This is a genomic window from Streptomyces sp. CB01580, assembly GCF_001905795.1.
Classification (GTDB): Bacteria; Actinomycetota; Actinomycetes; order Streptomycetales; family Streptomycetaceae; genus Streptomyces.
In genome coordinates, this window is record NZ_LIXJ01000013.1 from 1 (window position 1) to 111,971 (window position 111,971).

General features: G+C 70.7%; 114 protein-coding genes, 4 tRNA genes and 2 pseudogenes. 90 read left to right on the top strand and 30 right to left on the bottom strand.

All coding sequences use genetic code 11. The features are described 5' to 3' along the window. Positions 1-348: 348 nt before the first annotated feature. Complete coding sequence (locus tag AMK22_RS19530) at positions 349-837, bottom strand: YajQ family cyclic di-GMP-binding protein (RefSeq protein WP_073786731.1); 489 nt, start codon at positions 835-837, stop codon at positions 349-351. 217 nt (positions 838-1,054) lie between these two features. On the opposite strand from AMK22_RS19530, the gene AMK22_RS19535 reads away from it, so the two are divergent. Beyond that, positions 1,055-1,136: transfer RNA gene (locus AMK22_RS19535), tRNA-Tyr, on the top strand. A 91-nt stretch (positions 1,137-1,227) separates the two neighbouring features. Further along, entirely contained in the window at positions 1,228-1,701 is a 474-nt protein-coding gene (locus AMK22_RS19540; protein WP_073786733.1) for a DUF523 domain-containing protein, read from the top strand. Positions 1,702-1,828: 127 nt separating this feature from the next. Here the strand turns inward: AMK22_RS19540 and AMK22_RS19545 are convergent, their stop codons facing one another. After that, positions 1,829-2,485 carry an SDR family oxidoreductase gene (locus AMK22_RS19545; protein WP_073786735.1) on the bottom strand — a complete coding sequence of 219 codons (657 nt, stop codon included), beginning with the start codon at positions 2,483-2,485 and terminating at the stop codon, positions 1,829-1,831. Between the two features lie 34 nt (positions 2,486-2,519). After that, a complete protein-coding gene (locus AMK22_RS19550; RefSeq protein WP_073786737.1) occupies positions 2,520-3,812 on the bottom strand; it encodes an amidohydrolase family protein in 1,293 nt (430 codons plus the stop codon). A 498-nt stretch (positions 3,813-4,310) separates the two neighbouring features. On the opposite strand from AMK22_RS19550, the gene AMK22_RS19555 reads away from it, so the two are divergent. The 8 genes from AMK22_RS19555 to AMK22_RS19590 all read left to right on the top strand — a co-directional run bounded on the left by AMK22_RS19555 (position 4,311) and on the right by AMK22_RS19590 (position 9,403). Continuing rightward, a tRNA-Thr gene (locus AMK22_RS19555) sits at positions 4,311-4,383 on the top strand. 45 nt (positions 4,384-4,428) lie between these two features. Continuing rightward, positions 4,429-4,501, top strand: a tRNA-Met gene (locus AMK22_RS19560). Between the two features lie 89 nt (positions 4,502-4,590). After that, a complete protein-coding gene (rpmG, locus tag AMK22_RS19565; RefSeq protein WP_003956487.1) occupies positions 4,591-4,755 on the top strand; it encodes a 50S ribosomal protein L33 in 165 nt (54 codons plus the stop codon). A 104-nt stretch (positions 4,756-4,859) separates the two neighbouring features. After that, positions 4,860-5,312: a MaoC family dehydratase N-terminal domain-containing protein gene (locus AMK22_RS19570; RefSeq protein ID WP_073786739.1), complete on the top strand. Its 453-nt coding sequence runs from the start codon at positions 4,860-4,862 to the stop codon at positions 5,310-5,312. After that, on the top strand, positions 5,312-5,740 hold the full coding sequence (locus AMK22_RS19575; RefSeq protein ID WP_073786740.1) for a MaoC family dehydratase: 429 nt from the start codon (positions 5,312-5,314) through the stop codon (positions 5,738-5,740). The genes AMK22_RS19570 and AMK22_RS19575 overlap by 1 nt, the downstream gene beginning before the upstream one ends. Positions 5,741-5,975: 235 nt before the next feature. After that, positions 5,976-6,533 (top strand): TetR/AcrR family transcriptional regulator, encoded by a 558-nt coding sequence (locus AMK22_RS19580; protein ID WP_073786741.1) that lies wholly within the window; start codon positions 5,976-5,978, stop codon positions 6,531-6,533. Between the two features lie 234 nt (positions 6,534-6,767). Further along, on the top strand, positions 6,768-8,210 hold the full coding sequence (locus AMK22_RS19585) for a DHA2 family efflux MFS transporter permease subunit (RefSeq protein ID WP_073786742.1): 1,443 nt from the start codon (positions 6,768-6,770) through the stop codon (positions 8,208-8,210). 137 nt (positions 8,211-8,347) lie between these two features. Further along, positions 8,348-9,403 carry a UDP-N-acetylmuramate dehydrogenase gene (locus tag AMK22_RS19590; RefSeq protein WP_073786743.1) on the top strand — a complete coding sequence of 352 codons (1,056 nt, stop codon included), beginning with the start codon at positions 8,348-8,350 and terminating at the stop codon, positions 9,401-9,403. A 76-nt stretch (positions 9,404-9,479) separates the two neighbouring features. On the opposite strand, the gene AMK22_RS19595 is transcribed toward AMK22_RS19590, so the two are convergent. The 3 genes from AMK22_RS19595 to AMK22_RS19605 all read right to left on the bottom strand — a co-directional run bounded on the left by AMK22_RS19595 (position 9,480) and on the right by AMK22_RS19605 (position 12,737). After that, entirely contained in the window at positions 9,480-10,115 is a 636-nt protein-coding gene (locus AMK22_RS19595; protein ID WP_073786744.1) for an NAD(P)-dependent oxidoreductase, read from the bottom strand. A 251-nt stretch (positions 10,116-10,366) separates the two neighbouring features. Further along, positions 10,367-11,389, bottom strand: coding sequence for an adenosine deaminase (locus tag AMK22_RS19600; protein WP_073786745.1), 1,023 nt, complete (start codon positions 11,387-11,389; stop codon positions 10,367-10,369). Between the two features lie 121 nt (positions 11,390-11,510). Further along, the gene (locus AMK22_RS19605) at positions 11,511-12,737 is read right to left on the bottom strand and encodes a pyridoxal phosphate-dependent aminotransferase (protein WP_073786746.1); all 1,227 of its coding nucleotides are present in this window, start codon (positions 12,735-12,737) and stop codon (positions 11,511-11,513) included. Between the two features lie 235 nt (positions 12,738-12,972). Between AMK22_RS19605 and AMK22_RS19610 the strand changes: the two genes are divergently transcribed. The 15 genes from AMK22_RS19610 to tuf all read left to right on the top strand — a co-directional run bounded on the left by AMK22_RS19610 (position 12,973) and on the right by tuf (position 31,904). Next, positions 12,973-13,045: transfer RNA gene (locus AMK22_RS19610), tRNA-Trp, on the top strand. A gap of 106 nt (positions 13,046-13,151) precedes the next feature. Then, positions 13,152-13,439 carry a preprotein translocase subunit SecE gene (gene secE, locus AMK22_RS19615; protein WP_073786747.1) on the top strand — a complete coding sequence of 96 codons (288 nt, stop codon included), beginning with the start codon at positions 13,152-13,154 and terminating at the stop codon, positions 13,437-13,439. Between the two features lie 73 nt (positions 13,440-13,512). After that, complete coding sequence (gene nusG / locus AMK22_RS19620; protein WP_073786748.1) at positions 13,513-14,364, top strand: transcription termination/antitermination protein NusG; 852 nt, start codon at positions 13,513-13,515, stop codon at positions 14,362-14,364. A gap of 176 nt (positions 14,365-14,540) precedes the next feature. Next, positions 14,541-14,975 carry a 50S ribosomal protein L11 gene (gene rplK / locus AMK22_RS19625; protein ID WP_073786749.1) on the top strand — a complete coding sequence of 145 codons (435 nt, stop codon included), beginning with the start codon at positions 14,541-14,543 and terminating at the stop codon, positions 14,973-14,975. 81 nt (positions 14,976-15,056) lie between these two features. Then, a complete protein-coding gene (rplA, locus tag AMK22_RS19630) occupies positions 15,057-15,779 on the top strand; it encodes a 50S ribosomal protein L1 (RefSeq protein WP_073786750.1) in 723 nt (240 codons plus the stop codon). Between the two features lie 179 nt (positions 15,780-15,958). Then, complete coding sequence (locus tag AMK22_RS19635; RefSeq protein WP_073786751.1) at positions 15,959-16,825, top strand: hypothetical protein; 867 nt, start codon at positions 15,959-15,961, stop codon at positions 16,823-16,825. Positions 16,826-17,099: 274 nt separating this feature from the next. Further along, entirely contained in the window at positions 17,100-17,630 is a 531-nt protein-coding gene (gene rplJ, locus AMK22_RS19640; protein WP_073786754.1) for a 50S ribosomal protein L10, read from the top strand. A 110-nt stretch (positions 17,631-17,740) separates the two neighbouring features. Next, positions 17,741-18,127 carry a 50S ribosomal protein L7/L12 gene (gene rplL / locus AMK22_RS19645; RefSeq protein WP_073786756.1) on the top strand — a complete coding sequence of 129 codons (387 nt, stop codon included), beginning with the start codon at positions 17,741-17,743 and terminating at the stop codon, positions 18,125-18,127. Positions 18,128-18,729: 602 nt separating this feature from the next. Continuing rightward, a complete protein-coding gene (gene rpoB / locus AMK22_RS19655; RefSeq protein ID WP_073786758.1) occupies positions 18,730-22,215 on the top strand; it encodes a DNA-directed RNA polymerase subunit beta in 3,486 nt (1,161 codons plus the stop codon). Positions 22,216-22,345: 130 nt separating this feature from the next. Continuing rightward, entirely contained in the window at positions 22,346-26,260 is a 3,915-nt protein-coding gene (locus AMK22_RS19660) for a DNA-directed RNA polymerase subunit beta' (RefSeq protein WP_073786760.1), read from the top strand. Between the two features lie 529 nt (positions 26,261-26,789). Then, positions 26,790-27,230 carry a hypothetical protein gene (locus tag AMK22_RS19665; protein ID WP_079186284.1) on the top strand — a complete coding sequence of 147 codons (441 nt, stop codon included), beginning with the start codon at positions 26,790-26,792 and terminating at the stop codon, positions 27,228-27,230. Between the two features lie 310 nt (positions 27,231-27,540). Continuing rightward, the gene (rpsL, locus tag AMK22_RS19670) at positions 27,541-27,912 is read left to right on the top strand and encodes a 30S ribosomal protein S12 (RefSeq protein WP_003948652.1); all 372 of its coding nucleotides are present in this window, start codon (positions 27,541-27,543) and stop codon (positions 27,910-27,912) included. 2 nt (positions 27,913-27,914) lie between these two features. Beyond that, entirely contained in the window at positions 27,915-28,385 is a 471-nt protein-coding gene (gene rpsG / locus AMK22_RS19675) for a 30S ribosomal protein S7 (RefSeq protein ID WP_072485550.1), read from the top strand. Positions 28,386-28,423: 38 nt separating this feature from the next. Beyond that, the gene (gene fusA / locus AMK22_RS19680; protein WP_073786762.1) at positions 28,424-30,550 is read left to right on the top strand and encodes an elongation factor G; all 2,127 of its coding nucleotides are present in this window, start codon (positions 28,424-28,426) and stop codon (positions 30,548-30,550) included. 160 nt (positions 30,551-30,710) lie between these two features. Beyond that, on the top strand, positions 30,711-31,904 hold the full coding sequence (tuf, locus tag AMK22_RS19685) for an elongation factor Tu (protein ID WP_073786764.1): 1,194 nt from the start codon (positions 30,711-30,713) through the stop codon (positions 31,902-31,904). A gap of 129 nt (positions 31,905-32,033) precedes the next feature. Here tuf and AMK22_RS41050 read toward each other — a convergent pair whose 3' ends face one another. Next, positions 32,034-32,438 carry a sensor histidine kinase gene (locus tag AMK22_RS41050; RefSeq protein WP_242434053.1) on the bottom strand — a complete coding sequence of 135 codons (405 nt, stop codon included), beginning with the start codon at positions 32,436-32,438 and terminating at the stop codon, positions 32,034-32,036. 55 nt (positions 32,439-32,493) lie between these two features. Further along, positions 32,494-32,847: pseudogene (locus AMK22_RS42380) on the bottom strand (histidine kinase); the annotation flags it as partial. Between the two features lie 242 nt (positions 32,848-33,089). Here AMK22_RS42380 and AMK22_RS19695 point away from each other — a divergent pair. After that, positions 33,090-34,940: an RHS repeat-associated core domain-containing protein gene (locus tag AMK22_RS19695; protein ID WP_242434054.1), complete on the top strand. Its 1,851-nt coding sequence runs from the start codon at positions 33,090-33,092 to the stop codon at positions 34,938-34,940. Between the two features lie 36 nt (positions 34,941-34,976). Next, positions 34,977-35,153 (top strand): hypothetical protein, encoded by a 177-nt coding sequence (locus tag AMK22_RS39560; RefSeq protein ID WP_158072066.1) that lies wholly within the window; start codon positions 34,977-34,979, stop codon positions 35,151-35,153. Positions 35,154-35,576: 423 nt separating this feature from the next. Here AMK22_RS39560 and AMK22_RS19700 read toward each other — a convergent pair whose 3' ends face one another. The 4 genes from AMK22_RS19700 to AMK22_RS19715 form a co-directional block, all read right to left on the bottom strand. After that, a complete protein-coding gene (locus AMK22_RS19700) occupies positions 35,577-36,182 on the bottom strand; it encodes a response regulator transcription factor (protein WP_073786768.1) in 606 nt (201 codons plus the stop codon). Between the two features lie 61 nt (positions 36,183-36,243). Continuing rightward, positions 36,244-38,349: a PIG-L family deacetylase gene (locus AMK22_RS19705; RefSeq protein WP_443333303.1), complete on the bottom strand. Its 2,106-nt coding sequence runs from the start codon at positions 38,347-38,349 to the stop codon at positions 36,244-36,246. A 312-nt stretch (positions 38,350-38,661) separates the two neighbouring features. Continuing rightward, a complete protein-coding gene (locus AMK22_RS19710) occupies positions 38,662-41,139 on the bottom strand; it encodes a poly(A) polymerase (protein ID WP_073786770.1) in 2,478 nt (825 codons plus the stop codon). A gap of 67 nt (positions 41,140-41,206) precedes the next feature. Further along, positions 41,207-42,877 carry an RNA ligase family protein gene (locus AMK22_RS19715; RefSeq protein WP_073786772.1) on the bottom strand — a complete coding sequence of 557 codons (1,671 nt, stop codon included), beginning with the start codon at positions 42,875-42,877 and terminating at the stop codon, positions 41,207-41,209. A gap of 620 nt (positions 42,878-43,497) precedes the next feature. On the opposite strand from AMK22_RS19715, the gene rpsJ reads away from it, so the two are divergent. The 31 genes from rpsJ to truA all read left to right on the top strand — a co-directional run bounded on the left by rpsJ (position 43,498) and on the right by truA (position 60,936). After that, positions 43,498-43,806 (top strand): 30S ribosomal protein S10, encoded by a 309-nt coding sequence (gene rpsJ, locus AMK22_RS19720; RefSeq protein ID WP_003948644.1) that lies wholly within the window; start codon positions 43,498-43,500, stop codon positions 43,804-43,806. Positions 43,807-43,819: 13 nt separating this feature from the next. Then, entirely contained in the window at positions 43,820-44,464 is a 645-nt protein-coding gene (gene rplC / locus AMK22_RS19725) for a 50S ribosomal protein L3 (protein WP_073786964.1), read from the top strand. 7 nt (positions 44,465-44,471) lie between these two features. Then, a complete protein-coding gene (gene rplD / locus AMK22_RS19730) occupies positions 44,472-45,122 on the top strand; it encodes a 50S ribosomal protein L4 (RefSeq protein WP_073786774.1) in 651 nt (216 codons plus the stop codon). Beyond that, positions 45,122-45,445: a 50S ribosomal protein L23 gene (gene rplW / locus AMK22_RS19735; protein WP_073786776.1), complete on the top strand. Its 324-nt coding sequence runs from the start codon at positions 45,122-45,124 to the stop codon at positions 45,443-45,445. Before rplD ends, rplW begins: the two co-directional genes overlap by 1 nt. 40 nt (positions 45,446-45,485) lie before the next feature. Continuing rightward, positions 45,486-46,322 (top strand): 50S ribosomal protein L2, encoded by an 837-nt coding sequence (gene rplB / locus AMK22_RS19740; RefSeq protein WP_073786778.1) that lies wholly within the window; start codon positions 45,486-45,488, stop codon positions 46,320-46,322. Between the two features lie 12 nt (positions 46,323-46,334). Further along, a complete protein-coding gene (gene rpsS, locus AMK22_RS19745) occupies positions 46,335-46,616 on the top strand; it encodes a 30S ribosomal protein S19 (RefSeq protein ID WP_073786780.1) in 282 nt (93 codons plus the stop codon). A 41-nt stretch (positions 46,617-46,657) separates the two neighbouring features. Further along, entirely contained in the window at positions 46,658-47,005 is a 348-nt protein-coding gene (gene rplV, locus AMK22_RS19750) for a 50S ribosomal protein L22 (RefSeq protein ID WP_009997296.1), read from the top strand. After that, positions 47,005-47,841 (top strand): 30S ribosomal protein S3, encoded by an 837-nt coding sequence (gene rpsC / locus AMK22_RS19755; RefSeq protein WP_073786782.1) that lies wholly within the window; start codon positions 47,005-47,007, stop codon positions 47,839-47,841. Before rplV ends, rpsC begins: the two co-directional genes overlap by 1 nt. A gap of 5 nt (positions 47,842-47,846) precedes the next feature. Beyond that, complete coding sequence (gene rplP / locus AMK22_RS19760) at positions 47,847-48,266, top strand: 50S ribosomal protein L16 (RefSeq protein ID WP_072485538.1); 420 nt, start codon at positions 47,847-47,849, stop codon at positions 48,264-48,266. Continuing rightward, the gene (gene rpmC, locus AMK22_RS19765; RefSeq protein WP_015035581.1) at positions 48,266-48,490 is read left to right on the top strand and encodes a 50S ribosomal protein L29; all 225 of its coding nucleotides are present in this window, start codon (positions 48,266-48,268) and stop codon (positions 48,488-48,490) included. Before rplP ends, rpmC begins: the two co-directional genes overlap by 1 nt. Then, positions 48,490-48,774, top strand: a complete 285-nt coding sequence (gene rpsQ / locus AMK22_RS19770; protein ID WP_073786784.1) for a 30S ribosomal protein S17 — start codon at positions 48,490-48,492, stop codon at positions 48,772-48,774. Before rpmC ends, rpsQ begins: the two co-directional genes overlap by 1 nt. A 106-nt stretch (positions 48,775-48,880) precedes the next feature. Next, the gene (gene rplN / locus AMK22_RS19775) at positions 48,881-49,249 is read left to right on the top strand and encodes a 50S ribosomal protein L14 (protein ID WP_003966950.1); all 369 of its coding nucleotides are present in this window, start codon (positions 48,881-48,883) and stop codon (positions 49,247-49,249) included. Positions 49,250-49,251: 2 nt separating this feature from the next. After that, on the top strand, positions 49,252-49,575 hold the full coding sequence (rplX, locus tag AMK22_RS19780; protein ID WP_073786786.1) for a 50S ribosomal protein L24: 324 nt from the start codon (positions 49,252-49,254) through the stop codon (positions 49,573-49,575). Further along, positions 49,575-50,132: a 50S ribosomal protein L5 gene (rplE, locus tag AMK22_RS19785; protein WP_006126888.1), complete on the top strand. Its 558-nt coding sequence runs from the start codon at positions 49,575-49,577 to the stop codon at positions 50,130-50,132. Before rplX ends, rplE begins: the two co-directional genes overlap by 1 nt. A 2-nt stretch (positions 50,133-50,134) precedes the next feature. Continuing rightward, a complete protein-coding gene (locus AMK22_RS19790) occupies positions 50,135-50,320 on the top strand; it encodes a type Z 30S ribosomal protein S14 (protein WP_003956452.1) in 186 nt (61 codons plus the stop codon). Positions 50,321-50,545: 225 nt separating this feature from the next. Continuing rightward, positions 50,546-50,944, top strand: a complete 399-nt coding sequence (rpsH, locus tag AMK22_RS19800) for a 30S ribosomal protein S8 (protein ID WP_019888762.1) — start codon at positions 50,546-50,548, stop codon at positions 50,942-50,944. Between the two features lie 21 nt (positions 50,945-50,965). Next, positions 50,966-51,505, top strand: coding sequence for a 50S ribosomal protein L6 (gene rplF / locus AMK22_RS19805; RefSeq protein ID WP_073786788.1), 540 nt, complete (start codon positions 50,966-50,968; stop codon positions 51,503-51,505). 2 nt (positions 51,506-51,507) lie between these two features. Further along, positions 51,508-51,891 carry a 50S ribosomal protein L18 gene (rplR, locus tag AMK22_RS19810; protein ID WP_073786790.1) on the top strand — a complete coding sequence of 128 codons (384 nt, stop codon included), beginning with the start codon at positions 51,508-51,510 and terminating at the stop codon, positions 51,889-51,891. A gap of 47 nt (positions 51,892-51,938) precedes the next feature. Beyond that, on the top strand, positions 51,939-52,544 hold the full coding sequence (rpsE, locus tag AMK22_RS19815; RefSeq protein ID WP_073786792.1) for a 30S ribosomal protein S5: 606 nt from the start codon (positions 51,939-51,941) through the stop codon (positions 52,542-52,544). After that, positions 52,544-52,726 carry a 50S ribosomal protein L30 gene (gene rpmD / locus AMK22_RS19820; RefSeq protein ID WP_005313525.1) on the top strand — a complete coding sequence of 61 codons (183 nt, stop codon included), beginning with the start codon at positions 52,544-52,546 and terminating at the stop codon, positions 52,724-52,726. Before rpsE ends, rpmD begins: the two co-directional genes overlap by 1 nt. A gap of 1 nt (position 52,727) precedes the next feature. Continuing rightward, the gene (rplO, locus tag AMK22_RS19825) at positions 52,728-53,183 is read left to right on the top strand and encodes a 50S ribosomal protein L15 (RefSeq protein WP_073786794.1); all 456 of its coding nucleotides are present in this window, start codon (positions 52,728-52,730) and stop codon (positions 53,181-53,183) included. Between the two features lie 215 nt (positions 53,184-53,398). Further along, positions 53,399-54,718 carry a preprotein translocase subunit SecY gene (gene secY / locus AMK22_RS19830; protein WP_073786796.1) on the top strand — a complete coding sequence of 440 codons (1,320 nt, stop codon included), beginning with the start codon at positions 53,399-53,401 and terminating at the stop codon, positions 54,716-54,718. Then, on the top strand, positions 54,718-55,374 hold the full coding sequence (locus AMK22_RS19835; protein ID WP_073786798.1) for an adenylate kinase: 657 nt from the start codon (positions 54,718-54,720) through the stop codon (positions 55,372-55,374). Before secY ends, AMK22_RS19835 begins: the two co-directional genes overlap by 1 nt. 123 nt (positions 55,375-55,497) lie before the next feature. Then, a complete protein-coding gene (gene map, locus AMK22_RS19840) occupies positions 55,498-56,340 on the top strand; it encodes a type I methionyl aminopeptidase (RefSeq protein ID WP_073786800.1) in 843 nt (280 codons plus the stop codon). Between the two features lie 279 nt (positions 56,341-56,619). Next, positions 56,620-56,841, top strand: a complete 222-nt coding sequence (gene infA, locus AMK22_RS19845) for a translation initiation factor IF-1 (protein WP_003956442.1) — start codon at positions 56,620-56,622, stop codon at positions 56,839-56,841. A gap of 60 nt (positions 56,842-56,901) precedes the next feature. Continuing rightward, positions 56,902-57,015 (top strand): 50S ribosomal protein L36, encoded by a 114-nt coding sequence (gene rpmJ, locus AMK22_RS19850; protein WP_003956441.1) that lies wholly within the window; start codon positions 56,902-56,904, stop codon positions 57,013-57,015. A 194-nt stretch (positions 57,016-57,209) separates the two neighbouring features. After that, entirely contained in the window at positions 57,210-57,590 is a 381-nt protein-coding gene (gene rpsM / locus AMK22_RS19855; protein WP_073786802.1) for a 30S ribosomal protein S13, read from the top strand. A gap of 104 nt (positions 57,591-57,694) precedes the next feature. After that, on the top strand, positions 57,695-58,099 hold the full coding sequence (gene rpsK / locus AMK22_RS19860; RefSeq protein WP_003956432.1) for a 30S ribosomal protein S11: 405 nt from the start codon (positions 57,695-57,697) through the stop codon (positions 58,097-58,099). A 124-nt stretch (positions 58,100-58,223) separates the two neighbouring features. Beyond that, positions 58,224-59,246, top strand: coding sequence for a DNA-directed RNA polymerase subunit alpha (locus AMK22_RS19865; RefSeq protein WP_073786804.1), 1,023 nt, complete (start codon positions 58,224-58,226; stop codon positions 59,244-59,246). 167 nt (positions 59,247-59,413) lie between these two features. After that, positions 59,414-59,914: a 50S ribosomal protein L17 gene (gene rplQ, locus AMK22_RS19870; RefSeq protein ID WP_073786806.1), complete on the top strand. Its 501-nt coding sequence runs from the start codon at positions 59,414-59,416 to the stop codon at positions 59,912-59,914. A 131-nt stretch (positions 59,915-60,045) separates the two neighbouring features. Continuing rightward, entirely contained in the window at positions 60,046-60,936 is an 891-nt protein-coding gene (gene truA, locus AMK22_RS19875) for a tRNA pseudouridine(38-40) synthase TruA (protein WP_073786966.1), read from the top strand. A gap of 80 nt (positions 60,937-61,016) precedes the next feature. On the opposite strand, the gene AMK22_RS19880 is transcribed toward truA, so the two are convergent. Beyond that, positions 61,017-61,871: a hypothetical protein gene (locus AMK22_RS19880; protein WP_073786967.1), complete on the bottom strand. Its 855-nt coding sequence runs from the start codon at positions 61,869-61,871 to the stop codon at positions 61,017-61,019. Between the two features lie 81 nt (positions 61,872-61,952). Between AMK22_RS19880 and AMK22_RS19885 the strand changes: the two genes are divergently transcribed. From AMK22_RS19885 to glmM, 4 genes are all read left to right on the top strand, one after another. After that, positions 61,953-63,581, top strand: a complete 1,629-nt coding sequence (locus tag AMK22_RS19885; protein WP_199883273.1) for an ATP-binding cassette domain-containing protein — start codon at positions 61,953-61,955, stop codon at positions 63,579-63,581. A gap of 636 nt (positions 63,582-64,217) precedes the next feature. Further along, positions 64,218-64,661 (top strand): 50S ribosomal protein L13, encoded by a 444-nt coding sequence (rplM, locus tag AMK22_RS19890; protein WP_073786810.1) that lies wholly within the window; start codon positions 64,218-64,220, stop codon positions 64,659-64,661. A gap of 44 nt (positions 64,662-64,705) precedes the next feature. After that, positions 64,706-65,224 (top strand): 30S ribosomal protein S9, encoded by a 519-nt coding sequence (gene rpsI, locus AMK22_RS19895; protein WP_073786812.1) that lies wholly within the window; start codon positions 64,706-64,708, stop codon positions 65,222-65,224. Between the two features lie 303 nt (positions 65,225-65,527). Further along, positions 65,528-66,886 (top strand): phosphoglucosamine mutase, encoded by a 1,359-nt coding sequence (gene glmM / locus AMK22_RS19900; protein ID WP_073786814.1) that lies wholly within the window; start codon positions 65,528-65,530, stop codon positions 66,884-66,886. Positions 66,887-67,120: 234 nt separating this feature from the next. Here the strand turns inward: glmM and AMK22_RS19905 are convergent, their stop codons facing one another. The 3 genes from AMK22_RS19905 to AMK22_RS19915 are packed head-to-tail and all read right to left on the bottom strand — an operon-like array spanning position 67,121 to position 69,929. Further along, positions 67,121-68,092 (bottom strand): DUF389 domain-containing protein, encoded by a 972-nt coding sequence (locus AMK22_RS19905; protein WP_073786816.1) that lies wholly within the window; start codon positions 68,090-68,092, stop codon positions 67,121-67,123. A 51-nt stretch (positions 68,093-68,143) separates the two neighbouring features. After that, positions 68,144-69,139 carry a type I pantothenate kinase gene (gene coaA, locus AMK22_RS19910; protein ID WP_073786817.1) on the bottom strand — a complete coding sequence of 332 codons (996 nt, stop codon included), beginning with the start codon at positions 69,137-69,139 and terminating at the stop codon, positions 68,144-68,146. Positions 69,140-69,185: 46 nt separating this feature from the next. Then, positions 69,186-69,929: a sensor histidine kinase gene (locus AMK22_RS19915; RefSeq protein ID WP_242434055.1), complete on the bottom strand. Its 744-nt coding sequence runs from the start codon at positions 69,927-69,929 to the stop codon at positions 69,186-69,188. Between the two features lie 155 nt (positions 69,930-70,084). On the opposite strand from AMK22_RS19915, the gene AMK22_RS19920 reads away from it, so the two are divergent. The 6 genes from AMK22_RS19920 (at position 70,085) to AMK22_RS19945 (ending at position 76,150) form a co-directional block, all read left to right on the top strand. Continuing rightward, entirely contained in the window at positions 70,085-70,693 is a 609-nt protein-coding gene (locus tag AMK22_RS19920; RefSeq protein ID WP_073786819.1) for a response regulator transcription factor, read from the top strand. Positions 70,694-70,935: 242 nt separating this feature from the next. Then, positions 70,936-72,615 (top strand): lysine--tRNA ligase, encoded by a 1,680-nt coding sequence (locus AMK22_RS19925; RefSeq protein WP_079186287.1) that lies wholly within the window; start codon positions 70,936-70,938, stop codon positions 72,613-72,615. Continuing rightward, positions 72,605-73,594, top strand: coding sequence for a hypothetical protein (locus AMK22_RS19930; protein ID WP_073786821.1), 990 nt, complete (start codon positions 72,605-72,607; stop codon positions 73,592-73,594). The genes AMK22_RS19925 and AMK22_RS19930 overlap by 11 nt, the downstream gene beginning before the upstream one ends. Before the next feature lie 105 nt (positions 73,595-73,699). Next, the gene (locus AMK22_RS19935) at positions 73,700-74,062 is read left to right on the top strand and encodes a YybH family protein (protein WP_073786823.1); all 363 of its coding nucleotides are present in this window, start codon (positions 73,700-73,702) and stop codon (positions 74,060-74,062) included. A 1-nt stretch (position 74,063) separates the two neighbouring features. Continuing rightward, complete coding sequence (locus AMK22_RS19940) at positions 74,064-74,843, top strand: hypothetical protein (RefSeq protein WP_242434056.1); 780 nt, start codon at positions 74,064-74,066, stop codon at positions 74,841-74,843. Beyond that, entirely contained in the window at positions 74,840-76,150 is a 1,311-nt protein-coding gene (locus AMK22_RS19945; protein WP_073786825.1) for a phenylacetate--CoA ligase family protein, read from the top strand. The genes AMK22_RS19940 and AMK22_RS19945 overlap by 4 nt, the downstream gene beginning before the upstream one ends. A gap of 84 nt (positions 76,151-76,234) precedes the next feature. Here the strand turns inward: AMK22_RS19945 and AMK22_RS19950 are convergent, their stop codons facing one another. The 8 genes from AMK22_RS19950 to AMK22_RS19985 form a co-directional block, all read right to left on the bottom strand. Next, complete coding sequence (locus tag AMK22_RS19950; RefSeq protein WP_073786827.1) at positions 76,235-77,290, bottom strand: NAD-dependent epimerase/dehydratase family protein; 1,056 nt, start codon at positions 77,288-77,290, stop codon at positions 76,235-76,237. Next, on the bottom strand, positions 77,287-78,804 hold the full coding sequence (locus tag AMK22_RS19955) for a cation:proton antiporter (RefSeq protein WP_079186288.1): 1,518 nt from the start codon (positions 78,802-78,804) through the stop codon (positions 77,287-77,289). Before AMK22_RS19955 ends, AMK22_RS19950 begins: the two co-directional genes overlap by 4 nt. Before the next feature lie 87 nt (positions 78,805-78,891). After that, positions 78,892-80,259, bottom strand: a complete 1,368-nt coding sequence (locus AMK22_RS19960; RefSeq protein WP_073786828.1) for a hypothetical protein — start codon at positions 80,257-80,259, stop codon at positions 78,892-78,894. Further along, positions 80,256-81,563 (bottom strand): phenylacetate--CoA ligase family protein, encoded by a 1,308-nt coding sequence (locus tag AMK22_RS19965; protein ID WP_073786830.1) that lies wholly within the window; start codon positions 81,561-81,563, stop codon positions 80,256-80,258. The genes AMK22_RS19960 and AMK22_RS19965 overlap by 4 nt, the downstream gene beginning before the upstream one ends. Positions 81,564-81,603: 40 nt before the next feature. Next, positions 81,604-82,356, bottom strand: coding sequence for a hypothetical protein (locus AMK22_RS19970; protein WP_242434057.1), 753 nt, complete (start codon positions 82,354-82,356; stop codon positions 81,604-81,606). After that, a complete protein-coding gene (locus AMK22_RS19975) occupies positions 82,353-83,642 on the bottom strand; it encodes an ATP-grasp domain-containing protein (RefSeq protein WP_073786832.1) in 1,290 nt (429 codons plus the stop codon). Before AMK22_RS19975 ends, AMK22_RS19970 begins: the two co-directional genes overlap by 4 nt. Next, positions 83,639-84,637, bottom strand: coding sequence for a glycosyltransferase family 2 protein (locus tag AMK22_RS19980; protein ID WP_073786975.1), 999 nt, complete (start codon positions 84,635-84,637; stop codon positions 83,639-83,641). Before AMK22_RS19980 ends, AMK22_RS19975 begins: the two co-directional genes overlap by 4 nt. A 45-nt stretch (positions 84,638-84,682) precedes the next feature. Then, on the bottom strand, positions 84,683-85,438 hold the full coding sequence (locus AMK22_RS19985) for a HalD/BesD family halogenase (protein ID WP_073786834.1): 756 nt from the start codon (positions 85,436-85,438) through the stop codon (positions 84,683-84,685). Positions 85,439-85,813: 375 nt separating this feature from the next. On the opposite strand from AMK22_RS19985, the gene AMK22_RS19990 reads away from it, so the two are divergent. Beyond that, positions 85,814-86,797 (top strand): UDP-glucuronic acid decarboxylase family protein, encoded by a 984-nt coding sequence (locus tag AMK22_RS19990; protein ID WP_073786836.1) that lies wholly within the window; start codon positions 85,814-85,816, stop codon positions 86,795-86,797. A 408-nt stretch (positions 86,798-87,205) separates the two neighbouring features. On the opposite strand, the gene AMK22_RS19995 is transcribed toward AMK22_RS19990, so the two are convergent. Then, a complete protein-coding gene (locus AMK22_RS19995; RefSeq protein ID WP_073786838.1) occupies positions 87,206-88,192 on the bottom strand; it encodes a LuxR C-terminal-related transcriptional regulator in 987 nt (328 codons plus the stop codon). Positions 88,193-88,284: 92 nt separating this feature from the next. On the opposite strand from AMK22_RS19995, the gene AMK22_RS20000 reads away from it, so the two are divergent. The 4 genes from AMK22_RS20000 to AMK22_RS20015 all read left to right on the top strand — a co-directional run bounded on the left by AMK22_RS20000 (position 88,285) and on the right by AMK22_RS20015 (position 93,061). Further along, on the top strand, positions 88,285-88,632 hold the full coding sequence (locus AMK22_RS20000; protein ID WP_242434058.1) for a hypothetical protein: 348 nt from the start codon (positions 88,285-88,287) through the stop codon (positions 88,630-88,632). 467 nt (positions 88,633-89,099) lie between these two features. Beyond that, positions 89,100-91,220, top strand: a complete 2,121-nt coding sequence (locus AMK22_RS20005; protein ID WP_242434059.1) for an AfsR/SARP family transcriptional regulator — start codon at positions 89,100-89,102, stop codon at positions 91,218-91,220. A 240-nt stretch (positions 91,221-91,460) separates the two neighbouring features. After that, positions 91,461-91,691 carry a hypothetical protein gene (locus tag AMK22_RS20010; protein WP_073786841.1) on the top strand — a complete coding sequence of 77 codons (231 nt, stop codon included), beginning with the start codon at positions 91,461-91,463 and terminating at the stop codon, positions 91,689-91,691. A 32-nt stretch (positions 91,692-91,723) separates the two neighbouring features. After that, the gene (locus tag AMK22_RS20015; protein WP_073786843.1) at positions 91,724-93,061 is read left to right on the top strand and encodes a UDP-glucose dehydrogenase family protein; all 1,338 of its coding nucleotides are present in this window, start codon (positions 91,724-91,726) and stop codon (positions 93,059-93,061) included. A gap of 58 nt (positions 93,062-93,119) precedes the next feature. Here AMK22_RS20015 and AMK22_RS20020 read toward each other — a convergent pair whose 3' ends face one another. After that, complete coding sequence (locus tag AMK22_RS20020; RefSeq protein WP_073786845.1) at positions 93,120-93,539, bottom strand: ATP-binding protein; 420 nt, start codon at positions 93,537-93,539, stop codon at positions 93,120-93,122. 146 nt (positions 93,540-93,685) lie between these two features. On the opposite strand from AMK22_RS20020, the gene AMK22_RS20025 reads away from it, so the two are divergent. After that, positions 93,686-94,582 carry a helix-turn-helix domain-containing protein gene (locus AMK22_RS20025; RefSeq protein WP_073786847.1) on the top strand — a complete coding sequence of 299 codons (897 nt, stop codon included), beginning with the start codon at positions 93,686-93,688 and terminating at the stop codon, positions 94,580-94,582. Further along, positions 94,579-94,785, top strand: a complete 207-nt coding sequence (locus tag AMK22_RS20030; RefSeq protein ID WP_073786849.1) for a DUF397 domain-containing protein — start codon at positions 94,579-94,581, stop codon at positions 94,783-94,785. The genes AMK22_RS20025 and AMK22_RS20030 overlap by 4 nt, the downstream gene beginning before the upstream one ends. 212 nt (positions 94,786-94,997) lie before the next feature. Here the strand turns inward: AMK22_RS20030 and AMK22_RS20035 are convergent, their stop codons facing one another. Further along, positions 94,998-95,696 carry a methyltransferase domain-containing protein gene (locus AMK22_RS20035; RefSeq protein WP_073786851.1) on the bottom strand — a complete coding sequence of 233 codons (699 nt, stop codon included), beginning with the start codon at positions 95,694-95,696 and terminating at the stop codon, positions 94,998-95,000. A 279-nt stretch (positions 95,697-95,975) separates the two neighbouring features. On the opposite strand from AMK22_RS20035, the gene AMK22_RS20040 reads away from it, so the two are divergent. From AMK22_RS20040 to AMK22_RS20090, 11 genes and pseudogenes are all read left to right on the top strand, one after another. Next, positions 95,976-97,220 (top strand): GDSL-type esterase/lipase family protein, encoded by a 1,245-nt coding sequence (locus AMK22_RS20040; protein WP_073786853.1) that lies wholly within the window; start codon positions 95,976-95,978, stop codon positions 97,218-97,220. A 55-nt stretch (positions 97,221-97,275) separates the two neighbouring features. After that, a pseudogene (locus AMK22_RS41055) lies at positions 97,276-97,575 on the top strand (alpha/beta fold hydrolase); the annotation flags it as partial. A 175-nt stretch (positions 97,576-97,750) separates the two neighbouring features. Next, positions 97,751-99,598, top strand: coding sequence for a glutamine--fructose-6-phosphate transaminase (isomerizing) (gene glmS / locus AMK22_RS20050; protein WP_073786855.1), 1,848 nt, complete (start codon positions 97,751-97,753; stop codon positions 99,596-99,598). Positions 99,599-99,653: 55 nt separating this feature from the next. Continuing rightward, a complete protein-coding gene (locus AMK22_RS20055) occupies positions 99,654-100,022 on the top strand; it encodes a holo-ACP synthase (protein ID WP_073786857.1) in 369 nt (122 codons plus the stop codon). 3 nt (positions 100,023-100,025) lie between these two features. Then, positions 100,026-101,519, top strand: a complete 1,494-nt coding sequence (locus AMK22_RS20060; RefSeq protein ID WP_073786859.1) for a bifunctional ADP-dependent NAD(P)H-hydrate dehydratase/NAD(P)H-hydrate epimerase — start codon at positions 100,026-100,028, stop codon at positions 101,517-101,519. A 107-nt stretch (positions 101,520-101,626) separates the two neighbouring features. Further along, positions 101,627-102,025 carry a DUF488 domain-containing protein gene (locus AMK22_RS20065; protein ID WP_073786860.1) on the top strand — a complete coding sequence of 133 codons (399 nt, stop codon included), beginning with the start codon at positions 101,627-101,629 and terminating at the stop codon, positions 102,023-102,025. 106 nt (positions 102,026-102,131) lie between these two features. Continuing rightward, positions 102,132-103,286, top strand: coding sequence for an alanine racemase (gene alr / locus AMK22_RS20070; RefSeq protein WP_073786977.1), 1,155 nt, complete (start codon positions 102,132-102,134; stop codon positions 103,284-103,286). A 145-nt stretch (positions 103,287-103,431) separates the two neighbouring features. After that, positions 103,432-104,718 (top strand): alpha/beta fold hydrolase, encoded by a 1,287-nt coding sequence (locus AMK22_RS20075; RefSeq protein ID WP_073786861.1) that lies wholly within the window; start codon positions 103,432-103,434, stop codon positions 104,716-104,718. Between the two features lie 11 nt (positions 104,719-104,729). Next, the gene (gene tsaE, locus AMK22_RS20080; RefSeq protein WP_107430603.1) at positions 104,730-105,350 is read left to right on the top strand and encodes a tRNA (adenosine(37)-N6)-threonylcarbamoyltransferase complex ATPase subunit type 1 TsaE; all 621 of its coding nucleotides are present in this window, start codon (positions 104,730-104,732) and stop codon (positions 105,348-105,350) included. Between the two features lie 227 nt (positions 105,351-105,577). Next, positions 105,578-105,853 carry a hypothetical protein gene (locus AMK22_RS20085; RefSeq protein WP_073786862.1) on the top strand — a complete coding sequence of 92 codons (276 nt, stop codon included), beginning with the start codon at positions 105,578-105,580 and terminating at the stop codon, positions 105,851-105,853. A 121-nt stretch (positions 105,854-105,974) separates the two neighbouring features. Further along, positions 105,975-106,715 (top strand): hypothetical protein, encoded by a 741-nt coding sequence (locus tag AMK22_RS20090; protein WP_073786863.1) that lies wholly within the window; start codon positions 105,975-105,977, stop codon positions 106,713-106,715. Positions 106,716-106,804: 89 nt separating this feature from the next. Here AMK22_RS20090 and AMK22_RS20095 read toward each other — a convergent pair whose 3' ends face one another. Beyond that, positions 106,805-107,365, bottom strand: coding sequence for a L,D-transpeptidase (locus AMK22_RS20095; protein ID WP_073786864.1), 561 nt, complete (start codon positions 107,363-107,365; stop codon positions 106,805-106,807). A 181-nt stretch (positions 107,366-107,546) separates the two neighbouring features. Here AMK22_RS20095 and tsaB point away from each other — a divergent pair, with 181 nt between their 5' ends. Genes tsaB through AMK22_RS20115 form a run of 4 tightly spaced genes read left to right on the top strand, consistent with a single transcriptional unit; the run spans position 107,547 to position 110,183 of the window. Beyond that, positions 107,547-108,209: a tRNA (adenosine(37)-N6)-threonylcarbamoyltransferase complex dimerization subunit type 1 TsaB gene (tsaB, locus tag AMK22_RS20100; RefSeq protein WP_242434060.1), complete on the top strand. Its 663-nt coding sequence runs from the start codon at positions 107,547-107,549 to the stop codon at positions 108,207-108,209. A 44-nt stretch (positions 108,210-108,253) separates the two neighbouring features. Then, positions 108,254-108,781 (top strand): ribosomal protein S18-alanine N-acetyltransferase, encoded by a 528-nt coding sequence (gene rimI / locus AMK22_RS20105; protein WP_073786983.1) that lies wholly within the window; start codon positions 108,254-108,256, stop codon positions 108,779-108,781. Then, positions 108,781-109,887, top strand: coding sequence for a tRNA (adenosine(37)-N6)-threonylcarbamoyltransferase complex transferase subunit TsaD (gene tsaD, locus AMK22_RS20110; protein ID WP_073786865.1), 1,107 nt, complete (start codon positions 108,781-108,783; stop codon positions 109,885-109,887). The genes rimI and tsaD overlap by 1 nt, the downstream gene beginning before the upstream one ends. Continuing rightward, positions 109,884-110,183, top strand: a complete 300-nt coding sequence (locus AMK22_RS20115; protein WP_073786866.1) for a hypothetical protein — start codon at positions 109,884-109,886, stop codon at positions 110,181-110,183. Before tsaD ends, AMK22_RS20115 begins: the two co-directional genes overlap by 4 nt. An 84-nt stretch (positions 110,184-110,267) precedes the next feature. On the opposite strand, the gene AMK22_RS20120 is transcribed toward AMK22_RS20115, so the two are convergent. Together AMK22_RS20120 and AMK22_RS20125 are read right to left on the bottom strand one after the other, a co-directional pair. Further along, entirely contained in the window at positions 110,268-110,786 is a 519-nt protein-coding gene (locus tag AMK22_RS20120) for a DUF1203 domain-containing protein (RefSeq protein ID WP_073786867.1), read from the bottom strand. 143 nt (positions 110,787-110,929) lie between these two features. Next, complete coding sequence (locus tag AMK22_RS20125; protein WP_443333304.1) at positions 110,930-111,721, bottom strand: TetR/AcrR family transcriptional regulator; 792 nt, start codon at positions 111,719-111,721, stop codon at positions 110,930-110,932. Positions 111,722-111,971 lie beyond the last annotated feature (250 nt).

Sequence of the window (111,971 nt, forward strand, 5' to 3'; positions counted from 1 at the left end):
GGGGGGGGGGGGGCGGCGTCCGGAGTCCTCCGTGCCGCCCCGACGCGCCCTCCCCGACCGGGAAACGGACGCTGAGAACCTGCGCCTTCGCAGGTGATGGCCCTGCTCCAGCAGCGGTTTCGCTGGTGCTGTGTCCGGAAGGGTTTGCCGGGCGTCGCGAGCCGGTGAACCTTTCCGGTCGCAGTACTAGTGCCGTGACCGGCAACGTTTGCCCCGTCGCACCGTCCGGCACGCACGCTCGCGGCGTTGGCCGAAAGCCCACGTAGCCCGCTACGAGGGCTTTCGGCCGCCTTGCGATCGCACGCACCGGACGACGCTCCTTCCGGGCAAACCTTGCCGGTCACGGCACTAGCGGTAGTTCGCGAACTGGACCGCGAAGTCGAGGTCCTTGCCCTTCAGCAGGGCCTGGACGGCCTGGAGGTCGTCCCGGCTCTTCGAGCTGACCCGCAGCTCGTCGCCCTGGACCTGAGCCTTGACACCCTTCGGGCCCTCGTCGCGGATGATCTTCGCCACCTTCTTCGCGTTCTCCTGGGAGATGCCCTCCTGGATCGAGGCGGTGATCTTGTACTCCTTGCCGGACAGCTGCGGCTCGCCCGCGTCCAGTGCCTTGAGCGAGATCCCGCGCTTGATCAGCTTGGACTGGAAGATGTCGAGGATCGCCTTGACCCGCTCCTCGCCGTTCGCCGACATCAGGATCTTCTCGCCGGACCAGGCGATCGAGGCGTCGGTGCCCTTGAAGTCGTAACGCTGCGAGATTTCCTTGGCGGCCTGGTTGAGGGCGTTGTCGACCTCCTGCCGCTCGACCTTCGAGACGATGTCGAAACTGGAGTCGGCCATGACGTGTGGCTCCTTGGATCGGGGGTGCTGGGAAACGGGGTACGTACGGGGGCGATCGCGGGCCTCCCGGCCCCGCCCCGCCGGTCAAAGCCTAGCCATGCGCACCCGATCGGGCGGCTGATCAATCCGGTGGCGGAGCACCCCCGGGCATCGGGTATCGTTTACGTCGTTGCCAGGGAGCACCGCCGAAAAGCGGTTCTCGACGGTGACAATCCCAGGCGGTGTGCCCGAGCGGCCAAAGGGAGCAGACTGTAAATCTGCCGGCTCAGCCTTCCCAGGTTCGAATCCTGGCGCCGCCACAGGAAAAGGCCCCTGTTCACAAGACAGGGGCCTTCTTCGTTTCCGTGGCCCGTCGGCCTGTGCGGCGGGCCTGCTGCCAAGGTCGTGAGCATGGAACCCGTATCCGCGTCCGTATCCGCACCCGTACTGGTCAGTGCCTGTCTGCGTGGTGTGCCGTGCCGCTTCGACGGCCGGGGCAAGGCGTCCGACGCGGTGACCGAGGCCATCGGGGACCGTCGGCCGGTGTCCTTCTGCCCGGAGGTGGCAGCCGGACTGCCCACCCCGCGCCGCCCCGCGGAGATCGTCGGCGGTGACGGCCACGACGTGCTGGAGGGCCGCGCCCGCGTGGTCGACGACACCGGGCACGACGTGACACGGGAGTTCGTGGACGGCGCGGAACGCGCGCTGGAGGTCGCGCGCGGGGCCGGGTGCGCCGAGGCGCTGCTGATGAGCCGCAGCCCCTCCTGCGGGCGCGGCACGGTCTACGACGGCACGTTCACGGGCCGGCTCCGCGAGGGCGACGGCGTCACCGCCGCGCTGCTGGAACGCCACGGCATCACGGTCCGCCCGGCCCCGCGCGACTGAGGGCGCCCGCCGGTCCGCGTGGCCCGGAGCGCCGTACGCGGGCGCAGCCGGTCCGCGTGGCCCGGGCGCCGCACGCGGTCCTCGTCGATGCCACGGACGGCAGCGGGGTCGGCCGGGGCGGCCGGGGTCAGTTGCCCGCGACGTCCTTGACCGCGACCGCCACCGGGACGTTCCCCGAGACGAGCTCCAGCGTCAGCCCCGCCGTCGCCGGGGTCTCCAGCAGCTCCAGCAGCGCCGCCGCCACGTCGTCGCGCGGCACCGGTCCGCGGCCGGTCGAGACGGCCAGACGGACCAGTCCCGTGCCCGCGTCGTTCGTCAGCATGCCGGGGCGCAGGATCGTCCAGTCCAGCGCGGTCCTGGAGTGCACGTACGCGTCCGCGGCTCCCTTCGCCCGCAGATACGCGTCGAAGACCTCGGCGCCCGGGTGATCGGGATCGGCGCCCATCGACGAGACCACGACCAGGCGCCGTACGCCCGCCCGTTCGGCCGCGTCCGCGAGCAGCACCGCCGCCCCGCGGTCCACCGTCTCCTTGCGCGGCGCGCCGCTGTTCGGGCCCGCGCCGGCCGCGAAGACCGCCGCGTCGGCGCCGCGCAGCACCGCCGCCACGTCGTCCACGGAGGCCGACTCCAGGTCCAGGACGACCGGTTCGGCGCCCGCCGCCCGGAGGTCCGCGCTCTGTTCCGGATCACGGATGACGCCGACCGCCTCGTACCCGCGCGCGGCGAGCAGCCGCTCCAGCCGCAGCGCGATCTGACCATGTCCACCTGCGATGACAATGCGCATGTTCCCGACCGTACGCCGCCGCGGGCCGCCGTGCTCAGGGCCCGCCGAAGGGATCCGGCCGACCCTGGCGCGGCAGGCCGAGGGCGATGACGGTCTCCGAGTCGCAGTACTCGCGAACGGCGCTCGTCCGCGCCACCACCCGGCCGCGGTGCACCACGATCCGGCTGTACGCGAGCGACAGCACGCCCGAGAGCTGTTCCCCGCGCACGGCGAGCAGTTCGGCCGGGAACCCCGCCTCGACCCGGACCTCGGGCAGGCCCATCGCCTTCCGGGCGGTCGAGGAGACCGCCCGGTACGCCTCGTCGGGCCGCAGTCCGCTCTGCGAGGACAGCAGATAGGCGGCCTCCAGCGGGTCCCCGCGGCCCACCGGGTTCGTGACGTCCCGCAGCGCCCCGCTGCCCGCCGCGATCCGTACCCCGGCCGCGCGCAACAGTCCCACGGGCGCGGTGCCCCGGCCCTCCACCCCGCAGCAGCCGCCCTGGGGGAGGCAGATCACCGTCACCCCGGCCGCGGCGAGCTGGTCCGCGGCCCGGGTCGCGGACTGCGAGGGGAGCAGGGCAAGACCGGCGCACGGGCCGACGGAGACACCGGACCGCACCCCGCCAGCCACGGCGGCCAGCCGTCCGAGCCGGGCCGGGTCGTCACCGTCCGTGTGCAGGTCGACGGGGCAGCCGTGCTCGGCGGCGATCTCCAGCACGGCCTCCGCATAGCCCGCCGGGTCCGGGTCGAGGTCGGGACAGCCGCCGACCGCGCACGCCCCCATCTTCACCGCGTCGCGCAGTATGGCCAGGTTGTCGGCGCCCGCGACGCCGGTGAGCAGCCGGGGCACGGCGACCGGCGCGAGTTCGACGAGCCCGCGCAGCGAGTCCTGGGCGCGCAGGACGGCGTCGAGCGAGGCGAGGCCCTGGACCGAGCCGATCCGTACATGCGCGCGCAGCGCGGTGGCGCCGTGGCCGAGCTGCAGCAGCGCGGCCTCGGTGGCCCGGCGCTGGATGTCCTGGGGCCGGTGCGAGACGGGGCCCGGGATGCCGGGGCCCGTGCCGTCGGCGGTGAGCGCGGTGTCGCTGTGGGCGTGGGGTTCGACGGGGGCCGGGAGCAGCAGATGGCCGCGCAGGTCCACCCGGGCGCCGGGGACGGCCAGGCTGCCCGCGGTGCCGACGGCCTCGATACGGCCGCCGCCGAGCCGTACGTCCACGACGCGGCCGTCGGTGAGGCGGGCGCCGCAGAGCACCAGGGGGTTCGTCTCGGTGGTCGTGTCGGGGCCGTCGGTCGCGTCGGCCGGGTCGTCGGCGTGGTCGTCGGACGGCCGCGGGTGGCTCTCGGTCATCGCGCTCCTGGAACGGGAAGTCCCTGGCAGGGGGTGCGAGGGTGCAAAGGGCTGGGAGGGGGAGGGAAGAAGGGCGACTGGAAAGCGCGGAAGATCACGCAGAGTGAGTCGAGCCTAGGGGCGTGTTCGGTCCGGTTCGAGGAGGAGCGAAATAGTCGTACCGGTGTGGCTCCGGGGACGTACGGGCCGAGGTCGGCGCCCGGGGCGGCATCGGCGTACCGGGGCGAGCCCGAGGGAACGCCGTGGCCCACGGGGTGGGTGATGGCACGGTCGGGGCCGCGGAAGAACCGGTCGGCGCCGCCGGGAACGGGTGGTGGTGGCCGCGGGTGCGGCGCACCGGGGCGGAACGTCCGTGACCCGTGTGGCGGCCGAGGCGCTGTTCAGACGGCCGGGAAGCGGGGTGAGGCGGATGGCGGGCGGGTGGACCGGCCGCTCGGAACGGGACGCTCAAACCGATTTGGGCAACCGGCGACCGAGCGTGTAATGTCTTCCTCGCTCGCCCCAATAGCTCAGTCGGTAGAGCGTCTCCATGGTAAGGAGAAGGTCTGCGGTTCGATTCCGCATTGGGGCTCTGGTGATCGGGAATCCCCGCTTCGGCGGGGGGACCTGTCATCAAAGCGGTGTAGCTCAGTCGGTAGAGCAAGCGGCTCATAATCGCTGTGTCACCGGTTCAAGTCCGGTCACCGCTACTCACGGTAGCCGATTGCGGGGTCGGTCCTTCGATCGGCTACTCTTTTTTTGCGTTCATCCGTCCATCTGTCCGTCAAGGAGCACTCACGTGGCTGCCACCGACGTCCGCCCGAAGATCACGCTGGCCTGCGTGGAGTGCAAGGAGCGGAACTACATCACCAAGAAGAACCGGCGCAACAACCCGGACCGTCTTGAGATGAAGAAGCACTGCCCGCGCTGCAACTCCCACACTGCGCACCGCGAAACGCGCTGAATCAGGCTCGTACACGAGGCCGTCCCCGATGGGGGCGGCCTCGTGTCGTTGTATGGGGCTGTTGTTTCGGCCTTTTTCATCTTTCATCAGGAGGTAGCGAGCTCATGGCGCTCGACCAGTCCTTCGTGGGGCGGACCTATCCGCCCACCCCGCCGTACGAGGTCGGCCGCGAGAAGATCCGCGAGTTCGCCGAGGCGGTGGGCGATGCCAATCCGGTGTACGTCGACCCCGAGGCCGCCAAGGCGCTCGGCCACAGCGACGTGATCGCGCCGCCGACGTTCGTCTTCTCGATCACCTTCAAGGCCGCCGGTCAGGTGGTGCAGGATCCGCAGCTGGGCCTGGACTACAGCCGTGTGGTGCACGGCGACCAGAAGTTCGCCTACATGCGTCCCGTGCGGGCGGGGGACCGGCTGACGGTCACCTCGACGATCGAGGGCATCAAGTCCCTGGCGGGCAACGACGTCCTGGACATCCGCGGCGAGGTCCACGACGCGTCCGGTGAACACGTGGTGACCGCGTGGACGAAGCTGGTGGCGCGCGCCGCCGAGGAGGCGTGATGACGGCGAGGGTCGGATACGAGTCGGTCGAGGTCGGTACGGAACTGCCCGCGCAGTCCTTCCCTGTGACCCGGGCGACGCTGGTCCAGTACGCGGGCGCTTCCGGGGACTTCAACCCGATCCACTGGAACGAGAAGTTCGCCCGCGAGGTCGGACTGCCGGACGTGATCGCGCACGGCATGTTCACCATGGCCGAGGCGATCCGCGTGGTCACGGACTGGGTGGGCGACCCGGGTGCGGTCGTCGAGTACGGGGTCCGGTTCACCAAACCGGTCGTCGTGCCGAACGACGACGAGGGCGCCCTGATCGAGGTCGGCGCCAAGGTGGCCGCCCTGCTCGACGACAAGCGGGTACGGGTGGATCTGACGGCCATGAGCGAGGGCAAGAAGGTGCTGGGCATGGCCCGGGCCGTGGTGCAGCTCGCCTGAGGCGGCGGGCGGAGCCGCGACCGCGGGGATCTGCGGGCGCGGACCGGCGAGCGCGCGAGGGGCACCGTCCTGGGGCGGTGCCCCTCGCCGCGTCCCGCCGCGTTCAGGCCGACCCGGGCCGGCGTCGGCCCGCGCGAGGTCCCGGGCCGCGGTGCCCGGCTTCCCCGCGAGGGTGCGGGGGTCGATCCGCTTGACCAAGTTAGTGATTGCGTACTAACTTCATGGCATGGCAAGGATGAGTGCGGAAGAACGGCGCGAAAGCGTCATCCGTGCGGCGATCACCGAATTCGCCCGCGGCGGCTACGACGCCACCTCCACGGAGGCGATCGCCAAGCGCGTCGGCGTCTCGCAGCCGTATCTCTTCCGCCTCTTCCCCAACAAGCAGGCCATGTTCCTCGCCGCCGCCGAGCGCTGCATCTCGGACACGAGGAAGATGTTCACCGACGCGGCCGAGGGGCTGGAGGGCGACGCGGCGGTCGCGGCGATGGCCGGCGCGTACCAGCGCCTCATCGTCGACGATCCCGAGAAGCTCCGGATGCAGATGCAGATGTACGCCGCCATGGTGAGCGCGGGGGACCGGGAGTTCGGCGAGGTCCTGCGCGCCGCGTGGCTGCGGATGTGGGACGACGTCCATCTCGCCCTCGGTGCCGACATCGAGGTGACGACCGACTTCTTCGCGCACGGAATGCTCATCAACACCCTGACCTCGCTCGGCTTCCCGTCCGAGCACCGGGTATGGGCCGGGTTCTACGACTCGGCCAAGCCGGGCTGCATGCCCGGGCCCTCGAACTGAACCCATCTGCCGCGCCGATCCGGTCCGATCCGCTGACCCGTTCCGCCGGTCCGTAACGGCCCGTCGGGTGGTACGACACAGATCTTCCGAACAGTGAGACCCGGGCCATGCCCGGTCCCGTCGGCGACCGGCGACCGTCTGGTCCGGTCCGGCCTGGCTCCGTCCGGTTTTCTGTCCGGCCTTCTGTCCAAGCAAGTTAGTAATTGATAACTAATCCGTAGGGGGAGCAGAGCAGTGAACCAGCCAGTGTCAGGCCGCTCGGGAGCGGTCTGGACCCTCGTCATCACCAGCGTGGCCGCCTTCATGGCGGCCCTCGACAACCTCGTCGTCACCACCGCCCTGCCCTCCATCCGGAAGAGCCTCGGCGGCGAACTCGCCGAGCTCGAATGGACGGTCAACGCCTACACCCTCACCTTCGCTGTCCTGCTCATGCTCGGAGCGGCCCTGGGCGACCGGTTCGGACGCCGCCGGCTCTTCCTCGTCGGGCTCGCCGTCTTCACCGGCGCCTCCGCCGCGGCCGCCCTCTCGTCGGGGATCGGCGAACTGATCGCCTTCCGGGCAGTGCAGGGCCTCGGAGCGGCGATCATGATGCCGCTGACACTCACCCTCCTCACGGCCGCCGTGCCGCCCGCCCGCCGCGGTGCCGCGCTCGGCATCTTCGGCGCCGTCTCCGGACTCGCCGTGGCCGGCGGTCCGCTGATCGGCGGCAGCCTCACCGAGCACCTGTCCTGGCAGTGGATCTTCTGGCTGAACGTTCCGGTCGGCCTGCTCCTGATGCCGCTCGCCAGGCTGCGGCTGACGGAGTCGTACGCGCCCGGCGCGCGGCTCGACGTTCCCGGAACGCTCCTGGTCAGCGGCGGCCTCTTCGGTCTCGTCCATGGTCTGGTCAATGCCAACGAGGACGGCTGGACCAGCCCCGCCGTCCTCGGCTCGCTGCTCGCCGGTGCCGTGCTCGTCGGCGTGTTCGTCGTTCACGGCTTCCGCGCGAAGCACCCGATGCTGCCCATGCGGCTGTTCCGCAGCCGCGCGTTCTTCGGGATCAACGCCGCCGGTCTGCTGATGTTCCTCGGCATGTTCGGGGCGATCTTCCTGCTCAGCCAGTACCTCCAGGCCGTGCTGGGCTACTCGCCCACCGAGGCGGGCCTGCGGATGCTGCCCTGGACCGGGATGCCGATGCTGGTCGCGCCGATCGCGGGGATGCTCTCCGACCGGTTCGGCGGGCGTCCGGTGGTCGTCACCGGGCTCGCCCTCCAGGCGGCCGGCCTGGCCCTCTTCGCCCTGGTCCTCGACCCCGACGCCTCGTACGCCGCCCAGTTGCCCGGCCTGATCGTCAGCGGCGTCGGCATGGCTCTGTACTTCGCGCCCGCCGCCGGGCTCGTGATGTCCAGCGTCCGTCCCGCCGAGCAGGGCATCGCCTCCGGCACCAACAACGCGCTGCGCGAGGTCGGTGGGGCCCTCGGCGTCGCCGTGCTCGCCACGGTCTTCTCCTCGCGCGGCGGTTACGAGTCGGCGCGCGCCTTCACGGACGGCACCGTCCCGGCGTTGTGGATCGGCGCCGGCGCGGTGGCGCTGGCCACCCTCGTCGCGCTGCTGATCCCGGGGCGCGGCAAGGCCCCGGCCCCTGAGGCCGCGGCGGCCGACGACGCGGCGGGGGAGCGTGTCCCCGCCGCCGCCTGAGCGCGGCCCTCGCGTCGGAGGGGACGCGGCCCCGGCCGCCCCGGGCCGCGGCCCCGCCCGAGCGGTGGGGCCGCGGCCCGGACGCGTCCGGAGACGCGCGCCCGGGCCGTCCAGGGGCGGACCGTACTCTTGTCCCCGTGCAGGAACTCCACGACGCCCCCCTCGCCCCGCTGACCACCTTCCGTCTCGGTGGTCCCGCCTCCCGCCTCCTCACGGCGACGACCGACGCCGAGGTGATCGAGGCCGTGCGCGAGGCCGACGACACCGGCACCCCGCTCCTCGTCATCGGCGGCGGCAGCAACCTGGTCATCGGCGACAAGGGCTTCGACGGCACCGCCCTGCGCATCGCGACCCAGGGCTTCGCCCTGGACGGCACCGCGCTGGAGCTGGCCGCCGGGGAGATCTGGACGGACGCGGTCGCCCGCACCGTCGAAGCCGGTCTCGCGGGCATCGAGTGCCTGGCCGGAATCCCGGGCTCCGCCGGGGCGACGCCGATCCAGAACGTCGGCGCCTACGGCCAGGAGGTGGCCTCCACGATCACCGAGGTCGTGGCCTACGACCGGCAGACCCGCGAAACGGTCACCCTCGCCAACGCCGAATGTGCGTTCTCGTATCGGCACAGCCGCTTCAAGGCCGAACCCGACCGCTTCGTGGTGCTCCGTGTCCGTTTCGAACTGGAAGACGCGGGCGGCCTGTCCGCGCCCCTGAAGTACGCCGAGACGGCCCGCGCCATGGGTGTCGAACAGGGCGAGCGCGTGCCCGCCTCCGCAGCCCGCGACACCGTGCTCAAGCTCCGCGCGGGCAAGGGCATGGTCCTGGACCCCGAGGACCACGACTCCTGGTCGGCCGGTTCCTTCTTCACCAACCCGATCCTGGAGGCGGCCCAGTACGAGGCGTTCCTCGTTCGCGTCCGGGACCGGCTCGGCCCCGACGTGACGCCCCCCGCCTTCCCCGCGGGCGAGGGACACGTCAAGACCTCCGCGGCCTGGCTCATCGACAGGGCCGGTTTCACCAAGGGCTACGGCACCGGACCGGCCCGCATCTCCACCAAGCACACCCTCGCGCTGACCAACCGGGGCGGCGCCACCACCGAGGACCTCCTCGCGCTCGCCCGCGAGGTCGTCGCCGGGGTCCACGAGGCGTTCGGCGTCACGCTCGTCAACGAACCCGTCACGGTCGGCGTGAGCCTGTAGGACACGTACGGCGGACGTGCGGGGCGCCGGACGGTACGCCGGGCCCGCGCACAGCCTCCGGCGAGCCGGGGGCTCCTCAGTACGCCACGCCCACGCCCCGCCGCACCGCGGCCGGGTCGTCGACCAGCGCCAGCATCGCGTGGGCCACATCGGCCCGCGAGATGGTCCGGCCGCCGCGCGGACCGCCGCCGACGACCGTCCGGTACGTGCCCGTCAGTGGGCCGTCGGTGAGCTTCGGCGGCCGTACCGACGTCCAGTCCGTCGCGCTCTCGGCCAGCGCGGCCTCCATGCGCGTCAGGTCCGCGTAGACCTCCTTGAGGACCGCCCCCACCACCCTGCGGACCAGCCGGTCCATCAGCGGGTCGTCGGACGGGCGCGGGCCGACCGGGGCCGCGCTGACCACGACCAGCCGCCGCGTCCCCTCGGCCTCCATCGCCCGCAGCACGGACCGGGTCAGCCGTTCCGCCACGCCGTCGGCCCTCCGCCCGCGCGAGCCGAGCCCGGAGAGCACCGCGTCCCGGCCCGCCACCACCTCGCGAAGCGCCTCCGGATCCTCCAGCCGCGCCACCGTGCGGACGCTCACCCCGGGGGGCGGTACGGGCAGCCGCGCCGGATCGCGCACCACCGCCGTCACCTCGTGGCCCGCCGCCACCGCCTGGCGGACGATCTCCCGGCCGACACCGCCCGTCGCACCGAACACCGTGATCCTCATGACGCACCTCCCTGGGGAGTGAACACTCGCTCGCGCGCATCCGCGCGCCGGGCGCGGCCGGACGGATCCGCGCGGCGCCCGTGGCTCAGAGCCTGTCGGATGACCTTCGACCGGGCGGCCACGCCCTGGCACGCACGCTTCCGGCGTTGCCGAAATACCCTGGTAGCGCCGCTACAAGGGCATCTCGACGCATTGGAATCGCACGCACCAAGCCGCGTCCGCCTTCCGGTCGAAGGTCACCCGACAGGCTCTCAGTCGACGGGCTTCGCCAGCCAGCCGTCGATGCCCGCCAGCATCTCCGTGCGGACCGGGGCCGGCGCGGCGGAGCCGCGTACCGACTGCCGGGCCAGCTCCGCGAGCTCCTCGTCGGTGAACGCGTGATGGTGCCGTACGAGGTCGTACTGGGCGGCCAGCCGGGAGCCGAAGAGCAGCGGGTCGTCCGCGCCCAGCGCCATCGGCACCCCGGCGTCGAACAAAGTGCGCAGGGGGACATCGGCGGGCTTCTCGTAGACGCCCAGCGCCACGTTCGACGCCGGGCACACCTCGCAGGTCACCCCGCTCTCCGCCAGTCGGCGCAGCAGCCGGGGGTCCTCGGCGGCCCGGACACCGTGCCCGATCCGGGAGGCGTCCAGGTCGTCCAGGCAGTCCCGCACGCTGGCGGGGCCCGACAGCTCGCCGCCGTGCGGGGCGGCCAGCAGACCGCCGTCCCGGGCGATGGCGAAGGCCCGGTCGAAGTCCCGGGCCATGCCCCGGCGCTCGTCGTTGGAGAGCCCGAAGCCGACCACGCCCCGGTCCGCGTACCGCACCGCGAGCCGGGCCAGCGTCCGGGCGTCCAACGGGTGCTTCATCCGGTTCGCCGCGATCACCACCCGGATCGGCAGACCGGTCTCGCGCGAGGCGGCGTCCACCGCGTCCAGGATGATCTCGATCGCGGGGATCAGTCCGCCCAGCAGCGGGGCGTACGAGGTGGGGTCGACCTGTATCTCCAGCCAGCCGGAACCGTCGACGACGTCCTCCTGGGCCGTCTCGCGCACCAGCCGCTGGATGTCCTCGGGGGCCCTCAGACAGGAGCGGGCGATGTCGTAGAGCCGCTGGAAGCGGAACCAGCCCCGTTCGTCCGTGGCCCGCAGCCGGGGCGGTTCTCCGCCGGTCAGGGCCTCGGGCAGGCGCACGCCGTACTTGTCGGCGAGTTCGAGCAGGGTCGTGGGCCGCATCGACCCGGTGAAATGCAGGTGCAGGTGGGCCTTGGGCAACAGCCGTACATCACGCTCCATCCCAGGATCTTGCCGCACGCGCGGGGTCCGGCGGTAGCCGCTTTGCCAATCAGGGGTTGCGTACGAACAAACAACCGACCCCCGGCCGGAGCCGGGGGTCGGTGACGGAATTCCAGTGCTGCTACGCCTTGGCCTCCGCCAGGAGCTTCTGGAGCCGCGAGACGCCCTCGACGAGGTCGTCGTCGCCCAGGGCGTACGAGAGGCGCAGGTAGCCCGGCGTGCCGAACGCCTCGCCCGGTACGACCGCGACCTCGGCCTCGTCCAGGATGAGTGCCGCCAGCTCGACCGAGGTGGCCGGACGCCTGCCGCGGATCTCCTTGCCGAGCAGCCCCTTCACCGAGGGGTACGCGTAGAACGCGCCCTCGGGCTCCGGGCAGAGCACGCCGTCGATCTCGTTGAGCATCCGGACGATGGTCCGGCGGCGCCGGTCGAAGGCGGTGCGCATCTCGGCGACCGCGTCCAGGTCCCCGGAGACGGCGGCCAGCGCGGCCACCTGGGCGACGTTGGAGACGTTGGACGTGGCGTGCGACTGGAGGTTGGTCGCGGCCTTGACGACGTCCTTCGGGCCGATGAGCCAGCCCACCCGCCAGCCGGTCATCGCGTAAGTCTTGGCGACGCCGTTGACCACGACGCACTTGTCGCGCAGCTCGGGCACGAGCGCCGGCAGCGAGGTGAACTTCGCGTCGCCGTAGACCAGGTGCTCGTAGATCTCGTCGGTCAGCACCCACAGGCCGTGCTCGACGGCCCAACGGCCGATCGCCTCGGCCTCGGCCTCGGCGTACACGGCGCCGGTCGGGTTGGAGGGCGAGACGAAGAGGACCACCTTGGTCTTCTCCGTGCGGGCCGCCTCCAGCTGCTCCACGGAGACCCGGTAGCCGGTGGTCTCGTCGGCCACGACCTCCACCGGGACGCCGCCGGCCAGCCGGATCGACTCGGGGTAGGTGGTCCAGTACGGGGCCGGGACGATGACCTCGTCGCCGGGGTCGAGGATCGCGGCGAACGCCTCGTAGATGGCCTGCTTGCCGCCGTTGGTCACGAGGATCTCGGAGGCGTCGACCTCGTAGCCGGAGTCGCGCAGCGTCTTCTCCGCGATCGCGGCCTTGAGCTCGGGGAGCCCGCCCGCCGGGGTGTAGCGGTGGTACTTCGGGTTGCGGCAGGCCTCGACGGCTGCCTCGACGATGTAGCCGGGGGTCGGGAAGTCGGGCTCGCCGGCGCCGAAGCCGATCACCGGGCGGCCGGCGGCCTTGAGGGCCTTGGCCTTGGCGTCGACGGCGAGGGTGGCGGACTCGGAGATCGCGCCGATGCGGGCGGAGACCCGGCGCTCGGACGGAGAAGTTGCAGCGCTCATGGCCTCCATGGTCCCAGACCGCCGCGCCCGGCGGTGCGAGGGTTTCGGGGCGCGGACAGGATCCCGAGGGCATCCGGACGGCCCGCGCACGACATGCGGCGGGGGATGCCGCGAGCTATCTGTTCGACGCGGGGCCGCCGAACACGTACACTCACCTGTCGTTGGCCTTCACCGGTCGAACCGCTTCCCCTCCCGGAGCACCCGGGAAGATGCGGTAGGTTGGTGGAAACCACAAAGGGTCGTAGCTCAATTGGTAGAGCACTGGTCTCCAAAACCAGCGGTTGGGGGTTCAAGTCCCTCCGGCCCTGCTACACACTTCTTCGCCAGGAAGTGTGCGCATGTACGTACTTCAATGCACCGCCGTGCGGCTCCACCGGGCGCGGCACGGCCACGACCCGGAATCAGGTGAGAAGCGTGACGGACGCCGTGGGCTCCATCGACATGCCTGATGCCGAGGATGAAGTACCCGAGTCGAAGAAGAAGACCCGGAAGGGCGGCAAGCGCGGAAAGAAGGGCCCCCTGGGGCGCCTCGCGCTGTTCTACCGCCAGATCATCGCCGAGTTGCGCAAGGTCGTCTGGCCGACTCGTTCCCAGTTGACGACGTACACCACTGTGGTGATCGCTTTCGTCGTCGTCATGATCGGCCTCGTGACCGTGATTGACTTCGGTTTCCAGCGGGTCATCAAGTACGTCTTCGGCTGATCCCGCGGAGGGCGCCTCATGGGCGCCCCTTTCGCATGTTCCACCCATATGTAGCCAGGAAGAAGCAGCCACCGTGTCTGACCCGAACCTGAACGACGCCGTCGAGCCGACGGCGGGCGCCTTCGAGTCCGCCGAGGACGAGCTCGACATCGTCGAGGCGGCGGACGCCGAGGAGCCGGACCAGGCCGAAGCTGCCGACGCCGCCGCAGGGGAGCCTGCCGAGCAGGCCGCCCTGCACATCGAGGACGACGCCGCAGCCGACGCGGATTCCGACGACGACGAGAGCGATGCCGAGGAGGCCGCTCCGGTCGACCCCGTCGCAGCCCTGCGCGAGGAACTCCGCGGCCTGCCCGGCGAGTGGTACGTCATCCACACGTACGCCGGTTACGAGAAGCGCGTGAAGGCCAACCTGGAGCAGCGCGCCGTCTCGCTGAACGTCGAGGACTTCATCTACCAGGCCGAGGTGCCCGAGGAAGAGATCGTCCAGATCAAGAACGGCGAGCGCAAGAACGTCCGCCAGAACAAGCTCCCGGGCTACGTCCTGGTCCGCATGGACCTGACGAACGAGTCCTGGGGCGTCGTACGCAACACCCCCGGTGTCACCGGCTTCGTGGGCAACGCCTACGACCCGTACCCGCTGACCCTGGACGAGATCGTCAAGATGCTCGCCCCGGAGGCGGAGGAGAAGGCCGCCCGCGAGGCCGCGGAGGCCGAGGGCAAGCCGGCGCCGGCCCGCAAGGTCGAGGTGCAGGTGCTCGACTTCGAGGTGGGCGACTCGGTCACCGTCACCGACGGCCCGTTCGCCACGCTCCAGGCGACGATCAACGAGATCAACGCCGACTCGAAGAAGGTCAAGGGTCTCGTCGAGATCTTCGGCCGCGAGACCCCGGTCGAGCTCAGCTTCGACCAGATCCAGAAGAACTGACGGTTTTCCGCGGATTTCTGGACCCACGCCCACCGAGCAGGTCGGGCCGGTTTCGTCGCCGGTCTGACCTGCTCGGTTTTTGGTCGCGCAGCCATACCCGTTATCGTTGCGCGGTATGCCTCCATCCGGATGACCGGATGGTGGCGGAACACTCTCACTAGGACCCGGAGAGAGCAATGCCTCCCAAGAAGAAGAAGGTCACGGGGCTTATCAAGCTCCAGATCAACGCCGGTGCGGCCAACCCGGCCCCGCCGGTCGGCCCCGCGCTCGGCCAGCACGGCGTCAACATCATGGAGTTCTGCAAGGCCTACAACGCCGCGACCGAGTCGCAGCGTGGCATGGTCGTGCCGGTGGAGATCACGGTCTACGAGGACCGTTCCTTCACCTTCGTCACCAAGACTCCGCCGGCCGCGAAGCTGATCCTCAAGGCCGCGGGTGTGGAGAAGGGCTCCGGCGAGCCGCACAAGACCAAGGTCGCCAAGCTGACGGCCGCCCAGGTCCGCGAGATCGCCACGACGAAGCTCCCCGACCTGAACGCCAACGACCTCGACGCCGCGTCGAAGATCATCGAAGGCACCGCCCGTTCCATGGGCATCACGGTCGAAGGCTGACCCAGCCCCTTTCGTACGCAGTGGTAGGGCCGAGCGCTGGCCCGCACCACGACTCCACACCCTGAGAACACAGGAGCAGAAGTGAAGCGCAGCAAGAACCTCCGCGCTGCGGACGCCAAGGTCGACCGGTCGCGCAACTACGCGCCGCTCGAGGCCGTCCGTCTCGCCAAGGAGACCGCCTCCACCAAGTTCGACGGCACCGTCGAGGTCGCCCTTCGCCTGGGCGTCGACCCGCGCAAGGCCGATCAGATGGTCCGCGGCACCGTGAACCTCCCGCACGGCACCGGCAAGACCGCCCGGGTCCTGGTCTTCGCGACCGGTGACCGTGCTGCGGCCGCGGAAGCCGCGGGCGCCGACATCGTCGGCGCCGACGAGCTCATCGACGAGGTGTCGAAGGGCCGTCTGGACTTCGACGCCGTCGTCGCCACCCCGGACCTCATGGGCAAGGTCGGCCGCCTCGGCCGCGTGCTCGGTCCGCGTGGTCTGATGCCCAACCCGAAGACCGGCACCGTCACCCCCGACGTGGCCAAGGCCGTCACCGAGATCAAGGGCGGCAAGATCGAGTTCCGTGTCGACAAGCACGCGAACCTCCACTTCATCATCGGCAAGGTCTCCTTCGACGAGACCAAGCTGGTGGAGAACTACGGTGCGGCGCTGGAGGAGGTCCTCCGTCTGAAGCCGTCCGCCGCCAAGGGCCGCTACATCAAGAAGGCCACCCTGGCCACCACGATGGGCGCCGGCATCCCGCTGGACGCCAACCGCACCCGCAACCTCCTCGTCGAGGAGGACCCGGCCGCCGTCTGAGCCCCCGCGCTCGGCCGTACGCCGCGTCACGTGTGACACCGACGGGCCCCGCAACCTTTTCAGGTGCGGGGCCCGTCCCCGTATCCGTACGCACGAGATGTCCGTACGTATGAGCGGGCTGTGTCAGACCTGTGCGTTAGCGTGAGGGTCCGAAAGTCGAACGAGGGGTGGAAACGGTCATGAGGACCAGTACTGTGCGACGGGTGGGCCTGGCGGTGGCGGTGGCGGCGGCGCTGACGTCCGTCACGTCCTGCAGCGGTGCCGAGAAGTTCGACCCGATCGCCGCGCTGCGTCAGGTGCAGAAGAAGACGGACGGGGTCAATTCGGCGAAGGTCGAGGGAACCACCGAGATGGGCACCCTCATGTCCATGAAGCAGACCGGCGCCGTCGACTGGTCCGACGGTCTGACGGGCACCATGCAGATCACGTACACCGGCGGCAGCATGGCGGACGCCATGAAGCAGAGCGGTGGCAGCGGCTCGATGGAGGCCCGCTACTACAAGGACGGCTACGCCGTGAACATGGGCGACGGCTTCGCCCAGCAGTCCGGCGGCAAGCGCTGGATCAGCTACGAATACGCCGACCTCGCCAAGCTCGCGGGCGCCTCCGGCGAGGCGATGAAGCAGCAGATGCAGAACGCCACGCCCAACCAGGGCGTGCAGTCCCTGCTGGCCTCCGGCGACGTGAAGAAGGTCGGCGAGGAGGACGTGCGCGGGGTCCGCACCACGCACTACGCCGGCACCCTCGACGTCGCCGGGCTGACCGAGAAGAACTCCGCGCTCGACGCCGCCCAGCTCACCGAGCTGAAGAAGCAGCTGGACGAGGTGGGGATAACCACGGAGCAGGTCGACATCTGGGTCGACGAGAACGACCTGCTGGTCAAGAAGACCGAGCGCGCCAAGATGAAGACCGGCGAGATGAACTCGACCGTCTACTACAGCGACTACGGCACGAAGGTCTCCGTGGAGAAGCCGTCGGCCGGCGACACGGTCAAGTTCACCGAGCTCATGAAGCAGCAGCAGAACGCCGGCGCCCCCACGGGCTGAGGCCGCGTGCCGTCGCGGGAGCGGACGGATTTGCCCGACGCGACACCGGTCGCGTACTCTCACACAGAAGCCAAAGACCGCTGGTCGTCGCCGTGCCCTGGTAGAAGGGAACGGCGACCGAAGGATCCGTCGAGTACGGGCGACCCGCGCAGGTGACTGTGGAGAGCTCCCGGATTCCTTTCGGTCGAGCTACGCCCTGGCGCCTGCGCCGGGGCGTTCGTCTTTCCCGGCCCCTTCTGAGCGGTCCTCATCACCCGGAAGGAGGCCGACGCTCATGGCAAGGCCCGACAAGGCTGCCGCGGTAGCCGAGCTGACGGACCAGTTCCGCAGCTCGAACGCCGCCGTGCTGACCGAGTACCGGGGTCTCACCGTGGCTCAGCTCAAGCAGCTGCGCCGTTCGCTCGGTGAGAACGCCCAGTACGCCGTGGTGAAGAACACGCTGACCAAGATTGCGGCCAACGAGGCCGGGATCGACTCGCTCGACGACCTTTTCGCGGGTCCGACGGCGGTTGCCTTCATCACCGGTGACCCGGTGGAGTCGGCGAAGGGTCTTCGTGACTTCGCCAAGGACAACCCCAACCTCGTCATCAAGGGCGGTGTCCTTGACGGCAAGGCGCTGTCCGCCGATGAGATCAAGAAGCTCGCGGACCTCGAGTCCCGCGAGGTTCTGCTCAGCAAGCTGGCCGGTGCCTTCAAGGGCAAGCAGTCCCAGACTGCCTCGCTCTTCCAGGCTCTGCCGTCGAAGCTCGTCCGCACCGTGGACGCGCTGCGCGCCAAGCAGGCCGAGCAGGGCGGTGCCGAGTAATTCGGCTCGCGCAGTGATCGCTGCTCCGGTGGAGCGGCGGTCGTAGCGGGCCTGTACGCCCGCCTCACATGTACATCCGGCACCAGCCGAATTAGTGGAAGGACGCCATCATGGCGAAGCTCAGCCAGGAAGACCTGCTCGCGCAGTTCGAGGAGATGACCCTCATCGAGCTCTCCGAGTTCGTGAAGGCCTTCGAGGAGAAGTTCGACGTCACCGCCGCCGCCGCCGTGGCCGCCGTCGCCGCCCCGGGCGCCCCGGGTGCCCCGGCCGAGGCCGCCGAGGAGAAGGACGAGTTCGACGTCATCCTCACCGGCGCCGGCGACAAGAAGATCCAGGTCATCAAGGTCGTGCGTGAGCTGACCTCGCTGGGTCTGAAGGAGGCCAAGGACCTCGTCGACGGCACCCCGAAGCCGGTCCTCGAGAAGGTCAACAAGGAGGCCGCCGACAAGGCCGCCGAGGCCCTCAAGGGCGCCGGCGCCGCTGTCGAGGTCAAGTGATCTCAGGAGTCGGCCGACTCCTTTCGCCACCCGTGCCGTACGGCACGGAGGCCGCGTGACGAAGGGCGATCACCCATCGGGGTGGTCGCCCTTCGGCGTACCCGGGGCCGCTGCCTTGCTCTTCCCGCGGCGACGAGTATGGTGATCATCGCCGTTGCCTCTCGGGGGACGGCCGTCCGGCGTCGGCTGCCGTAGGCGCGCGGCCCCTGGCAGGGGGCCTTGACGAACCGGACGCGGCGCGCGATTCTCAGGACGCGTCAGCACATCGATCCGAATCCGAGGCATGGATCGTGGCCGAAGTGGGCAGTAAAGAAGAGCGCAGCACGCGCAGGACCAATAGGTGTTGAGAACAACTGGTGCGAGCAACGTGGGTCTCTGAGAACCCTCACTGGACATCAGTGTGCCGCTTGGCTACACTGTCCCTTTGCGCTGCCTGTTAGCTGCCCCCTGCCCGTCACCAGGGGCATGCCCACGCTTGAGCACCGACGATCACACGTCTCTGACCTGGCCTTTCCCGGCCGGAGCCAGGAACCGACCGTCTCGGCGTCCAGCTTGGGACCGGTACGCGCGTAGTGAGTCCGAGCCCTCGGAAGGACCCCCTCTTGGCCGCCTCGCGCAACGCCTCGACCGCGAATACGAACAACGGTGCCAGCACCGCCCCGCTGCGCATCTCCTTTGCAAAGATCAAGGAGCCCCTCGAGGTTCCGAACCTCCTCGCGCTGCAGACCGAGAGCTTCGACTGGCTCCTCGGCAATGCCGCCTGGAAGGCTCGCGTCGAGGCTGCTCTGGACAGTGGACAAGACGTCCCCACCAAGTCCGGACTGGAGGAAATCTTCGAGGAGATCTCCCCGATCGAGGACTTCTCCGGGTCGATGTCGCTCACGTTCCGCGACCACCGCTTCGAGCCCCCGAAGAACTCGATCGACGAGTGCAAGGAGCGCGACTTCACGTACGCCGCCCCGCTCTTCGTCACGGCGGAGTTCACCAACAACGAGACCGGTGAGATCAAGTCCCAGACGGTCTTCATGGGCGACTTCCCGCTCATGACGAACAAGGGCACCTTCGTCATCAACGGCACCGAGCGTGTCGTCGTGTCGCAGTTGGTCCGTTCGCCGGGTGTCTACTTCGACTCCTCCATCGACAAGACGTCCGACAAGGACATCTTCTCCGCCAAGATCATCCCGTCCCGGGGTGCCTGGCTGGAGATGGAGATCGACAAGCGCGACATGGTCGGTGTCCGTATCGACCGCAAGCGCAAGCAGTCCGTCACCGTCCTGCTGAAGGCGCTCGGCTGGACCACCGAGCAGATCCTGCAGGAGTTCGGCGAGTACGAGTCCATGCGCGCCACCCTGGAGAAGGACCACACCCAGGGCCAGGACGACGCGCTGCTCGACATCTACCGCAAGCTCCGTCCGGGCGAGCCGCCGACGCGGGAGGCCGCCCAGACGCTGCTGGAGAACCTCTACTTCAACCCGAAGCGCTACGACCTCGCGAAGGTCGGCCGCTACAAGGTCAACAAGAAGCTCGGCGCCGACGAGCCGCTGGACGCCGGCGTGCTCACCACCGACGACGTCATCGCGACCATCAAGTACCTGGTCAAGCTGCACGCCGGTGAGACCGAGACGGTCGGCGAGTCCGGCCGCACGATCGTCGTCGAGACCGACGACATCGACCACTTCGGCAACCGCCGCCTGCGCAACGTCGGCGAGCTCATCCAGAACCAGGTCCGTACGGGTCTCGCCCGTATGGAGCGCGTCGTGCGCGAGCGCATGACGACCCAGGACGTCGAGGCGATCACGCCCCAGACCCTGATCAACATCCGGCCGGTCGTCGCCTCCATCAAGGAGTTCTTCGGCACCAGCCAGCTGTCCCAGTTCATGGACCAGAACAACCCGCTGTCCGGGCTGACGCACAAGCGTCGTCTGTCCGCGCTCGGCCCGGGTGGTCTCTCCCGTGAGCGGGCCGGCTTCGAGGTCCGTGACGTGCACCCGTCCCACTACGGACGCATGTGCCCGATCGAGACCCCCGAAGGCCCGAACATCGGTCTGATCGGTTCGCTCGCCTCGTACGGCCGCGTCAACGCGTTCGGCTTCATCGAGACGCCGTACCGCAAGGTCGTCGACGGCCAGGTCACCGACGAGGTCGACTACATCACCGCCGACGAGGAGGACCGCTTCGTCATCGCCCAGGCGAACGCGCCCCTCTCCGAGGAGCTGCGCTTCGTCGGGCCCCGCGTCCTGGTCCGCCGCCGCGGCGGCGAGGTCGACTACGTGTCCGCCTCGGACGTCGACTACATGGACGTCTCCCCGCGCCAGATGGTGTCCGTCGCCACCGCGATGATCCCCTTCCTGGAGCACGACGACGCCAACCGCGCCCTCATGGGGGCGAACATGATGCGGCAGGCGGTGCCGCTGATCAAGTCCGAGGCGCCGCTCGTCGGCACCGGCATGGAGTACCGCTGCGCCACCGACGCCGGTGACGTGCTGAAGGCCGAGAAGGACGGTGTGGTCCAGGAGGTCTCCGCGGACTACATCACCGTGACGAACGACGACGGCACGTACACCACGTACCGCATCGCCAAGTTCATGCGCTCCAACCAGGGCACCTCGGTCAACCAGAAGGTCATCGTCTCCGAGGGCGACCGGGTCGTCGCCGACCAGGTCCTCGCCGACGGTCCGGCCACCGAGAACGGCGAGATGGCCCTGGGCAAGAACCTGCTCGTGGCGTTCATGCCGTGGGAGGGTCACAACTACGAGGACGCGATCATCCTGTCGCAGCGCCTCGTGCAGGACGACGTCCTCTCCTCGATCCACATCGAGGAGCACGAGGTCGACGCCCGTGACACCAAGCTCGGCCCCGAGGAGATCACCCGGGACATCCCGAACGTCTCCGAGGAGGTCCTCGCCGACCTCGACGAGCGCGGCATCATCCGCATCGGTGCCGAGGTCGTCGCCGGTGACATCCTCGTCGGCAAGGTCACGCCCAAGGGCGAGACCGAGCTGACCCCCGAGGAGCGCCTGCTCCGCGCGATCTTCGGTGAGAAGGCGCGCGAGGTCCGTGACACCTCGCTGAAGGTCCCGCACGGCGAGATCGGCAAGGTCATCGGCGTCCGCGTCTTCGACCGCGAGGAGGGCGACGAGCTGCCGCCCGGCGTGAACCAGCTGGTCCGCGTCTACGTCGCGCAGAAGCGCAAGATCACCGACGGTGACAAGCTCGCCGGCCGTCACGGCAACAAGGGCGTCATCTCGAAGATCCTGCCGATCGAGGACATGCCGTTCCTGGAGGACGGCACCCCCGTCGACATCATCCTCAACCCGCTGGGTGTGCCGTCCCGAATGAACCCGGGACAGGTCCTGGAGATCCACCTCGGCTGGCTCGCCAGCCGCGGCTGGGACGTCTCCGGCCTCGCCGACGACTGGGCCAAGCGCCTCCAGACCATCGGCGCCGACCGGGTCGCCCCCGGCACCAACGTCGCCACCCCCGTCTTCGACGGTGCGCGCGAGGACGAGATCTCCGGTCTCTTCGAGGCCACGATCCCGAACCGCGACGGCGACCGCCTGGTGCAGCCCTCCGGCAAGGCCAAGCTGTTCGACGGCCGCTCCGGCGAGCCGTTCCCGGACCCGGTCTCGGTCGGCTACATGTACATCCTCAAGCTGCACCACCTCGTCGACGACAAGCTGCACGCGCGTTCGACGGGTCCGTACTCGATGATCACCCAGCAGCCGCTGGGTGGTAAGGCGCAGTTCGGTGGTCAGCGCTTCGGTGAGATGGAGGTGTGGGCCCTTGAGGCATACGGCGCCGCATACGCCCTCCAGGAGCTCCTGACGATCAAGTCCGACGACGTGACCGGCCGCGTGAAGGTCTACGAGGCCATCGTCAAGGGCGAGAACATCCCCGAGCCCGGCATCCCCGAGTCCTTCAAGGTGCTCATCAAGGAAATGCAGTCGCTCTGCCTCAACGTGGAGGTGCTGTCCTCGGACGGCATGTCCATCGAGATGCGCGACACGGACGAGGACGTCTTCCGCGCGGCGGAGGAGCTCGGTATCGACCTGTCCCGGCGCGAGCCGAGCAGCGTCGAAGAGGTCTGACGGGTTGGCCGGCCGGATCCTCGTGATCCGGCCGGCTCTCCCCGGACCCGTTCAGACCATTGCTGAAGTGCCCCATATTTCTCGCCTGACGCGAGGGGGCTCGAACCCCCGAAAGAGGGATTGACGACAAGTGCTCGACGTCAACTTCTTCGACGAGCTGCGGATCGGCCTCGCCACCGCGGACGACATCCGGACCTGGTCGCACGGCGAAGTGAAGAAGCCGGAGACCATCAACTACCGCACGCTCAAGCCCGAAAAGGACGGACTCTTCTGCGAGAAGATCTTCGGTCCGACCCGGGACTGGGAGTGCTACTGCGGCAAGTACAAGCGTGTCCGCTTCAAGGGCATCATCTGTGAGCGCTGTGGCGTCGAGGTCACGCGCGCCAAGGTGCGCCGTGAGCGCATGGGCCACATCGAGCTCGCCGCTCCCGTCACCCACATCTGGTACTTCAAGGGCGTCCCGTCGCGCCTGGGCTACCTGCTCGACCTGGCGCCGAAGGACCTGGAGAAGGTCATCTACTTCGCCGCGTACATGATCACGTACGTGGACGAGGAGCGGCGTACCCGCGACCTGCCCTCGCTGGAGGCGCACGTCTCCGTCGAGCGCCAGCAGATCGAGAACCGCCGCGACGCCGACCTGGAGGCCCGCGCCAAGAAGCTCGAGACCGACCTGGCCGAGCTGGAGGCCGAGGGCGCCAAGGCCGACGTGCGCCGCAAGGTGCGCGAGGGCGCCGAGCGCGAGATGAAGCAGCTGCGCGACCGCGCGCAGCGCGAGATCGACCGCCTCGACGAGGTGTGGAACCGCTTCAAGAACCTCAAGGTCCAGGACCTGGAGGGCGACGAGCTGCTCTACCGCGAGCTGCGTGACCGCTTCGGCACGTACTTCGACGGCTGCATGGGCGCCGCCGCCCTGCAGAAGCGGCTGGAGTCCTTCGACCTGGAGGAGGAGGCCGAGAAGCTCCGCGAGATCATCCGCACCGGCAAGGGCCAGAAGAAGACCCGCGCGCTCAAGCGTCTCAAGGTCGTCTCCGCGTTCCTGCAGACCAGCAACAAGCCCAAGGGCATGGTGCTCGACTGCGTGCCGGTCATCCCGCCGGACCTGCGTCCGATGGTGCAGCTGGACGGTGGCCGCTTCGCGACCTCCGACCTGAACGACCTGTACCGCCGTGTGATCAACCGCAACAACCGTCTGAAGCGGCTCCTGGACCTCGGTGCCCCGGAGATCATCGTCAACAACGAGAAGCGCATGCTTCAGGAGGCCGTTGACGCCCTCTTCGACAACGGTCGTCGCGGCCGCCCGGTGACGGGCCCCGGCAACCGCCCGCTGAAGTCCCTCAGCGACATGCTGAAGGGCAAGCAGGGTCGATTCCGTCAGAACCTGCTCGGCAAGCGTGTCGACTACTCGGCGCGTTCCGTGATCGTCGTCGGCCCGCAGCTGAAGCTGCACCAGTGCGGTCTGCCGAAGGCCATGGCGCTGGAGCTGTTCAAGCCGTTCGTGATGAAGCGCCTGGTCGACCTGAACCACGCGCAGAACATCAAGTCGGCCAAGCGCATGGTCGAGCGTGGTCGCACCGTGGTGTACGACGTCCTCGAAGAGGTCATCGCCGAGCACCCGGTGCTGCTGAACCGTGCGCCCACGCTGCACCGCCTCGGCATCCAGGCCTTCGAGCCGCAGCTGGTCGAGGGCAAGGCCATCCAGATCCACCCGCTCGTCTGCACCGCGTTCAACGCGGACTTCGACGGTGACCAGATGGCCGTCCACCTGCCGCTCTCCGCGGAGGCGCAGGCCGAGGCCCGCATCCTGATGCTGTCCTCGAACAACATCCTGAAGCCGGCCGACGGCCGTCCCGTCACCATGCCGACCCAGGACATGGTGCTGGGCCTGTTCTTCCTCACCACGGACGAGGAGGAGCGCAACGTCATCGGACAGGGCCGTTCCTTCGGCTCCGCGGCCGAGGCGATCATGGCCTTCGACGCCCGCGAGCTGTCGCTCCAGGCGAAGGTCGACATCCGCTTCCCGGTGGGCACCATCCCGCCGCGCGGCTGGGTGCCGCCGGTCGCCGAGGAAGGGGACGACGGCGTCGGGGAGCGTGAGTACCAGCAGGGCGACTCGTTCCGGCTGCGTACGTCCCTGGGCCGTGCGCTCTTCAACGAGCTGCTGCCCGAGGACTACCCGTTCGTCGACTACTCGGTCGGCAAGAAGCAGCTCTCCGAGATCGTCAACGACCTCGCCGAGCGCTACCCCAAGGTCATCGTGGCGGCGACGCTCGACAACCTGAAGGCGGCGGGCTTCTACTGGGCGACCCGTTCCGGTGTCACCGTGGCCATCTCCGACGTCGTGGTCCCCGAGGCCAAGAAGGCGATCGTCGCGGGCTACGAGGCGCAGGACGAGAAGGTCCAGAAGCAGTACGAGCGCGGTCTGATCACCAAGGACGAGCGCACGCAGGAACTCATCGCGATCTGGACCAAGGCGACCAACGAGGTCGCCGAGGCCATGAACGAGAACTTCCCCAAGACCAACCCCATCTTCATGATGGTCGACTCGGGTGCCCGAGGAAACATGATGCAGATGAGGCAGATCGCCGGTATGCGCGGTCTGGTGTCGAACGCGAAGAACGAGACGATCCCGCGTCCCATCAAGGCGTCCTTCCGCGAGGGCCTGTCCGTGCTGGAGTACTTCATCTCCACGCACGGTGCCCGTAAGGGTCTGGCGGACACCGCCCTGCGTACCGCCGACTCGGGTTACCTGACCCGTCGTCTGGTGGACGTCTCGCAGGACGTGATCATCCGCGAGGAGGACTGCGGCACCGACCGCGGCCTGAAGCTGCGGATCGCCGAGAAGGGCGCCGACGGCGTGCTCCGCAAGGCGGAGGACGTCGAGACCTCGGTCTACGCCCGGATGCTCGCCGAGGACGTCGTCGTCGACGGCAAGGTCATCGCGCCGGCCAACGTCGACCTCGGTGACGTCCTGATCGACGCGCTGGTCGCCGCCGGCGTCGAGACGGTCAAGACCCGCTCGGTCCTGACCTGCGAGTCCGCGGTCGGCACCTGTGCCTTCTGCTACGGACGCTCGCTCGCCACCGGCAAGCTGGTCGACATCGGTGAGGCGGTCGGCATCATCGCCGCCCAGTCCATCGGTGAGCCCGGTACCCAGCTGACGATGCGTACCTTCCACACCGGTGGTGTGGCCGGTGACGACATCACCCAGGGTCTGCCGCGTGTCGTCGAGCTCTTCGAGGCCCGTACGCCCAAGGGTGTCGCCCCGATCTCGGAGGCGGCCGGCCGCGTCCGCATCGAGGAGACCGAGAAGACCAAGAAGATCGTCGTCACCCCGGACGACGGCAGCGACGAGACGGCCTACCCGATCTCGAAGCGCGCCCGTCTGCTGGTGGGCGAGGGCGACCACGTCGAGGTGGGCCAGAAGCTCACCGTGGGTGCCACCAACCCGCACGACGTGCTGCGCATCCTCGGCCAGCGTGCGGTCCAGGTCCACCTGGTCGGCGAGGTCCAGAAGGTCTACAACTCGCAGGGTGTGTCGATCCACGACAAGCACATCGAGATCATCATCCGGCAGATGCTGCGCCGCGTGACGATCATCGAGTCCGGCGATGCGGAGCTGCTGCCGGGCGAGCTCGTCGAGCGCTCGAAGTTCGAGACCGAGAACCGTCGCGTGGTCACCGAGGGCGGTCACCCCGCCTCCGGCCGTCCGCAGCTGATGGGTATCACCAAGGCCTCGCTGGCGACGGAGTCCTGGCTGTCGGCCGCCTCCTTCCAGGAGACGACCCGAGTCCTGACGGACGCGGCGATCAACGCCAAGTCCGACAGCCTCATCGGCCTCAAGGAGAACGTCATCATCGGTAAGCTCATCCCGGCCGGTACGGGCCTGTCCCGCTACCGCAACATCCGGGTCGAGCCGACCGAGGAGGCCAAGGCCGCGATGTACTCGGCCGTCGGCTACGACGACATCGACTACTCGCCGTTCGGCACGGGCTCCGGCCAGGCCGTTCCGCTGGAGGACTACGACTACGGTCCGTACAACCAGTAAGGCGTACGTCTGATCCGATGCCTGATCCGGAGGGCGGTCACCCCGTGGGGGTGGCCGCCCTCCGGCGTGTCGTGGGGGACGGGCCGGCAACGCACCCGGCCGTGGCCGGCCGTCTCCTTCGTGACGTTGTACGGCGTGTACGTCATCGCTCCGTATATGGACGAGGCGAAGGCGTGGTGGGCCTTCGCGATCGGCGTACTGCTCGCGGGCGGCTCGGCCCCTCATGCACCACTCGGCCGGGTCGTGGTCGCCGGGCTTCTCGCTGGATTTCATGAGCGGAAGCAAGAACATCGACTTGCTGGAGCGCGGGCTTCTCTTCGCCTTCATCGCCGCCGGTCAGCCCGAAGCCGCAGCTCTTGTGCCGGCCGCCAAGTAGCTGGCCAGGGTCCCCACGAACGACCATGGCAAACACGCCTCCGAATATTTCCTCATCGGTACACTGGCCCTGGCCCGTGTCATCGCGTCCTTGGTGAGGGGAATGGCCGCTCGTTCAGCAGTGGGACTGTCCGTCCTCCAGAAGGAGAGGCACTTGGACCTCACCAAGCACCCACTCGTCCGGAGGCTGCTGTCCCTCGGTCTGGCCCACAAGGATTACGTGGTGGCGGGGAGCGGACCGCTCCTGGCCCATGGGATCAGGGAGAACGTGGGCGACCTGGACATCGTGGCAAGAGGGGCGGCCTGGGAGGCCGTCGCCGATCTGGCCGAGCCGGTTCCGGCACCGTCCGGGCACGGGCGTATGGTGCGGCTCTTCGACGGATCCCTGGAATTCTTCGACTCCTGGCTGCCCGATTCATCGAGTCCGGACTCCCTCATCGAGAGAGCGGAATTCATCTGCGGGATACCGTTCTGCCCCCTTCTGGAGGTACTCGCATGGAAGGGAAGATCCACTCGGCAGAAGGATCGGGACGATCTTCTGCTGATTCGGAACCACCTCGAGCGGAATGGGCTGAACCGGACGCAAGGCGGTTGAGCCGGGTGATCGGCGCCTTTCGAGGAAAGCGTGGCCCCGGTTCGGTCGGCTGAAGAACCCCGGCGTGTCGGTGTGAGACGCATTTGTTTTGACCGGAGTCGACGAGGTAGGTACGCTCAGACCTTGTGCCTGGGGTGTGCCTGGACTCGTGTGCGTGTCTTCAGCCGCATGGCGAGTTCCTCTACGGTCGCCGCAATCTGCGCCAGTCCTGCCTTGCGGCAGCGGCCTGCAGGATTCGACACACCCGACCGCGTGGGTCGGTGACGTTCCAGGTTAGTTTCACGAACGGCACACAGAAACCGGAGAAGTAGTGCCTACGATCCAGCAGCTGGTCCGCAAGGGCCGGCAGGACAAGGTCGAGAAGAACAAGACGCCCGCACTCGAGGGTTCGCCCCAGCGCCGCGGCGTCTGCACGCGTGTGTTCACGACCACCCCGAAGAAGCCGAACTCGGCGCTCCGTAAGGTCGCGCGTGTGCGTCTGACCTCCGGTATCGAGGTCACGGCCTACATCCCGGGTGAGGGACACAACCTGCAGGAGCACTCCATCGTGCTCGTGCGTGGTGGCCGTGTGAAGGACCTGCCGGGTGTTCGCTACAAGATCATCCGCGGCTCGCTCGACACCCAGGGTGTCAAGAACCGCAAGCAGGCCCGCAGCCGCTACGGCGCCAAGAAGGAGAAGTAAGAATGCCTCGTAAGGGCCCCGCCCCGAAGCGCCCGGTCATCATCGACCCGGTCTACAACTCTCCTCTTGTCACCTCGCTGATCAACAAGATCCTGCTCGACGGCAAGCGTTCCACCGCTGAGCGGATCGTGTACGGCGCCATGGAGGGCCTCCGCGAGAAGACCGGCAACGACCCGGTCATCACGCTGAAGCGCGCGCTCGAGAACGTCAAGCCGTCGCTGGAGGTCAAGTCCCGCCGCGTCGGTGGTGCCACCTACCAGGTGCCGATCGAGGTCAAGCCCGGCCGTGCCTCCACGCTCGCGCTGCGCTGGCTCGTGGGCTACTCCCGCGCCCGCCGTGAGAAGACCATGACCGAGCGCCTCATGAACGAGCTGCTCGACGCGTCCAACGGTCTTGGCGCTGCCGTCAAGAAGCGTGAGGACACCCACAAGATGGCCGAGTCCAACAAGGCCTTCGCGCACTACCGCTGGTAGTCGCTACCCACATCGAGACCGAGAGAAGACTGAGCCTTATGGCCACCACTTCGCTTGACCTGGCCAAGGTCCGCAACATCGGGATCATGGCCCACATCGACGCGGGCAAGACGACCACCACCGAGCGGATCCTGTTCTACACCGGCGTTTCGTACAAGATCGGCGAGACCCACGAGGGTTCCGCCACGATGGACTGGATGGAGCAGGAGCAGGAGCGCGGCATCACCATCACGTCCGCCGCGACGACCTGCCACTGGCCGCTCGGTGATGTTGACCACACCATCAACATCATCGACACCCCGGGCCACGTCGACTTCACCGTCGAGGTGGAGCGTTCGCTCCGCGTCCTCGACGGCGCCGTCACCGTGTTCGACGGTGTGGCCGGCGTCGAGCCGCAGTCCGAGACCGTATGGCGTCAGGCGGACCGCTACGGCGTTCCGCGTATCTGCTTCGTCAACAAGCTCGACCGCACCGGCGCCGACTTCCTGCGCTGCGTCGGCATGATCACGGACCGCCTCGGCGCGACCCCGATCGTGATGCAGCTGCCGATCGGTGCCGAGGCCGACTTCACGGGTGTCGTCGACCTCGTGACGATGAAGGCGTTCGTCTACCCCGTGGAAGCGACCAAGGGCGAGGCGTACAACATCGTCGACATCCCGGCCGAGCTGGCCGAGGCCGCCGACGAGTGGCGCGGCAAGCTCCTCGAGTCGGTCGCGGAGAACGACGAAGAGGCCATGGAGCTGTACCTGGAGGGCCAGGAGCCCACCGCGGAGCAGCTCTACGCCGCGATCCGTCGCATCACGATCAACTCGGGCAAGGACGGCGAGAAGACCGTCACCCCGGTGTTCTGCGGCACCGCGTTCAAGAACAAGGGCGTCCAGCCCCTGCTCGACGCCGTCGTGCGCTTCCTGCCCTCCCCCCTGGACGTCGAGGCCATCGAGGGCCACGACGTCAAGGACCCCGAGGTCGTCGTCAAGCGCAAGCCGTCCGACGACGAGCCCCTCGCTGCGCTGGCGTTCAAGATCATGAGCGACCCGCACCTCGGCAAGCTCACCTTCGTCCGGGTCTACTCGGGCCGCCTGGAGTCCGGCACCTCGGTGCTGAACTCCGTCAAGGGCAAGAAGGAGCGCATCGGGAAGATCTACCGCATGCACGCGAACAAGCGTGAGGAGATCGACTCGGTGGGCGCCGGCGACATCATCGCCGTCATGGGCCTGAAGCAGACCACCACCGGTGAGACGCTCTGCGACGACAAGGCGCCGGTGATCCTGGAGTCCATGGACTTCCCGGCACCGGTCATCCAGGTCGCCATCGAGCCCAAGTCCAAGGGCGACCAGGAGAAGCTGGGTGTCGCCATCCAGCGCCTCTCCGAAGAGGACCCGTCCTTCCAGGTGCACTCCGACGAGGAGACCGGCCAGACCATCATCGGTGGTATGGGCGAGCTGCACCTCGAAGTGCTCGTCGACCGCATGAAGCGCGAGTTCCGCGTCGAGGCGAACGTCGGCAAGCCGCAGGTCGCATACCGCGAGACGATCCGCAAGACCGTCGAGCGCGTCGACTACACCCACAAGAAGCAGACCGGTGGTACCGGTCAGTTCGCCAAGGTGCAGATCGCGATCGAGCCCATCGAGGGCGGCGAGGCCTCGTACGAGTTCGTCAACAAGGTCACCGGTGGCCGCATCCCCAAGGAGTACATCCCCTCGGTGGACGCGGGTGCGCAGGAGGCCATGCAGTTCGGCATCCTGGCCGGCTACGAGATGACGGGCGTCCGCGTCATTCTTCTCGACGGTGGTTACCACGAGGTCGACTCCTCCGAGCTGGCCTTCAAGATCGCCGGTTCGCAGGCCTTCAAGGAGGCCGCGCGCAAGGCGTCCCCCGTGCTCCTCGAGCCGATGATGGCCGTCGAGGTCACCACGCCCGAGGACTACATGGGAGATGTCATCGGTGACATCAACTCCCGCCGTGGCCAGATCCAGGCCATGGAGGAGCGCAGCGGCGCTCGCGTCGTGAAGGGCCTCGTGCCCCTTTCGGAGATGTTCGGCTACGTCGGAGACCTCCGCAGCAAGACCTCGGGTCGCGCAAGCTACTCGATGCAGTTCGACTCCTACGCCGAGGTTCCGCGGAACGTCGCCGAGGAGATCATCGCGAAGGCCAAGGGCGAGTAACTCTCCCGAGCTCACGCTTTAGGCTTGTCACCGGAGCCTCGTGGGGCGTCCGACACGAAGCATCAGCGACGTGTCGGACGCCCCCGGCCCCGGCATCCCAGCAAAGATCACCTGGCGCCGATGAAGCAAGGCGTACAGAACCACTCCACAGGAGGACCCAGTGGCGAAGGCGAAGTTCGAGCGGACTAAGCCGCACGTCAACATCGGCACCATCGGTCACATCGACCACGGTAAGACGACCCTCACGGCCGCCATTACCAAGGTGCTGCACGACGCGTACCCGGACCTGAACGAGGCCTCGGCCTTCGACCAGATCGACAAGGCTCCTGAGGAGCGCCAGCGCGGTATCACCATCTCCATCGCGCACGTCGAGTACCAGACGGAGCAGCGTCACTACGCGCACGTCGACTGCCCGGGTCACGCCGACTACATCAAGAACATGATCACCGGTGCGGCGCAGATGGACGGCGCCATCCTCGTGGTCGCCGCCACCGACGGCCCGATGCCGCAGACCAAGGAGCACGTGCTCCTGGCCCGCCAGGTCGGCGTTCCGTACATCGTCGTCGCCCTGAACAAGGCCGACATGGTGGACGACGAGGAGATCCTGGAGCTCGTCGAGCTCGAGGTTCGTGAGCTCCTCTCCGAGTACGAGTTCCCGGGCGACGAGGTTCCGGTCGTCAAGGTCTCCGCGCTCAAGGCCCTCGAGGGCGACAAGGAGTGGGGCCAGTCCGTCCTCGAGCTGATGAAGGCCGTCGACGAGGCGATCCCGCAGCCCGAGCGCGACGTCGACAAGCCGTTCCTGATGCCGATCGAGGACGTCTTCACGATCACCGGTCGTGGCACCGTCGTCACCGGTCGTATCGAGCGTGGTGTCCTCAAGGTCAACGAGACCGTCGACATCGTCGGTATCCGTCCGGAGAAGACCACCACCACGGTCACCGGCATCGAGATGTTCCGCAAGCTGCTCGACGAGGGCCAGGCCGGTGAGAACGTCGGTCTGCTCCTCCGTGGCATCAAGCGCGAGGACGTCGAGCGCGGCCAGGTCATCATCAAGCCCGGTTCGGTCACGCCGCACACCGAGTTCGAGGCCCAGGCCTACATCCTGTCGAAGGACGAGGGTGGCCGCCACACCCCGTTCTTCAACAACTACCGCCCGCAGTTCTACTTCCGTACCACGGACGTGACCGGCGTCGTGACCCTCCCCGAGGGCACCGAGATGGTCATGCCGGGCGACAACACCGTCATGTCGGTCCAGCTGATCCAGCCGGTCGCCATGGAGGAGGGCCTGAAGTTCGCCATCCGTGAGGGTGGCCGGACCGTGGGCGCCGGCCAGGTCACCAAGATCGTCAAGTAAGTACCTGTGTACTTGACCGTCTGACCTGGTTGCTCCGCACAGAGCACCAAGAAGGGCCCCGGCCCGCCGCGTATGCGGTGGGACGGGGCCCTTCGGCGTGTGCGGGGCTGGTGAGGTGGCCTGCGGCTGTCATGGAGGCGGGGCAGCCGTGGTGTGTGCGGCTGCCGGGCTTGGCAGGGGGAGCCGGACCAGGAGGAGGAACTGCCTCGGCGACGGCCGTTCGATGGTCAGCGTTCCGTCGGGCGCCGCAGCACGGGCGGCGAGATTGGTGAGGCCGGTGCCCGGAGCGGCGGTGCCGGTGGTGGACGAGGCGGCGATGTCGTTGCCGACGGAGAGTTCGACGAACCGGTCGGTGGCCGTTTTCCCGTCGATGCTCAGTAAGAGGGAGCAACGAGTCGCCGAGGAATGGCGCAGGACATTGGTGACGGCCTCTCGCGCGACCACGGCGAGGCAGTGGTCGACGGCCTTGGGCAGTTCTTCGGCGCCCGTGGGCGCGATGTCGCTGTGCACAGTGATTCCGGCGGTACTGAGCACATGGACCGCCTGAGCCAGTTCCTCGGACGCGGTCAGGGCTGGCGTTGTTCCGGGAGACGGCACGGACCTCGGCGAGAGTGCGGCGGGCGATCCCGGCGATTTCGTCGAGTGCGGCGGCTGGTTCGTCGCCTTCCGCGCCGGTGGTCGCCCGGAAGGCGATCAGGGCGAGCGCGGAGCCGAGGACGTCGTGAAGGTCGCGGGCGACCCGGTCGCGTTCCTTTTCCACGGCTGTACGGGCGGCATGGTTCTGGGTGGCATGGAGCCGGGCAACGAAGAGGGAGAGTTGGGCTATGCCGTAAACGCTCCCCGCCGTGACCAGGGTGGAGAGGAATACCCCGAGAGCGTTGCGGTGGTCGAAACCGAGACATTTGACCAGTACGGGACCGCTCAGGCAGACGATCGCCGCCACGGTCAGAGCAGCGGGGCGCGGGACGGTGAGCAGTACGGCTCCGGCCAGGAAGCCCAACAGGCTCAGCCAAGGAACTGCTGCCCGGAGCCACCGGTGCGGACGCCGCCACCCGCGTCACGACGTACTGGCAGGCGACCGGCACCGGCGCCTGTGCGGGGCGGCCCGAGTGGGCCGACCTGGTCTGCACCACCGGACCCGCCGGGTCCGTCACGGGCGGTGGAAGCAACCCGAGCGGCCTGCCGGTGACCACCACCGAGTACGGCTACTACGGGACGCCGACCAAGGCGACCGAGACCGCGAACGGCATCACCCGCACCACGACGACCAGCTACGACGATGCCGGCCGTGTCGTCGGGACGGCGACGACGGGCGGCGTCGGAGCGGCGGTTCCGGACGCCGCGACCGAGTACGACCCGAGCACCGGCCAGGCGGTCCGCACGGTCTCCTCGACCGGCGGCACGATCACCAAGGTGTTCGACAAGCTGGGCCGTGAGGTGTCCTACACGGACGCGGACGGCGGGACGACCACCACCGAGTACGACCTGCTCGGCCGCCGGACGAAGGTGACGGACTCCGTCCCGTCGACGGTGACGTACACCTACGACCAGGCCGCCGAGCCGCGCGGCCTGGCCACGAAGACGGCGGACTCCGTGGCGGGCGCCTTCACGACCACGTACGACGCGGACGGCGGGGTCGCCACCGAGCGGCTGCCCGGCGGCTACACCCTCACCGTCGATCAGGACACCGCCGGCTCCACGGTGGGCCGCACCTACACGCGGGACGCCGACGGCAGGCTGGTGGCCTCGGACATGGTCTCCGAGTCCGTCCACGGACAGGTCACCACGCACACCGGTTGGTCGGCGCAGGAGTACGGATACGACAAGGCGGGCCGACTGACGTCGGTCGACGACACCGTGGGCGAGGTCTGCACACGCCGCGCCTACACCTTCGACAAGCGCACCAACCGGACCCGGTTGACCGAGTCCGCCGCGCCGGAGGGCGCGGACTGCACGAGCACGGGCGCGGTCACGACGACCACGCACGCCTACGACAGCGGCGACCGGCTGGTCGACGCCGGATACACCTACGACGCGTTCGGCCGTACCACGGCGCTGCCGGGTTCTTCCCTCGCTTACTACGCCAACGATCTGGTTCACACCCAGACCACGGAGGACCAGCGCCAGAGCTGGACGCTGGACGCGGCGCACCGCTTCCGTGCCTGGACCGTCGAGACCAGCATCGACGACACGTGGACTCGCAGCGCGGCCAAGCGCAACCACTACGACAGCGACGGGGACAGCCCCCGCTGGACGGAGGAGGACACGGCCTCGGGGACGACTGGCGCGGTGAGCCGCAACGTCGAGTCCGCGTCGGGTGACCTCGCCGCGACGACGGGGGCGACAGGTGACGTCGTTCTGCAACTCACCAATGTCCACGGTGACGTGATGCTCGCCCTTCCGCTCACGGAGGGGGGCGACATCGTCGCCCTCGACAGCGACGAGTACGGCAACCCGCGCGCCGGTCAGCTGCCGGTGCGCTACGGCTGGCTCGGCGGCAAGCAGCGGTCGGCCGAGACGCTGACCGGGCTGACGTTGATGGGGGTACGTCTCTACAACCCGGTCACGGGGCGGTTCTTGTCCGTGGACCCGGTCTACGGCGGCGGCGAAAACCGATACGGTTATCCAGGCGACCCGGTCAATCAGTTCGACATCGATGGAAAGAGTTGGTGGAGCCGGACCAAGAGGTTCGTCAAGCGGAACCGAGTGATCATTGCATCGTTCTCCGCCGGCGTGGCATGCGGTGTTTTCACGGCCGGCATCGCAGCAGGAGCCTGTGGCGTCATAGCCGGCGGGCTCGCGGGCGCAGGCGCGAAATGGTACGGGAACCGCAAGGCATCCCGTCGTGACATCGCCGTCGCGGGTGTCAAGGGAATGATGGGTTACGGGGGCGGCGGATCAGCGATCGGTGCCATCGGCCGCCACTTCGGGGGCAAAGCACTGCTGCGCTGGTCCATCAAGCGGTATCCCTCACGCGGGCACCACGTCAGACCCATTCCCAGGTCCCACAAGAAGCCTTGGTGGCGTCGATGGTGACGATGCCTGATTCCGTTGCGAGAAAAATGAGGACACGTGAAACAAGTTGATCAGCGGAAGAGCTCCACAGTGTTCTTCGTGCTGGGTTGCCTCGCTCTGATCAGCGGAACCATCGTTTCGCTGACTCTGGGAAAGGCCGACGGCGCCCCCATCCTCGGATCCGCAGGATTGACCCTCGCCGTGGCATGGATATTCCAGCGACGTTTGGAGTGACATGTCGGCAAGTGGCATTCCGTCAAGTGACATCTGAGTACGGTTCGGATTAGCTCGATGGCTCGGCGTTCGGGGAACTGTAGATCGCAGTTCCCCGAACGCGTGTCAAGAGCCGGTTCGGTGGATTCGGTGACTGTGGATACGGCAACAACTTCCGTATCCACAGTCATCGCAGTCCTGGAATTCCGCGCGAGGGCACTGTGCGCTGATGAGCGGCGTCGAGAGGATCGGATACCCGGGAAGCTCCCCGGCGAGGGCGTGCCAGAAACGGCATGAGACACGACTATCGCGACAGGCGCGGGCCTCGAAGCGGCATCTGTGCGGGAGAATCAGGACACTCGGCGAGATCCGGGCGGGAGCGCTCGCAGGCAGTGAGCCGGCGGGTACCGGATACCGGGTACCGCGAGATTCCGGACACGGACGTCATATCCATCCACGCCGTTCCCCGATGCGTACCGCGTCCACGAGGGTGCGTGCGTGGAGTTTGCCCGTGGCGAGGGACAGGTGGTTGCGGACGGTGCGTATGGAGAGGAACAGCTCGGCCGCCGTCTCGGCGGCACCCATGCCCTGGGCGGCCAGCCGCAGGATCTCGGTTTCGCGCGGGGTGAGCGGGGAGACCCCGGCGTCGTGCTCCTCGGCGTGCAGAGCCGGGTCGTACGCCCGGCCGCCCGCCGTCACGGTGCGGATCGCGGTCAGGACCTGCCTGGCCGAGGCCGACTTCAGCAGATAGCCGGCCGCACCCGCCTCCCGGGCCGCGCGCAGATGACCCGGGCGGTCGAGCACGGTCAGGACGAGCGCACGGCACGACGGCAGCCGTTCGGTGAGCTGACGGGCCGCGGCGATGCCGTCCTGACCGGGCATGGCCACATCCAGCACCGCCACGTCGGGCCGAGCGGCCAGGGCGGCCGGGAGTACTTCGTCGCCGCGGGCGGTCTGGGCCACGACCTCGATGCCCGGCTCGCGGCCCAGCACGGAGACCAGCCCTTCCCGTACCACCGTGAGATCTTCGGCTAGCAGCAACTTGATCATGATGAGAGGATGTCGCCTGCGGTTTTTCGGTGTCCGCCCGCCCGTGTGGCAGTTCCGGCGGTCAGGGCCGCCAGAGCCAGGGGTGGGCGTCGACGCCCAGGGCCGCGACCACCGGGCGGCCGTCCGGGGCGAGGTGCAGGGCCGGGGCGTCGAGGGGTACGGGGCCGTGCGTCCGTACGGACACGCTGCGGGGCGTACGGAGCTGGACCAGGCCCTTGCCGGTGCGGCCGAGCAGGACGGGGGAGTGGGCCGAACCGGCCGCGGTCACGGGGCCGTGGCCGGTGAAGCCCCTACGGTCGGCCACCGGCCGCCCCTGTCCGTGGACGTCGGACCCCTCCGCCGTCTCGCCGGTCCGTACCGTGGTCAGCGCGGCCTTCGCCTCCGCGCGGTAGTAGAGGTCGACCGTTCCGTCCGGGGCCGCCAGCGCGGCCGGGCCGTCGCCCGGGACCGGCACCCCGCCGATCTGGGTGTGCGCGGTCACCGGGTGCTCGGGGGTGTCCTGCGTCCAGTGGTGCACCGCGAACCGGCCCGCCGCGAAGACGTGGACCCGGCCGGCGGCGTCCACCACGGTGCTCAGGCCGTCCTGGACCTCGCCGCCGCCCATGTCCCGCCACTTGCTCCACCGGCCGTCCGTGTCCCGTACCCGGGTGCTGAGACCTTTCTCCGCGTTTCGCACGAAGAGATGGACCCGCGCGTCGGTGGCGGTGACCGCGACCGGGACGCCGATCCGGCGCCCGCCGTCCTGGTCCGGCACCGGATTCCCCAGCCCCTGCCAGGCACGGAAGTCGCCGCCGGGGGAGTGCTGTTCCAGCACGGCGATCTCGCGTTCGTTGTCCCCGCCGTGTCCGCTGAGCGCCGCGATCCGCAGCCCGAAGAGCAGCTGTCGCCCGTCCGGCAGGCGTGCGCCGCCCAGGATCGGTGCGAGCGGGCCGCCGCCGAGGTCGTCCGGTGTGTTCCACACCTCGCTGCCCGGCGCGCTCTCGCGCCAGCGCACCGCCCGCAGTCCCAGCACCCCGTACGCGACGAGCCGGCCGTCCGGGTCGGTGGCGACGACGGGCCGCGGGCCCGGGTAGCGGTAGTGGGTGGACCGCACCCAGCCCTTCCGGTTGGTCAACGGTCGGTTGCCGCCCACGCTGTAGTCCCCGCAGCCCGCCGGGTTGCCGCACCGCCAGTCGGCCGAGCCCCCGTACGGCACCAGGTGCGAGGCCTTCTCGGCCAGCACGGCGGGCGGCAGGTTCTTGGGCCAGTGCCGGTTGTAGTAGCCGCGGAACGCCGTGGTGGCGAAGCTGGGCACGCCGCCGCCCACGGCGGTGGTCCGGGCCACCCACCGGATCAGCGCCGTCCAGGTGAACAGCGCGGCCGCAGTGTGGTCGGGATGGTCGGAGTAACCTTCCTGCTCGCTGTCCTGTCGCCGGACCTGTTCGCTGCTGTGCTGGATGTCGGGGTCCGGGTCCATGGTGTGCACGATGCTCGGCCGATAAGTGTCGAACAGCCCGTCCAGGACGTCGACGAGCCCGTCGTAGGTGTACGAACCCGCCTTCTGGAGCGGAGAGTCGTCGGCTACGACTGTGGGCAGGACGAGCCGCCGGTCCTGCCAGAGGCTGGGCAGCCCGAGGCGCCCGTACGAGGTGTGCATGGTGGTGTTGATGAAGATCAGCTCGACCCTGTGGCTGCCGTTTCCGAGGCGGTTGATCTCGGCGCGATGGTTGCCATGGAGATCGATGACGGACTTCTGCCACTGGGTGAACCTGCCGAGGCCGAGCAGTGTCGCGTACGCCTGGCGGAGCCCCTGGTGACGTGAGGAGGAGTACGCCCCCTTGTCGGGGGCCGGCAGCGGCCGGCCGGGGACGCGGTTGACGCCGGTGGCCTCGCCCGCGGTCAGATAGACGCAGACCAGTGGTGTCCCGGCGTCGAGAGCCTGCTGGGCGTCCGGGTTCATGAAGTACAGGTCGTCGTCCGGGTGGGCGAGGACCTGCATCATCAGGGCCGGGTGCGGGGTGCTGATCGGCAGGCCGGGTAGTGGGTCGGCGGTGGGGCTGCGGCGACGGGGCGGTGCGGGCGCGATGCAGGCGGCGAGGGTGGTCAGGCTCATCGCACCGGCGGCCGTCAGCAGGGTGCGCCGCGACAGTCCCGTACGAGATGTGCGCAACGCAGGTCGATCCGTCACACCGTGCTCCGTCCACTCACCCCGCAGCGGGCAGTGGGGCGCCCAGCGCTGCGTACCGATCCGTGCGGGTGTCAGCGGGGGAATGGCCGCTGCCGCGGGGGGATAGACGGAGATTGCCGGGGGCGGGTTGCCTGGCTCGTGCGGTGTGTGCGGAAGGATTCGGACGGCGGCTCGTCGCCCGATCGCGCGGTCAAGTACGCGCGGTGTTCAGGTGCGCGTGACCGTGCCGCAGCCCTGCCGGCCGTCGGGGAGGGGTGTGCCGCGGTCCGTCATCGCTGTCCAGCGCGCCGGGGCCCGGACGGGAGGCCGGGGCTACCACAGCTCCGGTGTGTCGGCGCCGTTGGCGGGGGTGAGGTGGGCGTCCGGCAGGCCGCGCAGCAGTTCGCCGCCGATCTCCGCCAGCCGGGCCGCGTCGGGCGGGGTGCGGCCGAGGCCGATGGCGTACCGGACGTGGGAGGCGTCGGTGTCGTACGGGCGGGGCCAGGCATGGGCGTCCGGTGCGCCCGCCTCCGCGAGGGCGGCGAGCACGGCCAGGATCCGGCCCCGTAAGCGGCCCTCGTCCTCGCCCCGCCGCACGGAGACGAGCGCCCAGGCGGTGTGCCGTTGGCGCAGGGGCGGCCGGGCGTGGAGCAGGGCGCGCGGCACGGGGGCGGTGTCGGGCACGGACTCCAGGATCTCCCAGGCGCGGAACAGTTCCTCGGCGACGAGATCGCGGCCCGCCGCCGAGACCTGTGTGGTGCAGGAACGTACGGGGGTGGTCGGGGTCAGTACGGTCAGCGGCTGCTGAACAGTGCCTGTGCTCCCCCTGACCTCTTCGACGTCGACCGGTACGTCCCAGTCCCACATCGCCCAGGTCGCGAAGAAGTGCCGGAGCAGGGGGAGCGGCGGCAGGCCGCCCGAGTCGTGTGCGGTACGGGCCGCGAGGACGGACCAGGCCAGGCCCGGCAGCCCGCCGCACGGGGCGGAGTCCAGGCCGCGCGCCCGCGCCCATGCCTTGACCTCGCGGGCCAGTCCGGCGAACGCGTCCCGGTGCGGGTCCGCCGCCGTGAGCACCGCGTCCGCGTCGCTCACCGCGCTGAGCGCCCTGGCGGTTGCGCCGCCCAGCTCGGTACGGCGGTCCACCGCCTCGGCCGGGGGAAGGGCCCCGGTCGGGACGGTCACCAGATCCACCCGCAGGCCGCCGAGGCCGAAGCGCAGACCGGGCACCCGGGCGCCGGTCACCTCGCGCACGTCGACGGCGTCCGGCAGCGCCGCGACCAGCCGTTCGCGTACGCCTGGCAGTTGACTGCCACCCGCCGCAGCCCTGCCGTCCGCCGCAGCCCTGTCGCCCGCCGACGACCCTCGTACGCCGACGCCCCGCAGGACCCCGCCGCCGCCCACGTCCGCATCGCCCGGCAGCGCCGCCACCAGGTCCACATCCGCGCCGGGCAGCGCGCACCCCATCCGCCGCGAGCCCACCGGATGCACCCGGGCCTCCGGCAGGGCCGCCGCCACCCGGCGGACGATCTCGGCCGCCCATGCCTCGTCGGCCCCGTCGGCCCCGTCGGCCCCGTCAGCCGTGTCAGCCGTGTCGGCCGTGTCGGCCGCGGAAAGATCGTCGTCCTGCGCCGCTCCCGTCCTCAGCTCCACCCGCACCCCGAAGTGGTCCGAGACGTACAGCCCGTCCGACGTCGGCACGTCGCCCAGCAGCACCGCCGACACCGGCCGCCACCCCTCCGCGCGGACCAGCACCCGGTCCAGCCGGGACGCCCGGCCCGACAGGGAGGAGACGGCGGCCAGCGGATTGACCGACGGGTCGAACGTCGGCGTCCGGTCCGCCGCACCGCGCACCCCGGTCCAGGCGTCCGCCATCCCCAGCCGCTCCTGTGGGGCGTCCCCGCCGTCGTTGAAGTCGCCGAGCAGCAGCACATCGCCCTCGACGGCCGCCAACCCCGTTGCTATGTCGGTCAGTTCGGCGTCCCGCCGGTCCGCGCCGTTCGGCGAGTGGTCGCTGCTGAGATGGGTGACCGCTACCGTGACCGGCCCCTCCTCGCCCTCCACCACGACGGCGGCGACCGCCTTGTGCGGCCCGAGCGCGTGCAGGCCCGCCTCCCGGACCGGGAGTCTGCTGAGCAGCAGCAGACCGCAGTCGGCGACGTCCCGGCCGCCCGGATCGGTCCCGAGCGTGTAGTGCTCGCGGACCCAGGGCGCCTCCAACAGCAGGGCGAGCAGGGAGGGTTCGGCCTCCTGGAGCGCGACGACGTCCGCGTCCGCCGCGCGCAGGGCCTCCAGCAGCAGGGGCCTGCGCCGGGCGGTGTCGATGCGGTCGCTGTCGTAACGGTCCCAGAGGGTGTTCCAGGTCACCACCGACAGGAGGCCGGAAGAGGTTCCCGTCGGGAGGCCGCCGGACGCCTCCGCCAGGACGTCGACGGACGGCCCCGCCAGGGGGCCGATGGGCTCGGGGTGCGCCTCCACGTCCCCCTCCACCGGAGCCCAGGTGCCCCGGGACGCGCAGAACGCGTGCGGGGTCCGCGAGGTGAAGTACGGGGACGGCAGTCGTCGCGGGGCGCGTACCCGCCCGGCCTGCGTCGCGTCGATCCGGTCCACGCCCGCCGCCCGGTCCCACACGACCTCGCCGTCCGCCTCGATGAACAGCACCCGGTGCCAGGGGATCTCGCCGCCCGGCGTGAACCGGGGGAGCGGCACCCGCTTCGGCGCCCTCCCGCGCTGGGCCACGCCCATCACGAAGCGCGCCGGCTCGAACCGGGCGTCCCAGCGGACCCGGTGGTAGATCTCCTCGCTGGTACGCATCCGTGCTCCGTCCCCTTCCCTTTCCCTGCTGTCCGCTTCCCTTTCCCTGCTGTCCGCGCGTCCGCCGCTACGCCCGGTCCTCCACCGTCCCGCCGGCTCCGACGTACCAGGTGCGGTGCGCCTGCCCCGGGTACGGGGGCGCGTACCGGCGCAGCTGCGAGGCCAGCACCTCCGGCGGCACCGGGTGGGCGCGCCGCCCGTTGCGCCGGAACAGCTCCGCCTCCTCGACCACCGTCACGGCGTGGGTGACCAGCGCGTCCCGCCGCCGGGCCACCGCGTGCACCAGGGAACGCTGGTGCGCGTTGAGCGAGGTGGCGTCCCAGACGACCGTGCCTCCCGCCGCGAGCGCGGCGTCCAGCCGGTCCAGGCCCTCGCGCAGCACTTCCCCGTTGGCCCGCTGGTCGGCGCGCGAGCCCCGGGCCCCGCGCAGGTCGTCGAGGGACACGCACGCGTCCACGTCCGGCAGGCCCCGGGCGAAGGTGCTCTTGCCGCCGCCCGACGGGCCGACCAGCTGGATCAGGCGCGGGAAGTCCCCGCCGCGCCACCGCCAGGTCGCGGCGACCGCCTCGCCGACGGTGCTGATCCGGCCCAGCGCGTACGCCTCGCGGGCCTGCGCGCGGCAGCGGTCCGCGGCCGTCGGCTCCAGGTCCGCGAACGCCTCGTCCAGACCGGCCGGCTCCCGTACGTCCTGCGCGTGCAGCGCCGACCACTCCACCTGCTCGTGTTCCTCGCCGCTCCCCGCGACGGCCGCGGCCAGCGCGTGCAGCACCTCCAGGTCGGCGGCGAGCGACATCCGGGCCAGGCCGGTGCGCCGTTCCTCGTCCGGGTACGGGCGGTGCAGCGAGGGGTGCAGCCCGACGAGGTCGGCGACGCGGCGGGCCACCGGCATGCCGACGGCCCCCGCCAGCGCGGGCGCCAGCTCCGTGCGCCGCCCCCGGTGCAGCAGCGCGGCCAGGACGCCGGTCAGCCGGTCGTCGCCGGTGCGGCCCAGCGCGTCGAGCGCGTCGGACATCGCGACGGCGGCCCCGGCGTCCGACACGGACGTCCCCGACGCCTCGGCCAGCGCCGCCGCGTCCACGGGCGCGCCGGACCGTACGGCCCAGAGGGCCGCCGCAGGACCGAGCCCGTTCTCCACCACGGCGGCGTGCATCCAGTGCGTGTCCGTTCGTACGTGGCCGGGCCGCACCCACTTCGCCACCAGGCGCCCGAAGTCCGCCGCGTCGAAGCCGTCGGCGGGGCGGACGACGTACCCCTCCTGTCGGCCGGTGTCCGGCCGCAGCGCCCGCAGGGCCTTCTCGGCGCGGGCGTCGAGCACTCCGCGCCACAGCACCGGTGGCACCGGTATCCCCAGACCGCGCAGGAAGGCCACCGTCCGGTCCCAGTCCAGGCAGCGCTCCCCGTCCCAGACGGAGAAGCCGTAGAACCAGCTCTCCAGGCCGTCGTACGGGATGGAGTGGCGGGCGAACATGTTCTCGCCGCACACCCGCCGTCCCGGGGGGATCCGGGAGCCGATCCGGCCCTGGAGCGCCTTCACCCAGCCCCGCGAGGGGTGGTGGGCGGAGTCGAGGGAGCGGGCGTGCAGACCGTCGGCGTAGAGCGTGGTGTTCTCGCCGTCCAGCTTCTCGGTCACGACCACCTCGCGGCCCGCCAGCCCGGACAGGTCCGCGATCCGCACGTCGTCCGAGGTGGCCCCGGGGGACCAGGGCAGGTGCGGGGTGCGCGGATAGTGCGTACGCATGACAAGGGTCCCTGGTGACGGAGAAACGGTACGGCGCTGGTGGGAACGGACATCCGGCCGGTCACTGTAGGGGTGGGGAGAGGTCGGGTTCGACCGGTTTACGCGGCGACGGCCCGGTGCGGCGCGCCCGACGCGCACGCGCGGTCGGCGCCCGTCGTACGGGCCCCGCCGTGCCCCGTACGGCCCCCCGGAACCACTCCGACGCCCGCTCGCGTTTGACCGGTCGGGTGCGGGGGGTAGTATTTCCGGCCCGATTGGCCAGGCCCGTGGCCCGTATGGCACACTGCTCAGGTTGCTCGGTTGAGTGTCAATGCTGCGCGCCTCCCGCCGGGAGGACCGGAAGCGAGTCCCACAGTACTCGTCGACCCCCTGCGGGTCGGACGTACGGGAATCTTCCGGGAAGCGTCAGCGGGGCCCCGGCCAGGCACCCGGCGGGTATTCACCCCCGACGCTCCTCGCGGAGCACGACGCGGTCCTCGGGTCCGCACCCCCTCGGTACGGGAGATTCCTCAGGGAATTCCGCGTGGAGGGGTTGCGACACGCCCGACCGCGTGGGTCGGAGGCGGAGGCAGGACCACCGGGTTCCAGAGCGTTAGCGAGAGACAGGACTACTAGTAGCCATGGCGGGACAGAAGATCCGCATCCGGCTCAAGGCCTACGACCACGAGGTCATCGACTCCTCGGCGAAGAAGATCGTCGAGACGGTGACCCGCACGGGTGCGTCGGTCGCGGGCCCGGTGCCGCTGCCCACTGAGAAGAACGTGTACTGCGTCATCAAGTCGCCGCACAAGTACAAGGACTCGCGCGAGCACTTCGAGATGCGCACGCACAAGCGCCTCATCGACATCCTCGACCCCACGCCGAAGACGGTTGACTCGCTGATGCGTCTCGACCTGCCGGCGGGCGTCGACATCGAGATCAAGCTCTGAGGTGACGCGCGAGATGGCTAAGAACATCAAGGGCATCCTGGGCGAGAAGCTCGGCATGACGCAGGTCTGGGACGAGAACAACCGGGTCGTCCCGGTGACCGTCGTCAAGGCCGGCCCGAACGTCGTGACCCAGGTCCGTACGAACGACAGCGACGGCTACGAGTCGGTCCAGATCGCCTTCGGCGAGATCGACCCGCGCAAGGTGAACAAGCCCCTCAAGGGCCACTTCGCCAAGGCCGACGTGACCCCGCGCCGCCACCTGGTGGAGCTCCGCACCGCTGACGCCTCCGAGTACACGCTCGGCCAGGAGATCACCGCCGAGGTCTTCGAGGCCGGCGTGAAGGTCGACGTCACCGGCAAGAGCAAGGGCAAGGGCTTCGCCGGTGCCATGAAGCGCCACAACTTCCATGGTGGCAAGGCCTCCCACGGTGCCCACCGCGTGCACCGCAAGCCCGGTTCGATCGGTGGCTGCGCCACCCCGGGCCGTGTCTTCAAGGGCATGCGCATGGCCGGCCGCATGGGCAACGAGCGCGTCACCACCCAGAACCTGACCGTTCACGCCGTTGACGCGGAGAAGGGTCTGCTCCTCATCAAGGGAGCCGTCCCCGGTCCGAACGGCGGCCTCGTCCTGGTCCGTACCGCGGCCAAGGGGGCCTGAGGAACCGATGAGCACCATTGACATCCTTTCGCCGGCAGGCGACAAGGCCGGGACCGTCGAGCTCCCCACGGAGATCTTCGACGCGAAGACCAGCGTTCCGCTGATCCACCAGGTCGTCGTCGCGCAGCTGGCAGCTGCCCGCCAGGGCACGCACAAGACCAAGACCCGCGGCGAAGTCCGTGGCGGTGGCCGCAAGCCGTACCGCCAGAAGGGCACCGGCCGCGCCCGTCAGGGTTCGACCCGCGCTCCGCAGTTCGCCGGCGGTGGCGTCGTCCACGGGCCGCAGCCGCGTGACTACTCGCAGCGGACCCCGAAGAAGATGAAGGCCGCCGCCCTGCGCGGTGCCCTCTCGGACCGGGCCCGTCACTCCCGCATCCACGTCGTCACCGGCGTGGTCGACGGAGCCGTCTCCACCAAGGCCGCCAAGACGCTGTTCGGCAAGATCACGGAGCGCAAGAACCTGCTCCTGGTCGTCGACCGCGCCGACGAGGCCGCGTGGCTGTCCGCCCGCAACCTGCCCCAGGTGCACATCCTGGAGCCGGGCCAGCTGAACACGTACGACGTGATCGTCTCCGACGACGTGGTCTTCACCCAGGCCGCCTTCGAGTCCTTCGTGTCTGGCCCCCAGACCGCTGAGACCGAAGGGAGCGACGCCTGATGAGCGAGGCGACCGTTACCAGCAAGACCTACACGGACCCGCGCGACGTCCTCGTCAAGCCGGTCGTGTCGGAGAAGAGCTACGCGCTGCTCGACGAGAACAAGTACACGTTCATCGTCGCGCCGGGCTCCAACAAGACCCAGATCAAGCAGGCCGTGGAAGCGGTCTTCTCGGTCAAGGTCACCGGGGTCAACACGATCAACCGGCAGGGCAAGCGCAAGCGCACCCGCACCGGTTTCGGCAAGCGCGCCGACACCAAGCGCGCCATCGTGACCCTCGCCGAGGGCGACCGTATCGACATCTTCGGCGGTCCGACCGCCTGAGGGCGGTCTGGATCGTCCGGAATCGGACGAGGACTGAGAAATGGGTATCCGCAAGTACAAGCCGACGACCCCGGGCCGTCGTGGCTCCAGCGTCGCCGACTTTGTCGAGATCACGCGGTCCACGCCGGAGAAGTCGCTGGTCCGCCCCCTGCACAACAAGGGCGGCCGTAACAACGCCGGTCGTGTGACCGTTCGCCACCAGGGTGGTGGCCACAAGCGCGCCTACCGCGTGATCGACTTCCGTCGGCACGACAAGGACGGCGTGCCGGCCAAGGTCGCGCACATCGAGTACGACCCCAACCGCACCGCGCGCATCGCGCTCCTGCACTATGCGGACGGCGAGAAGCGCTACATCATCGCGCCGCGTGGCCTGTCGCAGGGCGACCGTGTCGAGAACGGCCCCGCCGCCGACATCAAGCCCGGCAACAACCTGGCGCTGCGCAACATCCCGGTCGGTACGACCATCCACGCCATCGAGCTGCGGCCCGGCGGCGGCGCGAAGTTCGCCCGCTCCGCGGGTGCCTCCGTGCAGCTGCTGGCGAAGGAGGGCTCCATGGCCCACCTCCGCATGCCGTCCGGCGAGATCCGCCTGGTCGACGCGCGCTGCCGCGCCACCATCGGCGAGGTCGGCAACGCCGAGCAGTCGAACATCAACTGGGGCAAGGCCGGCCGCATGCGCTGGAAGGGCGTCCGCCCGACCGTCCGCGGTGTCGCGATGAACCCGGTTGACCACCCGCACGGTGGTGGTGAGGGCAAGACCTCCGGTGGTCGCCACCCGGTCTCGCCGTGGGGTCAGAAGGAGGGTCGTACTCGTTCTCCCAAGAAGGCGAGCAACAAGTACATCGTCCGCCGCCGCAAGACGAACAAGAAGCGCTAGGAGCGGGTTTAGATGCCGCGCAGTCTCAAGAAGGGGCCCTTCGTCGACGGCCACCTCATCAAGAAGGTGGACACGCAGAACGAGGCAGGCACCAAGAACGTCATCAAGACCTGGTCCCGTCGCTCGATGATCGTCCCGGCGATGCTGGGTCACACCATCGCGGTGCACAACGGCAAGATCCACGTCCCGGTGTTCGTCACCGAGTCGATGGTCGGCCACAAGCTCGGCGAGTTCTCGCCGACTCGCACCTTCCGCGGCCACGTCAAGGACGACCGGAAGTCGAAGCGCCGCTAAGCGGGGTGGAACGACTCATGACTTACACCGAAGGGACAACCATGGAAGCCAGGGCCCAGGCGCGGTACATCCGCGTCACGCCCATGAAGGCCCGCCGCGTGGTGGACCTCATCCGTGGCATGGACGCCACGGAGGCTCAGGCGGTCCTGCGTTTCGCCCCGCAGGCCGCGAGCGTGCCGGTTGGCAAGGTGCTGGACAGCGCCATCGCCAACGCCGCACACAACTACGACCACACCGACGCCTCCACGCTGGTCATCAGCGAGGCGTACGTGGACGAGGGCCCGACCCTGAAGCGGTTCCGGCCGCGCGCCCAGGGCCGTGCCTACCGGATCCGTAAGCGGACCAGCCACATCACCGTGGTCGTCAGCAGCAAGGAAGGAACCCGGTAATGGGCCAGAAGGTAAACCCGCACGGGTTCCGACTCGGCATTACCACGGACTTCAAGTCCCGCTGGTACGCCGACAAGCTGTACAAGGACTACGTCAAGGAAGACGTCGCCATTCGTCGCATGATGACGAAGGGCATGGAGCGGGCCGGCATCTCCAAGGTGGAGATCGAGCGCACCCGCGACCGCGTCCGCGTTGACATCCACACCGCCCGCCCGGGCATCGTCATCGGCCGCCGCGGCGCCGAGGCGGACCGCATCCGCGGCGAGCTGGAGAAGCTCACCGGCAAGCAGGTCCAGCTGAACATCCTCGAGGTCAAGAACCCCGAGGTGGACGCCCAGCTGGTGGCCCAGGCCGTCGCCGAGCAGCTGTCCTCCCGCGTCTCCTTCCGTCGGGCCATGCGCAAGAGCATGCAGAGCTCGATGAAGGCCGGCGCCAAGGGCATCAAGATCCAGTGCGGCGGCCGTCTCGGCGGCGCCGAGATGTCCCGCTCGGAGTTCTACCGCGAGGGCCGTGTGCCCCTGCACACGCTCCGCGCGAACGTCGACTACGGCTTCTTCGAGGCCAAGACGACCTTCGGCCGCATCGGTGTGAAGGTCTGGATCTACAAGGGCGACGTCAAGAACATCGCCGAGGTCCGCGCCGAGAACGCCGCCGCCCGCGCCGGCAACCGCCCGGCCCGTGGTGGCGCCGACCGCCCGGCCGGCCGCGGCCGCGGTGGCGAGCGTGGCGGCCGCGGCCGCAAGCCGCAGCAGCAGTCGGCTCCGGCCGAGGCCCCCAAGGCCGAGGCTCCCGCCGCTGCCGCTCCGGCTGCTGAGAGCACCGGAACGGAGGCCTGACCGAAATGCTGATCCCCCGTAGGGTCAAGCACCGCAAGCAGCACCACCCGAAGCGCAGCGGTATGTCCAAGGGTGGCACGCAGGTTGCGTTCGGCGAGTACGGCATCCAGGCGCTGACCCCGGCGTACGTGACGAACCGCCAGATCGAGGCGGCTCGTATCGCGATGACCCGCCACATCAAGCGTGGCGGCAAGGTCTGGATCAACATCTACCCGGACCGTCCCCTGACGAAGAAGCCGGCCGAGACCCGCATGGGTTCCGGTAAGGGTTCTCCCGAGTGGTGGATCGCGAACGTCAAGCCGGGTCGGGTGATGTTCGAGCTGTCCTACCCGAACGAGAAGATTGCTCGTGAGGCGCTCACCCGCGCTGCTCACAAGCTTCCGATGAAGTGCCGCATCGTTCGGCGCGAGGCAGGTGAGGCGTGATGTCGGCCGGAACCAAGGCGTCCGAGCTGCGCGAGCTGGGCAACGAGGAGCTGCTCAACAAGCTCCGCGAGGCCAAGGAAGAGCTGTTCAACCTCCGCTTCCAGGCGGCGACCGGACAGCTCGAGAACCACGGCCGGCTCAAGTCCGTCCGTAAGGACATCGCCCGGATCTACACCCTGATGCGCGAGCGTGAGCTGGGCATCGAGACGGTGGAGAGCGCCTGATGAGCGAGAAGACTGTGACTGAGACGAACACCGACCGCGGTTTCCGCAAGACCCGTGAGGGTCTGGTCGTCAGCGACAAGATGGACAAGACCGTCGTCGTCGCCGTCGAGGACCGTGTGAAGCACGCGCTGTATGGCAAGGTCATCCGCCGTACGAACAAGCTGAAGGCCCACGACGAGCAGAACGCCGCGGGCGTCGGCGACCGCGTCCTCCTCATGGAGACCCGGCCGCTGTCTGCGACGAAGCGCTGGCGCATCGTCGAGATCCTCGAGAAGGCCAAGTAATTCCTGAGGGGCATCCCCCTCAGGCAAGTTCCGCCAGGCTCGGTGGGGTCCGCTCCGGACACGGGGCGGCCCCCACCGGGAACCGGCAGACGATCAGGAGATAGACGTGATCCAGCAGGAGTCGCGACTTCGCGTCGCCGACAACACGGGTGCGAAGGAAATCCTCACCATCCGTGTTCTCGGTGGTTCGGGTCGCCGCTACGCGGGCATCGGTGACGTCATCGTCGCCACCGTCAAGGACGCGATCCCCGGTGGCAACGTGAAGAAGGGTGACGTCGTCAAGGCCGTCATCGTTCGCACCGTCAAGGAGCGTCGTCGTCAGGACGGCTCGTACATCCGCTTCGACGAGAACGCCGCCGTCATTCTGAAGAACGACGGCGACCCCCGCGGCACCCGCATCTTCGGCCCGGTGGGCCGGGAGCTGCGCGAGAAGAAGTTCATGAAGATCATCTCGCTCGCGCCGGAGGTGCTGTAAGCATGAAGATCAAGAAGGGCGACCTGGTACAGGTCATCACCGGTAAGGACAAGGGCAAGCAGGGCAAGGTCATCGTGGCCTACCCGGCTCAGGACCGTGTCCTCGTCGAGGGTGTCAACCGGGTCAAGAAGCACACCAAGGCCGGTCAGACGGCTCGCGGTTCGCAGACCGGCGGCATCGTCACCACCGAGGCCCCGATTCACGTCAGCAACGTGCAGCTGGTCGTGGAGAAGGACGGCAAGAAGGTCGTCACTCGCGTCGGCTACCGCTTCGACGACGAGGGCAACAAGATCCGCGTTGCCAAGCGGACCGGTGAGGACATCTGATGACTGCCACCACTGCGCCGCGTCTCAAGACGCGCTACCGCGAGGAAATCGCCGGCAAGCTGCGTGAGGAGTTCTCCTACGAGAACGTCATGCAGGTCCCCGGCCTGGTCAAGATCGTGGTCAACATGGGTGTGGGCGACGCCGCCCGCGACTCCAAGCTGATCGACGGCGCCGTGCGCGACCTCACCACGATCACCGGCCAGAAGCCGGCCGTCACCAAGGCCCGCAAGTCCATCGCGCAGTTCAAGCTGCGCGAGGGTCAGCCGATCGGCTGCCACGTCACCCTCCGCGGTGACCGGATGTGGGAGTTCCTGGACCGTACGCTGTCGCTCGCGCTGCCGCGTATCCGTGACTTCCGCGGTCTGTCGCCGAAGCAGTTCGACGGCCGTGGCAACTACACCTTCGGTCTCACGGAGCAGGTCATGTTCCACGAGATCGACCAGGACAAGATCGACCGGGTCCGGGGCATGGACATCACCGTGGTGACCACGGCGACCAACGACGACGAGGGTCGTGCCCTCCTTCGTCACCTCGGCTTCCCGTTCAAGGAGAACTGACCGTGGCGAAGAAGGCTCTGATCGCTAAGGCCGCCCGCAAGCCGAAGTTCGGCGTCCGCGCGTACACGCGGTGCCAGCGCTGCGGCCGGCCCCACTCCGTCTACCGCAAGTTCGGCCTGTGCCGCGTGTGCCTTCGTGAGATGGCTCACCGTGGCGAGCTGCCGGGCGTGACCAAGAGCTCCTGGTAATTCCCCTCCGCCCCCTGGGCGTTGGGAATCACCCGGAAGCTCTCGGTAAGCATCTGGTCGGCGGGAGCCCCGCCTCGCATGCCGTAGGCTTGCGGGGTTGGGCGCCTGCCGCCCATGACCGACTTACTACGCCGTAGGTCCCCGCACCGCACCCGTCCCGCCTCTGAGCGGGGAGAGGGATGGCGCATACAGGAAACCCCGGCGAGAGAGGCCGAAGGCCAATTCATGACCATGACTGATCCGATCGCAGACATGCTCACGCGTCTGCGTAACGCGAACTCGGCTTACCACGACTCGGTGTCGATGCCGCACAGCAAGATCAAGTCGCACATCGCGGAGATCCTCCAGCAGGAGGGCTTCATCACCGGCTGGAAGGTCGAGGACGCCGAGGTCGGCAAGAACCTCGTCCTGGAGCTGAAGTTCGGCCCGAACCGCGAGCGTTCGATCGCCGGCATCAAGCGCATCTCCAAGCCGGGTCTGCGTGTCTACGCAAAGTCCACCAACCTGCCGAAGGTCCTCGGCGGCCTGGGCGTGGCGATCATCTCCACGTCCCACGGTCTCCTGACCGGCCAGCAGGCGCAGAAGAAGGGCGTAGGTGGGGAAGTCCTCGCCTACGTCTGGTAGTCGGGAACGGAGGAAAAGCTCATGTCGCGAATCGGCAAGCTCCCCATCCAGGTTCCCGCCGGTGTGGACGTCACCATCGACGGCCGCACGGTCGCCGTGAAGGGTCCCAAGGGCACCCTCACGCACACCGTCGCGTCGCCGATCGAGGTCACCAAGGGTGAGGACGGCGTCCTGAACGTCACCCGCCCGAACGACGAGCGTCAGAACAAGGCCCTGCACGGCCTGTCCCGCACGCTGGTGGCGAACATGATCACCGGTGTGACCCAGGGATACACCAAGGCGCTCGAGATCAGCGGTGTCGGTTACCGCGTCCAGGCGAAGGGCTCCAACCTGGAGTTCGCCCTGGGCTACAGCCACCCGATCGTCGTCGAGGCGCCGGAAGGCATCACCTTCAAGGTCGAGTCCCCGACCAAGCTGTCGGTCGAGGGCATCGACAAGCAGAAGGTCGGCGAGGTGGCGGCCAACATCCGCAAGCTGCGGAAGCCCGACCCGTACAAGGCGAAGGGCGTCAAGTACGCCGGCGAGGTCATCCGCCGCAAGGTCGGAAAGGCTGGTAAGTAGCCATGGCATACGGCGTGAAGATCGCCAAGGGCGACGCCTACAAGCGCGCCGCCCGCAAGCGTCGCCACATCCGTGTCCGCAAGTACGTCTCGGGTACGCAGGAGCGTCCCCGTCTGGTCGTGACGCGGTCCAACCGCCACATGGTGGCCCAGGTCATCGACGACGTCGCGGGTCACACGCTCGCGTCCGCGTCCACCCTGGACGTCTCCATCCGTGGTGGCGAGGGCGACAAGAGCACCCAGGCCAAGCAGGTCGGCGCACTGGTCGCTGAGCGCGCCAAGGCCGCAGGCGTCGAGGCCGTCGTGTTCGACCGCGGAGGCAACCAGTACGCCGGGCGGATTGCCGCTCTGGCTGACGCCGCCCGTGAAGCCGGGCTGAAGTTCTGAGCCCCGGTTCCTACGCACAGCGGACGTAACAGAGAGAGGTAAATCCAATGGCTGGACCCCAGCGCCGCGGCAGCGGTGCCGGTGGCGGCGAGCGGCGGGACCGGAAGGGCCGTGACGGCGGCGCAGCTGCCGCCGAGAAGACCGCGTACGTCGAGCGCGTCGTCGCGATCAACCGTGTCGCCAAGGTTGTGAAGGGTGGTCGTCGCTTCAGCTTCACCGCGCTGGTCGTGGTGGGCGACGGTGACGGCACCGTCGGTGTCGGCTACGGCAAGGCCAAGGAAGTTCCCGCGGCCATCGCCAAGGGCGTCGAGGAGGCCAAGAAGAACTTCTTCAAGGTCCCCCGCATCCAGGGCACCATCCCGCACCCGATCCAGGGCGAGAAGGCCGCGGGCGTCGTCCTGCTCAAGCCTGCTTCCCCCGGTACCGGTGTTATCGCCGGTGGCCCGGTGCGCGCCGTCCTGGAGTGCGCCGGCGTTCACGACATCCTGTCGAAGTCGCTCGGCTCCGACAACCAGATCAACATCGTGCACGCGACCGTGGCAGCCCTCAAGGGCCTGCAGCGTCCCGAGGAGATCGCGGCCCGCCGCGGTCTGCCGCTCGAGGACGTCGCCCCTGCGGCCCTGCTCCGTGCGCGTGCGGGGGCGGGTGTGTGATGGCTCGCCTCAAGATCACGCAGACGAAGTCGTACATCGGCAGCAAGCAGAACCACCGCGACACGCTGCGTTCGCTCGGGCTCAAGCGCCTGAACGACGTGGTCGTCAAGGAGGACCGCCCCGAGTTCCGCGGCATGGTGCACACCGTCCGCCACCTCGTGACGGTCGAGGAGGTCGACTGACATGGCGGAGAACAAGCCGCTGAAGGCCCATGACCTCCGGCCCGCCCCGGGCGCCAAGACCGCCAAGACCCGTGTGGGTCGTGGTGAGGCGTCCAAGGGTAAGACCGCCGGTCGTGGTACCAAGGGCACCAAGGCCCGCTACCAGGTTCCGGAGCGCTTCGAGGGTGGGCAGATGCCCCTCCACATGCGTCTCCCGAAGCTCAAGGGCTTCAAGAACCCGTTCCGCACCGAGTACCAGGTCGTGAACCTGGACCGTCTCGCGGCCCTCTACCCCGAGGGTGGCGAGGTCACCGTGGCCGACCTGGTCGCCAAGGGTGCCGTGCGCAACAACCACCTCGTCAAGGTCCTCGGACAGGGCGAGATCTCCGTGGCGCTGCAGGTGACGGTCGACGCCGTCTCCGGCTCCGCCAAGGAGAAGATCACCGCCGCCGGCGGTACCGTCACCGAGCTCGTCTGAGACGACTCGATGGCCTGAACATCCGACCGGGGATGCCTCTCATTTGGGGCATCCCCGGTTGGTCGTTCCTAGGGGGGCATGGTCGCCGGTAAGGTGGCGTGCGTTGTTGTGTGGTAGCCCCTGGCCCCGGCCCGGGGAGCCGCTGATTTGTTTCGTATTTGTCGAACCTCAAGACCGTCACCTCTTCGCATTGCGCGGGGGTCGCAGGAGGCACCGTGCTCACCGCGTTCGCCCGGGCGTTCAAGACGCCCGACCTGCGCAAGAAGCTGCTGTTCACGCTCGGCATCATCGTGATCTATCGGCTCGGGGCGCACATCCCGGTTCCGGGAGTGAGCTACGAGAACGTCCAGATCTGTGTGGATCAGGCCAGTAAGGGCAACAACAGCCTCTTCGGCCTGGTGAACATGTTCAGTGGCGGCGCGCTGCTGCAGATCACGATCTTCGCGCTCGGCATCATGCCGTACATCACGGCCAGCATCATTCTCCAGCTGCTGACCGTGGTGATTCCCCGACTCGAGGCGCTCAAGAAGGAGGGGCAGAGCGGCCAGGCCAAGATCACGCAGTACACGCGTTATCTGACCGTCGCGCTCGCCATCCTCCAGGGCACCGGTCTGGTGGCCACCGCCACCAGCGGCGCGCTGTTCAGCGGCTGCCCGGTCGCCGACCAGATCGTGCCGAACCAGTCGATCTTCACCACCATCATCATGGTGATCACGATGACCGCGGGCACCGCGACCGTGATGTGGCTCGGTGAGCTCATCACCGACCGCGGCATCGGCAACGGCATGTCGATCCTGATGTTCATCTCGATCGCCGCCAGCTTCCCGGGCGCCCTGTGGGCCATCAAGACCAGCGGCAAGCTGGCCGACGGCTGGATCGAGTTCGGCACCGTCATCCTGATCGGCTTCGTGATGGTCGGGCTCGTCGTCTTCGTCGAGCAGGCCCAGCGCCGCATCCCGGTGCAGTACGCGAAGCGGATGATCGGCCGCAGGTCGTACGGCGGCACCTCGACGTACATCCCGCTGAAGGTGAACCAGGCGGGTGTGATCCCCGTCATCTTCGCTTCTTCGCTGCTCTACATTCCCGCCCTGATCGTGCAGTTCTCCAACTCGAACGCGGGCTGGGCGACCTGGATCCGGGACAACTTCGTCAAGGGCGACCACCCGTACTACATCACCGCGTACTTCCTCCTGATCGTCTTCTTCGCCTTCTTCTACGTGGCGATTTCGTTCAACCCCGAGGAAGTCGCCGACAACATGAAGAAGTATGGTGGGTTCATCCCGGGTATCCGGGCTGGTCGACCTACTGCCGAGTACCTGAGCTACGTGCTCAACAGGATTACTTGGCCGGGCTCGCTGTATCTGGGCCTGATCGCTCTGGTGCCGACAATGGCGTTGGCAGGCTTCGGTGGTGCCAATCAGAACTTCCCGTTCGGCGGGACGAGCATCCTGATCATCGTGGGTGTGGGTCTGGAGACCGTGAAGCAGATCGAGAGTCAGCTCCAGCAGCGCAATTACGAAGGGTTCCTCCGCTGATGCGAATCGTCCTCGTCGGGCCGCCCGGTGCCGGCAAGGGAACGCAGGCTGCGTACCTTGCCAAGAACCTGTCGATTCCGCAGATCTCCACGGGCGATCTCTTCCGCGCCAACATCAGCCAGGGCACGGACCTTGGCAAGCGGGCCCGTGCCTTCATGGACGCGGGGCAGTTGGTTCCGGACGAGGTCACCATCGGGATGGCCAAGGACCGCATGTCCCAGCCGGACGCCGAGAACGGGTTCCTGCTGGACGGCTTCCCGCGCAACGTGGGCCAGGCCGAGGCTCTCGACGCCATGCTCAAGGACGAGGGCACGAAGCTGGACGCGGTCCTGGACCTGGAGGTCCCCGAGGACGAGGTGGTCAAGCGCATCGCCGGCCGCCGGATCTGCCGCAACGACGGCTCGCACGTCTTCCACGTCGCGTACAACCCGCCGAAGACCGAGGGCGTCTGCGACGCCTGCGGCGGCGAGCTGTACCAGCGCGGCGACGACAGCGAGGAGACGGTGCGCACCCGGCTGGAGGTCTACCACACGCAGACCGAGCCGATCATCGACTACTACCGGGCGCAGAACCTGGTGGTCACCATCTCCGCGCTCGGCAAGGTCACGGACGTGACCGAGCGGGCGATGGAGGCCCTGAAGTCCGACGAGGACTGAGCGGGACCTTCGCAGTACTCCTACAGTCGGCCGCGGCGTCCTCGGGCGCCGCGGCCGACTGCGTGCGCCGTATCGTTGAGTACGCCGCACCCGTCACCCTTCGATGCAGAGAGGCGCCGCACCATGGTGCAGATCAAGACCCCGGAGCAGATCGCCAAGATGCGTGAGGCGGGCCTGGTGGTCGCTGCCATTCACGCGGCCACCCGGGAGGCGGCGGTTCCCGGCGCCACGACGGCGGACCTGGACCGGGTCGCCCGCAAGGTCATCGCCGACCACGGCGCGAAGTCGAACTTCCTGGGGTACGGCGGTTTCCCCGCGACGATCTGCACGTCCGTCAACGAGGTCGTCGTCCACGGCATCCCGGACGACAAGACCGTCCTCAAGGACGGCGACATCATCTCCATCGACGCCGGCGCGATCGTCGACGGCTGGCACGGCGACGCCGCGTACACCGCGTTCGTGGGCACCGGTCACGCACCGGAGCTGGTCGAGCTGTCCCGGGTGACCGAGGAGTCCATGTGGGCCGGTATCGCCGCGATGAAGGTGAACCACCGCCTCGTCGACATCTCGAAGGCGATCGAGTCCTACATCCGCCGCCAGCCCCGTCCGGCGACCGGCAAGTACGGGATCATCGAGGACTACGGCGGCCACGGCATCGGCACCGAGATGCACATGGACCCGCACCTGCTGAACTACGTCTCGCGGGGGCGCGGCAAGGGCATCCGGCTGGTGCCCGGCGTCTGCCTGGCGATCGAGCCGATGGTCTCGCTCGGTACGGCGAAGACCGAGGTGCTCCAGGACGACTGGACCGTGATCACGACGGACGGCACCTGGTCCTCGCACTGGGAGCACTCGATCGCCCTGACCGAGCAGGGCCCGCTGGTCCTGACCGCCCCCGACTGCGGGCGGGCGAAGCTGGCGCAGTACGGCATCGAGGCGGCGCCGGACCCTTCCCCGAGGTCTTGAGGACCAGGGGAGACCCCATTGGCTGACCCGCTCGGCTGACCCGTTCGGCCGATACGGTGCCGCACGGCCGGAGCGGCCCGCGCGGGGCTTTAGGGCGGGCGGGGCGATTCGACCCCCTTGTGGAGGTCTAAGGATCTACTCCGCCGGGCAAACTTGACGGATTCGTCTTTTGGAGTCCGCTGACGTAGACTGACGCGTCGGCTCTCGTGCATCCGTGTGTCCACATGTCCACATCCGATGCCGGAAGCCGATCAAGGTAGCCGATTCGAAGGGCGAAGCGTGGCCAAGAAGCAAGGTGCCATCGAAATTGAGGGCACCGTGATCGAGTCCCTCCCGAACGCCATGTTCAAGGTGGAGCTCCAGAACGGTCACAAGGTCCTCGCGCACATCAGCGGCAAGATGCGGATGCACTACATCCGGATCCTCCCGGATGACCGGGTCGTCGTGGAGCTCTCTCCGTACGACCTGACGCGTGGCCGGATCGTCTACCGCTACAAGTAGATCTTGCCCGCGCCGCGCTCCGTCGCGGTGATGGCACTGACCCGGAGAACCTGACATCCCATGAAGGTCAAGCCGAGCGTCAAGAAGATCTGCGACAAGTGCAAGGTGATCCGCCGCCACGGCCGGGTCATGGTCATTTGCGACAACCTGCGCCACAAGCAGCGCCAGGGCTGACGCACGACCACCTGCATCTCGCAGCACTTCGCGCGACGCACGCAACAACGTACATACGCAGAGTCCGTCCAAGCTTCGGCTGACGGCACCTCCGGCGGGGGCCGGGGACCCGGACGTACCACCTCTCGGACGAGGGGTCGGCGGTCGGGAGCGGCTCTGCGGAAGACCCCCGACACGACAACTGGAGCCATTTCATGGCACGCGTTTCAGGTGTTGACATCCCGCGCGAAAAGCGCGTGGAGGTCGCCCTCACCTACGTCTTCGGCATCGGGCGCACCCGGTCCAAGGAGATCCTCGCCGCCACCGACGTGAACCCGAACACCCGCGTTCGCGACCTGGCCGAAGAGGACCTGATCAAGATCCGCGAGTACGTGGACGCCAACCTCCGCACCGAGGGCGACCTCCGCCGCGAGATCCAGGCCGACATCCGCCGCAAGGTCGAGATCGGCTGCTACCAGGGTCTGCGTCACCGCCGCGGCCTGCCGGTCCACGGCCAGCGCACCAGCACGAACGCTCGTACCCGCAAGGGCCCGCGTCGCGCGATCGCCGGTAAGAAGAAGCCGGGCAAGAAGTAGTCCTCAGCGGACGCACTGCGGCTGTCCGGGCCACCGGAACCCGCAGCAACCAGCGGTCTTCGCTGTAGGACCGATCACCTCCCCTCTCCATCTGGAGTCAAGACATGCCCCCCAAGGGACGTCAGGGCGCAGCCAAGAAGGTGCGTCGTAAGGAAAAGAAGAACGTCGCTCACGGCCACGCGCACATCAAGAGCACGTTCAACAACACGATCGTCTCGATCACGGATCCCTCGGGCAACGTGATCTCCTGGGCCTCGGCCGGCCACGTCGGCTTCAAGGGCTCGCGCAAGTCCACCCCCTTCGCCGCGCAGATGGCCGCCGAGTCGGCCGCCCGCCGCGCGCAGGAGCACGGCATGCGCAAGGTCGACGTCTTCGTGAAGGGTCCGGGCTCCGGCCGCGAGACCGCGATCCGTTCGCTCCAGGCCACCGGCCTGGAGGTCGGCTCGATCCAGGACGTCACCCCCACCCCGCACAACGGATGCCGGCCGCCCAAGCGCCGTCGCGTCTGATCTTCGCGCGGTAGAGCACCGCGGGTCCGGGCGGTACGGCCCCTCTTCGGGTCGTACCGCCCGTACCCTTGTCAGTACCTGGGGGCGTCAAATAGTGGGCGCCCACGACTGAAGGAACGCAACAATGCTTATCGCTCAGCGTCCGTCGCTGACCGAAGAGGTCGTTGACGAGTTCCGCTCCCGGTTCGTGATCGAGCCGCTGGAGCCGGGCTTCGGCTACACCCTCGGCAACTCCCTCCGCCGCACGCTCCTCTCCTCGATCCCTGGTGCCGCCGTCACCAGCATCCGGATCGACGGTGTCCTGCACGAGTTCACCACCGTGCCGGGCGTCAAGGAGGACGTGACCGACCTCATCCTCAACATCAAGCAGCTGGTCGTCTCCTCGGAGCACGACGAGCCGGTCGTGATGTACCTGCGCAAGCAGGGCCCCGGCCTGGTCACCGCCGCGGACATCGCCCCGCCGGCCGGTGTCGAGGTGCACAACCCGGACCTGGTCCTGGCCACGCTGAACGGCAAGGGCAAGCTGGAGATGGAGCTGACCGTCGAGCGCGGTCGCGGCTACGTCTCCGCCGTCCAGAACAAGCAGGTGGGCCAGGAGATCGGCCGTATCCCGGTCGACTCCATCTACTCGCCGGTGCTCAAGGTCACCTACAAGGTCGAGGCGACCCGTGTCGAGCAGCGCACCGACTTCGACAAGCTGATCGTCGACGTCGAGACCAAGCAGGCCATGCGGCCGCGTGACGCCATGGCGTCGGCGGGCAAGACCCTGGTCGAGCTGTTCGGTCTGGCGCGCGAGCTCAACATCGACGCCGAGGGCATCGACATGGGTCCGTCCCCGACGGACGCCGCGCTCGCCGCCGATCTTGCGCTGCCGATCGAGGAGCTGGAGCTCACGGTCCGCTCGTACAACTGCCTCAAGCGCGAGGGCATCCACTCGGTGGGCGAGCTGGTGGCCCGTTCCGAGGCCGACCTGCTCGACATCCGCAACTTCGGTGCGAAGTCGATCGACGAGGTCAAGGCGAAGCTGGCCGGCATGGGCCTGGCGCTCAAGGACAGCCCGCCCGGATTCGACCCGACCGCCGCCGCCGACGCCTTCGGCGCCGACGACGACGCGGACGCTGGTTTCGCGGAGACCGAGCAGTACTGAACCGCCTCCGGCCGGGGCGCCCGGGATTCCCGGGCGCCCCGGACCGGGGTTCGGGCCCTGTCCTCCCTGCGGGACGGGCCCGGCCTGGAACTCCCGCGTGGCGTCCGCCGCGCGGGAACTGACACCGGTACCTGACACGGCCGGTGCAGCACACAAGGAGAAGAACCATGCCGAAGCCCGCCAAGGGTGCCCGTCTGGGCGGCAGCGCCGCGCACGAGAAGCTGCTTCTGAACAACCTCGCGAAGTCGCTGTTCGAGCACGGCCGCATCACCACGACCGAGGCCAAGGCCCGCCGCCTGCGTCCGGTCGCCGAGCGCTTCATCACCAAGGCGAAGAAGGGCGACATCCACAACCGTCGCCTGGTGCTGCAGTCGATCACGGACAAGGGCGTCGTCCACACGCTCTTCACCGAGATCGCCCCGCGGTACGAGAACCGCCCCGGTGGTTACACCCGCATCACCAAGATCGGCAACCGTCGTGGCGACAACGCCCCGATGGCCGTGATCGAGCTGGTCGAGGCGCTGACCGTGGCCCAGCAGGCCACCGGTGAGGCCGAGGCCGCCACGAAGCGCGCGGTCAAGGAGGACGCCCTGAAGAAGGACGCCGCCGAGGCCGTCGAGGACGCCAAGCCGGCCGAGGCCGCCGAGGCGGAGTCCAAGGACGCCTGAGTCCTGGGGACTACCCGAGTCCGAGGACGCCTGAGCGTTCCGAGACCGCTGGACGGGCCCGCATCACCCTTCGGGGCGGTGCGGGCCCGTTCCGTAGGCACGGGCAGAAAGAGATCTGTGGGTGAGTGACGGTGGCTGACGAGGTGGAGCCCGGGTCCGTACGGCTGCGGCTGGACCTGGCGTACGACGGCAAGGACTTCTCCGGCTGGGCGAAACAGACCGGGCGGCGGACCGTGCAGGGCGAGATCGAGGACGCGCTGCGGACCGTGACCCGTTCGGCGCGGACGTACGACCTGACCGTGGCCGGACGCACGGACGCGGGGGTGCACGCGCGGGGGCAGGTCGCCCATGTGGACCTGCCGGACGAGGTGTGGGCCGAGCACGGCGACAAGCTGCTGCGGCGGATGGCCGGACGGATGGCGTCCGATGTGCGGATCTGGCGGATCGCCGAGGCCCCGACCGGGTTCAACGCCCGCTTCTCGGCGCTGTGGCGTCGTTACGCGTACCGGGTCTGCGACCGTCCCGGCGGCGTTGATCCGCTGTTGCGCGGTCATGTCCTGTGGCACGACCGGCCGTTGGACGTCGACGCCATGAACGAGGCGGCGGCGCGGATGACCGGCGAGCACGACTTCGCGGCGTACTGCAAGAAGCGCGACGGTGCCACGACCATCCGCACGCTCCAGAAGCTGAGGTGGGTGCGCGACGAGACGTCGGGCATCCTGACGGCGACCGTGCAGGCCGACGCGTTCTGCCACAACATGGTGCGGGCGCTGATCGGCGCGGCGCTGTTCGTCGGGGACGGGCGCCGCGAGCCCGAGTGGCCCGCCCGGGTGCTGGCGGCGCGGGTACGGAACCCGGGGGTGCACGTGGTGCGCCCGCACGGCCTGACGCTGGAGGAAGTCGCCTACCCGGCGGACGAGTTGCTGGCCGCCCGGGCCGAGCAGGCGCGCAATGTTCGCACGCTGCCCGGGGCGGATGGCACCGGTGCCGGTGGCGACCGGGACGACGCGGGCTGCTGCTGAGCGTCCGCCGGACGCGGGGCCCGGAGCTCGGGGCGGCAGGACTACGGGGCGGATCGGGGTCCGCGGCCCCGGACGGCCCGTCAGCCGGTCCGGGCGGTGGCGGCCGCGGATGCCTGGAGCTCGCCGCGGTGGTGGATCTGACGGAACGTGAAGTTCGTCAGGTCGTTGCCGGTGGTGTAGACGTTCTTGTCGTCCGTGGTGACGTTCTTGCCGTCGGTGAAGCCGCTGATGGAGAAGTAGGCGTAGCGGCCGTAGGAGTTGGCGGTACGGCGGCAGACCGTGCCGGCGGGGCAGAAGGCCGGTACGTCGGCGCCGCCGAGCGCGACGATGCCGCCGGTGGACTGCTGGGCCGCCCGCCGGGCACGGGCCTCGGTGGGGAAGACGGCGATGCCGACGGTGACGGCGACGCCGTCCTTGGCGTAGGTGGCCCGGACGACCTGCTCGCAGCCGTTGGCGGTGAGGACCTGGCCCAGTCCGCTCTTGGTGGGGGCGGCGCAGTTCTCCGTGCGATGGGTCGCGCCCTTGACGTAGACGCGGTCGCCCATCGTCAGCTTCTTGCCGGGGAAGAACGCGTCGACGGTGATCGGCGCCTTGTCCTTCCCGGCGTCGGAAATGTAGTCCTTCGGGTCCGGCGGGGGCGGTGGGGCCACCGAGGAGAAGGACGGCTCCGGGCCGGCGGTCTCGTCGGGCAGGTCGGCCGGTTCGGGGAGATGATCGGCGTTCTTGCCGGTGCTCGTGCCGTTGTCGCCCTTGCCCGTCGTGACGACCGCCGTGGCCACGATGGCGCCCACCGCGGCGGTGGCGAGCACCCCGCCGCCGATCAGCAGCCACTTCTTGCGGCGACCCCGCGCCGCGGACGCGTCGGCGAGCGCTGCCCAGTCCGGAGTCGGTGCGCCTCCGGGCCCCCACGAGGGCCCCCCTTGCCCAAAGCTCATGCGGCGCATCCTAATGCGGTGCGTCCTGGTGCGGTGGGGCGGAACATAATCCGTTTGGGCCGGTATCGCGCGACCGTGACAATGCTGCGTATGGGACATCTCGAAGCGGGCCACCTGGAGTACTACCTACCGGACGGGCGGGTGCTGCTCGGTGATGCCTCGTTCCGGGTGGCGGACGGCGCCGTGGTCGCCCTGGTCGGGGCCAACGGCGCAGGGAAGACCACGCTGCTGAAGCTGCTCTCCGGGGAGCTCCAGCCGCACGGCGGCTCGGTCTCGGTGAGCGGCGGCCTCGGGGTGATGCCGCAGTTCGTGGGGTCGGTCCGGGACGAGCGCACGGTCCGGGACCTGCTGGTCTCCGTGGCCCAGCCGCGTGTCCGGGAGGCCGCGCTGGCCGTGGACCGGGCCGAGGAGCTGATCCTCACGGTCGATGACGAGGCCGCGCAGATGGCGTACGCGCAGGCCCTGAGCGACTGGGCGGAGGCGCGCGGCTACGAGGCCGAGACGGTGTGGGACATGTGCACCACGGCCGCGCTCGGCGTCCCGTACGAGAAGGCGCAGTGGCGCGAGGTGCGCACGCTGTCCGGCGGGGAGCAGAAGCGGCTGGTGCTGGAGGCGCTGCTGCGCGGGCCGGACGAGGTGCTGCTGCTCGACGAGCCGGACAACTACCTCGACGTCCCCGGCAAGCGCTGGCTGGAGGAGAGGCTGAAGGAGACCCGCAAGACGGTCCTCTTCGTCTCCCACGACCGCGAACTGCTCGCCCGCGCCGCCGAGAAGATCATCAGCGTGGAGCCGAGCCCGGCGGGCAGCGACGTATGGATGCACGGTGGCGGCTTCGACACGTACCACCAGGCCCGCAGGGACCGGTTCGCCCGGTTCGAGGAGCTGATGCGGCGCTGGAAGGAGGAGCACGCCCGGCTGAAGGCGCTGCTCCTGCGGCTGCGTCAGCAGGCTTCGAACAGCGACGACATGGCGTCCCGCTACCGGGCCATGCAGACCCGGTTCAAGAAGTTCGAGGAGGCGGGTCCGCCGCCGGAGCCGCCGCGCGAGCAGGACATCAGGATGCGGCTGCGCGGCGGGCGGACCGGCGTGCGGGCGGTGACCTGCGAGGGGCTGGAACTGACCGGGCTGATGAAGCCGCTCGACCTGGAGGTCTTCTACGGGGAACGGGTCGCCGTCCTCGGCTCGAACGGCTCGGGGAAGTCGCACTTCCTGCGGCTGCTCGCGGGCGAGCCGGTGGCGCACACGGGGACGTGGAAGCTGGGGGCCAGGGTGGTGCCGGGGCACTTCGCGCAGACGCACGCCCACCCGGAGCTGCTGGGGCACACCCTCGTCGAGATCCTGTGGAAGGAGCACGCCAAGGACCGGGGCGGAGCGATGTCGGTGCTGCGCCGCTACGAGCTGGAACGGCAGGGCGACCAGCCGTTCGAGAAGCTGTCCGGCGGGCAGCAGGCCCGGTTCCAGATCCTGTTGCTGGAGCTGGCCGGGACGACCGCGCTGCTGCTGGACGAGCCGACGGACAACCTGGACCTGGAGTCGGCCGAGGCCCTGCAGGACGGTCTGGAGGCGTACGAGGGGACGGTGCTGGCCGTCACGCACGACCGGTGGTTCGCGAAGTCCTTCGACCGGTATCTGGTGTTCGGCTCGGACGGTGTCGTACGGGAGTCGAAGGAGCCGGTCTGGGACGAGCGGAGGGTCGAGCGGGCGCGGTGAGCCGGGGCCGCCCTGCGACGGGCGGTCCGGTTGCGCCCGCGCGGTCGGTGGTCGGGTTCCGTCCCGGCATCCGCGCATCCGTGCGGTGAGCGGTGTGTGGCAGGGGTGTCGCCGCCTCCCGTACGGGTGCCGGGAGGCGGCGACGGTGTGGGGGAGCGGCGTCGGCCCGCCCGGACGTCCTCCACGTAGCGGTTCTCGTCCATGAGCGCGGCCGGCCGGTCCTCGGCGCTCCGCGCGTCGTCCTTCGCGTGGTCGCGGTAGATCCGCCGGAACGCCTCGCGGGGGCCATCGCGCGGCCGTCGCCGCAGACGCGGACGTGGGCACCGGCCCCGCCGCTGCCGACGGCGGCCTGAGGTCCGCCGGGTCCCGCCGGTGCGCCCGGCAGGCCCTGCGGGCCTCCCGGCGGGCGAGGGCCGGGAGGCGATTTTGACCCGCGCAGGGGAGCGGCGGTAGTCTGCTGCTTTGTTATGCGTATTGGCTTGGTCGTTCTCACGCGAGGGGCCCTTACGCCGGTCCACCGGGCCGATGACCAGCGGCAGGCACTCGGGTTGCGTCCCCGTGGAGCCGCCAGGGCTGGTGTGATCGGCCGGGTGGCCTTGTCAGGACCCACTCACTGAAGAAGCGAAGGCTACGACCGTGCGTACGTACAGCCCCAAGCCCGGAGATGTGACGCGCCAGTGGCACGTCATCGACGCCCAGGACGTCGTCCTGGGCCGTCTGGCCACCACGGCCGCGAATCTCCTCCGCGGCAAGCACAAGGCGATCTACGCCCCCCACATGGACATGGGCGACTTCGTCATCATCATCAACGCCGACAAGGTGCACCTGTCCGGCAACAAGAAGACCCAGAAGATGGCGTACCGCCACTCCGGGTTCCCGGGCGGTCTCCGCTCCGTCCGTTACGACGAGCTGCTCGCCAAGAACCCCGAGAAGGCCGTCGAGAAGGCCATCAAGGGCATGATCCCCAAGAACAGCCTGGGCCGACAGGTTCTCTCGAAGCTCAAGGTCTACGCGGGCGACCAGCACCCGCACGCTGCTCAGCAGCCGGTCCCGTACGAGATCAGCCAGGTCGCGCAGTAGTTCCGGCCTCCCCCCAAGACCAAGAGAAAGATCTGAGGAGAATCGTGGCCGAGACCACTGTTGAGAACCCGGTCGAGGGCGAAGAGGTTTTCGCCGAGGTGACCACCTTCGAGTCGGAGGTTCCCGTCGAGGGCGAGTACACCAGCGAGTCGCTGGCGTCGCGCTTCGGCGACCCGCAGCCCGCCGCCGGCCTCGGCCGTCGGAAGAACGCCATCGCCCGCGTCCGGATCGTTCCGGGCACCGGCAAGTGGAAGATCAACGGTCGCACCCTTGAGGACTACTTCCCCAACAAGGTGCACCAGCAGGAAGTCAACGAGCCCTTCAAGGTGCTCGAGCTCGACGACCGCTACGACGTCATCGCCCGCATCTCGGGCGGCGGCGTCTCGGGTCAGGCCGGCGCCCTGCGCCTCGGCGTGGCCCGTGCGCTGAACGAGGCGGACGTCGACAACAACCGCCCGACGCTGAAGAAGGCCGGCTTCCTCTCCCGCGACGACCGTGCGGTCGAGCGCAAGAAGGCCGGTCTCAAGAAGGCCCGCAAGGCGCCGCAGTACAGCAAGCGCTAATCCGCCTGCTCGCCTGCTTTACACGTTCGCCCCGGCGGCACACCTCGTGCTGGCCGGGGCGTTCGTCTATTGGCACCCCCGGGCGTATAACGGCATAAGGCGTTCATACGCTTTTAAGCGCACGGGTGTGGTGCTGTTGCGACCCGTGTGCTCCATGTGCCGTTTCTGCGCGGTGCTCCGGATGTCGGCCCCGGCTGGTGCTCGGCGTCCGGCACCGTGTGGTGCGCAGGGGGCGGCTGCATTGCTTTGCTTTGGTTTGTCTTGGTTTGTTGTGCGGTTTCGAAGCATCTTCGGAGGACACCAGTGGGACGACTCTTCGGCACGGACGGTGTGCGCGGTGTCGCCAACGCGGACCTGACGGCCGAGCTCGCGCTCGGACTGTCGGTCGCTGCGGCGCATGTGCTCGCCGAGGCGGGCACCTTCGAGGGGCATCGGCCGACCGCCGTGGTGGGGCGTGACCCGCGTGCGTCCGGGGAGTTCCTGGAGGCCGCCGTCGTCGCCGGGCTCGCCAGCGCGGGCGTGGACGTGCTGCGGGTCGGCGTGCTGCCGACCCCCGCGGTGGCGCATCTGACCGGCGCGCTCGGCGCCGACCTCGGCGTGATGCTCTCCGCCAGCCACAACGCCATGCCGGACAACGGCATCAAGTTCTTCGCCCGCGGCGGTCACAAGCTCGCCGACGAGCTGGAGGACCGGATCGAGACGGTCTACGAGCAGCACCGCACCGGTGAGCCGTGGACGCGTCCGACGGGTGCCGGGGTGGGCCGGGTCACCGACTACACCGAGGGCTTCGACCGGTACGTGAACCACCTCGTCGGCGCCCTCCCGAACCGGCTCGACGGGCTGAAGGTCGTCCTCGACGAGGCGCACGGCGCCGCCTCCCGGGTCTCGCCCGAGGCGTTCGCGCGGGCCGGCGCCGAGGTCGTCACGATCGGCGCCGACCCGGACGGCCTGAACATCAACGACAACTGCGGATCCACCCACCTGGACCTGCTGAAGGCCGCCGTCGTCGAGCACGGCGCCGACTTCGGCATCGCGCACGACGGCGACGCCGACCGCTGCCTCGCCGTGGACGGCGCGGGCGAGGAGGTCGACGGCGACCAGATCCTGGCCGTGCTCGCGCTCGCCCTGCGCGAGGCCGGGAAGCTGCGCAAGGACACCGTGGTCGGCACGGTCATGTCCAACCTCGGCTTCAAGATGGCCATGGAGCGGGAGGGCATCGAACTCGTCCAGACCGCCGTCGGCGACCGGTACGTGCTGGAGTCGATGAAGGCCGAGGGGTACGCCCTGGGCGGCGAGCAGTCCGGCCACGTCATCGTCCTGGACCACGCGACGACCGGCGACGGCACGCTGACCGGCCTGCTGCTGGCGGCCCGGGTGGCCGCGACCGGCCGCGCGCTGGCCGACCTGGCGGGCGTGATGCAGCGGCTGCCGCAGCTGCTGATCAACGTCCCCGACGTGGACAAGTCCCGGGTGGGCACCGCCCCGGAGATCGCCGCCGCCGTCGCCGAGGCCGAGGCCGAGCTGGGTTCCACCGGTCGCGTACTGCTGCGCCAGTCGGGCACGGAGCCGCTGGTACGGGTCATGGTCGAGGCCGCCGACATCGAGCAGGCGCGGGCGGTCGCCGAGCGGCTGGCCGACGTGGTGAAGTCGGCGCTCGGATAGCCGGAGCGGCACGGTCCGCCGCGGTGCGGGCGGTCGGCCGCCGCGACAGCCCGCAGAGTCCGTCGGGTGACCTCCGACCCGGGCGGCCATGCCCTGGCACGCACTTCCCCAAGGTCTTGAGGACCAGGGGAGACCCCCTCCGGCGCTGCCGAAATGCCCACGGGCTCCACGACGAGGACATCCCGGCGCCTTGGGATCGTACGCACCATGCCGCGTCCGCTTCCCGGCCGGAGGTCACCCGACCGGCTCTCGGCCGCCGGCCGGGCGGGCCCTGTGGCCCGCCCGGCGGCGGTGGGCCGCCCACAGGGCCTTCTGGACCAGCAGCGTCAGGGTTCCCGCGACCACGATCCCGCCGAGGTTCGCCAGCAGCTGGGCCACCGAGCCCGACATCTGGGCGTAGTCGCCGTAGCTGAACGCCGCCGCCGCGTTGGCGGCGGCCGGTACCGTCGTCACGGAGATGGCGACCCCGATCAGCGCCCCGGACTTCGCCGACGTGAGCGAGAGCGTCCCGGCGATCCCGGCCAGGAACGCCACCACGAACGACAACGGGTCCGGCTTCCAGATGAACGAGGTGTTGGGCCGGTCCGCCTCGATCATCGCGTAGGAGAACTGCCCGAGGGCGTCCATCAGCCAGACGAACCCGGCGGTCAGCACCATCGCGACGGCGAAGCCGCCGATCAGCGCGTACAGCGAGCGCAGCGCGAGCCGCGGGGCGCGCTGCACCATGGCCGTGGAGATCCCGGCCAGCGGCCCGAACTCCGGGCCGACCGCCATCGCGCCCACGATCAGGATCGCGTTGTCGAGCATCACACCGCAGGCCGCGAGCATCGTCGCGACCGCGAGGAACGCCACGTACGTCACGCTGAACGTGGACTCCTCGTGGGTCGCCTCCGTCAGCTCCTCCCACAGCACCGCGTCCGCGCCCTCGCCCGGCGCCTCCCGCTCCGCCCGGTCGGCGTGCGCCGAGAGCGTGAGGTCGAGGTTCTCCAGGCTGATCGACCCCTGCTCGTCGATCCCGAGCCCGCGCAGCGCGCCGATCAGGTCGTCGCCCGCCTCGCGCGCCACGTCGCACAGCACCATGTCACCGGCCGGGTCGCGGGCCACCCCGGGCATCACCACCAGGTGTGCCGTACCGGCGGTGCCCTCCACCAGGCGCACCACCTCGTCCGTACGGTCGGCCGGGACGATCAGGCGCAGATGCAGCACGCGACGGGCTCCTCGATGAGGGGGCGGGGCGGCGGCCGGGGACGCGGGCCGTCAGAGCTTGCGCAACGACAGCCGCCTGACCTTGTGGTCCGGCCCCTTGCGCAGCACCAGGGTGGCACGGCCCCGGGTGGGGGCGACGTTCTCCACGAGATTCGGCCGGTTGATGGTCCGCCACGTCGTCGCCGCGTACGCCATGGCCTCCTCCTCGGAGACCTGGGTGTACCTGCGGAAGTACGAGGACGGGTCCTGGAACGCCGTCCCGCGCAGTTTGCGGAACCGGTCGAGGTACCAGGTCTCGATGTCCTCGGTGCGCGCGTCCACGTACACGCTGAAGTCGAAGTAGTCGGCGAGCCCGACCCTGGTCCGTCCGTCCTTGCCGGGCAGCGCGGGCTGGAGCACGTTCAGCCCCTCCACGATCAGGATGTCGGGGCGGCGCACGGTGAGCCGTTCGCCCGGCACGATGTCGTAGATCAGGTGCGAGTAGACGGGCGCCGTCACCTCGTCCTTGCCCGCCTTGATGTCGGCGACGAACCGGGTCAGCGCCCGGCGGTCGTACGACTCGGGGAACCCCTTGCGCGACATCAGCCCGCGCGCCTTCAGCTCCTTCATCGGCAGCAGGAAGCCGTCCGTGGTGACGAGTTCCACCCGGGGGTGCTCGGGCCAGCGGGCCAGCAGTGCCTGGAGGATGCGGGCGGTGGTGGACTTGCCGACCGCGACACTGCCCGCGACCCCTATGACGAACGGGGTGCCGCGCTGCTCGCCATGGCCGCCCACCGCCTCCCCGAGGAAGGTGTTCAGGGCGCCGCGCAGGCCGGAGGTGGCCTGGACGTAGAGGTTGAGCAGCCGGGAGAGCGGCAGGTAGACGTCCCGGACTTCGTCGAGGTCGATGACGTCGCCGAGTCCGCGCAGCCGCTCCACCTCGTCGGCGGTCAGTGGCAGTGGAGTCCTGTCGCGCAGGGCGCTCCATTCGGCGCGTGACAGGTCGACGTACGGCGTCGACGCGTGTTCGGCGCGTCGCTGGGCGCTCCGTGGCGGCGAGGTGATCACACGTTCATTGTCGCGGGAGTTCGAACGGAGCGGGGGGTGCGCTCGGTCACGTGGGGTGCACGTCGCCGGCCGTGCGGGCGGGCCCCAGGGGGAGGCGGGCGTCCAGGACGTGGCGACCGGGGCGGTCGGTGCCGCAGGTGAGCCGGCCGCCGACCGCGGCGACCCGCTCGGCGAGGCTGCGCAGACCGATGCCGGGGGAGGGGGCGGTGGCGTCCGGGGCGGGTACGCCGTCGTTGGTGACGGTCAGCCGGACCGACTCCGGACCCACCCGGACCAGCAGCGCGCACGACCGGGCGTCGCTGTGCCTGAGGACATTGGCCGCCGCCTCGCGCACCACCGTGGCCAGCACGGTCTGGAGCGGCGCGGGGAGCGCCGCGCGCGGCAGAACGGTCTCGGTGCGGACGCCCGCCGACTCCAGGAGCGTCCGGGCGGACTCGATCTCCGTCTCCAGTGACAGGCAGTGGTATCCGTGGGCGACCGTGCGTACGTCGTCCAGGATCTGACGCATCCCCCGCAGCGCCTCGGCCAGTTGGTCGTGGGCGGTTTCCGGCCTGCCGTCGAGCAGCCGGTCCGCCAGTTCGCACTGGAGGATGACCGCCGACATCCGCGGGCCGACCAGGTCGTGCAGATCGCGCGCGAAGCGCACCCGTTCGCCCACGACGATCCGGCGCCGCTCGGTGGCGGAGAGACCGGTGTGTGCTCCCGCGGCGGCTTCGGCAAAAGGGCCGGAAGCGGGGAGGGCGGAACCCGCGAGGGCGGGCGCGGGCGGTGTGGTCAGCGGCTGTGGCACGGCATCCCCGCTCTGCTGTCGTCGACTGCTCCTGCTGCGGGGGAGTTTGGCCGGGGCCGCTATCACTGCACTATACGAGCCGGGCGGACGTGCTCCGTTCCCTGGTACACAGAACGGCGGACCGCCGCGGTACCGAGGGGGAGACAGGGGGACGCATGCAGCGGATCGTGCTGGCCGAGGACATGCACGTGGTACGGGTGGCGCTGGCCGCGCTGCTCGATCTGGAGCCGGACCTGGAGGTGGTGGCCCAGGTCGGCCGGGGCGACGAGGTGGTGCCCGCCGTGATCCGTACGGGCGCCGACACCGCGCTGCTCGACATCGGGATGCCGGGCATGGACGGGATCACCGCCGCGGCCAGGCTCCGGGAGGCGGTGCCGGAGTGCCGGACGCTGATCCTGACCGGGATGCCGCAGCCCGGCCGGCTGTGGCGGGCCCTGGAGGCCCAGGTCGGTGGATTCCTGCCGAAGGACTCCTCGCCCGACCAACTGATCGACGCGGTCCGCAAGGTCGGGGCCGGACGGCGCATCATCGACCCCGAACTGGCCATGGCCGCCTGGGAGATCGGGGACAACCCGCTCACCCCGAGGGAGATCGAGGTGCTCGGCCGGGTCGCCGGGGGCGCGGAGGCCGCCCAGATCGCCACCGCCACGAACCTGTCGGTGGGCACGGTGCGCAACTACCTCACGACCATCGTGAACAAGCTCGGCGCGCGCAACCGCATCGACGCCCTGCGGATCGCCCGCGAGAACGGCTGGCTGACGTGAACGCCGACGGAGCGCGGGACCGGGAGCTGCCGGCCGGCACCGCTCCCGTTCACGGGCACCGTGTCCCGCTGGCGGGACCTTCCCACGGGGCTTACGACCTCGCCCACGATGGGCGGTGGGAGAAGGAGCGGTGTCCGGGGCCTTCGCATCCGAGGCGGAGGTCCCGGACACCGCGACGCCGCTGACCATCGTGGGCGAGGTCGTTATAGGGCCTTCATCGGGGATCACGCTGTACTGCCACCATGCCAACGACACGACGCGCGCGGGCGCGGGCGGGGGCCGCTGCGGGCGCGCCCGGCGGCGGTCTGCACGCACAGGACCGGTCCGCCGCGCACTGGGCGCTCGACTACGCCCGGCGGCTCGCCGACCGGCACCCCGCGCACCACCGCATCCTGATCCAGACGAGCATGTCCCCGACCGGCTACTTCCACATCGGGAACTTCCGGGACACGGTCTGCGCGCACCTGGTGCACCGGGCGCTGACCGGGATGGGCCGCCGGTCGGCGATCCTGTTGAGCTTCGACGACTACGACCCGGTGCGCGAGAGCCAGGCCGCCCGCGACCCGGAGCTCGCCGGGTACGGGGGACGGCCGCTGGCCGCACACCGGGAGCGGGCCACTCGGATCTGCCGCGCGTACCTCGCGGAACTGAGGGCCGTGGGCATCCTTCCGGCCGACGCCGACGAGGACGGCCGGACACCGCCGGGCTCCCCGTGGGAGACCCACTACCAGTTCGAGCGCTACCGCGCGGGCGAGTACCGCGAGCGGCAGCGGCGTCTCCAGCGCGACGCGGGGCGGCTGGCCGACCTGCTCGGCAAGGACGACGGGCGCGACCTGTTCGCCGTGTACTGCCTCCAGTGCGGCCGCAACGACACCGAGATCCACGAACTGGGCGCGGCGGCGGCCCGGTACCGCTGTCTGTCGTGCGGCGCCGAACTCACCGCGCGCGACCCCGCCGTCGTCAAGCCGTCCTGGGCGGTGGACTGGGCCCTGCGGGTCGCCCACGAGCACATCGACTGCGAGCCCGCGGGACAGGACCACTGCAGCGCGGGCAGCACGATGGACCGCACCCGCCCCGTGTACGACCGCTATCTGCGCCGCCCGCAGCCGGTCATCGTGCCGTACGGTCTGGTGCGCGGCGAGCGGGGCGGCGGCAAGGTGTCCGGCTCGCGCGGCGGCGGCCCGTACGTCCGGGACCTGCTGGCCGTGTACCCGCCGGTCCTGGTGCTGTGGCTGTACGCCCGCGGCAACTGCCTGTCCGACTTCCGGCTCGGCTTCGGCCCCGGCGCGTTCTTCGGCGCGTACGACGCGTTCGACCGGTTCGTGCGCGCGGCGGAGCACCGGGAACGGGCCCGTGTGCTATGGGAGTTGCTCGGCGACGAGGCCCGGGCCGGACGCGCCGCGCTGCCCCGCATGCGCTCGGTGGTCGGCGCGCTCTACTCCCACGGCGGCCGGACCGCCCCGGCCCTGCGACACCTGGAACGCCGCCACCCGGAGGCGGCGGGCGAGCTGCTGGCCGAACGGGTACGGCACGCGCGCGACTGGCTGAGCACGCACGGACACCGGCGCTACTGGGGCGCGCCCGACGCCGCCGGGGGACGGGGACGTACGGACACGTCCGGAGCCGCGGAAGCCGCCCGCACGGGACCTGCCGTCGCTACGCTCATCGACGGGCTGCGCACGCACGACGGCCCCGGCGCGCCCCGTGCCGCCCGCACCCGGGAGGACTTCCGGGAGATCTACGGGGCGCTGTTCGGCACGGCGCACGGGCCGCGGCTCGACACCCTCGCCGACGCCCTGGGCCCCGCCGTGCTCGCCGACGCCCTGGCCGCCTACCGCGACCACGGACGGCGCCCCCTGCTGGGGAAGCCGTCCGCCCGCCCCGAACCCGTGCTCCAGGAGGCCGTACCGCATGCGGGCTGAGATCTTCACCCCCGGCGAGGAACCCGCCCCCGACGGCTGGGACGCCTTCGTCCGCGCCCAAAAGGGCTGCGCCCTGTGGGAGGAGTCCCTGCTGGAGGCCGCCGCGTGGGGCAGCCTGCGACCGTTGCGCGCGGGCCTGGTCCGCGACGCGGGCGAACCGGTGGCCGCGTTCTGCGGGCTCCTCGGACTGCTGCCCCCGACCCGACGGTTCGCCGTGCCCGGCAGGCCACGCCTGCCGGGCTGGTTCCAGACGCATCTGCCGAACAGCTTCAGCCGGGGCCGGATGTACGCCGCGGAACTCGGCCCCGCCGCCCGCACCGCCGCGCTGCGCACCTTCGAACGAGCGCTGCGCCGACGGCTGGGCGTCCGCTGCCTGGGCGTCCTGCACCTGGACGTGGAGCGCGACGAACTCGCCGAGATCCCCGGCACGTTCACGGTGCGCCGGGCGACCGCGCCCTGCTCGGTGCTGCACAACCGCTGGGACTCGATGGACGCCTACTTCGCCGGGCTGCCGCGCACCCGGCGGCGCAGGCTGGCCGCCCTGTACGAACGGATCGGCGGCGACCCCGGACTGACGACCGGACGGGTGACGGCCGTCGACCCGGTGCGGGCCAGCCGTCTCGACCAGCTGACCCGGATGAAGCACACCCGCCGCCCCGGCGCGACCGCGCCCCTGCTGCCCGTCTACTTCGAGCGGCTCAACTCCCACCCCGGGGCCGCCTACTTCGCCCACCGGGAGCGCGCGTCGGGCCGGCTGCTCTCCCTCGACCTGGTGCTGGACGTGCCGGCCGGCTGGGCCACCACCGTGACCGGTTCGGACGGGACCCGCGACCTGTACCTGGACCTGTACCTGCGCGAGATCGACCGGATGATCGGCACCGGGGTGCCCGCGGTGGAACTGGGGCCCGGCATGCGCGCACTCAAGGAGTCCTTCGGCGCCGTCGCCGTCCCGCGGAACGCGGTCGCCGTCCCGTTCTGACCCCGGAGAACCCGTCCCGAGGGGAACCGGTTCGTGACGCGGCCACCCCCGGAAAGAACCCGAACACGGCACATCGCCGAGAGAGCCGAGAGAAGAGAGAACCGCATGGAGTTCACCGCCGCCCTCGACCGCCACCTGGCCGCCATCGGCGCCCGCGACCTGGACACGTACATGGACACGGTCCACGACGAGGCGACGTACATCCTGCCCAACGGGAGGACCGTGACCGGCGCCGAGGACGTCCGGGCCTTCCACCAGGGCTGGTTCCAGGACCCCGACTGGACGATGGAGACGGAGGTCACCAGCACCCGGGTGCACCAGGACACCGCCGTCGCCGTGCTCCGCGTCGACTACCGCGACCTCGACCCGGAGGGCAAGCCCTACCGGCTGAACTACCTTCTCAGCCTGGTCTTCGCCCGCTCGGACGGCCGCTGGCTGCTCGTCCACGACCAGAACACCCACTGCTGACATGGCCGGAGGATCCCAGCCCGCGCGTCCGCCGCGCACGCGTCCCCGGCACGCGTATCCGCGTCCCACCTACGCGCGGACCGTGCGGCGCGCCCTGCGCACGGTCCCGCACTACCGGGAGCGGTATGCCGTCACCGGTGCGCTGCCGCCGCTGACCCGCGCGGAGGCGGACGAGCGGCGCCACCTGCTGATGCCGCTGGGCGAGGCGCCGCCCGCCCGCCGCGATCCCGGCCTGCCCATGGCCGAGCGCACCGCCGAGCTGTACGAGGCGCTGCGGCTGGCCGGTCACCGCACCAGGGGCCTGGACGTGTACGAGGTGGCGCGGTCGCTGCGCGACCCGGTGCGGGCCCACGGCTCCACCTGGCGGGTCCTGCTCGACGCCACCGCGCACACCGACCCGTACGCGGAGCCGGGCATCCGGCCCGGCGCGCCGCCCGAGGGCCCCGCCCTGGTGGTCGGGGACCCCGGGACGCCGGGCGGCCGGGACCTGGTGCGGGTGGCGCGGACGAGTCTGGCCGAGGCGGCGGGCTCCCGGCCGTCCGGCGGCTCGCTCTGGTACGAGCCGTGGCTCGGCCATCTCGGTGCGGTGCCCCCCTCCTGCGGGGAACTGCACCTCAACACCGGGCGGGTGCACGCGCGGCTGCTCGGCGACACGACCGTGCTGACCCTGCTGCGCAGACGCCGCCCCACGTTGGTGCACGTGTGCCCGGAGGCGGCGGAACGGTTCCGGCCGGAGCGCTGTCCCGTGCACGGCACCCCGATCGTGCGGAGAACACCATGACCCCGGGTCTCTCGCCCGTCATGAAGCTCGGACCCGTGCTGCGCAACCTCGTGCGGACCGTGCGCCTGGACCGGGCCGGGCCGGAGCGGCTGGCCGAGGAGCAGCGGCGGCTGCTGGTCGGCCTGGTGCGGCACGCGCAGGCGCGGGTGCCGCGCTACCGGGAGCTGATCGACCCGGCGACGGCCGCCGCGTTCCGGGGCCCGGAGGATCTGCCGTCCCTGCCGGTCCTGGACCGTACGGACCTCCACGCCGGTCCGGCCGAGGACCTGCTCGCGGCCGGGTTCACCGTCGCCTCCACCAAGCCGGGCACTACCAGCGGCTCGTCCGGCATCCCCATCACCATCCGCAACTCCGAGCGGGACCTGGGGTATCTGCGGGCCTCGTACCTGTACGACATGCTGGCGTCCGGGCTGCGGCCGTGGGACCGGATGGCTTACTTCCGGGTCAATCCGTTCCTGCGGCACCCGCTGGAGCGGTTCGGGGTGCTGCGCACGTTCCACATCGACACCAGCGCCACCCTGGACGAGCAGGTGGAGGCGTTCCTGGCGGCCCGGCCGACGTTCCTGGTCGGCTTCCCCCATGTGATCGCCTCGATCGTGGACGAGCTGGAGCGGCGCGGGGTGCGGTACACCGGCGCGCGCCGGGTGCTGTTCGGCGGTGAGCGGCTGACGCCGACCGCGCGGGCCCGGGTGCTGGGGCATCTGGGGGCGCGCTGCGACGAGGTGTACGCCTCGGTGGAGGTGTTCACGGTGGCCCGTACCTGCCGGCGCGGCGCGCTGCACCTGCGGAGCGCGGATGTGGTGGTCGAGGTGGAGCGGGACGACGGTTCGACGGTCCTGGCCGACGGCAGCCGGGTGGTGGAGGGCGAGATCCTGGTGACCCGGCTGCACAGCGAGGCGATGCCGCTGATCCGCTACCGGCTCGGCGACCGGGTGACCGTCGGCCCGGCCGACTGCGGCTGCGGACGGGCGACCCCGGTGGTGCTGCGGGTGCAGGGGCGCAGCGAGGACCGTTTCCGGGGCGCGGACGGGCGGGAGTTCTACGCCGACTTCCTCACGTTCAAGGTGCAGGGCTTCCCGGAGGTGGCCCGGATGCAGCTGGTCCAGCGGCGGCCCGCCCAGGTCACCGTCTCGGTGGTGCTGTCGCCGGACGCGGAGGCGTCGGTGGTCGGCCGGATCGCGGAGTCGGTGCGGGAGGCGGTGCCGGAGTTCGACGTGACGGTCGAGCGGGTGCCGTTCATCGCGCCGGAGCGCAACGGGAAGATCAAGATCGTGAAGGTGGTGAGGGAGACGGAGGCGCAGGCGTAGGACGACGGCCGTGTCCGGTACGGTCCCCCGTACCGGACACGGCCGTCGTCGCGTCCGCGCCCGCCCCCCCCCGGGTCGTCCGGCTCAGATCGAGCGCCGCGCCTCCAGGGCGGCCCGCCAGGACGGCGGGAGGTTGCGGACGACCTCGATGCCGGAGAAGACGGACGGCTCCTGCGGACCGACCTCCTTCACCCAGCGGGCCATGCGGCCGATGCCGTCCTCCAGCTCGACCGGGGCCTCGGGGGCGCCGAACACCTTGTGCGCCTTCTCGTGGCTGGCGTAGGCGTCGCGCACCTCGTCGCGCTCGGGAAGGTGGTTGACGCGCAGCTCCACGTCCATCGCCTCGCAGACCGCCGCCGCGATCCGGTTGACGGTGTAGACCCGGTCGCCGCCGACGTTGAAGATCTCGTTGTACGCCTCGGGGACGTGGACCGAGCGGGCGATGGCCGGAGCCACGTCCTTGATGTAGCTGAACGCGCGGGTCTGCTCCCCGTCGCCGAAGACGGTGAACTCCTCGCCGCGCAGCGCCTGGTTCATGAAGATGCCGATGACGTTGCGGTACCGGTCGCCGATGTTCTGGTACTCGCCGTAGACGTTGTGCGGCCGGAAGATGATGTACGGCAGGCCGAACATCCTTTGGGTGACGTGGAGTTCCTGCTCGACGGAGAACTTCGCGATGCCGTACGGGTCCTCGGGCGCCGGTACGAGGTCCTCGCGCATCGGGAGCTGACCCGCGCCGTAGACGGCGATGGACGAGGTGAACACGAAGCACTTGACCGAGCCCGCGTTGACGGCGGCGTTGATCAGGTTGACGCTGCCGACCACGTTGTTCATGTAGTTGAAGCGCTTGATGAAGTGGCTCAGTCCCTCGGCGGCGTACGCGGCGAGGTGGAAGACGTAGTCGACGCGGTGGGCGGCGAACACGGCGTCGACCACCTCGGGGTCGCAGACGCTGCCGTGCCGGAACTCGGCGCCCGCCGGGACGTTGCCGCGGGCGCCGCCGCTGAGGTCGTCGAGGACGATCACCCGGTGGCCCGCGGCGAGGAGTTCGCGCGCCACGTGGGAGCCGATGAAGCCGGCGCCGCCGGTGACGAGGGAGACGGGGGCGGTGTCCTGGCCGGTGGTGCTGCCGGTGTTCATACTGGTTCCTTCTCTCTGGGGACGGGGTCGGAGTGCGGGGGAGTGCCGGTCGCGGACCGGCTGCCGAGGCCCAGCAGACCGAGTGCGGGGCCGGTCATCACCGTGGTGAGCACGGCCATGACGACCAGGACGGTGAACGCGTTCTGATTGATGAGCCCGGCGTCGAGCCCGGCCCTGAGCACGACGATCTCGGTGACGCCGCGGGCGTTGAGGAGCACACCGAGTCCGAGCGAGTACCGCCAGGACAGCCCCGCGGTACGGGCGGTGACGGCGGTTCCGACGAGCTTGCCGACCACCGCGGTGACGACCGCGACCGCCGCGGCCAGCAGCAGCCCGGCGTGCCCGGTGACCTGGGTGAGGTCGACGGTCATGCCGACGGACAGGAAGAACAGGGGCAGCAGCAGCCGGCGGTTGAGGGAGTCGACCCGGACCTGCACGGCGGTCAGGGCGCTGCCCGCGCGGTGCGGCAGCAGCAGCCCGGCGAGGAACGCGCCGAAGATGGAGTGGACGCCGATCAGGTCGGTGAGCCGGGCCAGCGAGAACACGAGCAGCAGCAGGAAGACCAGCCGGGCGGCGGCGGGCAGCCCGGCCCGGTCCGCCCACCGCTCGGCGGCCCGGACCAGGGGACGGCCCAGCAGCAGCACCACGGCCGCGACCGCGGCGGCCAGCAGCACCGTGCCGCCGGCTCCCCAGACGCTGCCCGCCCCGGCCACGGCCATGGCGGTGGCCAGCGCGCCCCAGGCGATGACATCGCAGGCCGCCGCGCAGGTCATCGCCATCGTGCCGAGCGGGTGCCGGGACAGGCCCGACTCCTGGACGATCCGGGCCAGCACCGGGAACGCGGTGATGCTCATCGCCGTGCCGAGGAAGATCGCGAAGGGCAGGAAGCCCACGCGCCCGGCGGCGAACTCGTGGTACACGAGCCCGGACGACAGCACGCCGAGCACGAACGGGATGATCATGCTGCCCTGGCTGACCGCGCCCACCACCCGCCCGCTGCGGCGGAGCTGGGAGGGATCGAACTCGGAGCCCACGGAGAACATGAAGAGGATGAGGCCGACCTGGGCGAGCAGCCCGAGGACCGGCTGGGCGGCGTCGGGGAAGAACAGTTCCTTCGAGACCGGGAGGAACGCCCCCAGACAGGAGGGACCGAGCAGCAGACCGGCCGCGATCTCGCCGACGACCGGCGGCTGGCCGAGCCTGCGGGCGAGCGCGCCGCCCGCCGCGGCGACGGCGGCGACCGCGGCCAGCGCGCCCACGATGCGCAGCAGCGTCTCGCTGGCCTGGGTGGCCTCGGCGGGGGGCGTCGCGGTGGTGCCCGGGGGGAGGTCGTCGGGCACGCCGAGGCCGAGGCCGAGCACGGCGAAGAGCGCGCCCAGGGCGAGGACGGAGATCAGCAGGGGGTAGACGATGCCGCGCCAGGCCGGGCGGCCGCCCGCCGCGTCGGTGTCCGCCGGGATGCCGCCGTCCAGTTCTTCCTCGGCGGGGCTGCGGGTGGTCCGAGGACGATTCATCGGGTGAGCTCCTCAGGTGGTCGGGTCCGCGCGCGGGGCACGGTGGTCACGGGCACGGCGGTCACGGTGCGGTGGTGACGGGTGCGGTCACGGGGCCGGTGCGGCGGCGGGCCTCGGGGCGGTCCGCAGCAGGAGCCGGGCGGCCAGCACGTGGGCGATCTCCCCGGCCACGAGCGCGGTGACCGCCCCGAGCGCGCCGAGCGCGGGCACCAGCACCAGGCCGAGCAGGACCGCGCAGAGCAGCCCGGCCACCGAACCGGCGGCGGTGACCCGCAGGGTGCGCGTGGTGGCGTTCTCCAGCAGGTAGTTGAGGCTGCCGACCGCGAAGAACAGCGGTACGCACAGCACGTACAGGAGCAGTACGGCCACCGGGGGCGACACCAGGCCGCTCTGCTCTGCGTGCCGGGTGAGCAGCAGCGCGGCGGGGGTCCACAGGATCCCGGCCACCGCGACCTGCGGCAGCCGCCGGACGACCCGGCGGTCCAGCCGGGCGTCCGCCACGCCGCGCAGGGTCAGCGACACATGGGGCTGGAACAGCCGCAGCAGGTAGCCGAAGCCGTTCAGCAGCACGGACGAGGCGAGCACCATCAGATAGAGGTGGCCGCTCTGTTCGTGGTGGCTGGAGGCGCCGAGCAGGGCGAAGAGCAGGCTGAGCGTGCCGGAGGCCGCCACGTCCCCGGACGCCATGAGCAGGGAGGTGCCGACCGCGGGCGCGACCAGCCGGCGGCGCACCGGCCGGGCGGCGGCCCGGTACAGCGCGGGCAGATGGGCCAGGTCGAGCAGGGCGGTCCCACCGAGGATCCAGCCGATGAAGGCCACCGGCCCCCAGTCGAGCAGGGCCGTGAGGGCGGTTCCGGCGACGATGATCAGTGACAGGGCCGCGAAGTTGGCGATGTCGGCCCGGTTGCGGCCGAGTGCCCGGCACAGCCCGACGAGGACCGTGTTCAGGCCGAGGAGGGCGGCGTACAGCCCGGCGAGCAGCGCCGCCATCCGGTGGTCGCCGGACGGGACGAACGCCACCGCGCAGCCCAGCCACAGCACGACGGCACCGGTGAGGGCCAGGGCGCAGGCCAGGAAGACGGTGATCAGCTGGCCGCCGGTACGGCGGGCCCGCGGCACCAGCTTCAGGGCGGACTTCTCGATGCCGAGCGAGGTGATGGTGGTGAGGACCTGGGCGGTGCCCATGGCGCCGGCGTAGTGGGCGTACGGCCCCTGGCCCCAACTGGCGAGGAGGACGGCGTTCGCACCGACCAGGGCGAGCCGGAAGGCGGCGCGTCCGGCGAGCAGCGAGGTCAGCAGGCCGACGGTGGGCCGCCGCGAGGCGGCCGCCCCGCCCGTCCTCGGATCCCGGTCCCGGTCCTGGTCCGGCGGGGCGGTCCCGGCCGTCTTCCGGTCCTTCGGGGTGGACCCGTTCGTCCCCCGGTCCGGTGCCGGGGCCGGGGCGGCGGCCGTCATGGTGTGTCGGCCGGCACCGGCCGGGGCGCCACCACCTCGGAGGTGACGAAGCGGCCCTTGCCGCCCGCCGTGATCGCGATCCGGTCGGCCCGGACGACCCGCAGCGGGAACACGCACTCGGCCACGGTGTGCAGCCGCTCGGTCACCCCCGCGCACAGCGCGTCCCAGGCGTCGTCGTCCATGGCCTCGGCCGGGACGACGTCGAGCCGCACCGCACCCTCGCGGTCCTGGTGGACGGCGCACTCGGCGATGCCCGGGAAGGTCGCCGCCAGGTGCAGGAAGGTGTCCGGGTACAGCTGGCGGCCGGTCGGCAGCAGGACCGAGTCGTTGACCCGGCCGGCGGTCAGGCGCAGGGTGCGAAAGCGCCGCCCGCACGGGCAGGGCCGCGTCTCGATCCGGCCGACGTCGCCGAGGTCGTAGCGGATCAGCGGCATCGCGCGCTCCATGAACGCGGTCACCACGACCCGGCCCTCGGCGCCGTCCGGCAGCGGCCGGTCCTCCTCGTCCAGGATCTCCACCAGGAGGCGGTCCTCCGCGAGGTGGGCCCGGCCGTACCGGCAGTCGTACGCGACGTTGAGGACCTCGAACGCCGAGTACTCGTCGCGTACCGGCACCCCGAACTCCTTCTCGAACAGGGCCCGGTGGGCGTCGACGAGGAGTTCGGACTCGGTCATGACAAGACGCAGGGTGCGGCGCAGGGCGGCCAGTTCGGCCGGTGTCAGGGCCCGGAGCAGGGCCCGCAGGTGCACCGGGTACCCGATGACGACCTGGGGCCGTTCGGCCAGGAGTTCGGCCTTGATGTCCTCCATGGGCCGGTCGGTGAGCAGGACGTGACGGCGGAACAGCTTGGCCTTCTCGAAGCCGCGCGAGGGCGGCGCGAAGGGCCGGATGTGCGAGAGCCGGTCGGTCGGCAGGTACCGGCGGGTCGCCAGGAACCGGCGCACGCACGCGGCCATGTGGTAGTCGTGGCTGCGCTGGTCGTGCACCACGGTCACCCGGCGGCCGGTGGATCCGCTGGTCCGGAACGTCGGCAGGGTGCCGGGGGTCACGCCGTCGGCGAGGAAGTCCTCCAGGGGCCTGGCGCGCAGGACCTCCTTGTTCAGGACCGGGAGCCGGGCCGCCTCGGCGAGGGTGCGCAGCGGCCCGGTGCGGTAGGCCGGGTCGTCGCGGTAGTACGGCACCCGGGCGCGGGCGTGCGCCAGCATCCGGTTGAGCTGGCTCAGCTGGCGTCGGCGCAGCGAGCCCCGGGTGCCGTACTGGCGGGCGTACGTGACGGGCACGTACACGGCCTCTCGGAGGAACATCGTCGTCGTCTCCTCGTCGTCTCCTCGGCGTGGGCGGTCGTCAGCCGGCCGCGCGGGCCCCGGCGTCGGGTGTCCTGGCGTCGCGGTCGGCGGCGTCACGGTCGGCGGCGTCGCCCGCCCCGGAGCCGCGGACCTCGGAGCCGGGACGGCCCGGGCGGCGCAGCAGCCGGGCGACCGGGGTGAACCAGCGGGTGGGCGCGAACAGCACGAACAGGACGAGCACGAGGTGGGTGATGATGAACGCGTACGCCTCGTACTTGCTGGCGGCATGGCCGAGGAAGACCGTCATGTGCGAGGCCCAGGTCCACACCTCGGGAATGGTCTGCCACTGCGGGTCGGTGTGGTCGTTGACGGTGAGGTAGGCGTAGTCCTCGACGCCGGAGAGCATCAGCAGGATCATCGCGTAGGACAGCCGGCGCACCAGGTGGGAGGCGCCGCCGCCGACGCGGAACGAGAAGACGAGGCTCAGCACGACGAACGGCGTCAGCGTCAGGATGTAGTAGTAGAGCTCGGGGTGGTCCTCGGCGACGAAGAAGATCTTCGGCACGAAGTAGATGAAGTAGACGAGGAAGCAGAGCGGTATCGCCAGGTGGAGGTGGATCCTTCTGGCCCATGCCGGGTCGAGCTGGGCGACCGCCTCGGTGGCCAGGATGAACGGCACCAGCTTGAACAGCAGGATGCCGAGGCTCTTGACCTCGCGGTCGTGGGGCATGACGAACCACACGATGCCCGCGAAGAGACCGGCGAGTACGAAGAGGATCAGGAAGGGCGCGTTGCGCCGGACGGTGTTCAAGGGGTCTTCTCCGTAAGGAGTCGGGTGTCGGAGCCGGGGCCGGGAGCGGCGTCGGTGGCGGGCGGGATCTCGGGGGCGCGGTCCGGGTCGGGTTCCACGTCGAAGCGCAGCAGGGCGTCGGCGCGGGCGCGCGCCTCGCGGAGTTCGGCGTGGCTGTCGGCGACGAGCAGGAGGTAGCCGAGCTTGTGGCCCGCCTGGGTATAGCGGTGGACCTTGCCGCCGGGGCTCGCGAAGATCTGGAGTTCGGCGGTCTGCGGCAGGGCGCGGACGGCGTCGGCCCCCTCGACGGCGCGCAGGACGCCGTCAGTGTCGCTGGTGAGGATCCGCAGGGCCGTCTTCTTGTTGTGGCGAGGCGTCAGGTCGAAGTCCTCGCCCAGCGCGAGGCGCAGCGCGGCCTCGTAGGTGTTGATGCCGTAGGCGTGCTTGACCAGGAGCGGCATGCCGTTGCCGCCGAGCCGGGCGCCCATCTCGATGAAGCGGATCTCCTCGGTGTGCTCGTCGACGACGAAGTCGAAGTTGACCGGGCCGTCGACGTGTCCGAGCTCCCCGCAGACGTCCATGATCAGGGAGCGGAGCCGGATCTCCGTGGCGGGCGCCAGTTCGGCCGGCACCGTGTGGCCGGTGGTGATCATCCGGGGGGCGCCGGTGGTGGTGCGTTCGGTCACGGCGACGGTGCCGAGCCGGGCGCTCTGCAGGAACGCCTCGGCGGACAGGTGCCGGCCGAGCAGCATCTCCTCGACGATCACCTGCCCGGAGAAGGAGTAGCGCCGCGCCTCGTCGAGGGCCGCGGGCAGCGCCTCGGGGTCGGCGACGACCTGGACGCCCTTGCTGCCGGAGGAGTCGCTCGGCTTGACGATGACGGGCATCGGCAACTCGGCGGCGGCCCGGCGCAGTTCGGCGGGATCGTCGGACTGGACGTGGCGGTAGGTGGGCAGGCCGAGCCGGGCGAGGACGGAGTGGAAATAGCCCTTGTCGACGGAGGCCCGTACGGCGTCCGGGGACGGCTGGTGCGGGGTCTTCAGGAGTCTGCTCAGTTCGGCGACCGATTCCTGGGCCGCGTCGCTGGCGGGCGAGACGACCGCCGCGACGTCGAGGTGCCCGACCATGGCCGCGATCCGCTGCGGATCGCGGGTCGTCATGCACAGGAACAGGTCGGCGGCGGCGGCACCGAGCGCCTCGGGGCGCTGGTCGACGCCGATGACGCCGTGGCCGAGGCGGCGGGCCTCGTGGTAGGCGGGCAGCTGGTCCTCGCCCCCGCCGAGCACGAGGATGTGGGACTTGGTCATGGCAGATTCCCTGTCTGCAGCATCGGTCCGGGGGTCACCCGGCCGGTGGGCTCGTTCTGGTACGCGTAGAGGTCGTCGCGCGGCCGTACGGGGATGTTGGCCTCGCGGATCTGGTAGCGCGGCAGGCCGGCGCTGCCGCGCATGATGCGCACCAGGTAGCGGGCGAGCAGCGCGAGCGCGCCGAGACCGGCGGCGTGCAGGACCACGGACGCGGTGGCGAGGAGGGGGACGTCGCCGTGGCCGATCGCGAGCGCCGCGGCGGCAGCGGCGGCTGCCGCCGCCGCGACGTAGACGAGGGCGAGGGGCCGGTAGGAGAAGCCGACGAACAGGTCGATCGCGTGCCGGAACAGCTTGCCCAGCGACCACTTGCCCCGGCCCGCGCTGCGCGCGGAGTGCGCGGTCTCCACCGTGGTGTACCGCGCGCCGATCAGCGGCAGAGTGGCGATGAAGTACGGGGTGCTGACCTCGCAGTCGGCGACCTTGCGGGCCACCGCGGTGCGCACCACCCGGAACACCGAGGCGTGCACGGGCAGTTCGATGCCGAGGATCCGGGTGGCGATGGCCTGGTGGCCCCGGGTGCCGAGCCGGCGGTACCAGGGGTCCTGACGGGACCTGCGGACCGCGAAGACCGCGTCGTAGTCGCCCTCCACGGCCCGCCCCGCCAGCCTGTGGAGTTCGGCGGGCGGGGACTGGAGGTCGGCGTCGAGCTGGACCGTCCATTCCTTCGAGGCGTAGGCGAATCCGGCGGTGAAGGCCGATTCGAGACCGAAGTTGCGGGCGAACGAGAGATAGGCGACGCGCGGGTCCGACGCGGCTATTCGCTTGATGATCTCAAGAGTGCGGTCGGTGCTTCCGTCGTCGATGAAGAGGATCTCGGAATCCTCGTACCGGTATATCTCCTTCTTGATTTCCAGGTATGCCTGCTCTATGCACTCCTCCTCGTTGTAACAGGGCACCATCGCGGTGATCGAAAGCGTGGCAGGCAACCTGGCCATCATTCGCAGCTCTCTCTTGTTCCGCCCCTTCGGAATTTCTGATTCCTAGTCGAACATCGCCGTCATGGTCTCGTGCGTGGCGGTCTTCGACAGGTCGGCGCCGCCGGCCCAGCAGGTGTTGAGGATGATGCGGGTCTTGTCCGCGTTCAGCGGGACCGTGCGGTGCAGCGTGGTGTCGGAGCGCAGGAAGTACAGGTCGCCCTTGGCGTGCCCGTAGGAGCGGATCGGGTGCTCCTGGAGGTACTCCTCGACGCGCGGGTCGTCCTTGTTCCAGTCCGTGTGCGGGATGGCCTGGAGCATGCCGCCGAACTCCAGGGCCGGCGCCTCGATCAGCCAGATGACGGTGAAGCTGAAGTCGCCCCAGTGCCAGCCGTGGGTGTCACCCTTCTGGTGCTGGCGGGTGATGATGTACTTCTCCTCGTCCCACGGGCAGTCCATCACCTCTTCCTTGGCCAGGCGGGACAGGAAGCCCTTGAGCGCGGGGGACTCGTAGACGGCGGGGATGAGCGAGCCGTCCGAGGCGATCGCCTTCTGGCCGACCGTCGACATGTAGCGCGGCGAGTCGCCGGTCTCCTTGAGGCGGATGTCGATGCGCTTCTGGTGGGTGTCGATCAGCTGGTGCGTCTCGTCGGCGACCGCGGCGAAGACCTCCTCGGAGACCAGGCCGGGAAGCTTGACGTAGCCCTCGCGGCGGAAGTGCTGGGAGAGCTTGAGGACTTCGTGGTCGCTGCTGAAGCGCTCCGTGATGTTCTTCGAGATCAGCTCTTCCACATTGGCCGCGGTGATGGCGTTCTGCGACATGGGGGTACGACTCCTTACGCATTGCGGCTGCCGGAATTCACGGTTCGGGTTTCCCCGCGCTCCCCGTGCCCGGTCGCTGTTGACGGCTCGATTCTGCCGGGAGGCCCGCAGGTGCCGGTAGTGTCCCGTTCACCGATTACGCGTGAACAACCTTCGCCGACCGCCCCGTATGAGGAACCCACATCGCATGTGAGATCTTCATGCCGGGGCAGTCGATGAGAAATGCACGCTTGCGGTGGCCGGTATCTTCCTGTCACATTCCAATGCGCCCCGGGGATCAATCCTGCGATTCCCGTACGGGTACGCCATGCGATTCCAGGGACGTGATTCCGGGGACGCGAATCCGGGGGACGCGATTCCAGGGAGGGTATGAGAATGGCCAGGACAGCTGTAGTGGCCGGCGGGGCGGGTTTCCTCGGCTCGCATCTGTGCGAACGGCTGCTCGCGGACGGCTGGGGCGTCGTCTGCGTCGACAACTTCAGCACCGGCGATCCGCAGAACGTGGCCCACTTGGCGGACGAGCACGGGTTCCGGCTGATCGAGGCCGATGTGTGCGAGGGGCCGCTCGCCGTCGAGGGCGAGGTCACGGCCGTACTGAACCTCGCCTCGCCCGCGTCACCCGTCGACTACCTCGAACTGCCGCTGGAGACCCTTCGGGTGGGGTCCGAGGGAACCCGCCATCTGCTGGACCTCGCCCGGGAGAAGAACGCCCGGTTCGTGCTCGCCTCCACGTCGGAGACGTACGGCGACCCGCTGGTGCATCCGCAGCCCGAGAGCTACTGGGGCAACGTCAACCCGATCGGGCCGCGGTCCGTGTACGACGAGGCGAAGCGGTACGCCGAGGCGCTGACCATGGCCTACCGGCGTACGCACGGCGTCGACACCGGCATCGTCCGCATCTTCAACACGTACGGGCCCCGCATGCGCGCCCACGACGGCCGTGCCGTGCCCACGTTCATCCGGCAGGCGCTCGCCGGGGAGCCGATCACGGTGGCCGGTGACGGGTCGCAGACCCGGTCGCTGTGCTACGTGTCCGATCTGGTCGACGGCCTGGTGCGGATGGCCGGGCACACGCTGGCCGGTCCGGTCAACCTCGGCAACCAGGAGGAGATCTCGATGCTCCGGCTCGCCGAGTGGATCCGTGAACTCACCGCGTCCCCGTCCGCCATCGCGCGGGTGCCGCGGCCGGTGGACGACCCGTCGGTCCGCCGCCCGGACACCACCCGGGCCCGCGAGGACCTCGACTGGCGGCCGACGTTCAGCACCGCGCGGGGCCTGGCGGAGACCGTCGCGTGGTTCCAGAGCCTGTCCCGGGGCGAGCGCGGGGCCCTGCAACTGACGGGTGCAGAGGATTTGTAGGCACGACCGGCATCCTGGTCGAGCAGTTGTGCGACGAGGGGGATCGACGTGTCGGCCCTGGGCAGTTTCTCGAAGGTCCCGTCCGGCCGGGGTGGCCCAAAGGCCGGTCGGGGTGGCCCGAAGGCCGGTCGGGGGTGCCCGGAGGCCCGGCGGGTGAGCCCGCCGTCCGGCCGGGAGCGCCCGGATGCGCGCCGGGGCTGCCCGGGGTCCCGCCGCGGGTGCCTGGAGTTCCGCCGGGAGTGTCCGCACGCGCGTCGGGCGCCGGACGGCACACCGCACCGGACACCAGGCGATGCGCCACGTCCGGCGCCCGACGCCGGCCCGGGAGGGGTCCTCGCCGGTCCGCGAGGTCTGCTCGCCGACCCGCGGGGGCTCCTCACCGGTCCGCGAGGACGGCGAGGGCGGGTTTCAGACGCAGAGCCAGCCCCGGCCGGCGGCGAGGACACCCGCCTCGAACCGGCTGCGGGCGCCGAGCCGTTGCATCAGGTCGGCCGTGATGCGCCGGGTCGTGCGCACCGACACCCCCAGCTGACGGGCGATCGCGTCGTCCGTCATGCCCTGGCCGAGCAGTTCGAGCACCGCCCGTTCCGGCGGCGAGAGCGGGTCCTCGCCGGTACGGGGCGCGGTCTCGCCCAGCGGGCGCGCCTGCTGCCAGGTGTGTTCGAAGAAGGCCAGCAGCGCGGCCACGGCGCCGGTGCCGTGCAGCACGAGGGCGCCCAGATCCGCGGCGGTCGGGTCCACCGGGACGATCGCCGTGTCCCGGTCGTAGATGAGCATCCGCGACGGCAGCCGGGGCACGGTCCGTACCTGACCGCCGCGCGCCCCGAGCCAGTTGACGTACTCCCGGGTGGCCGGCGAGTTCGCGGCGCTGTCGAGGAACACGTACCGCAGCTGGACGCCCCGGTCGACGGCCGCCCGGTCGAGCGGCCGGGCGGCGTCCAGGTTCTCCGCGCTCTGCGCGCCGCCCGGTACGAACGCCGCCACCTCGGTGGTGCAGGTGCTCGCGAGATGCTCGATCTTGGACTGGATCTGGTCCATCGTCCTGAGCTTCTGCACCTCGTTGGCGGTCTGGCCGCCCGAGGCGCGAATATCGGCCAGCATCCGGGTCATGGCGAGCCGGCTCGCGCTGATCTGGCGCTGGCGTTCGAGAACCTCCTCCTCCTGGCTCATCAGGAGCGCGGTCAGTCCCAGTTCGGGATCGACGGGCCGTCCCGGACCGCCGTCCGCCGACGGGCGCACGAGCGAGAGCGCGGCCAGCCGGTCCAGCGCTGCACGAAAGCGCTCCTCCGTCCAGCCCAATTGACTTGCGAGACCGGAAATGCCCCCTGTACCGCCGGCGAGCATCGCGCGGTACACCGCTTCCTCGTCCGGCCCGAGGCCCAGTTGACGCAGCATCTATCCCTCCCCCAAAGGCAGAAGCCCCACAGTCCGCACGCGACACCCACCTGGGTGGCGGGTGCGGCCGATGTGAGCCAACACCTTATTCGATGGCCGAAAGTTCACAGGAGTTCCACGGAATCGGCTATAGCAAGTGGAAGGCGGTCGTCATGTACGTCGTGAACCTTCACCCCGATCCGGCCCACGGCCGCTGGGCCGGTGACGTCGGCGCGGCGCTGTGGGGGGCGGTCCGTTCCCGCCACGGGGTGGAGCACATCTACGCCCAGCCGGCGCCCTCGGGGGCCGCGGTGCTCTTTCTGTGCCAGCCCACCCTGGCGGACGCCGAACGTGCCGCCGACGACGTCCTGGCGCGGTGTCCGGCGCGCTTCACGAGGGGGTCGGTCGTGCCGCTGACCATGCTGGTCGAGCTGCTGGCCTACGAGAGCAACCCCTGGTGACGGGCCGTCGCCACGAGCGGGCGCCGCACCGCGGCGCCGTCTGCGATCTTGTCCGAGTCCTGCCATTGCAGCTCCCTGACAGAGTCAACCCTGTGCAAAGTTCTGGCCATCGCGCAGAGTTGATACCACCGGTCAGGACGCCTCGCCAGAACGGCGAAGCCTCACGGCAGATCTTCGTACGACCACACGAGGCCCGCCCGTACCGGTAAGAGCCTGTCGGGTGACCTCCGACCGGGCGGCCACGCCCGGCCAGAGGTCACCCGACAGGCTCCAAGGGGAGACCGCCGCACGTGACCGGACCCGGCCCCGTGCGCACAACAGGGGGAACACGATGCACCTTTCCTACGGAAGCACCCGCACCTGGACACTCACCGCCGCGACGCCCGGCCCTCACCCCCACGACTGCCGCACAGGCTTCCACGGGTACCGCACGGGCCAGTCCGGCAACATCTGGGGTCCGTGACCCCGTGGCCGCGACGCAGACCCCGTACCCCGACGCGCGAGCCCCGCACCCGGACATGGCGCGAGCCGCGCGTTCGGACACGACGGAAACCCTGTACCTGAATCTGCTCGGGCCGGTGGAGGCCCACCGTGGCGCCGCCCCGCTCAACCTCGGCGGCGCCAAACCCCGCACGGTCCTGGCGGCCCTGCTGATGGCCCGCGGCCGGGTCGTCGCCGACACCGAGCTCACCGCACTGCTGTGGGGCGACCGCCCGCCGGCCACCTGCACCGCCCAGATCCACACGTACGCCTCCCGGGTGCGCCGACTGCTCGGCCCCGGCATCGACGTGGAGCGCCGCCGCCCCGGCTACCTCATCCGGCTGCCGGAGCACGGCGTCCACGTCGACCTGCTCGCCTTCCAGGAGCGGGCGGCGCGCGGTGCCGCCGCGCTCGCCGCGGGTGACGCGCGGACCGCGGCCGACACCCTGCGCGACGCCCTTGCCTGCTGGCGGGGCGAGGCGCTGGGCGGCGTCTGTGACCCGCTCGTCGTCGCCGGGCGCGACCGGCTGGAGGAGGAGCGCCTGGTCGCCCTCGAACGGCGTATGGACGCCGACTTGGAACTGGGGCGGCACGGCGAGCTGATCCCCGAACTCATCGCCGAGATCGCCTCCCACCCGCTGCGCGAGGGACTGCGCGCGAAGCTGATGACCGCGCTGTACCGGGCGGGCCGGCAGGCCGACGCACTCGCCGCCTACCGGGCCGCCCGCGCCACGCTGGCCGAGGAGCTGGGACTGGACCCCTGCGCCGAACTCCAGCGACTGCACCAGGCCCTGCTCACCGGCCACCCGTCCCTGCTCCAGCCGCGCCCCGTTCCCACCGCCGCCGTACCGGCCACCACCGCGCCGGCCGCCGCAACCCCCGCCCCTGTCCCCGCCCCGCTCCCCGTCCCCGCCGAACTGCCGCCCGCACCCGTCCGCTTCATCGGCCGCGACCAGGAGGTGCTGCGGCTGAGCACGGCCCTGAGCGACCACCGCCCGCGCGGCGGCGAACCGGCCGTGCACGTCGTGACCGGCATGATCGGTGTCGGCAAGACGGCCGTGGTGCTCCGGACCGCGCACCGGGTCCGGCACCGCTACCCGGACGGTCAGATCCACCTCGACCTCCGCGGCTCCGGCCCGGACCCGCTCGACCCGGCGGACGCGCTCGCCGAGCTGCTGCGGCTGCTCGGTGTGGCCCCCGACCGGATTCCGGCCGGTTCCGACGACCGGGTACGGGCCTATCGCACCCGGATCGCGGACCGGCGGCTGCTGCTCATCCTCGACGACGCGGCCGACGAGCGCCGGCTGCGCCCGCTGCTGCCGGTGACCGAAGGCTGCGCGGCCCTGATCACGAGCCGCTGCGCGCTGCCCGCCCTCGACGGCGTGGGCCGGATCGCACTGCGCCCGCTGCCCGCGGCGGACGCCCGCGGATTGTTCGACGCGCTGGCGGGCCCGGCCCGTACCGCCGCCGAACCCCGGGCGGCCGAAGCCGTCGTCGAGGCGTGCGCGGGGCTGCCGCTGGCGCTGCGCATCGCCGGTCTGCGGGCCGCCGCCCGGCCACTGCGTCCGCTGGCGACGCTCGCCCGGCGGCTGACCGCATCGGACCGGGCCCTGGACGAACTCGCCCTGGGCGACCTGTCGGTGCGGGAGAGCCTGATGGACGGGTATCGCAGACTCGCCCCGCCGGGCCGACGCGCCCTGCGGTTCCTGTCGGCGCTGGGCCCGCACCCCGTGCCGCCACAGACCGCCGCCCGCGCGCTCGGCGTCGGGCCCGACCGGGCCGAGGACCTGCTCGACGGGCTCGCCGAGGAGTACTGGACCGAGCGGGTCGACCTCGGCGGCGGCCCCGGCCACCGGCTGCACCCGCTGGTCCGGCTGTTCGCCGGGGAGTTGCTGGCCCGGGAGGAGGGCGGCGTACCGCTGCCTCTGCCGGTACGGTCCGGCACCGGCGTTCCGCTGTCGGCGTCCGTGCGGTCCGCGGCCGGACCGGTGGTCCCGGTGGGGGCGGCGGCCGGACCTCTGCCGCCGGTACGGTGCGCGGTCGGCGTCCCGCTCCCGCTGTCGCTGGGACCGGCCCCGGTCCGCGTCCGCGCCGGCCGGGCGAACTGACCCGTACGGCGAGGACCGGGGCCGCGCCCGCACCCATCGGGCGAGCCCGACCGACTCCGGCCCGCACCGGCCGTGCCGACCCGGGCAGGCCCGTGACCCCGCGCAGGCCCGAGTCGAGCGGAGCCGGCCCGGGGGTGTGAGGGCCGCGTCCGCCGCCCGCCGCTCGTACGACCCGCCCCGCGGCACACCGTCGCCGGTCTCCACCTGGCGGCACCGACGGAGATGAGGCACAGTCCGCACATGCCCGCACCTTCTGGATTCAGTTACGAGACCCGCGCCGACGGTACGGTCGTCATCACCCACCGCGGCCGCAAGGCCACCACCCTGCGCGGCCCCCGCGCCGCGCAGTTCGTCGCCGAGATCGAATCCGGTGACGAACAGGCCGTCATGGCCCGCTGGACCGGCTCCTACAAGTTCGGCAACGAACGCACCGCCCGCAACCATCCGAGAAACCAACGGCGCCGTGGCTGACACGCGCGCCGCCCGAAGGACACCTGCCATCCATGACTGACACCACGACCCTCTCTCCCGCACCCCGCCGGATCGCCGTGTTCGGCGCGGGTTACATCGGCCTGGTGACCGGGGCCTGCTTCGCCGAACTCGGTCACCGGGTGGTGGTACGCGACATCCAGCCGGAGCGGATCGAGCTGCTGCGCTCCGGCGACGTCCCGTTCTTCGAACCCGGCCTCGGCGACCTGATCATCCGGAACAAGGAACGGCTGTCGTTCACCCTCGACGCGGACGAGGCCGTACAGGACGCCGAAGCGGTGTTCGTCTGTGTCGACACCCCGCCCACGGCGTCCGGCGACGCCGACCTCTCCCGGGTGTGGGCCGTCGTCGAGGCGCTGAAGAACACCGCGTCGCATCTGGTCGCGATCGTGGTGAAGAGCACGGTGCCGGTCGGCACCGGCAGCCGGGTGCGGGCCGCCCTCGACGAGGCCGGCCTGAGCGGCGTCGGCTACGCCTCGAACCCCGAGTTCACCGCCGAGGGAAGCGCGGTCGCCGACTTCCTGCACCCCGACCGCGTGGTGATCGGAGCCTCCGACGAGGCCACCGCGCACTGGGTGGAGGGGCTCTACACCGGCATCGAAGGACCGGTGGAGACCATGGATGTCGCGTCGGCCGAGATGGTGAAGCTCGCGTCCAACGCGCTGCTCGCCACGAAGATCACCTTCATCAACGAGATCGCGACCGTGTGCGAGGCCACCGGGGCGGACATCACGCAGGTGGCCCGCGCGGTCGGCCGCGACCACCGGCTCGGGCCGCACTTCCTCAACGCCGGTCTCGGATACGGGGGTTCGTGCTTCCCGAAGGACTCCCGGGCGCTGCGGGCGATGGCCAGCAACTCCGGCTATCCCTTCCAGCTCCTCAACGCCGTCATCGAGGTCAACGAGCTCCAGCCCCGGCGCGCCATCCAGCGACTGAAGTCCGAACTGGGCGGGCTGCGGGGACGCCGCGTCGCCCTCCTCGGCCTGACGTTCAAGCCCGGTACGGACGACATGCGCGAGGCCCCCAGCACCGTCATCGCCTCCCGTCTCCTGGCCGAGGGCGCGGAGGTGACCTGCTGGGACCCGATGGCCCGCCCCGGCGAGGCCGAGCCCTGGACCTCGACGACCCGTCACCAGGACGTGGCGGGCGCCGTGACGGACGCCGACGCGGCCGTACTCGTCACCGAGTGGCCCGAACTGGCCGACGTCGACTGGCATGCCGCGGCCCGCCGCATGCGCGCCCCGCTGATCCTCGACGGCCGCAACCTGCTGGACCCCGAGGCACTGCTGGACGCGGGCTTCACGTACATGAGCGTGGGCCGGGCGACGCGGTACGGCGGAGCCACCCGGTAGGGCCCGTGGCCCCGTCCCGTCCCCACCCCACCCGGTAGGGCCGTGGGGTGGGCCGGCGTCACCTTCCCGCGAGCGCGAGGTCGGCCCAGACGGTCTTGCGCGGGAACGGGCCCACCCGTACACCCCACTCGGCCGAGAGCGCCTCGACGATCAACAGCCCCCGGCCCGCCAAGGATTCGCCGTCCGGCTCCGGCACCCGGGGCATCGCGTCCCCGCGGGCGTCGGTGACCTCGATACGGAGCGTGTCCCCGTCGACGGTCAGCGAGATGCGGAAGTCCCTGCCCGGTACGTGGCCGTGCAGCGCGGCGTTGGCCGCCAGCTCGGCAACGACCAGCCCGGCGTCTTCCAGCGGCAACCCCCAGGAACGGAGCCGTTCGGTCGCGAGAAGCCTGGCGAGCCGGGCGCCCCGACGGGTGGCGGAGAGCTGGATGGCGAACTTGCCGTCCCGTACACGCGGTTGGGTGATTTCTCGATTCACGTCACTCAGCGTGGCCGAAGCTGCCTACGCTGAAAAGCGATGACATGGGTACGGACGGTGACTGTCCAGTGGTGGTACGGGGCTGTCCATCCAGTACGGCGCCGAGCGCGGAACCGCGTGGGCGCGGAACGAAGGCGGGGTGTCGTATGACGGACGAGGGCAGGGACAGCGGCGGCATCGAGGACCTGGGGTTTCTCGCGACGGACGGGACGGACGACGCCGACCAGTGCGTCGACCTGGAGGACGACTCGGGCGCGGTGGTCGCGGCGGTGGGCCGGCAGATCCGCCTCTGGCGGGAGTCGGCGGGCCTGCGGGCCAAGGACCTGGGCGACGCGATCGGGTACGGGGAGAACCAGGTCTACAAGGTGGAGGGCGGCAAACGCATCCCGAAGCCGGAGTTCCTGGACAGGGCGGACCAAGTCCTGGGCGCGGGCGGCAAGATCGCCGCGATGAAGAAGGACCTGAGGGAGGCGCGGTATCCGAAGAAGGTTCGGGATCTGGCGAACCTGGAGAGGGCGGCCGTTGAGCTCGGTGCATACAGCAATCACAATGTGCACGGCCTCTTGCAGACCGAGGAGTATGCGCGGGCGCTCTACGAAATGCGCCGTCCGTCGTTCGGCCGGGACGAGATCGAGCGGTATGTCGCAGGGCGGATGGGGCGACAGGAGATCTTGGAGAGGCAGCCTTTGACCATGTTGACCTTCGTGCTGGAAGAGGTCACGATCAGGCGCCCGCTCGGCGGGAGGGAAGTAGCGCGACATCAGCTCGAACGCCTGCTGGAGATCGGTCAGTTGCGGCATGTCGAGATCCAGGTGATGCCGACCGATCGGGAGGACCACGCGGGAATGGGCGGCCAGTTCCAACTGCTGAAGTTCGACGATGGTACGGCGGTGGCACACTGGGAAGGCCAGTTGTACAACCGCATGATCTCCGATCTGAAGCAAGTCCGGATCATCGAGTTGCGGTACGGAATCATCAGATCACAAGCCCTGACTCCACGGGAGTCGTTGGCCTTCATCGAGAAAGTACTAGGGGAGACATGACCTGCAATGCGCCAGGCAGCGACGGGTCCGCGTCTGAGTGGATCAAGAGCAGCTACAGCAGTAACGACGGACCGGAGTGCGTAGAGGTCGCTGTGGTCTCTGGTGCGGTGCATGTGCGTGACTCGAAGGTCGTGCGAGGTCCGCAGCTTGGCTTCGAGGCCACCGCGTGGGCGGACTTCGTGGCGTACGCGTCCGCGCGCTGACCGTCGGTCCGTTCCATCCGTACCGCCCTACCTCGCCCCGATTGCCGGGGGAGGCGGGACGGCCTGCTTTCTCGGGGAGCCGGAGGTCCCGGATTCACGGGCTGCTTGAGGGGCTACTTCGTGGCGACGACGTAGACGCTGTCCCAGTGGCGCTTCGGGTTGGCCATGGTGAGGTCGAACGTCCGGGGCGGGGCGCTTCGAGCCTTCTGGGCTCAAGCCCGCCGGACAGCAGTCACGAACAGTGTGTCCGCGCTGCGTGGAGCGCTGGTTGTCGACGGCAGCCTGTCGACGCTGATCTGGGTGAAACCGGACTCGTCCAGCACCTTCGTCCAGGTCTGCTCCTGGAGTACCCAGCGACGCATCGTGGTCGCTTCCCCGTTCGGGGTTCTCGCCGGGACGTCGGCGGGCACGACGTCAGGTTCCGCAGGTGCGCCGCCCAGGTAGTGGGCGAGCGTGGAGAACAGCAGCCGGCCGCCAGGACGCAGTGCGACGGCCACGGACGGAAGCAGTTCGGACGGGTCGGTGAAGTCGACCGCGCCGAAGACGCTGTACAGCACGTCGTACGTGTCGGCCATCGTCTGCACATGCTTCACGACGCCGGATCGGACGATGCGCAGGCGCGGTGCGAGGTGGCCGAACAGGTCAATGGCCATGGCGTATTGCGCGGGTGAGGCATCGACGGCATCGACTCGGGCGGGGGCGTGATGGGTGGCGAGATGGGCGGCATGCCTGGCAGCTCCGGCGCCGAGGTCTCCGACGACCTTGCCCGTCAGGTCGCCCAGGACCTCAGGGCCGGGGCCGCCATTTTGATTCCAGAGCCACGAAAAGGTGTGGGGGACGGCGCGGTCATGCTCGGTGCGGATGCGGCCGTAGTGGTGCCAGAGATCTGTCGTGGTGGTCGTCACCCGCATTATCCTGGCGGGTGCGGCCCGGCGCCGGGCCGGCTCCGGGAAATCTCACCCATGCCTGAGACGGGCCCCCTCCATTACCGCGTGCCAGCCACCGGTGACCGCCTTGACGAGGCCACCGCGGACCGGGCCGCCGAGGCGGCTTCGGCTGCGGCGCGCGGGACGCGTGAGGTGCGGTTCCGCCCGTCTCGACGACGAACTCCTCACGCGCGCACCGTTGCTCCCACGGTGGTGGCCGGAAATCCGTATGCGGTACAGCGGATCGGTTGAAACGCTGAAGTCATGAACCCTCAGCCCGATCACGATCACGGTCCCGACTTCGCCGTCGCGTCGGCCTCCGCCCCCGCACCCCCAGGCGCGGACCGGATCACCACGCCTCCCACCCCCGACCTCGTACGCGGCGCGTTCGAGCTGGAGCGCACCGAGCACGGGGTGCTGCCGCACCGGCTGCCCGCGTGGGCCCGGGCGCAGGGGGACGGGCAGTTGGCGATGGTCGAGGCGCAGCCGTCCGGCGTTCGGCTGGTGTTCCGTACCCGGGCCATCGCGGTCGAGCTGGACACGCTCCGCACCAGGCCGGTCTACCAGAGCGCCGCGCCCCGCCCGGACGGGGTCTACGATCTGGTCGTCGACGGGCGTCTCGTGGCGCAGGCCAGTACGACCGGCGGCAACGTCCTGGTGGCGGATCTGGTCAACGGGCCGGTGGAGACCCGGCCCGGACCGGTCGGCACCGTCCGCTTCCCGCCGCTGCCCGAGGGGGAGAAGCGGGTCGAGATCTGGCTGCCGCACAACGAGATCACCGAGCTGGTCGCCCTGCGCACCGATGCCCCGGTCGAGCCCGTGCCGGCGGACGGCCGCCGGGTGTGGCTGCATCACGGGAGCTCGATCAGCCACGGTTCGGACGCCGCGAGCCCCACCACGACCTGGCCGGCGCGGGCCGCGTCCCTCGGTGACGTGGAACTGGTCAACCTCGGGCTGGGCGGCAGCGCCCTGCTGGACGCCTTCACCGCCCGCGCCATGCGCGACACCGCCGCCGACCTGATCAGCGTCAAGATCGGTATCAACCTGGTCAACACCGACCTGATGCGGCTGCGCGCCTTCACCGCGGCGGTGCACGGCTTCCTCGACACCGTCCGCGAGGGACATCCCACCACCCCGCTGCTGGTCGTCTCGCCCCTTCTCTGCCCCATCCACGAGGACACCCCCGGCCCCAGCCTCCCGGAGTTCGACGGGGGACGGCTCAGCGTCCGGGCCGGGGGCGATCCCGCCGAACGGGTGGCGGGGAAGCTGACGCTCAACGCCATCCGGGACGAACTGGCCCGCATCGTGGCGCAGCGCGCGGCCGACGACCCGCACCTGCACTACCTCGACGGTCGCGAACTGTACGGCGAGGCGGACTTCGCGGAGCTGCCGCTGCCCGACCGGTTGCACCCGGACGCCGCCACGCACCGCCGTATCGGCGAACGGTTCGCGGCCCTGGCCTTCGGTTCCGGTGGGGTGTTCGCCGCTGCGGCAGAAGACCGGGGCTGATCGACCGACGGGCCGACCGGCCGTGGGGCCGGCCCGTCGGCCGATCCCCGGCCCGGTGCCGCCCCGTCTCACCCGATCGGACCCGTCGGCCGGCCCGGGAACGCCCGGCCGGGGCGTCGCGGCCCGGATTGCGTTCGCGGCCACGGACTTCCACGAGGACCTGAAGAGCTTCGACATCCCGACGCTCGTCGTGCACGGCGACGACGACCAGATCGTCCCGGTCGACGCCACGGGCCGCAAGGCCGCCGCACTCGTCCCGGACGCGACCCTCAAGGTCTACGAGGGCGGCTCCCACGGCCTCGCGCTCGTTCCCGGGTACAAGGAGCGGTTCAACCAGGACCTGTTGGAGTTCCTCGGACGTCGAAGCGTCGAAGTCCCGAGCCGGACCGTCGCGGCCCCGCATTCCCCGTCCTTTGCGCCCGGCCCCATTCCCGTGACGCGTTCCCTGCCGCCCTCCCTGGCTTCTGCGACGATTCGGGGCAGAGGGGGTGAATGACCGGAAGGCAACGAGGCGCAGGGAAGGGAACGGTATGTGCGGGATCATCGGATACGTCGGTGGGCAGTCGGCGCAGGACGTCGTCGTCGCGGGGCTGAAGCGTCTTGAATACCGTGGCTACGACTCGGCGGGCATCGCCGTGCTCGCGGACGGCGGGCTGGCCGCGGCGAAGCGGGCGGGCAAGCTCGTCAACCTGGAGAAGGCCCTGGCCGAGGCGCCCCTTCCGGCCGGCACCACCGGGATCGGGCACACCCGCTGGGCCACCCACGGAGCGCCCACCGACGCGAACGCGCACCCGCACCTGGACAACGCGGGCCGCGTCGCGGTCGTGCACAACGGGATCATCGAGAACTTCGCCCGGCTGCGCGCCGAACTCGCCGAGCGCGGCCACGACCTGGCGTCCGAGACCGACACCGAGGTCGTCGCCCACCTCCTGGCCGAGGAGTTCTCGTCCTGCGCGGACCTGGCGGAGGCGATGCGGCAGGTGTGCCGGCGGCTCGAAGGTGCGTTCACGCTCGTCGCCGTGCACGCGGACGCGCCGGACACGGTGGTCGGGGCCCGGCGCAACTCGCCGCTCGTCGTGGGGGTGGGGACGGACGAGGCGTTCCTGGCCTCCGACGTGGCCGCGTTCATCGCGCACACCCGCTCCGCGATCGAGCTGGGCCAGGACCAGGTGGTGGAGCTGCGCCGCGGGGGCGTCACCGTCACCGATCTCGACGGCAGGCCCGCGACCGTCCGCGAGTACCACGTGGACTGGGACGTGTCCGCCGCCGAGAAGGGCGGTCACGCCTCCTTCATGCTCAAGGAGATCGCCGAACAGCCCCGGGCCGTCGCCGACACACTCCTCGGGCGGATCGACGGCGCGGGAGCCCTCCACCTCGACGAGGTGCGGATCGCGCCCCACGAGCTGCGGGAGGTCGACAAGGTCGTGGTCGTCGCCTGCGGCACCGCGTTCCACGCCGGGATGATCGCCAAGTACGCCATCGAGCACTGGACCCGGATCCCCTGCGAGACCGAGCTGGCCAGCGAGTTCCGCTATCGCGACCCGATCCTCGACCATCGCACCCTGGTCGTCGCGATCTCCCAGTCCGGCGAGACCATGGACACCCTGATGGCCGTACGCCACGCCCGCGAACAGGGCGCGAAGGTCCTCGCCATCTGCAACACGAACGGCTCCACCATCCCCCGCGAGTCCGACGCCGTGCTCTACACGCACGCCGGACCCGAGGTCGCCGTCGCCTCCACGAAGGCGTTCCTCACCCAGCTCGTCGCCTGCTACCTCGTCGCCCTCTACCTGGGGCAGAACTGCGGCACCAAGTGGGGCGACGAGATCCGTACCGTGATCCGTCAGCTCTCCGAGATGTCCGGGGCGGTCGCCCGCGTCCTGGGGGCCATGGAGCCGGTCCGGGCGCTGGCCCGGTCCCTCGCCGACCACGACACCGTCCTCTTCCTGGGCCGCCACGTCGGCTACCCGGTCGCCCTCGAAGGCGCGCTCAAGCTCAAGGAACTCGCGTACATGCACGCCGAGGGCTTCGCCGCGGGCGAGCTCAAGCACGGGCCGATCGCGCTCGTCGAGGAGGGTCTGCCGGTCGTCGTGGTCGTGCCCTCGCCCCGCGGCCGTTCGGTGCTGCACGACAAGATCGTGTCGAACATCCAGGAGATCCGGGCCCGCGGCGCCCGCACCGTCGTCATCGCCGAGGAGGGCGACGAATCGGTCGTTCCCTACGCCGACCACCTCATCAGGATCCCGGCAACGCCTACGCTGCTTCAGCCGCTGGTCTCGACCGTGCCGTTGCAGGTCTTCGCCTGCGAACTCGCGACGGCCCGCGGCAACGACGTGGACCAGCCGCGCAATCTGGCGAAGTCCGTGACCGTGGAGTAGCGCGCCGCTCGCCGGCGCGCGTGCACGCTAGCGAGCGAGTGATGAGGGAACGCCTGTGATCATCGGGGTGGGGATCGACGTGGCCGAGATCGAACGGTTCGACGCGGCGCTCAAGCGCACGCCGCACCTGGCCGACCGGCTCTTCCTGGAAAGGGAACGGCTGCTGCCCAGCGGCGAGCGGCGCGGCATCGCGTCGCTCGCCGCGCGGTTCGCCGCCAAGGAGGCCATCGCCAAGGCGCTCGGCGCGCCCGCCGGACTGCTGTGGACGGACGCCGAGGTCTATGTCGAGGACAGCGGGCAGCCCCGGCTGCGGGTCCGCGGCACGGTCGCCGCGCGCGCCGCCGAGCTGGGCGTGCGGCATTGGCACGTGTCGCTCAGTCACGACGCGGGAGTGGCGTCGGCCGTGGTGATCGCGGAGGGTTGAGCCATGCGTACCGCCTACAGCGTGGAGACCGTACGGGCCGCCGAGCGCGCCCTGATGGACCGACTGCCCGAGGGCGCCCTGATGCAGCGCGCCGCGGCGGGGCTCGCGGCGGCCTGCGCCGACGTGCTGCGACGGCGTGGACGGGTGTACGGGGCGCGGGTCGTCCTGCTCGTCGGCAGCGGCGACAACGGGGGAGACGCGTTGTACGCCGGTGCACGGCTGGCCCGCCGGGGCGCCGGGGTGCGCGCCGTGCTCACCTCGCCGGGCCGCGCGCACGCGGGCGGAGCCGCCGCACTGCTCGCGGCGGGCGGACGCGTGGTGGAGCCGGGCACGGCACCGGGCGAGGACACGGCACCGGACGGCCCGCTGACGGCCGCCTGGGGTGGGCACGTCGATCTCGTCGTGGACGGGATCACCGGCATCGGCGGACGCGGCGGTCTGCGACCGGACGCCGCCGCACTGGTCCGGGCCTTCACGGCGACCGGCGCGGCCGTCGTCGCCGTCGACCTGCCCAGCGGGATCGAGGCCGACACCGGCGAGGTGCTCGGCGACGCCGTGCGCGCCGACGCGACCGTGACCTTCGGCACGTACAAGCCGGGCCTCCTCGTCGACCCGGCCGCCGAACGCGCGGGCGCGCTGCACCTCGTCGACATCGGGCTCGGGCCCGAACTGCCGGACGTGCCCGACCTGGAGGCGTTGCAGTACGCGGACCTCGCCGCGCTGCTGCCGGTGCCCGCGAACGAGAGCGACAAGTACCGGCGGGGCGTCGTCGGGATCGTCGCGGGTTCGGCCCGGTACCCGGGGGCCGCGGTGCTGGCCGTCTCGGGGGCGCTGCGCGGCGGCGCCGGGGCGGTGCGGTACGTCGGTCCGGGCGGCGGCGCGGTGATCGCCCGTCACCCGGAGACCCTGGTCCACGCGGGCCCGCCGTCGAAGGCGGGGCAGGTGCAGGCGTGGGTGGTGGGGCCCGGGCTCGGTGACGGCGCGGAGGCCGCCGAGGCGGTCGGCGACGTGCTGGCGGCAGACGTCCCGGTGCTCGTCGACGCGGACGGGCTGCGACTGCTCGACCGCGACGCCGTGCGGGCGCGCACCGCGCCGACCGTCCTCACCCCGCACGCGGGCGAGGCCGCCGCCCTGCTCGGCGTCCCCCGCGAGGAGGTGGAGGCCGGCCGGCTCGCCGCCGTACGGGAACTGGCCGAGCGTCACCGCGCCACGGTCCTGCTGAAGGGGTCGACGACCCTGGTCGCCGGCGCCGACCGGAACGTCCCCGTACGGGTCAATCCGACCGGTACCTCCTGGCTGGCCACGGCCGGCAGCGGCGACGTCCTCTCCGGGCTGACCGGCTCCCTGCTGGCGGCGGGCCTCGTCCCGCGCGACGCCGCGTCCGCCGGTGCCTACCTGCACGGTCTCGCCGCCCGGTACGCCGCCGACGGTTCGCCGGTCGCCGCCCAGGACGTCGCGGAGGCGATTCCGGCGGCGTGGCGGGACGTACGGGCCTGAGTGATCCTGGGCACAGGCCACGACGGGTCCCGGGCACGGGCCACGACGGCAGGAGCGTGACGGGGCGCGCGGGCACGGGGCGACACGCGCCGACAGGAGGGCCGGCCATGGGCAGGAGCAGCGACAGAAGCGGCAACGTACGCGTACGCCGGGTGTACGACCCGCCGGAGGACGGCGACGGCACGCGCGTCCTCGTCGACCGGCTCTGGCCGCGCGGCGTGGCCAAGGACCGGGCCGGGATCGACAAGTGGTTCAAGGACGTCACGCCGTCGAAGGAACTGCGCTCCTGGTACCACGAGGACCGCACCGGCGCCCGTTACGACGGCTTCGTCGACCGCTACCGGGCCGAACTGGCCGACCCCGTCCACGCGGCGGCCGTCGGCGAACTGGTGGACCTGGTCCGCGGCGGCGGCCCGGTGACCCTGGTCACGGCGGTCAAGGACGTACCGCACAGCCACGTCCCGGTCCTCGTCGACCACTTGGAGCACGAGTTGCGCCACCACTGAGACGGGCTCCCCGGCGGCCCGGACGGCCCGGGGCGGGCCGGTCCCGGGCCTCTTCCGGCCGTGCACGGAAAAGGCACGACACGTGCCTCTGAGAGACTGGGGCACGATGAACGAGACAGCGTCCTTGAGAGCCCGAGCCGAGATCGACCTCGCCGCACTGCGCGCGAATGTGCGTGAACTGCGCGCACGGGTGGGCGGAGCGCACCTCATGGCGGTCGTGAAAGCCGACGCTTACGGGCACGGGGCCGTGCCCTGCGCCCGGGCCGCGCTGGAGGCCGGGGCGACCTGGCTGGGCACCGCGACACCGCGCGAGGCGCTGGAACTTCGGGCCGCCGGGCTCGGTGGCCGGGTGATGTGCTGGCTGTGGACACCGGGCGGGCCCTGGCGCGAGGCGATCGAGGCCGACATCGACGTGTCGGTGAGCGGGATGTGGGCGCTGCGCGAGGTCGTCGCCGCGGCCGAGGAGGCCGGGATTCCGGCCCGGGTCCAGCTCAAGGCCGACACCGGGCTCGGCCGCAACGGCTGTCAGCCCGCCGACTGGTCCGAGCTGGTCTTTGCCGCCCGCGCCGCCGAGGAGGCCGGCACCCTCCGGGTCACCGGCCTCTGGTCCCACTTCGCCTGCGCCGACGAACCCGGCCACCCCTCCATCGCCCGGCAGCTGAACGCGTTCCGGGACATGGTCGCGTACGCGGAGAAGGAGGGGATCGACCCCGAGGTCCGGCACATGGCCAACTCCCCGGCGACGCTGACTCTCCCCGAGGCCCACTTCGATCTCGTACGGCCCGGGATCGCGATGTACGGCCTCTCGCCCAGCCCCGAACTGGGCACCCCGGCCGACTTCGGGCTGCGCCCCGTCATGACGCTCGCCGCGTCGGTCGCCCTGGTCAAGCACGCGCCGGCCGATCACGGGATCAGCTACGGGCACCTCTACACGACCTCGCGGGAGACCACCCTGGGCCTGGTGCCGCTCGGCTACGCGGACGGCATCCCGCGCCACGCCTCCGGCCGCGGGCCCGTTCTGGTCGGCGGTGTACAGCGGCGGATCGCGGGCAGGGTGGCCATGGACCAGTTCGTCGTCGACCTCGACGGGGACGTGGTCGAGGTGGGCGACGAGGCCGTGCTCTTCGGCCCGGGGGACCGCGGCGAGCCGACCGCCGAGGACTGGGCCCGGGCCGCCGACACGATCGCCTACGAGATCGTCACCCGGATCGGGTCCCGGGTGCCCCGGGTCCACCTGCAGGGGGCCGCGGCCGGGTCCTGACCGGCCGAGCGCCCCTGACCAGGCACGATCTGACCACGACCGGAACGGTCCGGCGGCCCGGAGCGGCCGGACCGGTCCGCTCCGGAGCCGACGGGCGACCCGCACGACGGGCACGACGGACACGACCGACGAGGAGCGCGGCACGGTGAGCGAGATCAGCGCGGCGGACGCGGTGACCGCGGCGGACGCGGTCACGACGGTCGGCTGGCGACGGGCCGGGATCGCCGGGGCCGCCATAGGCGTGCTCGCGGCGGGCGCGGCTGCCGGTGTCGCGGTCGAGCGGCTGACCGTGGGGCGCGGCATGCGCAGAAGGGCCCGGCTGGCGCTGGACGCCTCGGGCCCGTACGGCTCGCTGCGGGGGCTGCCGGGCCGGGCCGTCGCCGACGACGGCACCGAGCTGTACTACGAGGTCGACGAGGTCGATCCGGACGGCGCGGCGCCCTGGTACGAGAGCGACGGGACCGACACCGGCGCCGGTGATGCCGACACCGGCACCGACGTGGCCGGTACCGCGCGCACCACCGGCTCCCGTACCGCCGGAAACGGTCCCCGCCGCCGCAGACTCTTCGGCCGCAAGGAGCCCGCGCCCGTCACGATCGTGTTCAGCCACGGCTACTGCCTCAACCAGGACTCCTGGCACTTCCAGCGGGCGGCGCTGCGCGGGCTGGTCCGTACCGTCCACTGGGACCAGCGCAGTCACGGCCGTTCGGAGCGGGGCCGGGCCCAGGCGGACGGGGTGACGGTCGGCATCGACCAGCTCGGGCGGGACCTGAAGGCGGTCATCGACGCGGCCGCACCCGAGGGCAGGCTGGTGCTGGTCGGGCACTCGATGGGCGGCATGACGATCATGGCGCTCGCCGAGCAGTACCCCCAGCTCGTCCGGGACCGGGTGGCCGCCGTCGCGTTCGTCGGCACATCGAGCGGAAAGCTCGACGAGGTCAGTTTCGGGCTGCCGCTCGCGGGCGTGAACGCGGTGAGGCGGGTGCTGCCCGGGGTGCTCAGGGCGCTCGGCTCGCAGACGGAGCTGGTGGAACGCGGCCGTCGGGCGACCGCCGACCTGTTCGCCGGGCTGATCAAGCGGTACTCGTTCGGCTCGCGGGACGTCGACCCCGCGGTGGAACGGTTCGCCGAGCGGCTCATCGAGTCCACCCCGATCGACGTCGTCGCCGAGTTCTACCCGGCCTTCACCGAACACGACAAGAGCCACGTCCTGCCCGCGTTCCGCGAAGTCCCGGTGCTGATCCTGGCGGGCGACAAGGACCTGGTGACGCCCAGTTCGCACAGCGAGACCATCGCCGACCAGCTGCCGGAGGCGGAGCTGGTCATCGTGCCGGACGGCGGCCATCTGGTGATGCTGGAGCACCCGGAGACGGTCACGGACCGGCTGGCCGACCTGCTGGCGCGCGTGGGCGCGGTCGCCCGCAAGAGCTAACGTTGGCGGACATGGAAGCACCGCACAACAGCCCGCTGACGGACGCGCCGCGCGGCGGCCCCGTGACGGACGAGCCACCGGGCGGCCCGGTGACGGAGGCGTCGCACAGCGGCCCGGTGACCGGGGTGGGCGAGGGCGCCGGCCCGGACACCGTCACGGTCGGCCTGGCCGTCGACTCACCCGAACAGATGCAGGCCCTGGGCCGTCGGCTCGCCGGTGTCCTGCGCCCCGGCGACCTCGTGATGCTCACCGGCGAGCTCGGCGCCGGGAAGACGACGCTGACCCGGGGGCTCGGCGAGGGCCTCGGTGTGCGCGGCGCCGTCACGTCCCCCACCTTCGTGATCGCCCGCGTCCACCCGTCCCTGACCGGTGGCCCCGCGCTGGTCCACGTCGACGCGTACCGGCTGGGCGGCGGGCTCGACGAGATGGAGGACCTGGACCTCGACGTGTCGCTGCCGGAGTCGGTGGTGGTCGTGGAGTGGGGCGACGGCAAGGTCGAGGAGCTGTCGCAGGACCGGTTGCGGGTGCTCATCCACCGCGCGGTCGGCGACACGGACGACGAGCGGCGCTCGGTGACGCTGGTAGGCGTCGGAGCGCGCTGGGCCGGGCTGCGCGAGGCCCTGGAGGGCTGACGGGCCGGGCCGCGCGAGGCCGTGCGGGCCGATGGAGTCCGGCCGCGCGAGGCCGGACGGGGACGGGTGGGAGCGGACTTTGGAGGCCCGCGCCCGACGCCGTGCACACTTTCCGACAGCATGTCGGCAAATTGTTGCGCCGGGCGGGGAAGGCGTGGTCACATGGATGGTGAGAGCGGGTTAGGTGTACCTAACCATGCCTGCCATCGGAGCCTCAGGAGGCATCCATGACGACGCCTGCCGAACGCGAAGTGCCGCCGCCGTCGATGAGCGACCTGCTGGCGGCCTGTGCGGCGGCGACGGCGGTCTCGACGCCGCCCCCGCCGTCCGACGACCGCGCCGCGGACACCGCCGCGCCCGCGTCCGAGCCCTCCGCCGATACTGCCCCGGACTCCGGGACCGACGCCGAGGCGGACGCCGGGACCGACGCCGAGGCGGACTCCGGCACCGGCGCAGGAGCCGAGAACGGCGCCGCTCCCGCGCTCGAACGCCGGGCGGGCTGACCGCGGCCGGAAGGGACTGACGCGCGGCGGCGGCCCCGCCTACAGTGTCGTGAGCCGCTCGGGGAACTCACACATGCGGGTGTGTACGCACGCCGTGGCGGCCATGAGGGGGAGGCCGGGAATGGGTGCACGGCAGGGCTGGTCGTCGGACGGACTGCGGCTCGACGCGGGGCGGATCGCCGAGGCGTACGCGCGCGTCAGACCGGACCTGGTGCGCGACCCGCTCCTCATCGCCGACGCCGCCGCGTACGACGTCGGCGTGGACGCTCTCGACAAGCGCATGAGCGCGCCGCCGCAGGACCTCACGGCCGACACCTTCTGGGGCTGGCTGAACGGCGCCGACCAGTACCGGTGGGCGGGCCTGCGGGTGCTCGCCGAGGCGTACGCCACTTCCGGGACCGAACATCGGACGGGACGCGTCGTCGTGCCCGAGGGGACGATGAGGATCGCCCGCGGCGACGTGCGCGTCGACGGGGACCTGGTCCTGGAGGACCAGGCGATGGTGCTGGTGCTCGGCACGCTCACCGTCACCGGGTCCCTCGTCGCCCTGCCCGACTACACGATGGTCGCCGCCGCCGAGGCCGTCTGCCGCGACGGGGTCTCGGCGGGCGAGGTCCTGGCCCTGGGTGCCGTTCGCTGCCCGGGAACGCTCTACCTCGCCCACGGCGACCACTCCTGCCGTGCGCCGCTCTGCGCGGGCGGGACCCTCGTCGACTTCGAACGGGACAACGCGTTCGGCGCGGTCGACGTCGCCGAACGGATCACCGACTGGGACTTCGCCGCCGCGGCGCGTGCCCTGGGCCTGCCGGAGGACGTGGACGACCTGCGGGACGCGTACGCGGCGAGGCTGCTCGGCTCCTGACCGTCCGCCACCGGTCACCCCGCCCCCGCGCCGGGCGCGGCGGCCCGTACGGCGCGCTCAGGGGCCGTCGGCCGCCGCGGCGGCGGTGCTCAGGGGACCACGACCACCGAGGTGCGGTTCCATGCGAAGTCCCACATCGCGTCTCCGTCGGCCCGGGACATCCGCACGCCGCCCGTCTTCAGCGACGGGTCCGGGCTCTTCATCGAGCCGTCCACCGCCGCGCTGAAGCCGACGGTCACCCCGTCCACCATCGCGAAGCGCACCACGTGCTCGATCATCACGCCGTCCGAACCCTTGGTGGGGGGCTCGCTGCGGCTCGTCACCCGGTACGTCCCCGGGGCGGGGTTCAGCGCGCTCGGCACGACCTCGAAGGTCCTGAGCACCTTGTCGTTCTCGTCGACGAGCCACACCCGGCGGTCGGCCAGCGCGTACACCGTCCGCTTGCCGGTCCCGGAGCCGGCGGGGACCACGGGCGGGGCCTCCTTCTCCTTCTCCGGCTTCGCGGGGGCGGTGGCCGTGGCGGACGCCTTCGGCTTCGGAACCGCGACGGAGTCGGGCGCGTTCGCCGATGCCTGGTACGCCAGGAAACCGACCGCGGCGAGGGCCGCGGCGGTGAGCCCGGCCACGATTCCCGAGCTGCCCCTAGCCACCGTGCGCGCCCCTTTCGCCTTCGTTCACAGCACAAGCGTTTGTCGTACAAGCGTTTACGTCGTTAGGTCGTACTCGCGTGTGCACGGTGACGGTAGCAGCCGGGACCGGCCCCGCCCGTTCAGCCGGGACGGGCGGGGCCGGGGCGCGGTGCCCCGCCCGGCGGAGCCGTAGGCTGTTTGCGTGCTCTTGCTCGCCTTGGATACCGCCACCCCCGCCGTCACCGTCGCCCTGCACGACGGGACCTCCGTCGTCGCCGAGTACGGACAGGTAGACGCCCGAAGGCACGGGGAGCTGCTGCTGCCCGCCGTCGACCGGGTCCTCGCCGAGGCCGGTACGAAACTCGACGCCGTGACGGACGTCGTCGTGGGCGTCGGCCCCGGCCCGTACACCGGGCTGCGGGTCGGTCTGGTCACGGCCGCGACCTTCGGCTCCGTCCTCTCCGTGCCCGTGCACGGGCTGTGCACCCTGGACGGTCTCGCGTACGCCGCCGGGCGGGCCGGTCTGGAGGGCCCGTTCGCCGTCGCGACGGACGCGCGCCGCAAGGAGGTCTACTGGGCGCGGTACGAGGACTTCCGCACCCGGGTCACGGAACCCGCCGTCGACCGCCCCGCGGACATCGCCGGGGCGCTGGCCGGGCTCCCCGTCGTGGGCGCGGGCGCCGTCCTCTACCCGGAGGCGTTCCCGGACGCCCGGGGCCCCGAGCACGTCGGCGCGGGCGCGCTGGCCGCCCTCGCCGCCGAGCGCCTCGCCGCGGGCGCGGAACTGCTGCCGCCCCGGCCGCTCTACCTGCGCAGGCCCGACGCCCAGGTGCCGAAGAACTACAAGGTGGTCACCCCGAAGTGACGAGCACGAGCACGAGCGCGAGCACGACCGCCGTGCTGCGCGAGATGCGCTGGTGGGACATCGGCCCGGTGCTGGAGCTGGAAGCCGAACTGTTCCCGGACGACGCATGGTCGTCCGGGATGTTCTGGTCCGAGCTGGCGCACGCGCGAGGCCCCGGCGCCACCCGACGCTACGTCGTCGCCGAGGACCCGGCCACCGGCCGGATCGTCGGCTACGCCGGGCTCGCCGCGGCCGGAGACCTCGCCGACGTGCAGACCATCGGCGTCACCCGCGACCACTGGGGCGGCGGCCTCGGCTCCGCGCTCCTCACCGACCTGCTCAAACACGCCACGGACTTCGAGTGCGCCGAGGTGCTGCTCGAAGTCCGCGTCGACAACACCCGGGCGCAGAAGCTGTACGAACGCTTCGGCTTCGAGCCCATCGGCTTCCGCCGCGGCTACTACCAGCCGGGCAACGTCGACGCGCTCGTCATGCGCCTGCGCGTGCACGAGGAGGCGCACCAGGACGTGGACGCGCACGCGGACGCGCAGGAAGACGTACAAGAGCCCGTACCGGAAACTGGAACTGACTGATGGCTGACGAACCGCTCGTACTCGGCATCGAGACCTCCTGCGACGAGACCGGTGTCGGCATCGTCCGGGGCACGACCCTGCTCGCCGACGCCGTCGCCTCCAGCGTCGACACGCACGCCCGCTTCGGCGGCGTCGTCCCGGAGATCGCGTCCCGCGCGCACCTGGAGGCGATGGTCCCCACCATCGACCGCGCCCTGAAGGAGGCCGGGATCAGCGCCCGCGACCTCGACGGGATCTCCGTGACCGCGGGTCCCGGACTCGCGGGCGCGCTGCTGGTCGGCGTGTCGGCGGCGAAGGCGTACGCGTACGCGCTGGGCAAGCCGCTCTACGGGGTGAACCATCTGGCCTCGCACATCTGCGTCGACCAGCTGGAGCACGGACCGCTGCCCGAGCCGACGATGGCGCTGCTGGTCAGCGGCGGCCACTCCTCGCTGCTCCTGGCCCCGGACATCACCAGCGACGTGCGTCCGCTGGGCGCGACCATCGACGACGCGGCGGGCGAGGCGTTCGACAAGATCGCCCGGGTGCTGGACCTCGGCTTCCCCGGCGGCCCGGTCATCGACCGGCTCGCGCGGGAGGGCGACCCGGCGGCGATCGCGTTCCCGCGCGGACTGACCGGTTCGCGCGACGCCGCGTACGACTTCTCCTTCTCCGGCCTGAAGACCTCGGTGGCCCGCTGGGTCGAGGCCAAGCGGGCGGCGGGCGAGGAGGTGCCGGTACGGGACGTGGCGGCGTCCTTCCAGGAGGCCGTGGTGGACGTGCTCACCCGCAAGGCCGTCCGGGCCTGCAAGGACGAGGGCGTCGACCATCTGATGATCGGCGGCGGCGTCGCGGCCAACTCGCGGCTGCGGGCGCTGGCCGAGGAGCGGTGCGAACGGGCCGGCGTCCGGCTGCGGGTGCCCCGGCCGGGGCTGTGCACGGACAACGGGGCGATGGTCGCGGCGCTGGGCGCGGAGATGGTGGCCCGGGGGCGGCCCGCCTCGGACCTGGAACTGTCCGCGGACTCGTCGCTGCCGGTGACGGACGCCCACGTGCCGGGCGCCCACGCGCACCACCACGGCCACGACCACGTGCACGAGATCAGCAAGGAAAACCTCTACTCATGACCGGTACGACCGTCGCGCTGATGTGGGAGGCCCGCGCCGTCACCGGCCGGGGCCCCGAACTCCTGGAGTGGGCGCGCGCCCGCGCGGCCGAACTGGCCCGCGAGCCGCTGCGGCGCGAGGTGCTGCGCGCCCCGCAGGACCGGGTCCTGGTCATCACCTGGTGGGACGCGGCCTACGGTGACGCGCTGCCAGAACTCCCCTCACCGGCAGCCGATCTGGTCACCCGCCCGGCGCACCGCTGGCGCTTCGAGTCGCTGGAGGCGGTGGAGTCCGCCGACCGGACGGGTTCCGGCTGAGAGCCTGTCGGGTGACCTCTGGCCGGGCGGCCGAAGGCCACCCGACAGGCTCTGAGCGGAGCGGCGGGCGGCGGCCCACGTGTCTCACGGCCGCCGCACCTCGAAGAGGAAGCAGCCGTACTCGACGGCGCGGACGTGCACCAGCGCCACCTCCGGGTCGGCGAACGCCTCGTCGAAGGCGCGGTCGAACGCCTCCCCGGCGTCCTCGGGGATTTCGATGAGACGGCCCCCGACGATGCGGCCCCCGGCGTCGTAGCGGCGGATGGTGCGCAGGGCGCCCGGCCGCGCGAACGGGTGGCCGGGAGTGTCCCGCGGCCCCTCGCACGCCTCGGCGTGGATGAACACCGGGCCCGCCTCGTCGTACGCGCCGGGCTCGCCGCCCGTCGCCGAGGCCCAGCGCCGCAGCGGGGCGTACGAGACGAGCGCCACCCGCTCGCCCGGTTCGACGGGCCGCAGACAGCAGCGCAGCGGACTTCCCACGCAGTCGAGCGGAACACCGTCCTCGCGCGCGGTGTACGGGCGCGACGGCCGGCCGGAGTCGTCGGTGACACGGAGTTCCCCGAGCGCGTCGGGGTGGATGGGCAGAGCTGTGTACGCGGTCATGGAACCCAGTCTTGGCGGGCCGCACCCCGGGACACCGGCGGAATCGCGACACGCAGGCCCCTCGCCGGCCTCGCGGGCCGACCGGGCGCGCGGGCGGGGGACCGGGCCCGTGCCGCGGGCCGGGTCGGCCGGTTCGCGACCGGTCAGCCGGTCCGGGGCTCGTGGCGGAGCAGCCCTTCGATGATCGCGTCGAGTTCCTCGGCCACCCGGTAGTCCGCGGCGTACTCCCGCCAGCGGTCCTTGATCGCGGTGAGCCGGGGCAGCGTCGCCGCGTCGTCCTCGCTGATCATCTCGGGGAAGTACCGCGTGCTCGGCGGGCTCTCGACGTGGCGTTCGGCACGGCGCTCGGCCGCCCTGCGGAAGACCAGGTCGGCGTAGACGTAGCACCAGATCGTCCGGTACGCCCGTACCGACCGGGCGGGGGAGAGGCCGCACGCGATGGCGCAGTCGATGATCTCCTCGACCATCCACAGCGCGTTCTTGTCGGTGAGTTCGCCCAGCGCCAGGACGTCCAGCACCCAGGGGACGCGCGCCAGGATGTCGTGCATGTGGACCGCCACGGCGAGCAGCCGCTCGCGCGGGTCCTCGGGCAGCTCGGGGCGGGGGAAGGTGTCCGAGGCGCCCGACAGGGTGAGCATCAGCAGCTCGTCCTTGTCCCGTACGTAGTGGTAGAGCGCCATCGGGGTGGAGCCGAGCTCCTTCGCCACCCGCCGCATGCTCAGGGCGGCCACGCCCTCTTCCTCGATGATGCGGCGCGCGGTGGCGACCATCGCGTCCGGGTCGAGCCTGCGGGGCCGTCCGACCGACCGTTTCCCCGCCGCCCGCTGCCCGCCCGTCGTGCCCTGCCCGCCCGTCGTGCCCTGCCCGCCCGTCGTCCCGCTCGCGCCGACCGGGGTCGTCCCGTCGGCCGGGGGCTTCCCGCTCGCGTCGGCCAGGGTCCTCCCGCTCGCCGAGCTCTTGCCGCCGGTCTCCGTCTCCTGCCCGTCGGCCGCACCCCTCCCGGTCCTCCGCCGCGCGCCGCCCGTTCGCTTCTTCGCTGTTCCGGGGGCCGTTCCCGGCTCCGGTGTCTCTTCTGTCCCTGGCACCCCGGCATTGTCCCCCGTCCGGGCCCGCACGTGTCCGCCGTGCCCGCACGTGTCCGCCCGCCCCGCCCGGCTTCCCGCCCGCGCCGTGATTAGTTTCTAT

Excerpts from the sequence above, each read along its gene's own strand:
- AMK22_RS19530 (WP_073786731.1), bottom strand. The coding sequence starts at position 837 with ATGGCCGACTCCAGTTTCGACATCGTCTCGAAGGTCGAGCGGCAGGAG.
- AMK22_RS19540 (WP_073786733.1), top strand. The coding sequence starts at position 1,228 with ATGGAACCCGTATCCGCGTCCGTATCCGCACCCGTACTGGTCAGTGCC.
- AMK22_RS19545 (WP_073786735.1), bottom strand. The coding sequence starts at position 2,485 with ATGCGCATTGTCATCGCAGGTGGACATGGTCAGATCGCGCTGCGGCTG.
- AMK22_RS19550 (WP_073786737.1), bottom strand. The coding sequence starts at position 3,812 with ATGACCGAGAGCCACCCGCGGCCGTCCGACGACCACGCCGACGACCCG.
- AMK22_RS19570 (WP_073786739.1), top strand. The coding sequence starts at position 4,860 with ATGGCGCTCGACCAGTCCTTCGTGGGGCGGACCTATCCGCCCACCCCG.
- AMK22_RS19575 (WP_073786740.1), top strand. The coding sequence starts at position 5,312 with ATGACGGCGAGGGTCGGATACGAGTCGGTCGAGGTCGGTACGGAACTG.
- AMK22_RS19580 (WP_073786741.1), top strand. The coding sequence starts at position 5,976 with ATGAGTGCGGAAGAACGGCGCGAAAGCGTCATCCGTGCGGCGATCACC.
- AMK22_RS19595 (WP_073786744.1), bottom strand. The coding sequence starts at position 10,115 with ATGAGGATCACGGTGTTCGGTGCGACGGGCGGTGTCGGCCGGGAGATC.
- AMK22_RS19600 (WP_073786745.1), bottom strand. The coding sequence starts at position 11,389 with ATGGAGCGTGATGTACGGCTGTTGCCCAAGGCCCACCTGCACCTGCAT.
- AMK22_RS19605 (WP_073786746.1), bottom strand. The coding sequence starts at position 12,737 with ATGAGCGCTGCAACTTCTCCGTCCGAGCGCCGGGTCTCCGCCCGCATC.
- rplK (WP_073786749.1), top strand. The coding sequence starts at position 14,541 with ATGCCTCCCAAGAAGAAGAAGGTCACGGGGCTTATCAAGCTCCAGATC.
- AMK22_RS19635 (WP_073786751.1), top strand. The coding sequence starts at position 15,959 with ATGAGGACCAGTACTGTGCGACGGGTGGGCCTGGCGGTGGCGGTGGCG.
- rplJ (WP_073786754.1), top strand. The coding sequence starts at position 17,100 with ATGGCAAGGCCCGACAAGGCTGCCGCGGTAGCCGAGCTGACGGACCAG.
- rplL (WP_073786756.1), top strand. The coding sequence starts at position 17,741 with ATGGCGAAGCTCAGCCAGGAAGACCTGCTCGCGCAGTTCGAGGAGATG.
- rpsG (WP_072485550.1), top strand. The coding sequence starts at position 27,915 with ATGCCTCGTAAGGGCCCCGCCCCGAAGCGCCCGGTCATCATCGACCCG.
- fusA (WP_073786762.1), top strand. The coding sequence starts at position 28,424 with ATGGCCACCACTTCGCTTGACCTGGCCAAGGTCCGCAACATCGGGATC.
- AMK22_RS19700 (WP_073786768.1), bottom strand. The coding sequence starts at position 36,182 with ATGATCAAGTTGCTGCTAGCCGAAGATCTCACGGTGGTACGGGAAGGG.
- AMK22_RS19710 (WP_073786770.1), bottom strand. The coding sequence starts at position 41,139 with ATGCGTACCAGCGAGGAGATCTACCACCGGGTCCGCTGGGACGCCCGG.
- AMK22_RS19715 (WP_073786772.1), bottom strand. The coding sequence starts at position 42,877 with ATGCGTACGCACTATCCGCGCACCCCGCACCTGCCCTGGTCCCCCGGG.
- rpsJ (WP_003948644.1), top strand. The coding sequence starts at position 43,498 with ATGGCGGGACAGAAGATCCGCATCCGGCTCAAGGCCTACGACCACGAG.
- rplC (WP_073786964.1), top strand. The coding sequence starts at position 43,820 with ATGGCTAAGAACATCAAGGGCATCCTGGGCGAGAAGCTCGGCATGACG.
- rplD (WP_073786774.1), top strand. The coding sequence starts at position 44,472 with ATGAGCACCATTGACATCCTTTCGCCGGCAGGCGACAAGGCCGGGACC.
- rplW (WP_073786776.1), top strand. The coding sequence starts at position 45,122 with ATGAGCGAGGCGACCGTTACCAGCAAGACCTACACGGACCCGCGCGAC.
- rplB (WP_073786778.1), top strand. The coding sequence starts at position 45,486 with ATGGGTATCCGCAAGTACAAGCCGACGACCCCGGGCCGTCGTGGCTCC.
- rpsS (WP_073786780.1), top strand. The coding sequence starts at position 46,335 with ATGCCGCGCAGTCTCAAGAAGGGGCCCTTCGTCGACGGCCACCTCATC.
- rplV (WP_009997296.1), top strand. The coding sequence starts at position 46,658 with ATGGAAGCCAGGGCCCAGGCGCGGTACATCCGCGTCACGCCCATGAAG.
- rpsC (WP_073786782.1), top strand. The coding sequence starts at position 47,005 with ATGGGCCAGAAGGTAAACCCGCACGGGTTCCGACTCGGCATTACCACG.
- rplP (WP_072485538.1), top strand. The coding sequence starts at position 47,847 with ATGCTGATCCCCCGTAGGGTCAAGCACCGCAAGCAGCACCACCCGAAG.
- rpmC (WP_015035581.1), top strand. The coding sequence starts at position 48,266 with ATGTCGGCCGGAACCAAGGCGTCCGAGCTGCGCGAGCTGGGCAACGAG.
- rpsQ (WP_073786784.1), top strand. The coding sequence starts at position 48,490 with ATGAGCGAGAAGACTGTGACTGAGACGAACACCGACCGCGGTTTCCGC.
- rplX (WP_073786786.1), top strand. The coding sequence starts at position 49,252 with ATGAAGATCAAGAAGGGCGACCTGGTACAGGTCATCACCGGTAAGGAC.
- rplE (WP_006126888.1), top strand. The coding sequence starts at position 49,575 with ATGACTGCCACCACTGCGCCGCGTCTCAAGACGCGCTACCGCGAGGAA.
- rpsH (WP_019888762.1), top strand. The coding sequence starts at position 50,546 with ATGACCATGACTGATCCGATCGCAGACATGCTCACGCGTCTGCGTAAC.
- rplF (WP_073786788.1), top strand. The coding sequence starts at position 50,966 with ATGTCGCGAATCGGCAAGCTCCCCATCCAGGTTCCCGCCGGTGTGGAC.
- rplR (WP_073786790.1), top strand. The coding sequence starts at position 51,508 with ATGGCATACGGCGTGAAGATCGCCAAGGGCGACGCCTACAAGCGCGCC.
- rpsE (WP_073786792.1), top strand. The coding sequence starts at position 51,939 with ATGGCTGGACCCCAGCGCCGCGGCAGCGGTGCCGGTGGCGGCGAGCGG.
- rpmD (WP_005313525.1), top strand. The coding sequence starts at position 52,544 with ATGGCTCGCCTCAAGATCACGCAGACGAAGTCGTACATCGGCAGCAAG.
- rplO (WP_073786794.1), top strand. The coding sequence starts at position 52,728 with ATGGCGGAGAACAAGCCGCTGAAGGCCCATGACCTCCGGCCCGCCCCG.
- AMK22_RS19835 (WP_073786798.1), top strand. The coding sequence starts at position 54,718 with ATGCGAATCGTCCTCGTCGGGCCGCCCGGTGCCGGCAAGGGAACGCAG.
- map (WP_073786800.1), top strand. The coding sequence starts at position 55,498 with ATGGTGCAGATCAAGACCCCGGAGCAGATCGCCAAGATGCGTGAGGCG.
- rpmJ (WP_003956441.1), top strand. The coding sequence starts at position 56,902 with ATGAAGGTCAAGCCGAGCGTCAAGAAGATCTGCGACAAGTGCAAGGTG.
- rpsM (WP_073786802.1), top strand. The coding sequence starts at position 57,210 with ATGGCACGCGTTTCAGGTGTTGACATCCCGCGCGAAAAGCGCGTGGAG.
- rpsK (WP_003956432.1), top strand. The coding sequence starts at position 57,695 with ATGCCCCCCAAGGGACGTCAGGGCGCAGCCAAGAAGGTGCGTCGTAAG.
- AMK22_RS19865 (WP_073786804.1), top strand. The coding sequence starts at position 58,224 with ATGCTTATCGCTCAGCGTCCGTCGCTGACCGAAGAGGTCGTTGACGAG.
- rplQ (WP_073786806.1), top strand. The coding sequence starts at position 59,414 with ATGCCGAAGCCCGCCAAGGGTGCCCGTCTGGGCGGCAGCGCCGCGCAC.
- AMK22_RS19880 (WP_073786967.1), bottom strand. The coding sequence starts at position 61,871 with ATGAGCTTTGGGCAAGGGGGGCCCTCGTGGGGGCCCGGAGGCGCACCG.
- AMK22_RS19885 (WP_199883273.1), top strand. The coding sequence starts at position 61,953 with ATGCTGCGTATGGGACATCTCGAAGCGGGCCACCTGGAGTACTACCTA.
- AMK22_RS19920 (WP_073786819.1), top strand. The coding sequence starts at position 70,085 with ATGCAGCGGATCGTGCTGGCCGAGGACATGCACGTGGTACGGGTGGCG.
- AMK22_RS19925 (WP_079186287.1), top strand. The coding sequence starts at position 70,936 with ATGCCAACGACACGACGCGCGCGGGCGCGGGCGGGGGCCGCTGCGGGC.
- AMK22_RS19930 (WP_073786821.1), top strand. The coding sequence starts at position 72,605 with ATGCGGGCTGAGATCTTCACCCCCGGCGAGGAACCCGCCCCCGACGGC.
- AMK22_RS19935 (WP_073786823.1), top strand. The coding sequence starts at position 73,700 with ATGGAGTTCACCGCCGCCCTCGACCGCCACCTGGCCGCCATCGGCGCC.
- AMK22_RS19940 (WP_242434056.1), top strand. The coding sequence starts at position 74,064 with ATGGCCGGAGGATCCCAGCCCGCGCGTCCGCCGCGCACGCGTCCCCGG.
- AMK22_RS19945 (WP_073786825.1), top strand. The coding sequence starts at position 74,840 with ATGACCCCGGGTCTCTCGCCCGTCATGAAGCTCGGACCCGTGCTGCGC.
- AMK22_RS19950 (WP_073786827.1), bottom strand. The coding sequence starts at position 77,290 with ATGAACACCGGCAGCACCACCGGCCAGGACACCGCCCCCGTCTCCCTC.
- AMK22_RS19955 (WP_079186288.1), bottom strand. The coding sequence starts at position 78,804 with ATGAATCGTCCTCGGACCACCCGCAGCCCCGCCGAGGAAGAACTGGAC.
- AMK22_RS19960 (WP_073786828.1), bottom strand. The coding sequence starts at position 80,259 with ATGACGGCCGCCGCCCCGGCCCCGGCACCGGACCGGGGGACGAACGGG.
- AMK22_RS19965 (WP_073786830.1), bottom strand. The coding sequence starts at position 81,563 with ATGTTCCTCCGAGAGGCCGTGTACGTGCCCGTCACGTACGCCCGCCAG.
- AMK22_RS19975 (WP_073786832.1), bottom strand. The coding sequence starts at position 83,642 with ATGACCAAGTCCCACATCCTCGTGCTCGGCGGGGGCGAGGACCAGCTG.
- AMK22_RS19980 (WP_073786975.1), bottom strand. The coding sequence starts at position 84,637 with ATGGCCAGGTTGCCTGCCACGCTTTCGATCACCGCGATGGTGCCCTGT.
- AMK22_RS19985 (WP_073786834.1), bottom strand. The coding sequence starts at position 85,438 with ATGTCGCAGAACGCCATCACCGCGGCCAATGTGGAAGAGCTGATCTCG.
- AMK22_RS19990 (WP_073786836.1), top strand. The coding sequence starts at position 85,814 with ATGGCCAGGACAGCTGTAGTGGCCGGCGGGGCGGGTTTCCTCGGCTCG.
- AMK22_RS19995 (WP_073786838.1), bottom strand. The coding sequence starts at position 88,192 with ATGCTGCGTCAACTGGGCCTCGGGCCGGACGAGGAAGCGGTGTACCGC.
- AMK22_RS20000 (WP_242434058.1), top strand. The coding sequence starts at position 88,285 with ATGGCCGAAAGTTCACAGGAGTTCCACGGAATCGGCTATAGCAAGTGG.
- AMK22_RS20010 (WP_073786841.1), top strand. The coding sequence starts at position 91,461 with ATGCCCGCACCTTCTGGATTCAGTTACGAGACCCGCGCCGACGGTACG.
- AMK22_RS20015 (WP_073786843.1), top strand. The coding sequence starts at position 91,724 with ATGACTGACACCACGACCCTCTCTCCCGCACCCCGCCGGATCGCCGTG.
- AMK22_RS20025 (WP_073786847.1), top strand. The coding sequence starts at position 93,686 with ATGACGGACGAGGGCAGGGACAGCGGCGGCATCGAGGACCTGGGGTTT.
- AMK22_RS20030 (WP_073786849.1), top strand. The coding sequence starts at position 94,579 with ATGACCTGCAATGCGCCAGGCAGCGACGGGTCCGCGTCTGAGTGGATC.
- AMK22_RS20035 (WP_073786851.1), bottom strand. The coding sequence starts at position 95,696 with ATGCGGGTGACGACCACCACGACAGATCTCTGGCACCACTACGGCCGC.
- AMK22_RS20040 (WP_073786853.1), top strand. The coding sequence starts at position 95,976 with ATGAACCCTCAGCCCGATCACGATCACGGTCCCGACTTCGCCGTCGCG.
- glmS (WP_073786855.1), top strand. The coding sequence starts at position 97,751 with ATGTGCGGGATCATCGGATACGTCGGTGGGCAGTCGGCGCAGGACGTC.
- AMK22_RS20060 (WP_073786859.1), top strand. The coding sequence starts at position 100,026 with ATGCGTACCGCCTACAGCGTGGAGACCGTACGGGCCGCCGAGCGCGCC.
- AMK22_RS20065 (WP_073786860.1), top strand. The coding sequence starts at position 101,627 with ATGGGCAGGAGCAGCGACAGAAGCGGCAACGTACGCGTACGCCGGGTG.
- alr (WP_073786977.1), top strand. The coding sequence starts at position 102,132 with ATGAACGAGACAGCGTCCTTGAGAGCCCGAGCCGAGATCGACCTCGCC.
- tsaE (WP_107430603.1), top strand. The coding sequence starts at position 104,730 with ATGGAAGCACCGCACAACAGCCCGCTGACGGACGCGCCGCGCGGCGGC.
- AMK22_RS20085 (WP_073786862.1), top strand. The coding sequence starts at position 105,578 with ATGACGACGCCTGCCGAACGCGAAGTGCCGCCGCCGTCGATGAGCGAC.
- AMK22_RS20090 (WP_073786863.1), top strand. The coding sequence starts at position 105,975 with ATGGGTGCACGGCAGGGCTGGTCGTCGGACGGACTGCGGCTCGACGCG.
- rimI (WP_073786983.1), top strand. The coding sequence starts at position 108,254 with ATGCGCTGGTGGGACATCGGCCCGGTGCTGGAGCTGGAAGCCGAACTG.
- tsaD (WP_073786865.1), top strand. The coding sequence starts at position 108,781 with ATGGCTGACGAACCGCTCGTACTCGGCATCGAGACCTCCTGCGACGAG.
- AMK22_RS20115 (WP_073786866.1), top strand. The coding sequence starts at position 109,884 with ATGACCGGTACGACCGTCGCGCTGATGTGGGAGGCCCGCGCCGTCACC.
- AMK22_RS20120 (WP_073786867.1), bottom strand. The coding sequence starts at position 110,786 with ATGACCGCGTACACAGCTCTGCCCATCCACCCCGACGCGCTCGGGGAA.